Origin of the sequence: Mesorhizobium sp. BE184, assembly GCF_031457045.1 — a bacterium.
Lineage (GTDB): Bacteria > Pseudomonadota > Alphaproteobacteria > Rhizobiales > Rhizobiaceae > Mesorhizobium.
This window is the reverse complement of record NZ_JAVDVU010000001.1, coordinates 114,264-226,179: the sequence shown is the minus strand read 5'-3', so window position 1 is coordinate 226,179 and position 111,916 is coordinate 114,264. Positions and strand designations below refer to the sequence as shown.

Genomic DNA, 111,916 nt, shown 5'->3' with positions numbered 1-111,916 from the left:
CATACTGCTCGTCCTCGCCGGTGCCGAGCGTGGCGACGACAATCGCCTGCGTCTCGCCGCGGGTGAACAGCGCCGAACCGTGGGTGCGCGGCAGGATGCCGACTTCCGAGACGATCTTGCGCACGGTCTTGAGATCGCGGCCGTCGATGCGCGAGGAGGTGTCGAGGATGTTCCAGCGGACGATCTTGGCCTGCAGCTCCTTGAACACCGCGCCGACCTGCTCGGAAGAGTATTCGGCTTCCTCGCCCTCCGGTGCTGCGAACGCAGCCTTGACCTTGGCCTTGACCGCGTCGACGGCGGCGTAGCGCTGCTGCTTGTCGGTGATCTTGTAGGCGTCGCGCAGCTCGCCTTCGACGATCTTGAGCATCTCGCCCTCGAGCTTCGAATAGTCCGGCGAGGTGAAATCGCGCGGCTCCTTGGCCGCGACCTCGGCCAGCTTGATGATCGCGTCGATCACCGGCTGGAAGCCCTTGTGGCCGAACATGACGGCGCCGAGCATCAGTTCCTCGCCCAGTTCCTTCGCTTCCGACTCGACCATCAGCACGGCTTCCGAGGTGCCGGCGACGACGAGGTCGAGCTTCGATTCCTGCATCTCGTCGACATGCGGGTTGAGCACGTATTCGCCGTTGATGTAGCCGACGCGGGCGCCGCCGATCGGGCCCATGAAGGGCACGCCGGACAGCGTCAGCGCGGCGCTCGTGGCGACGATCGACAGGATGTCCGGATCGTTTTCGAGGTCATGCTGCACGACGGTCACGACGACCTGCGTGTCGTTCTTGTAGCCGTCGGCGAAGAGCGGGCGGATCGGGCGGTCGATGAGGCGCGAGACCAGCGTCTCCTTCTCGCTCGGACGGCCTTCACGCTTGAAATAGCCGCCCGGAATCTTGCCGGCGGCGTAGGTCTTTTCCTGGTAGTTGACGGTCAGCGGGAAGAAATCGAAGCCCGGCTTCGGCTCCTTGGCCGAGACGACGGTGGCCAGCACCACGGTCTCGCCATAGGTGGCCAGCACGGCGCCGTCGGCCTGGCGGGCGATCTTGCCGGTCTCGAGGATGAGCGGACGCCCAGCCCATTCGATTTCCACTTTGTGTTCGTTGAACATGTCTTGTCCTTCCTATGCGGAAAGGGCCGCGCAATTTTCCAATGCGCGACGCCCGTTCCTGGCTTCCTTTTTGCGGGCAGCCACGGGCAAGACAACGGGAGGCTCGGCGTTGGCGGCGACGATGCGCCGGGTCGAGCGTCCTGCAATCCTGCCCCATGACCGTCCATGGGCGGTTCGCACAGCCCTCTGCTGGCGAACCGGTTTGCCGGCGGGATGCGCCGGCATGGTCTGGGTCCCGCGTGAACGGGCCCCGAATGCGCGACCGGCGGACCCTCGAGGGAGGGTCCGCCGGTCGGTTTTCGTCAGCGACGCAGGCCGAGCTTGTCGATCAGCGTCTGGTAGCGCGCGTCATCCTTGCGCTTGAGATAATCAAGCAGGCTGCGGCGCTGGGAGACGAGGGCGAGCAGACCACGGCGGGAATGGTTATCCTTCTTGTGGTCCTTGAAGTGCTCGGTCAGGTTCTTGATACGCTCCGAAAGGATGGCGACCTGCACCTCGGGCGACCCGGTGTCGCCCTTGACGGTGGCAAACTCGCCCATCAATTCCATCTTGCGTTCGGCAGTAATCGACATCGTGCTTTTCCTTTCTGAAGGGAGGAAACGGGACGCCCACGGCCGGGATGTCGTCCAGCGGGGGCCGGTGTGGATCGCGCAGAGGCACGATCTGCGGCGCATATAGTGGAATTTGGGGCGAATAGCTAGTGGGGGGTGGGGGGTGGATGGGATGAACTTCAGGTGAGGGTTGTCGCTTTTAAATGAGGAGCGATGTCGGCGAACGTTCGATCCGTCGATGCGACCTATGACAATCCGATCCTCTCGAAAAAAGCCTTATTACGGAGCTTCGCTGAATCTAGAACGTCCTTGAACGACGAAATCTCAATGAAGATATTGTAGGCGTCGTCCCATCGGTACCAAGTGCCCGACCCTACCTTCTGGTGGAATGGGCCTAGGTCATGCATCGCAGATCGAAGTGATGGCGTGACATCGGCGACGATGTGGCAGACAAACGGTGTCGTATCGGCAATTTGCCGCAAGGGTGTCCCATCATACTTGATGGCTTCTCCTGACTTCCGCATATCCTTCACATACTTGCGCACTTGAGTAATTGGATTTTTTTCAAGAGTGTAGTCGTCGCGCTTCGGCCGCTTAAACTCGATGATGGTGATCGGCTGCGACAGATCGCTATTTTGAAAACCTAACCCGAGATCGAAGACCGAAAGGTCAGGACGGTCGAGCGGATTGTCCGGCTGCGCGATCTGCGACTTCATCTGCTTATCAGAGTTAAAATAAGAGAAGAAGGCGAGGCGGTCGTCGATGATCCATAGGTTATGGTCTTCGTAATCGAGATCGTCTGACGTAGATTTTAGCGGACAGATAATGTCGTGTATCGTATCTTCATAATCAGATTTCTTGTCCTGGATATCGTTGTACTTTAGGCTTTCCTCGAATACCTCCAAGATCATCTTCCGTTTCATTACATACTCGGCAAGCGATGAGACGGACTCACTTTGGAGACCAGCCACGTATTCCTGCGCTTTATCTGAAATATCCGGCAGCTTTTTTTTGATTGATGACAAAAAGCCATTCTTACGCCGCTTGTACTGCCTCAGAGACTGTCGCGACAATTCGACGAAGACCTCTTCCTCCTTTTGCGTGGAGAGGTGGAGCTTGCTGGCAAACTCCTCAGGGTTTCGCGCCACGCTGAGAAACCGCGGGTGTTCTATCCGAAGTGCTGCGACCACTTTTTGCTGCCGCTCGCGGATTTCGTCTATCTCCGGTTTAAGGAATTCCTTGGCTTTCGCCTTAGCCGCGTCAACGACTAGATTCAGGTCGTCATCAGAGAGCGAAAACTCGGTGCGCGTATCGTTAGCCGTTTTGTTCAGAACTTCGGACTCGACGTAGCCCAGAAACGCATGTTTGCCGTCAAGGGCTTTCATACCTAGGACTGCATCCATCTCATAGCGTTTGACGGCTCGACCGTCGGCGCCCAGATATAGCGCGTTGGTACTTTTCTCATCGTCAGAAATCGATTTTGGAAGCAAGAAGCAGTGGCAAACGAACTCAAATTTGCCTTCGGAGAGCTCCAGCGAGAACTTAAAGTCGTGATCGCGTTCGGTCGATGATGTGAATTGATCGAACAGATCAATGGTCTCAGCGTCGTCGAAAATCTCGATCTTAGGCTGGCTGATATTCACGAAATAGCTAATGAAATGGGCGAGCACTCGGCTCGCAATTGTGCTAGCTTTGCGCGGTATGGATTTAGCGTATATCTCTTTATAAGGAGACAAATCTACAGCGGTTCCAATGCTCTCGACAGTTGCTCCATTTGAATAAGTGATGTTTTTTATTGGATCATCGAGACAAAAATCAAAATTAACACGGCTTATGGTATCGACGTCGGCAAAAGTACTTTCGATATGAACAGCATCGGCAACTTTCAACCACAAAAGGCGACCAACTCCCTTGCCGCCAATTAGCACCTTCTTCTGCGAATCCATTTTAACGAATGAACCTAGGTTTTGATGGTTGAACCCAATTCCGTTGTCCTCCACCCTAAAACCGATGCAGTCGCCATTCTCTCCTCGAACGATCGTTACGCGAATATGGCCGGATGAAATGTGATCCCGGCCAAAGCGTTCCTCAATCGCTTGGATTGAGTTCATGACCGCCTCGAAAAGTGGGAACAACGTATTCTTTTGGTTAGGCGCCAAGGATATATTATTGATCCTGCCGGCTGGATCATTTCGCCAATTACTGCTTGTGCCCGCTATCACAGCCATTTCGATTAATCCCACCCGTTGCTGAACTATAACCAAAACCAATGGAATTGTCGGAACAATCGAGGTCGTTGCTGCAACTTGCGTGGAAGGTCTGGAGCGGTTTCAACACCATCATGCACTTGCCTAGCCCTTCCCGCTAGGCGTGTCTGTTCAGACCGCAGATTGTCTTCGAATGAATAGCATATTTTTTGAGCACCCCCACCCCTGTCCCCTCCCCACAAGGGGGAGGGAGATGCCGACATCAACGTATCGCCAAACATCATCAACGCTGACGGGCTGTAGCGCTGCAGCGAAGCCCCCCTCCCCCTTGGGGGGAGGGGTTAGGGGTGGGGGTGCATTGTCATATGCGATTGCCCTCTAGCGAGAAGGCAGCCTGACACAAAGTCCTCCCCCATTATCCACCACCCTCCCCGCCCCTGCGATAATCCCGCCGCGCGAAAGGGCGCGCAGGATGGATGCACAGGCGGCAATCGATTGGAACGTGGCGGCGCTGAAGCGCATCGTCGTCTCGCTTGTCGCCATGGCCGCCGGGAACGGCGCGCTGCCGCGCCATCTGCATCGCGCCGTGCTGCGGCTGCTCAGGCCAGCGGAGTCGGCGACGCGGCGGCGGGCATAAGCCTCCCTTCTCCCCTTGTGGGAGAAGGTGTCGCCCCGAGCTCACGCAGTGAGCCCGGAAATGGCGACGGATGAGGGGTGTTGGACGGAGCACCATGCTGTAACACCTCGTCCGACCTCAATTCGGCAGGCTATCGCTTGTGGAATTTTTAACGGGCCAGCACCCCCACCCCTGTCCCCTCCCCACAAGGGGGAGGGAGACGCCGACATCAACGTTTCGCCAAACATCACCAACGCTGACGGCTATAGCGCTGCCGCGAAGTCTCCCTCCCCCTTGTGGGGAGGGGTTAGGGGTGGGGGGTGCACTACCATATGCGGTTGCCCTCTTGCGAGAAGGGAGCCTGACACAAACCCCCTTCCCTTTGTCCACGCACCTCCCTGCCCCTGCGATAATCCCGCCGCGCGAAAGGAGCGGCGGATGGATGCACAAGCGGGAATCGAGTGGAACGCGGCGGCGCTGAGGCGCATTCTCGTCTCGCTTCTCGCCATGGTCGCCGGGAACGGCGCGCTGCCGCGCCATCTGCATCGTGCGGTGTTGCGGCTGCTGCGCCCGGCGGAGTCGGCCACGCGGCGGCTGATCATCGCGCTGGCCGCGACGCCGCAGATGCGCGAAAAGGAGACGATCGCGCTGGCTGCGCAGGCGCGTGAAAGCATCCCTGCTTCACTGCAAAAGGCTGGCGCGCGGCGGCTTCGTCAGTTCATGCCGCGAATGCCGGTGCAACCGGCGGTCCGCCCTGCTTTGTCGCGGCTCGCTCTGCCGCTCCTCGATCCGCCAACATATCCGTTCCGCCGCGCGCGGGTGGCGCAGGCGGCCGTTCCGCGCCTTTGGATTGTCGGTTCGACGCAGCCGAGGCCGGCGCTTGCCTTGCCGGCCGCGCCCGGCGACCTTCTCGACGCCACGCGGCTGAGATTGCGGCTGGCGGCGGTCAGCCGCGCGCTGGACGATCTGCCCGGCCAGGCGCTGCGCTTCGCCCGCTGGCAGGCGCGGCGGGCGGCTTTCGAAGCCGGGCAGAGCCACGTCGCCGCAGGCGCACAAGACAGGATCGGCGTCGCCGTGGGCGCGCAAGACAGGATGCGGTTTCGCTGGCCGCTCAGGCCCGGCCGTCCGCCCGGCAGTTCGCTGGCCGGCGGCGCGGTGCAGTCAGTGCTGGCGCAGGCCCACGCGCTCGGCTGGTGGGCGCTGGAGCGGCCGGCCGATACGTCGTGACGGGCGACGCCGGTCATCCTGTCGGGGCAGTCGCACATGGCGGCTCACCCCCACCCCTACCCCTCCCCACAAGGGGGAGGGAGACGCTGACACCGATGTCTCGGCAAAATTCGCCCACGTCGGCACACTGTGGCGCGGCCGCAAAGTCCCCCTCCCCCTTGTGGGGAGGGGTTAGGGGTGGGGGTGCGCGACCATGTCCAATTGGTCTCCGGCATCAGGAGAAGAAAGCAGCCGCCGCCCCGGCTTCCGCCCGCCCCGCTACAGCCATTTCTTCCATTTGAAGAAGGCCACCAGCCCCACCGCCACCGTGGCCATGAAGACCAGCGCCGCCGGATAGCCGTAGTAGGCGCGCAGTTCCGGCATGTTCCAGGGCGAGGCGTCGGGGTCGAAGTTCATGCCCCAGACGCCGACCAGGAAGGTCAGCGGGATGAAGATGGCCGACACGATGGTCAGCACGGAGATGATGTCGTTGGTGCGCGCCTGGCTGAGAGACAGATGCATTTCGATGAGGCCGGTGGTCATGTCGCGCTGCGTATCGACCAGTTCGATCAGCCGGATGACATGGTCGAGCGTGTCGTTGAGATACACCTTCGTCTCGGGGCGTATGTAGCCGACGTCGCTGCGCAGCAGGCCGGCCAAGGCGTCGCGCAGCGCCCAAAGCGTGCGCTGCATCAGCCCGGACTGCCGCCGCTGATCGTGCAGAAGCCGCACCTGATGCTTGTGGGGATGGTTCAGCATCTGGTCCTCGATCGTGTCGAGCAGATCGCTTGAGGTCTCGACCAGCGGAAAGAAGCTGTCGACGATGGCGTCGGTCAGGGCATAGGCGAGGTAGTCCGCGCCCTTGTTGCGCAGCCGGTTCGGCACCGACGCCTCGATGCGCTTGCGCACGGGACCGAAGGGATCGCCCTCCCGCTCCTGGAAGGTGACGACGAATCCCTCGCCGACGAACAGCGATATCTGCTCGAAGCGGTTGGTCGCCGGGTCGTCGATCATGCTGACGACAACGAAGGCATGGTCGTCGAAGAAATCGACCTTGGAGCGCTGGCCGGTGTTGACGACATCCTCCAGCGCCAGCGGATGCAGGCCGAAGATCCTGCCGATCTGTTCGATCAGCTGGATGTTGGCCAGCCCGACGCAATCCAGCCACACCACCGGCCATTCGCCCCGCGCGGCGTTGAGCTCGTCCAGGCTGGCGTTGGCGATCTCCTGGCAGCGGTCGCTGGCGATGAGGGTCAGCCGGAGTTCGCTGCGGCGCGCCGCCGGATCGGCGATCAACGTGCCGGGCGAAGCGCCGACGGGCGAGCGGCGCGTCTTGATGCGCGCGCGTTTCTTTTCGGTACCGTTCTTCGCCATGCCGCCCCCCAACGCGAGCCGCCGCACTCTAGTGGACGGAGATCACCCGGCAAAGACCCGTTTGGGCTTGAACATGCCCTGCTCGATGGCGCCGATGGCCACCAGCCGGCCGCGCACTGTGGCGCAGGCCTCCTCGGCTTCGACCGGCGCGTCGCGTCCCCGGATGATGACGGGATTGCCGAGCCGGATCTTCGCCGCCGTGTCATCGCTGATGGCGATCTGCGGCAGGCAGTCAAGCGCGGCGACCGTGTCGACCAGGAATGCGTCCAGCGCGGTGAAGCGGACGCTGGCCGGAACCTCCGGCGCATCGTCCGCCGGCGGCGGCGGCAAACAGGCCTCGAGTTCGGCGATGGTGACGAAGTCCTCGGCGGTGAAGGGATCGACTTCGGTCCGGCGCAACTCCGCTATATGGCCGAAGCAGCCGAGGTCGCGGCCCATGTCGCGGGCGAGCGAGCGCACATAGGTGCCCTTGCCGCACTCGATCTCGAACAGGGTCCGGTCGGCGGCATGTTCGACGATATCGAGGCGTCCGATCTCGATTTCCCGCGCCGGAATGTCGACCGTTCCGCCGCCGCGCGCCAGATCGTAGGCGCGTTCGCCTGCGATCTTGATGGCCGAGAACTGCGGCGGCGTCTGCATGATGACGCCGGTGTATTTCGGCAGCAGGGCGCGGACATCCGCTTCCGAGGGCCGCGCGTCGGAGCTTTTCGTCACGGGACCTTCGAGGTCGTCGGTCGAGCGCTCCTCGCCCCAGGCGACGGTGAAGCGATAGATCTTGGCGCCATCCTGAACATAGGGGACGGTCTTGGTCGCCTCGCCCAGCGCAATCGGCAGCATGCCGGAGGCCAGCGGATCGAGCGTGCCGGCGTGTCCCGCCTTCTCGGCCTGGAACAGCCACTTGACCTTGGCGACGGCGTCGGTCGAGCCCATGCCGACCGGCTTGTCGAGGATCAGCCAGCCGGAGATCGGCCTGCCCTTCTTCTTGCCGCGGCGGCCCATCAGCCCTTGTCCTCGCCGTCCTTGCCTTCCAAATCCCGCGCCACTTCGGGCGAGTGCAGCAGATCGTTGATCTTCTGGAAATTGTCGTAGCTGGTGTCGAGCCTGAAGCGGAATTCCGGCATGTACTTCATCTGCCGAAGCGCGCCGGAGACCCGCCCGCGCACGAACTTGGAATGTTTGTTGAGCGCCTCGACCACCACGCCCGCATCCGGCGCGCCGAGCGGCGAAACGAAGGCCGTGGCGATCTTGAGGTCGGGCGACATGCGCACTTCCGACACCGACACGACGGAATTCTCGATCAGCGGATCGAGAATCTCGCCGCGCTGCAGCGTTTCGGACAGGGCGTGGCGCACCTGCTCGCCAACGCGCAGCATGCGCTGGGATGGGCCAGCCGTGGTCGATCTGGGCATGGAAATCTCTTTTCTTCGTACGGGTTCGAACCGTGCAAGGCGGCACTTAGCGCTGTTAAGCCGACTTGGCTATAGCCTGCGGGGACTTTCCCGCCGAAGCAGGCCGGTTTCGGAACCGCCGAGGCAACCCAAGGTCGGTTCACCGGCGGAAAAACCGCCGGTGAAGGAACGCCTGTTACAGCGTCCGCGTCACCATCTCGACGCGGAAGCACTCGATGATGTCGCCGGCCTGGATGGCTTCGTAATTCTGGAAGGCCATGCCGCATTCCTGGCCGACCGGGACTTCCGGAACCTCATCCTTGAAGCGCTTCAGCGTCTTCAGCGTGCCTTCGTGGATGACGACGTTGTCGCGGATCAGGCGAACGCCGGCGCCACGCTCGACCTTGCCCTCGGTGACACGGCAACCGGCGACCTTGCCGGTCTTGGTGATGTTGAACACTTCGAGGATTTCGGCATTGCCGATGAAGGTTTCGCGCCGCTCCGGCGATAGCAGGCCCGACATCGCCGCCTTCACGTCATCCACCAGGTTGTAGATGATGTTGTAGTAGCGGATTTCGATGCCTGACTGTTCGGCGGCGGTCCGTGCCTGTGAATTGGCACGAACGTTGAAGCCGATGATGGCGGCGCCGGACGTTTCTGCCAGCGTCACATCGCTCTCGGTGATGGCGCCGGCGCCCGAATGGACGATGCGCGCCCGCACCTCGTCGGTGCCGAGCTTTTCCAGCGCCGCTTCGATGGCTTCGATCGAACCCTGCACGTCGCCCTTGATGATCAGCGGGAACTCCTTGAGGCCGCTGGTCTGCAACTGCGACATCATCTGCTCGAGCGAGCCGCGCTGGCCGACATGCTTGGCCACCGCCTTGTCGCGGGCCAGACGCTGACGATATTCGGTGATCTCGCGGGCGCGGGCTTCGTTGTTGACGACAGCGAAACGGTCGCCGGCCTGCGGCGTCCCCTGCAGGCCGAGCACCTCGACCGGCATGGCCGGCGGCGCTTCCTTCACCTGTGCGCCACGGTCGTTGACCAGAGCGCGGACGCGGCCCCATTCGTTGCCGGCGACGAGGATTTCGCCCGGCATCAGCGTGCCGGTCTGCACCAGAACCGTGGCGACCGGGCCGCGGCCCTTGTCGAGACGCGCCTCGATGACGACGCCTTCGGCGGTCCGATCCGGATTGGCCTTGAGGTCGAGAACTTCCGCCTGCAGCAGGATGGTCTCGAGCAGCTTGTCGAGGCCGGTACCGGTCTTGGCGGAGACTTCGACATCGAGCACTTCGCCGCCCATGGATTCCACGAACACCTCGTGCTGGAGGAGCTGGGTGCGGACCTTCTGCGGGTCGGCCTCGTGCTTGTCGATCTTGTTGATCGCCACGATGATCGGCACGCCGGCCGCCTTGGCGTGGTTGATGGATTCGACCGTCTGCGGCATCACGCTGTCGTCGGCGGCGACGACCAGGATGGCGATATCGGTCGCCTGCGCACCACGGGCACGCATGGCCGTGAAGGCGGCATGGCCCGGCGTGTCGATGAAGGTGATCTTCTGGCCGTTCTTCTCGACCTGATAGGCGCCGATGTGCTGGGTGATGCCGCCGGCTTCGCCCGAAACCACCTTGGCGTTGCGGATGGCGTCGAGCAGCGAGGTCTTGCCATGATCGACGTGACCCATGATCGTCACCACCGGCGGACGCGAGACGAGATCTTCCGCGCTATCGGCGATGTTGAACAGGCCTTCCTCGATGTCGGACTCGGCGACGCGCTTGACCGTGTGGCCGAATTCGGTCGCCACCAGTTCAGCCGTATCGGCGTCGATGACGTCGCCCGGCTTCATGATCTGGCCCTGCTTCATGAAGAACTTGACCACATCGACGGCGCGCTCGGACATGCGCTGCGCCAGTTCCTGGATAGTGATGGTTTCCGGCAATGTCACTTCGCGCATGACTTTCTCGCGCGGCTCATTGTGCATCGCGCGCTTGAACTTTTCCTGGCGCCGGCGCATTGCCGACAGCGAACGCGCCCGGGCATCGCCATCTTCCGACGACAGCGCGCTGTTGAGGGTCAACTTGCCACGGCGGCGATCTTCCTCGCCCTTGGTCGGCTTGGTGGGCTTTGGCACCTCGGCCGTGGCGAGACGGCGCACGGGCGTTCCGGCGCCACGGTTGCGCGACTTGCCTTCTTCCTCGTCCTCGGCGGCGACGGCTTCGGCGGTCTGCGGCGCACGGCGGCGGGCTTCCTCCTCGGCGCGGCGGCGCGACTCGGCCTCGGCCTGAATGCGGGCTTCCTCCTCGGCCTGACGGCGCGCGGAATCCTCGCGTTCGCGACGGCGGCGCTCTTCTTCGTCACCACGGCGCTTGGCGTCCTCAAGGGCGCGCTGGCGATCTTCGATTTCGCGGGCCTGCGAGCCTTCCAGCGCGCGGCGGCGTGCTTCCATCTCGCCGCGTGAAAGCTCGTTCAGCACCATGCCACTGCGTTCAGCGGGCGGCGCGACCGGCGGACGCTGTTCCTGCACGACAGGCGCGGCAACGGGCGCCGGCGCGGGCGGCGCAACCGTCACGGCCGGCTGCTTCGGCGTGAAGACCGAGGCGGCGGCCTCCGGCTTCTCGCCAGGCTTGACGAACTTGCGCTTGGTCTCGACCACGACGGATTTCGTGCGCCCATGCGAAAAATTCTGCCGCACCGTGCTCTGCTCGAGGCCCGGGCGCTTCAAGGTCAAGGTCTTCTTGGGCGTAACGCTCAAAGTCTTGTCATCGCCCGATTTCGTATCGCTCATTCCATATCCTCTGCGGCATCATCTTCGTCAGCAACAGCCGCAAGCATTGCCAGATCATCCGGGGAACCGCCCCGGTATCGGTCGAGCGCAACCATGCGCTTCAGGACCGCCTTGCCCGCGTCTTCCGCGAGAACGGCAGCATGTATCACATTTGTGCCCCCCAATGCCAAACTCAATTCGGCCTCGGAGAAAAGTTTGTAGGCAGGTATTGCAGGGCCGCCGAGATGCACTGTCGCGCGCCGCGCCTGGCTGATCTTGCGGACTCCGTCCTCCGATGCCTCGATGGCATGAATGACGAGCAGCGCCTTGCCGGACCGCACGGCTCCGTCCACCTTGGCCGCGCCGAGCGCAATCGCACCCGCCTTGCGCGCCAGACCGAGTGCGCCGAGCACCGATCTCGCCAGCAAGGCATCGACCATGGCGCCCAGCTCAGGAGAAACCGTTACCTGCTTCTTGAAGGCGCGGGCGAAATGGCCCTTCGCCGCCGCCTTGTCGATATGCAGGCGGTCGGCAGTCACCCAGCAACCACGGCCGGGAAGAGTTCGCTTGATGTCGGGAACGACGGACGAGTCGGGGCCGACGACGAAACGGATCAGCTCATCCGTTTCGGCGTTTTGCCTCGTGACGATGCAAGTGCGATCGTTCATCTCGTCCAAGTGTCGCTCCGGGCCTCATCTCACGCGCCGACGGATTCGGCTTCGGCCGTTTCGGCCTTGGCTTCTTCCTCGGTGATCCAGCCGGCCTTGAGGCGCGCCGCCAGAACCATCTGCTCGGCGTCGGCCTTCGATACGCCATGGTCGGCGAGCACGCCGGGGAATACCTTGGTCTCGCCGTCCTTGCGTTCCTTCCAGCCGGTGAGATCGTCGGCGGCATAGCCGGCGAAATCCTCGATTGTCTTCACGCCGTCCTCGCCCAGGGTGACCATCATGGCGGTGGTGATGCCGGGAATCTCACGCAGCTCGTCCTGAACACCCAGGCTCTGACGCTTGGTATCGTGTTCCGCTTCGATCTTCTCCAGATATTCGCGGGCTCGCGTCTGGATTTCGGAAGCCGTGTCCTCGTCGAAGCCGTCGATCGACGAAATCTCGTCGGAATCCACATAAGCCACTTCCTCGACCGAGGTGAAGCCTTCCGAAGCCAGCACCTGGCCGACCATCTCGTCGACGTCGAGCGCTTCCATGAACAGGTTCGACCGTTCGGTGAATTCCTTCTGGCGGCGCTGCGACTCTTCTTCTTCTGTCAGGATGTCGATGTCCCAGCCGGTCAGCTGCGAGGCAAGGCGCACGTTCTGGCCGCGGCGGCCGATGGCCAACGAAAGCTGGTCGTCCGGCACCACGACTTCGATGCGCTCGGCATCCTCGTCGAGCACCACCTTGGCGACTTCGGCCGGCTGCAACGCATTGACGATGAAGGATGCGGCCGAGGGCGACCACGGGATGATGTCGATCTTCTCGCCCTGCAACTCGCCGACAACGGCCTGGACGCGCGAACCACGCATACCGACGCAGGCGCCGACCGGATCGATGGACGAGTCACGCGAGATGACGGCGATCTTGGCGCGCGAACCGGGGTCGCGGGCCACCGACTTGATCTCGATGATACCGTCGTAGATTTCCGGCACTTCCATGGTGAACAGCTTGGCCATGAACTGCGGATGCGTGCGCGACAGGAATATCTGCGGGCCGCGCTGTTCGCGCCGCACGTCGTAGACATAGGCGCGCACGCGGTCGCCATACTTGTAGTTCTCGCGCGGGATCAGCTCGTCGCGGCGGATGATGGCCTCGCCGCGGCCGAGATCGACGATGACGTTGCCATATTCGACGCGCTTTACCGTGCCGTTGACGATCTCGCCGATGCGGTCCTTGTATTCGTCATACTGGCGGTCGCGCTCGGCTTCGCGCACCTTCTGGACGATGACCTGCTTGGCCGACTGCGCCGCGATGCGGCCGAAATCCATCGGCGGCAGCTGCTCGGCGATGAAGTCGCCGACCTGCGCGTCCGGGTTGCGCTCGCGTGCCGACGACAGCGCGATCTGCGTGGCGTAGTCTTCGACGCTCTCGACCACTTCCATCAGCCGCTGAAGCTTCATCTCGCCGGTGTTCGGGTTGATGTCGGCGCGGATGTTGGTCTCCTGGCCATAGCGCGAGCGCGCCGCCTTCTGGATCGCATCAGCCATGGCGGCGATGACGATCGACTTGTCGATCGACTTCTCGCGTGCGACCGCGTCGGCGATCTGCAGCAATTCGAGCCTGTTGGCGCTTACAACCATTTTCGTCTCCCAGAACCAAACCGCCGGCCTCCCGGCAGCCGTTCAATCAATTGTCGTTTTCGGTTTCGTCCGAGGCGGCGGACTCTTCGTCCGGCTCGCCACGGTGTCTCTTTGCTTCCTTGCGGGCGCGGTTGTCCTTCGACAGCGCATCCCGCACCAGGTCGTCGGTCAGGATCAGACGGGCCTCGGCAATCGTCTCATACGGCACGCGCACCGTCGGCTCCTCGCCATAGGCGGCCTCGCGCTCGATCAGGACGCCGTCTTCGTCAGCCTCGGCGATCTTGCCCTTGAAGCGCTTGCGCTCCGCCACCAGGATCGCGGTTTCCATCTTGATCTGGTGGCCGATCCAGCCGGCGAAATCGGACTTGCGCACCAGCGGCCGGTCTATGCCAGGCGACGAAACTTCCAGATGATAGGCCTTCTCGATCGGGTCGTCGACATCGAGCGCCGGCGAAACGGCGCGGCTGACTTCCTCGCAGCCTTCGACATCCATGGTGCCGTCTTCGCGTTCGGCCATGATCTGCAGGGTCAGGCCGTTCTGGCCCGACAGCCTCACCCGGACCAGCCGGAAGCCGATGCCGCGCAGCACCGGCTGAACGATCTGCGCGATGCGCGCATCGATGCCGCTCTCGCGGACGATGCGGTCGTCGCCCATCATCTCGTCTGCCGTCACTATGGTTTCATCTCCCGATGGTCTTGCGGGCGGCAGGTAACAAAAAAGAGCGGGACCGGGTGGACCCACTCTTCGTCATACCGACCAAGAATTTGAACCCGATATAGACGATCCGGTCATATGTTTCAAGACGGGGTGTCAAGCCTGCGTCCGTCACCTGGACAGCCGGCCGCGCGACAAGCCCTGCGTCCAGCGCACAGGGCTCATGCGCAAAGCCACCTGCCACAATCGAGATCGATCACCTATCTTTGTTGCAACGCAGCAATTCAAATTGCATCGCACCATCAAGAAAGGCCTGATCATGACCAAGCGCAACCCGATCTCCAGAATGCTGACCACCTTCGGTAGCGCCGTGGCGGTTGCCCGCGCGGTAGAGTCCGGCCGCAAGCCGAATGCCCGCGACCTTACCAATCTCGGCATCGAGCCGGTGGCGTTCAACAACATCCGCCGCTTCTAGTCCAACGGCCTGGGCGTGATTTGCCGCCAGCCGCCCGGCCGGCGGCAAGGCGCCCGTCCCCGACGGTCTCACTTTCGGACGAAAGTGAGATAGGCTGGCGGCCTGCCCTCGCGGATGGCCTTGGCCTCGTAGCGCGTGCCCGGCCAGCCTTCATAAGGCATGTGCCAGTCCCGCGCTCCTCTTGCCTGCCATTCGAGAGCGCCATGCGCGCGGCAATGCAGCAGGGTCCAGTTCACATAGGTATCGATATCGGACGCGAAGCGGAAAACGCCGCCGGGCTTCAGCACGCGCGCGAATCGGTCGAGATTGGCCTTGCCGACGAACCGCCGTTTCCAGTGCTTCTTCTTCGGCCACGGATCGGGATAAAGCAGGTCGATGCCGTCCAGCGAAGCTGATGGCAGCCAGTCCAGCAGCCGCGCCGCGTCGTCGTCATACACCCTCAAATTCGCAAGCGGCGTCGGCTGGACCGCAGCCATCATCTTGGCCATGCCGTTGACGAAAGGCTCGACGCCGATGAAGCCGGTGCCGGCATGACGGGCAGCCTCGTGACGAAGATGTTCGCCGCCGCCGAAACCGATTTCGAGCCGCACGGCTGAAACATCCGCAGCGAACAGGGTGCGAAGATCGGAAGGCGCCTCGGCGTTCAGATCGAGGCGGTAGCGAGCCAGTCCGCTTTCCAGCGCGGCAGCCTGGCTGGAACGGATGGTCTTGCCGTGGCGGCGGCCGAAAAACGCCTCGCTCAACCGTTTCGGCCGCTCGCCGTCACTCATGGACAGAGCGCCGCCGATCAGGCGGCAAGCGCCTCTTCGCGCGAAACGGCATCCTTGATCAGCTTGACCAGATCGGTCTTCTCCCAGGAGAAGGACCCGTCGCGGCCGGCCTTGCGTCCGAAATGGCCGTAGGAGGAGGTCTTGGCGTAAATCGGCTTGTTCAGGTCGAGATGACGGCGAATGCCCGACGGCGACAGATCCATCACCGCGCGCAACGCCTTCTCCAACACCGCTTCGGAGATTTTGCCGGTACCATGCAGGTCGACATAGACCGACAGGGGCTGAGCGACGCCGATCGCGTAGGAAAGCTGGATGGTGCAGCGGTCGGCAAGCTTGGCGGCGACGACGTTCTTGGCGAGGTAGCGCGCGGCATAGGCTGCGGAGCGATCCACCTTGGTCGTATCCTTGCCGGAGAAAGCGCCGCCGCCGTGGGGGGCCGCGCCACCATAGGTGTCGACGATGATCTTGCGGCCGGTCAGGCCGGCGTCGCCGTCTGGACCGCCGATGACGAATTTGCCAGTCGGATTGATGTACCAGTTGCAGTCGTCGGCGATTTTCAGGTCGCCAAGCGCTTCGCGAATGTAAGGCTCGACGACCTTGCGAACTTTCTTGGAGTCCCAGCTTTCGTCCATGTGCTGGGTCGAAAGCACGATCTGCGTCGCTTCGGCGGCCTTGCCGTCCACATACCGCACCGTGACCTGGCTCTTGGCGTCAGGACCGAGCTTGCCGGCCTCGCCTTTGCCCGCATGGCGGGCAGCCGCCAGCAGTTCGAGTATCTTGTGCGAATAATAAATCGGCGCCGGCATCAGATCGGGCGTCTCGTTGCAGGCGTAGCCGAACATGATGCCCTGATCGCCGGCGCCCTCTTCGCCCTGCCTGTCGGCCGCGCTGTCAACGCCCTGGGCGATGTCGGCTGACTGACCGTGCAGGAGCACGTCGATCTTCGCCGTCTTCCAGTGGAAGCCGCTCTGCTCGTACCCGATGGCCTTGATCGCCTTGCGGGCGACCGATTTGAACTTGGCCGGATTGATCAGCGGAAAATCAGCGGCGTCGGTCTTGATCGAGCCGTCCTTGTTCTTCTTCAGCAGCGACGCCGGAACCCGGACCTCACCGGCGATGACAACGCGATTGGTCGTAGCCAGCGTTTCGCAAGCAACGCGCACATCCCACGAATTCATCCCGGATTTCTTGGCCTCGCGGTAGACGAGATCGACGATTTCATCCGAAATGCGGTCACAGACCTTGTCGGGGTGACCTTCGGCGACGGATTCCGAAGTGAAGAAGTAATTTTGACGCGTCACGGGTGTCCCCTCTGGAAGATAGGCAATATGCCGAATTTGCGCGCCACGTGTTAGCTTTGCCGCAACCGCCTCGTCAAGCCGGTTGCGGAGCATGTGGTGTCAAATGACGATGTCGCGTTGAAATGAAATACCCGATGGACGGCCCCTCAGAGTCCCTGGCCGAAATAAATACATCCCGAGGATAAAATCTTCCTACCGGGCCCGTGGAATCACAGGGATACTCTGTGCAGAAGCGAGTGCGGTTTCAGTCGCCCTCTTCTTCGGAAAGAGTCTTGACCAGGTCGACAATTCTGCGCCGTACCTTGGGATCGCTGATTTTCACGAAAGCCCTGTTGAGTTGCAGACCTTCGGTGGTCGAACAGAACTCCACGGCAAAAGCCGTCGAACTGTCTTCGGACAAGCCCCGGGGTCCAGAAGCCTCCTGGCCGGGTGCGTCTTCGAAAAAGAATGCTACCGGCACACCCAGGATGGACGCGATCGCCTGAAGGCGGCTGGCCCCGACCCTGTTGGTGCCTTTCTCATATTTCTGAATCTGCTGAAAGGTAATTCCAAGTTTCTCGCCCAGCTTTTCCTGGCTCATTCCGAGCATGTTCCGGCGAAGCCGGATGCGGCTACCGACATGCACGTCGATAGGATTCGGCTTTTTCTTATTATCTTCTGTCATTTTTTCCTCGCCGAATTTTTCCGGCTTTTGTTTCTAGACGCCCCAACAAGCCGGTTGACGCAATGCACAAAGGCAGGCCGCCGACTCGGCGAAGATAACAATCAGCTAATATATTAGCTGTCAATTCGGCCGTAGCCGGCGCCTTACATTCGAAACGAGAGAGACCACCGCAAACAGCAACATGGTCAGAAATCCATTAATGCGCCGCTGGGGAGCGGAGATGGCATCCTGCTGCGAAATCGGTATCCGCACATCCATCATATCCTTCGCGTCGATCGCCAACGCTTCGATGATCCTTCCGCGCGAATCGACGACCGCGGAGATGCCGTTGTTGGCTGCCCTCACCAAAGGCAGCCCGTTCTCCACCGCGCGGACCTGCGCCTGTCTGAAGTGCTGGTATGGCCCCGGAGTATCCCCAAACCACGCGTCATTGGTGACGTTCACAATAAGCTGGCTTGACGTAACGTCAACTGATACCAGGTCCGGAAAAATAACCTCGTAGCAGATGAAGGGAACGGCCTTTACGCCACCGGGAAGCGCGATGGGATGGCGCTCGTTTCCGGCCGCGAAATTCATCGGACCTGCGACCAGCTGCTGCAGGCCGATGCGGCTCATCAAACCAGCGAAAGGGAGGTATTCGCCAAAGGGCACGAGATGGGTCTTGTCCACCGCATCCACGATCTCGCCCTTGTCGTCGATGGCGACGACGGAGTTGTAATAACGGTCGACGCCGCCCGGCGTCGAGCCGCCCTCCTCCCGCACGACGCCGGCGAGCAGCGTTTGCCCGGGTTGCAGCATATCGCCAAGCGCGGTCAGCGCATCCGGGCGTTCGGTGAAAAGAAAGGGCACGGATGTCTCCGGCCAAAGAATAAGCTGCGGCTTTTCATGGCCCGCGCCGGGTGTCTGCGACGACATCCCCATCATCGTTGCGAAGATGCGGTCGCGCACCGTCGCATCCCATTTCTCGCTGAGATCGACCGAGGGCTGGACAATACGGACCGCGAGGCCGCTGGCGGGCGGGCTTTCGGGCTTCGTAAGCCGCCAATAACCGAACCCGAGATCAACGGCCGCCAGGACGACGAACAGCAGGACGCCCGTGAGTCTGCGACGCCTGCCGGCAAAAAGGGCCGGCAAGGCAAAGACGAACACCGCCAGCACATTCATGCCGTTCATGCCGACAACCGAAACGCTCTGCATCATCAGCGGCACCGGCATCGCGGCATAGCCGACAGCGTTCCAAGGGAACCCGGTGAACAGGAAGCCGCGCAGCCATTCGGCCAGCCCGAAGGCGACGGCAAGGGCCGCGATGCGGCCTATGTCGCCACTCCAGAAGAGACGGGCGAAGGCAGCCGCGAACGCGTAGAAGAACGCCAGCGCAAGCGGGATGCCGAGGACCGCGAACGGCAGCGCCCAGGCGAAACTATCGGCCTCGACGAGCAATGCGCCGCCGATCCACCAGAGTCCGGCCAGGAAATAGCCGAAGCCGAACCACCAGCCGACCGAAAAAGCGGGTCTCAATCGGCCGAAAAATCCGCTCCGGCCTTCAGCGATGGCGCCGTCCAACAGCCAGACGAGTACCGGAAAGGAGACGAAGCAGACGGCGAAGAAATCATAGGGCGCCTGCGCCAGGACAGTGAGCGCGCCAGCCAGGAAGGCTGCCAGAGAGCGCCGCCAACCACATAACAGAATTATCCGGCCGGCCAGGCGCTCCATCAGGCTCTCACGGCGCGCGAATCACGCCTGAGCTTTTTATCAGGATGGGGCTTTAGCTCCAACGCGGCACGCGCAATTTGCACGATCCGATGGTGGCCGATTTGCAGGTATCAAGCCTGCTCGGTACGGGCGGCGCGCCTGCGCCTGTCGCTCTTGGTCGTCTCGACGATCCGCACGCGCTTGACACGCCGGGGGTCGGCGTCGAGCACATGGAACTCGAAGCCGGGAATTGCCTGGACAACCTCGCCCCGCACCGGCACGCGACCGAGCGTGTTGAAGATCATGCCGCCGATCGTATCGACGGATTCGCCATGCTCGCCGGCTCTGAAACCTTCGCCGATCATTTTGGCGACGTCGTCGATCTCGGCCTTGCCATCGACGAGGAAAACCCCGTCGCCCGTCTGGGTGATCATGGCTTCGTCTTCGTCGTGCTCGTCCTCGATATCGCCGACGACCATCTCGACGATGTCCTCGAGCGAAACCAGCCCGTCCGTGCCCCCATACTCGTCGATGACCAGCGCCATCTGCGTGCGGGCGGTCTGCATCCGCGCCATCAGATCCGACGCCAGCATGGAGGGCGGGACGAACAGGACGGGGCGGATCAGGCCGAGTTCGCCGATGGTGCGGACGAGATCGACCTGCGCCAGGTCGAGCCGGGCCGTCGCGGCCGCCGCCGTCGTCTTGCGGGAAGCGCGGCCTTTCCTGACACGCGCCAGCCGGGTGATGTGAGCAAGCACGTCGCGGATATGGACCATGCCGCGCGGGTCATCCATCGTCTCGGCATAGACCGGCATGCGCGAATGGCCAGACTGCTCGAACAGGTTCAGCAGGTCGCCGAGGCTGGTGTTGATCTCGACGCCCTGAATGTCGGCGCGCGGCACCATGACGTCCTCGACGCGCACCTCGCGCAGCCGCAGGATGTTGTGGAGCATGGCGCGTTCGCCGGGCGAAAAGGATTCGGCGTCGCTGGCGGTTTCGGCGAGGGCGTCGGCGATTTCCTCGCGCAGGCTGGTGCCGTTGCGCTGGCGGAAAAGGCCGAGGACACGGTCGAACAGGGAAGGTCCGGCAGGCCGTTCGGACGTCACGCTGCCGGAGATGGTACTCGGACTGGGAGCTTCTTCGGTCTTTTCGGATAATTCGCTGCCAGCATCCTGTCGGGCGGCAGTCTCGGGTTTGTCGTTCATCGTCTTCCGGTCGGTTGAGACTTTCTGTTACGCGTAGGGATCGGGAATGGCAAGCCTTGCCAGCGCGGCGCGCTCGACCGCCTCCATCGCTTCCGCCTCCTGGTCGGTCTCGTGGTCCAGCCCCAGGAGGTGCAGCAGGCCATGGATCACCAGATGGGTGATATGGTTCTCCAACGGCTTTTTTTCCAGCTCCGCCTCGCGCGCAACGGTCTCCGCCGCCAGCACGATATCGCCCAGCATCGGCGGGAGGACAGCGACGTCCGAGGGCGGAAAAGCCGGGAAAGACAGGACGTTGGTGGGCTTGTCCTTGCCCCGCCAGTCCGCATTCAGCGCCTGTATGCCGCGGTCGTCGGAAAAAACGACGCTGAGTTCGGAATGGCCGGTTCGCGACGGCGTCAACTCGGCAAATGCCGCGGCGACGGCGCGGTGGACCAAGGTTTCAAGTTCGGTTTCCGGCGGCCATGCACCGGCTTCGACGGTTATGTCGATGTCGAGCGCGCGCTCACCAGCCATGACACCCTTCCAGAGAACATAGGTCCGAGGGGGTCTGCTTGTAGTGAACACCCCCATGCCTGCCCCCTCCCCTCAAGGGTGAGGGGAAGCTGCCGCAGGCCAAGTCCCCCTCCACCTCGGGCGGGGTTAGGGGTGGGGATGAAAAAATCATGCCTCGCAAATCGATGCAGAGTTCATGCCGGTCGCTCAGCCCTCGGCGCCCAAGCCACGCGAGACCTTGCCGTCGCGGTCATAGGCCTTGACGATCTCGGCCACCAGCGGATGGCGGACCACGTCGCCGTCGTTGAAGCGGACCGTGACGATGCCGGGCACGCCGTCGAGGACGCGCAGCGCCTCGACCAGTCCCGACTTGGTGTTGGGCGGCAGGTCGATCTGCGTCGGATCGCCGGTGACGATCATGCGTGAGTTCTCACCGATACGGGTGAGGAACATCTTCATCTGCATCGGCGTCGTGTTCTGCGCTTCGTCGAGAATGACGGCGGCATGCGCCAGCGTGCGGCCGCGCATGAAGGCCAGCGGCGCGATCTCGATGACGCCGGCCGCGATGGCCCGCTCGACCTTGTCGCCGGGCATCATGTCGTAGAGCGCGTCGTAGAGCGGCCGCAGATACGGATCGACCTTTTCCTTCATGTCGCCGGGCAGGAAGCCGAGGCGTTCGCCCGCCTCCACCGCCGGACGCGACAGGATGATGCGTTCGACCATGCCGCGTTCCAGCAGCATGGCAGCGTGCGCCACGGCGAGATAGGTCTTGCCGGTGCCGGCAGGGCCGATGCCGAACACCATCTCCGAGCGCTCCAGCGCGCGCATATAGGCGTCCTGGTTGAGCGACCTTGCATAGATCGTCTTCTTGCGCGTGGCGATCTGCGCGGCCGACATCTTGCCCTTGCGCTCCAGCGTCGGCAGCGTCAGCTGGTCGTCCGCAGCGACCGCCATGCGCACCGCGCCATCGACGTCCGACTGGTTGATGTCGACACCCTTCTGCAGGATGTCATAGAGATTATCGAGCACCCGGCGCGCCTGTTCGGCGGCGGTGGACGACCCCTTGATGGTGAGCTGGTTGCCGCGCGAGCGGATATCGACGCCGAGCTTCTGTTCGAGGCGAGCGAGGTTCTCGTCGAACTGGCCGTAAAGCGCACTGGCGAGCTTGTTGTTGTCGAAGGTGAGAACGATGTGCGCCATGTCGGAGGCCCCCGACTGAGCGGGGGGTGCGTTCTTCAAGTCCGCAGCGCTCAAAAATCTCTCCTCATCTGCCGTCTCGGTCCGGATATTGGGCTAGACCGGTTCGGCGAACAGGCTGCCAGGGCCCGCCCGTGTGATTCGTACTTTAACAATGTCACCGATTTCACCGGCCTTTTCATCAAGAATAACCGGCTGAAGCCAGGGTGAGCGACCAATTCTCTGACCCGCCTGACGGCCGGGCTTCTCGATCAGCACATCCATGACAACGCCGTGCATGGTTGCGTTGAAATCCTGCTGCTGCCGGTTGAGGAGCGCTTGCAGTTCCTGCAACCTTTCATCCTTCACCGCTTCATCGACATGGCCGTCCATTTCGGCGCCCGGCGTGCCCGGCCGGGGTGAGTATTTGAACGAATAGGACGCCGCGTAGCCGACCTCGCGCACCAGCTTCATGGTCGCCTCGAAATCGGCATCCGTCTCGCCCGGAAAACCGACGATGAAATCGCCGGACATGGCGATATCGCCGCGCGCGGCGCGAATGCGCTCGATCAGTTTCAGGTAATCGCTCGCCTTGTGCCTGCGGTTCATCGCCTTGAGGATGCGGTCGGAACCCGACTGCACCGGTAAATGGAGATAGGGCATCAGCGAATCAAGGTCGCGATGCGCCGCAATCAACGCATCGTCCATGTCACGCGGATGACTGGTGGTGTAGCGCAACCGCGACAGGCCGGGAATTTCAGCCAGGCGAAACAGCAACCGGCCAAGGCCCCACGGCTTGCCGTCCGGTCCATGGCCATGCCAGGCGTTGACGTTCTGGCCAAGTAGCGTCACCTCGCGCACGCCGGCCTCCGCCAGCCGCTCGGCCTCGGTAACGATCTGGGCGACGGGGCGCGAGATTTCCGAGCCGCGCGTATAGGGCACGACGCAGAAGGTACAGAACTTGTCGCAGCCCTCCTGCACTGTCAGGAAGGCCGTCACGCCGCGGCGTTTGATCTCCGCCCTTGTCGGCTGCGGCAAATGTTCGAACTTGTCCTCGATGGCGTAGTCGGTCTCGACGATCTTGGCGCCGCCACGGACCCTGCGCAGCACGTCCGGCAAGCGGTGATAGGTCTGCGGGCCGATGACCAGATCAACGGCGGGTGAGCGGCGGATGATTTCGCGCCCTTCCGCCTGGGCGACGCAGCCGGCGACGCCGACCAGCATCTCCTGTCCCCGTTCCGCGCGCTCGGCTTTCAAGTCGCGCAGGCGGCCAAGCTCGGAATACACCTTCTCGGCCGCCTTCTCGCGAATATGGCAAGTGTTGAGGAGCACCAGGTCGGCGTCCTCGATCGTGTCCGTCGTGGCGTAACCGTCGGACGCCAGCGCATCGGCCATGCGCTGGGAATCGTAGACGTTCATCTGGCAGCCATAGGTCTTCAGGAAGACCTTCCTGCTCCCTGAATCGCCCTGCAGCGAAGGCAGCGCGGCGACCGCGCCGGCGTCCTCGAAAGTGTCCGCGATGGTATCGTTCAATTCCATGCGGCGGCTTCTAGCCCTTTTTGTCGGCGAAAAACAGCCGATTCCTGCTCACTTGCTCGGGAGCGGATCGGCTAGGGCGGATTGCAGCAGTTCCGCGACCCGGCTTTCCATAAGCCGCGAAACCTCCTTGCGGTTGGAGGCGGCGGAAAAGGCGACCGGCTCGCCGAAACGGACTTCCGCGTCCATCGCGCCCTTGGTCAGCAAGAGCTTGAGGTGCGGCCCGAGATCCTGGAGGCCTATCCAGGCCGCCATCGGCCTGTGCCTGCGCCCCATCGGCACGCCATGAACGCGCGTGTAGACGATCGCCATCGGCTGGATGAAGATCGTCTCGGCGGCTCCCGCCGATATGGCCATGGACGCCGCCCCGAACAACGTACTCTTGAAGGGCAGCAGCATGTTGCCGTCGCCGGTGGTGCCCTCCGGAAAAAGCACCATGGCGTCGCCTGCGGCAAGCCGGCCGGCGATCTCGTTCGCCTGATCGCCAGATTTGCGCCTGCGTTCGCGGTCGACGAAGACAGTGCGCTGCAGCCTCGACAGGAAGCCGAGCATCGGCCAGCCTTCCATTTCCGACTTGGCGATGAAATTTACATCGGCAAAGGAGCCGAGCACGTTGATATCGGTCCAGGAAATATGGTTCGACGCGAGCAGCAGCGGACGCTGCGGCGAGAGCGCGCCGGTAACGCGCACCCTGATGCCGAGCGCCCTGAGGATCGAGCGGTGCCACAGTTTGAGGATCACCGTTTCCGGCCAAAGCCCTGTCTTGAGCGACACAAGCTGGAGCGGCGCCAGGATCGACGTGCTCAGGACAATGAAAGCGAAACCGAGCGCGACGCGGATTTTTTCTATCATCCTTCGGCCGCCGCTAGCGAAGGTCGCGGCGCATGACGAGCGCGCCGGTCGGGCCATGCTCGGGCGAGCGGTAGTAGTTCGGCCGGTGGCCGACCTGGCCGAAACCCAGGCGCCGGTACAGCGCAATGGCCGGCTGATTGGTCTCGTCGACCTCCAGGAACAACGCCTCGGCGCGCTGCGCATGCAGTTCGCGCAGCACCGCATCCATCAACTGCCAGCCGATGCCCTGACGGCGGCGAGAACGCGACACGGCGACGGTGAGGATTTCCGCCTCGCCGGCAGCAAGCCGCGCCAATACGAAGCCGACCATGCCGGCGCGGGGATTTCCCACCTCGCGCGCGGCAAAGCCGAACACGGTTTGCTGGTCCAGAAGGGCGCCGAACTCGCTTTCCGTCCACGGGCGAACAAAATCCTCCTCGTGGATGGCAGGAAGCGCCGGCACGTCCTCCGACGTCAGCGGCTGGAGCGCATAGTCCCGCTTGGTCCAGAACGGAATGCGCATCAGCCCCCCGTCCTCGGCAGGATAAAGCCGGCCTGCGGCTTAGCGTCGGCTTCGCGCAGATAGACGGGCTTCGGACTGACGCCCGGCGCCTTCGACGCGGCAAGGCGGGCGTAGGTGGCGATGTCGGCGGTCGGCGTCAGCGGGCCGATGTCAAACCGGCGGGCCGCGGCTTCGGCAATTCTGTTGGCGACGGTCCCGGCAAGAACCGGCATGGTCTCGGTCGCCATACGCACGGCCTCATCCAGCGTCATGACCATCGGACCGTGACGCAGGACCGCCCGCTCATCGTAGAGCGCCGCATGGATCTCGCCGCGTCCGCCATCCAACGCCGCCAGCACGGCACGCCCGGCAAAACCCTGCCGCGCCTCGGCGGCGAGCGCTTCCAGCGTGGTGACGCCGACAGCCGGAACCTTCAACGCCAGCGCCAGGCCCCGGGCCGTCGCCACGCCGACCCGCAATCCGGTGAACGAGCCGGGACCGATTGCGACGCCTATCCTGTCCAGATCGGAATAGCCGACGCCACCCTCTCCAAGCGCCTCGGCAATGATCGTCATCAAATGCTCGGCGTGACCCTTGCCGAGATCGACCACCTTGCGGCCAAGCTCCCTCCCGGCATCCGCGTCATAGACGCAGGCGGCGCAGAGGTTTGCGGCACAATCGATTGCAAGGACGATCATGAAAGGGTCAAGCGCTAGCCGCTCTTTCCATGGCCTTCAGCTCCAGCCGCCGCGCGTGCAGCACCGGCTCGGTGTAGCCGTTGGGCTGGGCAGCGCCCTTGAAGATCAGGTCGCAGGCGGCCTGGAAGGCGATGGAATTGTCGAAGTCCGGCGCCATCGGCCGGTAGAGCGGATCGCCCTTGTTCTGGTGATCAACGACCGAGGCCATGCGCTTCATCGTCTCCATCACCTGCGTGTCGGTGAAAACCTTGTGGCGCAGCCAGTTGGCGATATGCTGCGAGGAGATGCGCAGCGTCGCCCGATCCTCCATCAGCCCGACATCGTTGATGTCCGGCACCTTGGAACAGCCAACGCCCCGGTCGATCCAGCGCACCACATAGCCGAGGATGCCCTGCGCGTTGTTGTCGAGTTCGTGCTGGATATCTTCCGGCGACCAGTTCGGACGTACCGCGACCGGCACCGACAATATGTCGTCGAGCTTCGCCTTTGCGCGGCTCTTCAGTTGCTGCTGCACGGCATGGACGTCGACCGTGTGATAGTGTGTGGCGTGCAGCGTTGCGGCCGTCGGCGACGGCACCCAGGCCGTGTTGGCGCCAGCCTTCGGATGGGCGATCTTCTGGTCCAGCATCGCCGCCATCAGGTCCGGCATCGCCCACATGCCCTTGCCGATCTGGGCGTGGCCGGCCAAGCCGCATTCCAGCCCGACATCGACGTTCCACGCCTCGTAGGCGGCAATCCATGCAGCCTGCTTCATGTCGCCCTTGCGGATCATCGGCCCCGCCTCCATCGAGGTGTGGATCTCGTCGCCGGTGCGGTCGAGGAAGCCGGTGTTGATGAAGACGACCCGTTCCTTCGCGGCGCGGATCGCCTCCTTGAGGTTGACCGTGGTGCGGCGCTCCTCGTCCATGATGCCCATCTTGATCGTGTTGGGCTTCATGCCGAGCAGCGCTTCGACGCGGCCGAATAACTCGACCGCGAAGGCGACCTCTTCCGGACCGTGCATCTTCGGCTTGACGACATACATCGAACCGGCGCGGCTGTTGGCGCGGCGGCCGCCGGATTTGCCCCCCTGGCCGATGTCGTGCATCGCGATCAGCGCGGTGATCGCCGCATCCATGATGCCTTCCGGCACCTCGTTGCCGTCGCGGTCGAGAATGGCCGGATTGGTCATCAGGTGGCCGACATTGCGCACCAGCATCAGCGAACGGCCGGGCAGCGTGACGACGCCGCCGTCGGGTGCCGTGTAGGTGCGGTCGGGGTTCAGCTTGCGGGTAAAGGTCCTGCCGCCCTTGTCGATCTCCTCGGCCAGATCGCCCTTCATCAGCCCGAGCCAGTTGCGATAGACGAGAACCTTGTCCTCGGCATCGACGGCGGCGACCGAATCCTCGCAGTCCTGGATGGTGGTCAGCGCCGATTCCAGCACGACATCGGCGATGCCGGCCGGGTCGGTCTTGCCGATGGCGCTGGTGCGGTCGATGACGATTTCAACATGCAGGCCGTTCTTCTCGAGCAGCACAGCGTCTGGATTCTTCGCCTCGCCACGATAGCCGGCGAACTGTTTCGCATCCTGCAGTGAAGCCGAACCGTTCGCTGTCGCCAGCGTCAGCGCGCCGCCCTCGATGGCAAGCCCCGTCACGCCGCTCCAGCTTCCCTTCGCCAGCGGGGCGGACTTGTCGAGAAACGCCTTGGCCCAGGCAATCACTTTCTCGCCGCGCCTGGGGTTGTAGCCCCTGCCCTTTTCCGCGCCATCGGCTTCCGGAATCGCGTCGGTGCCGTAAAGCGCGTCGTAGAGCGATCCCCAGCGGGCATTGGCGGCGTTCAACGCATAGCGCGCGTTCATCACCGGCACGACGAGTTGCGGCCCGGCAACGACGGCGATCTCCGGATCAACATTTGTCGTCGACACCGAAAAGGCCGGGCCTTCGGGCACCAGGTAGCCGATCTCCTTGAGGAAGGCCTTGTAGACTTCCATGTCCACCGGCGCGCCATTGTCGCGGTACCACTGGTCGATCTTTTCCTGGATGCCGTCGCGTTTTATCAGAAGCGCGCGGTTCTTCGGCGCGAGGTCGTGGACGATGGCCGAAAATCCGGCCCAGAAAGCATCCGCATCCATACCCGTCCCCGGCAGGACTTCGGTGTTGACGAAGTCATGCAGCGCGCTGGCAATCTGCAGGCCATCGATCGCGATCCGGTCGTTCATCAGCTCTTCTCCACGAAATCCGCGCTGCAGCGCCCTTTTGGCCGGCTTTGACATGCCGGCCGGGCGGGGTCAATTGATCGTAAGGTGGAACGCGCGGCATTCAAACCGCTATGCGCGGCCGCCCCGCCGCCGTCGCCACCACATCGGCCTCGATGAACATGCGCTGCCCTTCCACCGTGGTGGCCCGGATATCCACCGTCACATCGATCTCGGCAGCATCGGCGCCGGCGTCCGCGGCGCGGCGCGCGGCGACCTCCCGCACCAGCGCCTCGGCGGCGGCGAGCGCCGGCTCCTCCTCGGCGAAATCGCGCAGCACGTCGCCCGACGCAACGCGAAACAATCTCTGCTTGGGCTGGCTGACACGCGCCGTGACCGACACCCGCACCTGGCCGACCACCGCGCCCAGCGCGTTGGCGACATCTGTATCCGCAGGCACGACGCAGCGGTTGCCGACCAGCGATTCGAGCCCGGCATAGTGCAGCGGCGCCGATGCCCCCAGCCCGATGACCGGCCGGTCGAGCGCCACGGACAGGCGGGCGATACCCGGCTGTCTACCCACCGCGCGCTGCACCAGCGCGTGCACCACGGCGGCGGCGCCATCCAGCCCGTCCTCGCTGAAGGCCGTTTCCAGGATCGCCTCCGCCGACCAGCGCGTCACCGCCGCCAGCACCCGCTCGCAAAGGTCCTCGGCTGATGCCGCGACCGCCTGGCCGCGGCCATTGCGCCGCCGGGCGAACAGCTCGGCCCCCAGCCGGGCCGCGGCCGCATCCCAGTTGGACTGTCTGCCCAGGACATGCGCCGCGTCCGACGGGGTGAAGCCGGAAACATGCACCAGCCCCCTGGCGACCAGGCGGTTCAGCGTGGCGAGCTGGGCGTTGGCCGTCAGCAACCTGTCAAGCGGGTCCGGGGTGGTGGAAATGCGCGCGTAAAGTTTTTCCTCGCCATTGCCGAGCCCCGCCGCGAGCCGGTCGGGCACGCCGGTGCGGACGGCGAAGCGACCATCATTGCGGCCGGGATTGGGCGCGCGCAACTGCCGCTCCAGTTCGTCGGCGACCATCGCGCCATGCAGATGCGCGGCGAGCGACAACGGCACCAGCCGGCGCGGCCCGAGCACGAGCCTCGGGTCAAGCGCGCCTTCTTCCAGCGCTACTTCCGAATCGCCGCCGAGGCCGAAGGTGCGCATTGCCACCGCCTCGACCATGGTGCGCCAGCCGCCGACGGTGGCGCCTTCCGGATCGAGGCGCGGGCGGCCGCCGTCCAGCACGGCGACGTCGGTGGTGGTGCCGCCGATATCCGACACGACGGCGTCGGCCAGCCCGGTCATGTGGCGGGCGCCGACCAGCGAGGCTGCGGGGCCGGACAGGATCGTCTCGATCGGCCGCTGGCGGGCAAAGGCGGCGGAGACCAGCGCGCCGTCGCCGCGCACCACCATCAAGGGTGCTGCGATGCCGCGCGCGGCCAAGAAACCTTCAGTCGCCGCGACCAGCCGGTCGATCATGGCGATCAGCCGCGCGTTGAGCAGCGTGGTCAGCGCCCGGCGCGGGCCGCCGAGTTGCGACGAAAGCTCGTGGCTGGCGGTGACGGGCAAGCCGGCAAGGTCGCGGATAAGGTTGCGCGCCGCTATCTCATGCGCGGGATTGCGGGTGGAAAAATAGGCGCAGACAGCGAAGCCGGACACGGTGCCGGCCAGTTCCGGCAGCGCCGCCTCCAGCGCCGAGAGGTCGAGCGCGGCCTCGTTGCCGTGCACGTCGTGGCCGCCGGGGGAGAACACCACCGGATCGCCGCCCAGCGCCCTGTCCAGCCCATCGCGGGCGAGGTCGGACGGCGAAAAGCCGATCATGACGAGCGCGGCGCGGCCGCCCTGCCCCTCGACCAGCGCGTTGGTGGCGAGCGTCGTCGACATCGACACCAGCTTGATCGCTGCCGGATCGAGGCCGGAGGCATCCAGCACCGCGTCGACCGCGCCGGCGATGCCGATGGCGAGGTCGTGCCGGGTGGTCAGCGCCTTGGCCTTGGCGAGCACGGCGCCCCGGCCGTCGCTCCACAGCACCGCGTCGGTGTAGGTGCCGCCCGTGTCGATGCCGAGGAAGACGGGGCCGGAAGGCGGACCGGCGGGCGGCGGGCCTGAAGCCGGGGCGGGCTGGGTGATGTCGGTCATGCTGGTCATGGCAGGCGGGCGGTAGTGGTCCGTGAGGTCTCGTCCGGCTTTAGCCCATTCGCAGCGCCGAGGGAAACCGGCGATTGCCGGCGTGCACTTGCGGCGACAGGCTCAGCGCTCCGCCGCCTCGTCCATCTCCTGCGACAGCGGCCGGATGCGCGGATCGGGCAGTTCGGCCGGATCAGGCGCGGCCTGCCGCGCGACATCGGCCGGTGGGACAGGGCGCGGACCGGCGCAGGCGGCGAGGAGGACGGGCAGAATCAGCGCGAGGAGGCGGAGCATGGCGGGAGGGATAGCGCGAGGATGGTGGCGGGAGAATGGCGCAGCCTCACCCATAAGGCGCGTTTGTCGGCCAAGTGGAAACCGGCGCATATGTGCGTGGACGGCTGGCCAAAGACGGCGACGCCGGCCATCGATACGTCATGAAGTAAAGCCCCGCGCTTCGCCGGGGGATTCATGCGCTTCCATGTTTTTCGGAGAACCCGACGGACGATCCCGCGCCGCCGGGCGCGCGCTGTCTCCCCCCTTGCGGGGGGAAAGCATCTTCCTGCATTTGCGAGTGGGCTTGTCCCCGAGAAAGTGCTTGGAAAATGCCAGAGAGGGGCTTTTCAGCAGCCGATCAGCGCGATCCCCGGGGTGGGACCCGGTGCTTCGCACCTCCCACCCATAATTGACTAAAATCGACTCACCGGGTCGATTTTCCGCCAGGCAACCCTGTTGCCTGGCGTCGTCAATTATCCCCCATCTTCAACGCCTCGATGAACGCCGCCTGCGGGATGTCCACCTTGCCGAACTGGCGCATGCGCTTCTTGCCCTCTTTCTGCTTGTCGAGCAGCTTGCGCTTCCGCGTGACGTCGCCGCCGTAGCATTTGGCGGTCACGTCCTTGCGCAGCGCCGAGATGGTCTCGCGGGCGATTACCTTGCCGCCGATGGCGGCCTGGATCGGGATCTTGAACATGTGCTGCGGGATCAGTTCCTTCAGCTTTTCGCACATCACCCGGCCGCGCTTTTCGGCCGCCGTGCGGTGGACCAGCATGGACAGCGCATCGACCGGCTCCTCATTGACCAGGATCGACATCTTGACGAGGTCGCCCTCCTTGTAGTCGGTCAGATGGTAGTCGAAGGAGGCGTAGCCCTTGGAGATCGACTTCAGCCGGTCGTAGAAATCGAACACCACCTCGTTGAGCGGCAAATCGTACTGCAGCATGGCGCGCTTGCCGACATAGGAGAGATCCACCTGCACGCCGCGGCGCTCCTGGCAGAGCTTCAAAATGCTGCCGAGATAATCGTCGGGCGTCAAAATGGTGGCGCGGATCCACGGCTCCTCGATGGCGAGGATCTGCATCACGTCCGGCATGTCGGCCGGGTTGTGCAACTCCTTGACCGAACCGTCGCGCAGTTGCAGCCGGTAGACGACGGAGGGCGCGGTGGCGATCAGGTCGAGGTCGAACTCGCGCTCCAGCCGCTCCTGGATGATCTCCAGATGCAGCAGGCCGAGGAAGCCGCAGCGGAAGCCGAAGCCGAGCGCGGCGGAGGTTTCCATTTCATAGGAGAAGGAGGCGTCGTTCAGGCGCAGCTTGCCGACGGCGGCGCGCAGATCCTCGAAATCGGCGGCATCGACCGGGAACAGGCCGCAGAAAACGACCGGCTGCGCCGGCTTGAAGCCCGGGAGCGCTTCGGCGGTCGGGCGGCGGTCCTCGGTGATGGTGTCGCCGACGCGGGTATCGGCCACTTCCTTGATCGAGGCGGTGATGAAGCCGAATTCGCCGGGGCCGATCTCGTCGGTCTGGATCATCTTCGGGGTGAAGAAGCCGGTGCGCTCGACCGGATATCTGGCGCCGGTGCCCATCATGCGGATGGTCTGGCCCTTCTTCATGACGCCGTCGATGACGCGCACCAGAACGATGACGCCGAGATAGGCGTCGTACCAGCTGTCGACGAGCATGGCCTTCAGAGGCCTGGATGCATCGCCTTGCTTGGGCGGCGGCAACTGGTTGACGATGGCCTCCAGCACGTCGGGAATGCCGATGCCGGATTTGGCCGAGATCAGCACGGCCTGGCTGGCGTCGATGCCGATCACCTCTTCCACTTGCTCGCGGATGCGCTCCGGCTCGGCGGCGGGCAGGTCGATCTTGTTCAGCACCACGACGATCTCGTGGTTGGCGTCGATGGCCTGATAGACATTGGCGAGCGTCTGCGCCTCCACCCCCTGCGAAGCATCAACCACCAGCAACGACCCCTCGCAGGCGCGCAGCGAGCGCGACACTTCATAGGCGAAATCGACATGGCCTGGCGTGTCGATCAGGTTGAGGACGTACTCCTCGCCATTGGCGGCTCGATAATTGAGCCGCACGGTCTGCGCCTTGATGGTGATGCCGCGTTCGCGCTCGATGTCCATATTGTCGAGCACCTGCTCCTTGCCGGCCATTTCGCGCGCGTCGAGGCCGCCGGTCGACTGGATCAGCCGGTCGGCGAGCGTCGACTTGCCGTGGTCGATATGGGCGACGATGGAGAAATTGCGGATGTGGGAAATCGGTGTTGCCATGGTGCGCGGGCTTTAGCAGGGGCACCGGCTTGCGGCAAGCGGGGGGACCGGACAGCGGGAACCGCTGCGTAGCCTGCGAAAAAATGCCTAACAGCTAAAATTTTAGCGGTTCCCTTAGCGGGACCTTTGCCGGCGCTGCGTTATCAAGGACGCGATCAATGCTCATGGGGGCAAGATGCGTAAAATAATGGCAAGGTTCGCGCAGGCCGAAAGCGGCTCGCTGCTGCCCATATTCGCCATATCGCTGGTGCCGCTGATGCTGGCAGTCGGGATGTCGGTCGATTATTCCTCGGCGGTCTCGTCAAAGGCGACGATGCAGAGCGCGCTGGACGCCGCGACGCTGTCGCTGACCACGCTGCCCAAGAGCACCTCCGAAGCCGATCGCACCAAGCAGTTGCAGGACGTCTTCGCAGCCAATGGCGGCCAGGGCATGGCGGCTGTCCTGCCTCCCGTATACGATGCCGACGGCACGCTGCATCTGAGCGCGTCGGCAACCTATTCCATGCCGACGAACTTCATGAAGATCGCCACGATCAGCAACGTGGACATCAATGTGCAGACCAAGGTGGTGAAGAAGCCTTCGCTGATCGAGGCGACGTTCAACGTCGATCACGTTTCCGGCTACTGGGGCAAGACGATGTATCTCTACGGTACGGAGTTCGAGACCAGCACCGAAAAAGTGCTGATGAAGATCGTCTACACCTACAAGGAATATAAATATTCCTACAAGAGCGGCAACAAGACCTATACCGCCCAGGATCCGAAAGGCTACGGCACGACGAATATCTATACCGTGTCGGGAACGACCGACACGCTGGTGCAGAGCCAGGTGTGCACGCCGGTCGGACAAACGACCGATTTTACTCCCTCTGCGACGGCTTTCAGGAGCTTCGCGACCGCAACAAACGGAAGCTCGAACGGGGCCACTATCTATTTCAAGACGACCTGCGTGACGACGAACTCGCCCGGCAACAGCAGCGGAGCGAAGATCGACGTGAGCAAGATGAACCAGCTCTATCTGCTGATGGACGTGCCGTCCGGGCCGGTCAAGAAGCTGAAATCCAATGATACCGCGACGTCTGACCGCCTCTATATCGGCGCCGGCTACGCGACTGCGGCAGAGAAGGCGCTAAAACCTTCCACATACGCACCCGTCGAGGTTGCCAAGAACAAGACCGTCGATATCTTCAGCGCCGTGCCTTGCAGCCAGACCAGCGATCAGGCCTGGGAGGACGGCGGCAACGCGGTACCCGCCGATGTTTCCAACGCCGACTTCTTTTATTCCATCACGGGCAAGTGCGACTACAACCAGCGTATCGCCCAGACCCGCATTACGGAGTAGTCGTGCGGCGGCGCGACAGCGCGTGACAAACAGCCGGCGCGCTTCCCAACGGACGAAGCGACCGGTACCGCAGGATGGTGGAGGATTTCTCCCGCGCGCGTTCTGCTTTGACTGCCTGACAGCACCTGGCAACCCGATCACGAAGCGGTGAAGCCTGTAACAAGGGCCGCGCCACGGCGAACCAATGGACGTCAACGCGGCAAAGCCGCTTCGCCCAGAGGAGATCGCCATGAAACTTTCCGCCCGTCAGACCGTAACTTCCCTTGCATTCGTCCTGGCTTCGACCGTGCTGCTTTCAGGCGGTATCGCCAACGCCCAGGACGCCATGAAGCCCGCTGGCCAGACCGACGCCATGAAGCCAGCGGACTCGATGAAGGCCGACGACAAGATGATGGCCGACTGCAAGGAAAAGGCCGGCATGGAAAGCGACGCCATGAAGAAGGACGAGGCCATGAAGGCCTGCGACGCCATGGGCGGCGACGCCATGAAGCCCGACGCGATGAAGCCTGCCAAGTAGCGGGAGCAGCCCTGCGGCCGAAACCCGAAGGGCGGCCGCGGGGCAACCACGCACGACAAAGTGAGGCGCGTTGCGCCTCTTTCCCATTGTATAGATGAGCAGAATTTCCAGCAGGCCTGCAGCCGCACCGGAGACATGTCATGACCGCCAAACCCGATTCCGCCCGTCCGCGCCTTGCCGCCTTCGCAACGCGCGCCTTCGTCGCGCTGGCGATTTCAGCCACGGCGCTGGCCATCTCGCAAGCCCCTGCCCTGTCGGCGGAAGAGGCGGTGAAAATCCCGCCGCCGGCGCTCGACGAGAAAGCCTCGGCTGCGACTGAAAAGGCGGTGTTCGCGGGCGGCTGCTTCTGGGGCGTTCAGGGCGTGTTCCAGCATGTGAAGGGCGTCAAAAGCGCCGTATCCGGCTATGCCGGCGGCACCGAGATGGACGCCATGTACGAAACGGTCGGCACTGGCCGCACCGGCCATGCCGAGGCCGTCGAGATCACCTATGACCCGTCGAAGATCACCTACGGCAAGCTGCTGCAGGTCTACTTCTCCGTCGCGCACAACCCGACGCAGTTGAACTACCAGGGGCCGGACCAGGGAACGCAGTACCGCTCAACCGTCTTCGTGGCGAATGACGAGCAGAAGAAGATCGCCGCGAGCTATATCGGCCAGCTCGGCAAGGCCAAGGTATTCCCGGACAAGATCGTGACGACGCTGGAAAGCGGCAAGACGTTCTATCCCGCCGAGGCCTATCACCAGGATTATCTGACGCTGAACCCGACCAGCCCCTACATCGTCTATAACGACCTGCCGAAGATCGGAAACCTCAAGACGATGTTTCCGGACCTCTACAGCGACAAGCCGATGCTGGTGACGGCGGCAGCGAAAAGCTGAACTGAATCAGCATCAAAGCCAGCCGCCGGCAAAGCCGGCGCGCCGGAGGCCTGCCACGACATAAGGATTGCCGCGCATCAGGCTCCAGACCAGTTCGGTCCGGTGGTTTTCGATCATCAGGCCGATCGGCCCTTCATTGATGCCGACGCGATCGGGCGCGGTCCAGAAGCCGGGCGCGCTGTCGTCGCGGAAAGTCCGGTTGTAGCTGGCGGCGAAACCCCAGGGGCTGTCGCGGCCCATGCCAAGCGCGCGGAAATGCTCCAGCGCCGGCAGAACGATCTCCGGCGCAAAGGGCAACGAGGCGGCGGTCGCCCAGGGCGAGAGCGTGCCATCATCGGGGCCGAACGGCGCGCCCCGGGCCAGATAGCCATAGAAGCGCCTGTCAACGCCGCCGATCCGCCGCTTGGCAGGCCCCGGCCCATCGCTGGCTGTGAGGCCCCAGGCGTTCTGTCCATAGCCCTCGAAGCCGCGCGGGTTGCGGATGGCGTAGTCGCGCTGAATGTAGGCGGCCTTGCTGCTGTTTTCGAAATAGTCGCTGTCATGTTCGCGCATGAAGGCATCGCTTATGCCGCGCAGGTCGAGCCAGATATGCGACATCTGGTGGATGAACAGCGGGCCGGCATAGGCAAGTTCGCGGCCGTAGAGCTTCTTCCAGCGATAGTTTCCGAGCCAGGCAGGGTAGCTTTCGGGCGGCAGCGCGTGGGTGGGCGAGCCAAGGCCGAGCACATAGAGGATCAGCGCTTCGTCATAACCTTCCCAGCGGTAGCGCAGGAAGCCGCGCTCCGGCCGCCAGCCATGGGTGACCGTGGCGCCGCCATTCAGCGCCCAGTTCCACTCAACGCGGCGGTAAAGCGCGTCGGCCAACCGGCGTATCTCGGCTTCGGTCTCGACGTCCTCCTGGAAATAAGCCGCGGCGGCCAGAACCCCCGCCATGAGAATGGCGGTATCGACGGTCGAGAGTTCGCATTTCCAGACGCGACGGCCGGTCTGCATGTCGAGGAAGTGGTAGTAAAAGCCCTTGTAGCCGGCTGCGTCGGTCTCGGGACCCTGAGGAGCATCCCATAGGAACTTCAGCGTGACGAGGGTCCGGTCGGCTGCCTGCCGGCGCGTGATGTAGCCGCGCGCGACGCCAACCGCATAGGCGGTCAGCGCGATGCCGACGGCGGCGATGCTGGCGGGGGAGCCGGGGCGCGTACGGTCGCGGACCAGGCCGTTCACCGGATTGGCCTGCTCGATGAAATAGTCGAAGGAAAAGCGCTGCAGGCCGGCCAGCAGGTCGTCACCCGCGATCTGGGTATTCAAAACATCCATGCAGCGTCTATGCCGGTTCCGTCAGCGCGCGAAAATGATCGCCCGATCAATCATAGGTGAGATCGCCCGCCTTGCCGCCGAAAACCCGGTAGGCATAGAAGGAATAGAAGATGATGACCGGCAGCACCACGACAGTTCCGGCGAGGATGATGGCGAGGCTTTCAGGCGCCGAGGCGGCCTGCCAGATGGTCAGCCTGTCGGGCACCACGAAGGGATAGAACGACCAGGCAAGGCCGGCGAAGCCGAGCGCGAAGATACCGGCGAGCGTCAGGAAGGGCACGATGGCGTGGCGGTCGCTTTCCTTCGGCAGGTGGAAAGTCTGCCGCCACAGCCACAGGAACAGGATGCCGGACAGGATCGGCAGCGGCGACAGGTAGATCATGTCGGGCAGCACGAACCATTTAGCGAAGATGCGCGGCGAGGCGAACGGCGTGGCGAGCGAGACGGCGGCCATGCCGACGACGGTGAAGACGAGCGCCGAGCGCAGCCACTTGACCGCCTTCTTCTGCAACTCGCCTTCGGTCTTGTAGATCAGCCAGGCCGCGCCCATGGCGGCATAGGCGGCGGCGAGGCACAGCGCTACCAGCGCGCCGAAAGCCATGCCGGCAAGGCTGGCGTCGAGCCCCAGCACATAAACGCCGAGCATATAGCCTTGCGCCAGCGAGGCGATGAGCGAGCCGGCGAAGAACACGCGGTTCCAGCGGTGCTTGCGGCCGGCCGGCACCTTGGCGCGGAAATCGAACGCCACGCCGCGCAGAATGAGGCCGACAAGCAGCAGGAAAACCGGGATGTAGAGCGCGGTCAGGATGATGCCGTGCGCCACCGGGAAGGCGACCAGCAAGAGGCCGACCGCCAACACCAGCCAGGTCTCGTTGGCGTCCCAGAAGGGGCCGATGGCGGCGATCATCGTATCCTGTTCCTTGTCCTCGGCCAGCGAGAACAGGATGCCGATGCCGAGATCGAAGCCGTCCAGCACGACATAGATCAGGATCGACAGGCCCATGAGGCCGGCGAAGACGAGAGGCAGCAGTGTCGGCCAGTCGAGGGTCATGGCTTTATCCTCACCTTTCGCTCTGCGCCGGCTGGGAAAGCGCGGCGTTCATCACACCGGGCAGCGGCGAGGTATCGCCTTCCTTGGCGGCCTTCAGCGCCAGATGCACCAGCACCCCCAGGAAGGCGACGAGGAGCACGGCATAGAGTATAAGATAGATGGCGAGCGTCAGCGCCACATGGCTTCCGGCAACCGGTCCGACCGCATCGGCGGTCTTGAGCACGCCGGTAACCAGCCAGGGCTGGCGGCCGATTTCGGTGGTGTACCAACCGGCCAATGTCGCCACCCAGCCGGAGACCGTCATCGGCACCATCAGCAGCGCAAGCGGCCTGGGCAGGCTCTTTCGCCGCCACAGGAAGAAGGTCGCCGCCCAGGAGACGGCGAGCATCAAGAGGCCGATGCCGACCATGATGCGGAAGCCCCAGAAAACCGGGAACACCGGCGGATGATTGCCTTCGAACTGGTCGAGACCGGGTACGACGCCATCGGCGCTGTGGCGCAGGATGAGGCTGGCGCCATCGGGAATGGTGATCTCGAAGCGGTTTTCCTTCGCCTTCTCGTCGGGCAGCGCAAACAGCACCAGCGGGATGTTCGGGCCGGTGTGCCAGTTGGCCTCCATGGCGGCGATCTTGGCGGGCTGGTGCTCAAGCGTGTTCAGCCCATGCTGGTCGCCGGCGAATATCTGGATGGGGATCAGCACGGCGGCCAGGAACGTGCCGGTGCGCAGCGCCTTCCACATGGATTGCGAGCGGTCGCCCTGGAGGTAACGCAGCGCCGAAAGGCCGGCGATGAAAAAGGAGACGGTGAGGCCCGAGGCCAGGAGCATATGCACCAGCCGGTAAGGCATGGACGGATTGAAGACGATCGCCCACCAGTCTACCGCATGGGCGACGCCATCGCGCATCTCGAAGCCGGTGGGCGTCTGCATCCACGAGTTCAGCGCGATGATCCAGAAGGCGGAAACGGTGGTGCCGCCGGCGACGAGCACAGTGGCGAGCGTGTGGATGCGGTTCGACACGCGGCGGAAGCCGAACAGCATGATGCCGAGAAACGCCGCCTCGAGGAAGAATGCTGTCAGGATCTCGTAGGCCAGCAGCGGCCCGGCGACATTGCCGACCGTTTCCATGTAACCCGGCCAGTTGGTGCCGAACTGGAAGCTCATGGTGACGCCGGTGACGACGCCCATGGCGAAGGACAGGGCGAAGACCTTCACCCAGGTGAAATAAGCACGCATCCAGGCGCCATCGGAGGTGGCGTTGTAGCGGAGCTTGAAGAAAAGCAGCACCCAGCCAAGCGCAATGGTGATGGTTGGAAAGAGAATATGAAACGAGATGTTCGCGCCGAATTGAATACGCGAAAGAATGAGCGGGTCCATGGCGACTCCGGCTGCGTTATTACAGCCAGAGACTACGCCTCGCCTCCCTGTCCGTCAAAGCGGCGCAGCGCCACGCGAGGCGGAAGGTCGCAGGCCTTCCGCCTTCGCTCCCGGGTCCCGGCTAGTCCAGGGATCTCGTCTCGCCGCTGACGGCGTCGAACTTCATCTCAACCTTGGCGTTGTCGGTGGTGTAATAGGTGACATCGTAGCCGCCATCGTCCCAGCTGACCTCGCTGATGTAGCGAAAGTCCGGCCGCTTCTCGACCTTGGCGATGATTTCGGAGAGTTTCTTGCCGTTCGCCGGGGGAACATCGGGCGCCGGTGCGGCGGATTGCGCCAAGGCCGGGCTGGCGGCGAGAACCAGAGCAAATGCCGCGGCTGAAATCGTTTTCAACATAGTCGTCCTCATTCGGGTTTATATCGAATACCTGTACCAGAAAGGTCGCGCCGGATCGCCTCTTCCGCGTCGTCTTCGGGAAGCGCTTCGTCGCTGTCCTGGTCGGGATTGTCGTCGTCCTCCTCGGGCAGTTCGCCGTCCGACTCCGGATCGGGAACGGCATCAACGCCAGGAACAGCGCCCTCAAGGTCCTCCCAATCCTGCTCGGCAATGGAGGGAGTATCATTGGATTTCTGCAAACCGGTGTCCGCAGCCGACTTCGTGGGATTCATGGTCCGCTCCTGTGTCATGGCGCTAAAACTCGCTGGCCGCCCGGTTCGTTCCCGCCACCCGCCGTGGGAACCATTCATGCTGACGGCGCTTGGCGTTTCATGCGCTTCGGCAGGTGGGGCTGGCGACAAATGTCAGGAGCTGCCTTGAATTGCCGTTGCGCGCACCGACATTCAGCGGCAAAACGCATATCCCTTTTCAGAAAAAAGCAATTTGCCCATGTCGTCCGCGTCCGACTCGCCCGCTATCTCGATTTCCAACCTGTCGAAAACCTATGCCACAGGCTTCCAGGCGCTGAAGGGCGTCAGCCTCGACATAAAGCACGGCGAAATCTTCGCGCTGCTCGGCCCCAACGGCGCCGGCAAGACGACGCTGATTTCGATCGTATGCGGCATCGTCAACCGGTCCGGCGGCACGGTGACCGTGGACGGCCACGATATTTCCAAAGACTACCGGGCCGCGCGCAGCCTGATCGGGCTGGTGCCGCAGGAACTGACGGTCGAGGCTTTCGAGACGGTTCGGAACGCCTTGACCTACAGCCGCGGGCTGTTCGGCAGGCCGCCCAATCCGGATTTCGTCGAGAAGGTGCTGAAAGACCTGTCGCTGTGGGACAAGCGCGACGAGAAGATCATCACGCTTTCCGGCGGCATGAAGCGGCGCGTCATGATCGGCAAAGCACTGGCGCATGAGCCGCGGATCCTGTTCCTCGACGAGCCGACAGCCGGCGTGGACGTAGAGCTGCGGCAGGACATGTGGGCGATGGTGCGACGGCTGCGCGACAACGGCGTCACCATCATCCTGACGACGCATTATATCGAGGAAGCCGAGGAGATGGCCGACCGCGTCGGTGTCATCAACCATGGCGAACTGGTGCTGATCGAGGACAAGACCGAGCTGATGCGCAAGCTCGGCCGCAAGCAGCTCAAGCTGGAATTGCGCAAGCCGGTGAAGGACCTGCCGGCGAAATTCGCGCGCTACGAGCTTGAGATCGGCGACGACGGCAGCCAGCTCACCTATACCTATGACAATCAGGCGGAACGACCGGGCGTCGCCTCGCTGATCCGCGACCTCGACGAGGCCGGCATCGAATTCCGCGATCTCGACACCGAAAACTCCTCACTGGAAGAGATTTTCGTCAATCTGGTGAGGAAAACGCCATGAACCGCCATGCCGTCTGGGCGATCTACAAGGTGGAAATGGCGCGCACGCTACGCACCCTGCTGCAAAGCGTCGTGTCGCCGGTCATCTCGACCTCGCTTTATTTCGTCGTCTTCGGCGCCGCCATCGGTTCGCGCATCACAGAAATCGACGGCATCAGCTACGGCGCCTTCATCGTGCCGGGGCTGATCATGCTGTCGCTCTTGACGCAATCGATCTCCAACGCCTCGTTCGGCATCTATTTCCCGAAATTCGTCGGCACGATCTTCGAACTGTTGTCCGCCCCGGTCTCCTACCTTGAGATCGTGCTTGCCTATGTCGGCGCAGCCGCGACCAAGTCGGTCGCCATCGGGCTGATCATCCTGGCCACCGCCTCGCTCTTCGTGCCGCTGCATATCGAACATCCGTTCTGGATGATCGGCTTCCTGATCCTGACGGCCGTCACCTTCAGCCTGTTCGGCTTCATCATCGGCGTCTGGGCAGGGAATTTCGAGCAGCTTCAGCTGGTGCCGCTGTTGATCATCACGCCGCTGACCTTCCTCGGCGGCTCGTTCTATTCGATCGACATGCTGCCGGGCATCTGGCGCAGCATCAGCCTGTTCAACCCGGTGGTCTATCTGGTGAGCGGCTTCCGCTGGAGCTTCTTCGGCAAGTCCGACGTTTCGGTCGGCGTCAGCCTCGGCATGACGGTGGTGTTCCTGCTCGCCTGCATCGCGGTGATCGCCTGGATCTTCAAGACGGGATACCGGTTGAGGAGTTAGATCGCTTTCACCAACCTGAGCAGCGCCAGCATTCCGAATGCCGTACCCTTGCGGAAGGCGATGTAGACCGGCTCCTCCACACCATGGAAGCGGCGCTTGAACGCAGCCTGGCCTTGCAGGTTGAAGCGGCTGCGGTTGATCCAGTCCGAGCCGTAGGCCCGCTGGAACGCACCGCGCCAGAAGCTGCTTTCCGGATGGGCGCTGGGGCCGACACCGGACAGCGGCGACAGCCCGAGCGTGACCGCGCCGATGCCCTCATCCCGGAACCGGTCGACGGCGAATTTGGTCAGGCCGATTTCGGCATGGGGCGTGGCGCCGGCGATCTTGCGCTTGAACGAGGTGGTGTAGGCAATGACCGCGCCATCACGGTAGATCGGATCGAAATCGAGCAGCGCGACCAGCTTGCCGGCTTCATCCAGCAGCACGAACCGGCGCATTCCCGGGCCGATCTCGGCTGCGAAGGCGCGGTTGAGAAACGCCATCTCGCGCCGCGCGACGATGCGGCCGGAGCGCCAGTCTCTCGACAGACGCTCGACTTCCGCCGCCGGCACGGTCGCGCCATTGTCCTCGACCAGCGCATAGCCTTTCTTCAGCAGCCACCGCTCGGAATAGCGCACCGTCTCGTTGCGCTTGCCGGAGAAATCGTGCTCCGGCAACGGCAGCCTTGTGTCGAAACCGAGCTGGTTGACCTGATAACCGAGGCCGGACAGCACTCTTGCGGTGCGTTCGCCGATCTGCACGAACCAGGGCGAACCGGCGGCATCGACGAAACGGCGGATCAGGTCCTCCTGCGCAGCCGGAGAGGCGACCGGATCGGCGAGGGCGAAGTGCTGCCCCATCATGGTCTGGAAGGCGATGTAGCCAGCCGGGCCGCCGAAATAGGCAAGTTTCGCCTGCGTGGCGGTGGAATAGGCGAGCGAGAAATCGCCGTGCAGGCGCAGCAGGGCGAGGCGCTGTTCGAGATCCAGCGCGGCCTCAGGCACAAGCGGCGCGCGGGCGTTGAGAAAGCGGTCGATATGCGTACGCAGGGAAGCCATTTCGAACGTTTGCCTAACGCAGGTTCACGGGCGCATTCGCGGCGTTTTCGGCGTGCGTCGCGAATCGCCCGCTATGATGTTGCAACGGCAGAGTCTTGCCATATGCGCGCCGGTGCCACATAGCGCATTCGCGAAACGGTGCAAGCGCGGAAAGAAGCAATGGCAATCAGGCCCTCGAATGCCGAACCGGTGATCGTCGTGGGCGCGGGCGCGGCGGGGCTGGCAGCGGGAGACGCGCTGGCGCGCCAGGGAATCGCGGCGGTCCTTCTAGAGAAAGAAGCGCGCTCGGCCGAACCGTGGCGGCGACGTCACCCGCAACTCAACCTGAACACGCATCGTCATTTCTCCGCCCTGCCCGGCGTACCTTATCCGGACAAGACGCCGGCGTATCCCAAACGGGACACAGTGGCTGCCTATCTGGACACCTATGCCGCCAAGCGGGGACTTTCGGTCGAGTACGGCGTCGAGGTGACGCGCATCGAGCGAGACCGAGACGGCTGGATCGTGCAGACGAATGCCGGTCCGCGCCGCACGCGCCATGTGGTGGTGGCGACGGGGCGCGACCGGGCGCCATGGACGCCGGACTGGCCGGGCCGGGAAGGGTTCGCCGGCCGGATCGTCCATTCCGCAGATTTCGGTGATGTTCATGCCTACGAGGGCAAGCGCATTCTCGTCGTCGGCGGCGGAAATTCCGCGTTCGACGCGCTCAACCATCTGGCGCGGGTGAAGACGGAGAATATCTGGTTCTCGCTGCGCCACGGGCCTTCGCTGCTGCCGAAGCGGATCTCCAGCATTTCCGTCCATCGGCTGTCCGGCGTGCTGGAATGGATGCCGGTGCGGTGGGTGGACTGGATATTGGCCGCCACGCAGCGCGTGGTGTTCGGCGATCTCTCCCGTTATGGCATGCCGAAGCGCAAGGACGGCGGCGCCAGCCGTCTGGACAGCGAGCAGATCGCCATCGCGGTCGACGAAGGCGCGGTGAAGGCGCTGAAGGCCGGCCGCATCCGCATGGCGGCGCCGATCGCGAAGTTTGGCCCCGAGGGCGTGATCCTGCAGGACGGCAATGTCATTCAGCCCGATATCGTTATTGCCGCTACCGGCTACCGCAGCGGGCTCGAACCCATGGTGGGCGATCTTGGCGTGCTGGACGAGCATGGCTCGCCCAAGGTGACGCCGAAGCATCTCTCACCCCTGCCCGGCCTGTGGTTCCTCGGCATGCGGCCGGGCCTGACCGGCGATTTCCGCAGCTCGGTGGTGCAGGGGCAGCGCATCGCCAAGGCCATCGCCAAATCCGGCTGATAAAGCCGCCCTGTCAGCCCGCCTTGCTGTCCGGCACGCGGAACGCCGTCGCCTGCATCAGCATGTCCTCATCTGTCATGCCGGCATTGTGCAGCGCCAGCAGGGTGAGCGCCAGTTCGCTCGCCTCGGTGGAATCGGGAAGGATTTCACGCTGGCGACAGGCGGCGTCGAAGACACGCTGGAGGCGCTCCACCTCCAGCGGGCGAAACAGTCCACGGTCATGGATGGACTTCGGCATCGGCGTTCTCCAGCAACCGAATTAGGCCTGAAACCTTAAAATGCAAGGCTTTCGCGGGGCTGGCGGAGCGAAAGCAGGTTGAAACGGGCCGCATGGCGGCTTGACCGGCGCACGGGCATCGGGAACAACGCTGCGAGAGCGATCGGCGGAGGCACGCATGAGTTTCGGAGGATTGGCGCAACTCGGCCTGTCGACGGTGATCTTCCTGCTGGCGGCGACGGTGGCGAAGCAGTGGGGCCTCTCGCCCAGTCTCGGCAAGATCGTGCTGACGCTGGGGCTCTATTCGCTGGGCAACCTCATCATGCTGCGGCTGATCCGCGAATTCGGCATGTCGCTGTCGTTCAGCCTGTCGGCGGTTATCCAGCTCGTCGCCGTCAACGCCGTGGCGCTGGTCGTCTATGGCGAGCGGCTCGGGACCATCCAGGCCGCGGGCGTAGCGCTCGCGATCATGGCGGTGGCGCTGATCACGCTCGGCCCCTATCTGCAGGGACGCTGATACGCCATGCAGGAAAGGTTTCGCGAACTGGTGAACCGCATCGAATTCCCGGTCCTGCTGGCCGGACTGATCGTGGCGTTGGGCCTGTGGGGATTTGTCGAACTCTCCGAGGTGGCCAGGGATGCCACGCCGCACGCCTTCGACACGCAAATCCTGCTCGCCTTCCGGGAAGCGGGGCAGCCGGACAATCCCATCGGATCGCCGAAGATCGAGGGCGCGGTGCGCGACATCACCGCGCTCGGCGGCACCATCGTCTTGACGCTGATCACCGCCGCCACGGTCATCTATTTCTTTTTGACGCGCCGGCTCAGCACCGCTTTCTTCGTTTTGGTCGCGGTTGGCGGCGGACAGGTGCTGTCGAGCCTGCTCAAGCTCGGGATAGACCGCCCACGCCCGGAACTGGTTTCGCACCTCGCAACCGAAACCAGCCTGTCGTTCCCGAGCGGGCACGCCATGCTGTCGGCGGTGACCTATCTGACGCTGGGGACGCTGGCGGCGCGCTTCCTGCAAGGCCGCACGACGCGGATCTATGTGCTTTCGCTGGCGGTGCTGGTGACGCTGATGGTGGGCGTGTCGCGCATCTATCTCGGCGTCCACTGGCCCTCCGACGTGCTGGCCGGATGGTGCGCAGGCTTCGCCTGGGCGATGCTGTGCTGGCTGGCCGCCCGCTTCCTGCAGCGCGGCAACGCCATCGACGAGTGACGCCTATTCCGGCGCGGCGGCCGATCCGCCTTCCTGTTCCGCTTCGCTGCTCCACAGTATCGAGCGGTAGTCGAACCCATATTCCAGCGTCGGCTTGACGATGCGGAAATAGGGCGACAGGTCGAAATCGCGCGGCGTATAGAGGGAATAATGGCGGATGTGGAGGATTTCCTGCCGCGAATAATGCGACTGCGCGGAAGCGCGGCCCGGCGCGCGGGTGATCTCCGGCAGGATCGGATAGCGGATCTGGCCATAGGCCTGCGCGATCAGCGTCGAGCAGATGGCGCGGGTTGGATCGCCCGATCCGAAAGCCAGCATGCGGCGGCGCCAGCGCACCGGCACCGGCGGCGTCGGCAGGAAATAGCGCAACATGTCGAAAATGTTCTTCAGATCGTACCGCAGACCGATCCTGCCGACCATGAAAGCGACGACCGCGTCGCGGTCCTCCGGCGACAGGCCGCTGGCCCGGCAGATGCGGGTGTTATAGGTGCGGTAGTTCGAAAGGGGCACGGCGGTGCAGCCCTCGCCCAGCGTCACCTCGATCAGGCGCGGCCGCTCCGATCCGTCTTCCGGTTCGGGCATGGCGTCGCCGACATAGAAGGCAGCGTGCGACCAGGTCGATTGCGTCAGATACTTGATCGCCGCCGAGATCTTCTGGTTGCCCTCGATCAGCAGCACATCGCCGGGTTCCAGCGTGCGGCGCAGCGTTTCCGGGTCTGAGGGCGTGTAAGGTTCGTAGCCGGACGATTCTTCCTGCAGGCGCCCGGCAATCCAGCGCCCGAGCCGGTCGAGCAGCGTGTCGCCCGGCGCCGCCATCACATCAGCGCGCAGGCCGGATGGGCGACGGCCCGGCGCGTCATGAAAGCACGGGTTCCGGATAGCCGTTAAGCGCCAGCGAGGCATTGGAATAGGCCTGCTGGCCGGTCACTTCACGGCCAAGCCAATCGGGCAGCATGTCCTGGCTGACGGCGTCGGGCGTCTCCAGTTCCGTCATCACCAGCCCGTCCAGTTCGCCGGAAAAGACGTCGATCTCATAGAGATAGTCCTTGTGGCGAACATGGTGGCGGGTCTTGCGGATGATGGTGCCGATGGCGAATTCCATCATCTCCTGCGCTTCCTGCAGCGGAATCGGGAATTCGTACTCGTCGCGGACCGGTAGGTCGCTGCCGAACTTCAGCGTGAAGCGGGCTTCCTTGCCGTCCTTGATGCGGACGCGGATGGAGCGGTCCGCGGCGATGGCGACATAGAACTGGACGATGGAGATGCGCTTCTCCACCGCGCCCAGCCACATCTTGTTGTCGACCAGGAATTTGCGCTCGATTTCTAATGCCATGCCCGGACTAAACCTTGCGACACCGCCAATGGCAAGCCGAATTGACTTTAATCATTCGATTGATTAAATATCGGCAATGATCAAGCAAATCGGAAAAAGGCCGCCCCGCCGTGAGGCATCGGCATCACCCGCCGAGCAAACGCGCGGGGCCCTTGTTCGCGCCGCGCTGAAACTGTTCGGCCAACAGGGCTTCGAAGGCACCTCGACGCGCGAGATCGCGGCGGCGGCGAAAGCCAATATCGGCTCCATCGCCTATCATTTCGGCGGCAAGGAAGGGCTGAGGCTGGCGGCGGCGGATTTTATCGTCGACACGATCCAGGCGGTGGCGACGCAGGCGATGGGGGCGGCAGGCGCTTTCCCGGAAAAGAACCTGACGGTCGAAGCCGCCGAGGCGCAGCTGTTCGCGGCGCTCGACCGGATGCTGGCCTTCATCATCGCGCGGCCGGAAGCGGGCGAGATCGTCCAGTTCATCCTGCGGGAACTTTCGCATCCGACGGCGGCGCTAGACCGCATCTATGACGGGGTCTTCGAACCGACGCACAAGCGGCTTTGCCGTGTCTGGGAACAGGCGACGGGCGAACCCGCCGAGAGCGACGGCGCCAAGCTGACCGTTTTCACGCTGATCGGCCAGGTGGTCTATTTCCGCATCGGCCGCGAGGCGGTGATGCGGCGCATGGGCTGGCGCGAAATCGGCGATGCCGAAGCCCAAAAGGTGCTGGCCGTGACCAGCGACAATCTGAGCGCCATCCTGGTGGCTCGGAAGGGGCGGACATCATGAGCATCCTGTGTTCGATACCGCTTGCGGCGCAGCTTTTCGGCGCCTGCGCGCCCGCCGCGCCGCTGGCCGTCGGCTATGTCGAGGGCGACTACGTGCTGCTGGCCCCGATCGAGGTGGCGCAGGTGGAGACGATCGCCGTGCGGCGCGGCGACCGGGTCGAGCCCGGCAAGCCGCTGGTGACGCTGGAAAGCGCCGACGCCACCATTGCGGTCGCCCAGGCGCAAGCCGCGCTGGCGCAAGCGCAGGCACAGCTTGCCGATCTGCAGGTGGGCAAGCGGCCCGAGGAGATCGCCGTGCTGGAGGCTACCGTCCGTTCAGCCAAGGCGCAGGCCGAAGAGAAGCGCCGCATCCTGGCGCGCACGCAGGATCTGTTCAAGCGCGGCATCGCCACCCAGGCGCAACTCGACGAGGCGGCGACGGCGTTGGAGGTGGCGCAGGCGCAGATCGGCCAGAGCGATGCCAACCTCGCGGTTGCCGGCCTGCCGGCGCGGCCGGAGACCATCAAGGCAGCCGACAATCAGGTCGAGCAGGCGCAAGCGGCGCTCGACCAGGCGAAATGGCGGCTTTCCAAGCGTGTACTGACGGCCCCTGCCGCGGGTCAGGTCAACGACGTCATCCGCAATCCGGGCGATACGGCGGGACCCAGCGCGCCGGTGCTGTCGATGCTGCCGGACGGCGCGGTCAAGCTGACGCTCTACGTGCCGGAATCCGCCTTTTCCTTCATCAAGGTGGGAACCCAACTCAATGTTCGCTGCGACGGCTGCGCGCCCGACCTGACGGCGCGCGTGAGCTATGTGTCGCCCGATCCGGAGTTCACCCCGCCGGTGATCTACTCGCTCGAGAACCGCCAGAAGCTGGTCTACCTCGTGGAAGCCAAGCCGGAGAATGCCGGCACGGCGCTGCAGCCGGGGCAGATCGTCGATGTGGAACTGGCGGGTAGGCAGTAGGCAGTAGGCAGTAGGCAGTAGGCAGTAGGCAGTAGGCAGTAGGCAGTAGGAACCGTGCGGCAGGTGCAAGACATGTCAACTTTCGGAACTTCCATAATAGGCTACCGGCGTCTTTGGTCCGATTGCCGACTGTCGACTGCCGACTGCCGCCCCTCATGAACGTCATCGACGTCCGCGACCTCACCAAGCGCTTCGGCGATAAGACTGTCGTCGACCATGTCACCATGACGGTGGCGGAGGGGGAGATCGTCGGCTTCCTCGGTCCGAACGGCTCCGGCAAGACGACGACGATCCGCATCATGTGCGGGCTCCTGACGCCCGACGAGGGCGAGGGCACGGTGCTTGGCTTCGACATCCGCACCGACAGCCTGAAGATCAAGCGCGAGGTCGGCTACATGACGCAGCGCTTCTCCTTCTATGAGGACCTCACCATCGAGGAGAACCTCGAATTCGTGGCGCGGCTTTATGAGCTGAAACCGGTGGCTACCTATGTCGCCGACACGCTGGACGATCTCGGCCTTACCTCACGCAAGGACCAGCTTGCCGGCACGCTTTCCGGCGGCTGGAAGCAGCGGCTGGCGCTGGCGGCCTGCATCATGCACAAGCCGAAGCTGCTCCTGCTCGACGAGCCGACGGCCGGCGTCGATCCCAAGGCGCGACGCGAGTTCTGGGATGAAATTCACCGGCTGGCGCATGGCGGGCTCACCGTTCTGGTCTCCACCCACTACATGGACGAAGCCGAGCGCTGCCACCGCATCAGCTACATTTCCTACGGAAAGATGCTGGCGACGGGAACGGTGGAAGAGGTGGTGAAGAATGCGGGACTCACCACCTTCGTGCTGCAAGGTCCGAACCTGGACAGGGCCGCGGCGGCGCTGAAGGACAAGCCCGGCGTCGAGCAGGTGGCGCCGTTTGGCGCGACGCTGCATGTGGTCGGCTCCGATAAGACGGCGCTGCAAGCCGCGCTGAAGGACGTCGAGACGGAATTCGAGGGCGTGACGGTCAGGCCCGGCGAAACCAGCCTCGAGGACGTGTTCATCCAGTTCATGTCGGGATCGAAGGACAACATGGGATGAAACTTCTTCTGCAACCGTCGAGAGGCGCGGCGCTTACGCTCCCCCTTGGAGCGTTGCGCTCATGAACACCGTCCTCTCCCCTGCCCGGCTCGGTGCGCTGCTGATCAAGGAATTCATCCAGATGCGGCGCGACCGCGTCACCTTCGCGATGATGCTGGGCGTGCCGCTGATGCTGCTGGTGCTGTTCGGCTTCGCCATCAACAACGACCCAAAAAGCCTGCCGGCGGCGCTGCTGGCGATGAGCAACGACCAGTATACGCGCGCCATGGTCTCGGCGCTGGAGAACACCAACTATTACCGCTTCGACCACATTGTCGAAAGCGAGGCTGAAGCGGAGCTGCTGATGGCCAGCGGCGACGTCGCCTTCGTCGTCACCATCCCCGCCGATTTCGCCACGCGGGTCGAGCGCGGCGACGCGCCGCAAATCCTCATCGAGGCCGACGCAACCGACCCCTCGGTCGCCAGCGGCGCCATCTCGACGCTCGGCACCATCGCCAACCAAGCCTTGCTGCGGGCGCGGGGGATGCAGGAAACCGCCGCTGAAACCGCCCATAGCCAGCTCGAAGTGGTCGTCCACCGGCGCTACAACCCCGAGGGGGTCTCGCAATACAACATCGTGCCGGGCCTGCTGGGCGTCATCCTGCAGATGACGATGGTGATGATGACGGCGGTGGCGCTGACGCGCGAGACCGAGCGCGGCACGATGGAGAATCTGCTGGCGATGCCCGCCAGCCCGGTAGAGATCATGCTCGGCAAGGTGCTGCCCTATGCCGCCGTCGGCGCGGTGCAGGTCGTGGTGGTGCTGTTCGCAGCCAAATTCCTGTTCCATGTGCCCTTTGTCGGCAGCTTGCCGCTGCTGCTCTCCGGCATTCTCGTTTTCGTGCTGGGGCTGGTGCTGCTGGGCTACACGATCTCGACCGTATCGCGTACGCAGATGCAGGCAATGCAGCTTACCTTCTTCTTCTTCCTGCCTTCGATCCTTCTGTCCGGCTTCATGTTCCCCTATCGCGGCATGCCGCAATGGGCGCAGTGGATCGGCGAGGTGCTGCCGCTGACGCATTTCCTGCGGGTCATCCGCGCGGTGATGCTGAAGGGCGCCGAACTGCCCGCCGTAGCATCCGAGATCGGCTGGCTGACGGTGTTCGTCGTGGCATTCGCGCTGGCGGCGCTGGTGCGCTTCCGGCGAACGCTGGACTGACCGAAAACCGCACCGCTTGGCCGTCTACAGCCAGCCAGCATGAAGCGTCGTTACATTATGTGAGGGAACGGGCTGCCCTCCCGGGCGGTTTTCGGACCCGAGGCACGACGCCTCGCATGTCGAACGGCAGGTGTCTTCGGCTGCCCTCTTGGCAGCTTTTCATGCTGGCGTTCGTCATACGACGCCAAGGGCCGTGAAGGGGCATAACAGGAGGTTACCATGAAAACGAACATCACCGCTGCGATTGCCGGGCTTGCTCTTCTGTCCGGCGCCGGTCTGGCTGCGGCACAGGACGTTGTCGTCCAGCCGCAGGAACAGATCATCATCCAGCCGCAGCAGGAAACCGTTATCCGCGAGTATGTGAAGAAGAAGCCGCTGGCGTCGATCGCCATCCCCGGCGTGGAACTGAATATCGGTTCGACAGTGCCTGAAACGGTCGAACTTCACGCCATCGAGGCACCGGACATGCAATATGAATATGTGGTTGTCGACAACCGCACCGTGATCGTCGATCCCGGCACGCGCCGCATCATCCGGGTTCTGGATTGAGCCTAGACAGAGCATCTGAAGGAGCCCGTGCGGTGCGCCGCGCGGGCTCCGGCTGTTTCGACCCCAGTGCATCACCAACTATTTCGCGCATAAGGCGAAAACTGATTTGAAACAATTCGCCGCTCACTGGCGTTGTGAGCGGGAAAGAGGAGACATCACCAATGCGCAACATGTGTAAGATTCTGGCTTTAGCGACCGCTTTGGCGGGCATTTCATTTTCCGGCGCGTCCGCACAGGGCGTCGACATCCAGATCGGTCCCGGCGGCGTGACGGTGGACCGGGACTGCAACCCGCGCTACGAGCGCTGCCGCGGCGAACGCGACTGGCGCCGTGATCGTCGCCACGACGACGACGATTTCAGGCGCAGCGAATGCACGACGGACCGCGCGCTGATGAAGGCGTCCCGCATGGGCATCCGGCGCGCCCGCGTCGTCGATGTCGGCCGCCGCAGCATCGAGGTTCGCGGCATACGCCGGGGCGACCGCGTCGAGGTGAGCTTCTCGCGCCGCGACCGCAGCTGCCCGATCATCGGCTGATCGAGCTTTTCCGAAATGAAAAAGCCTCCGGATCGCTCCGGAGGCTTTTTTTTGCGTGTGCTATCCGAGAAGCGTAGGCCGCTTGGCTCCGCCTGCCTTGCGCCAGGCATTGAAGCGGTGCGTGGCGGCGGCAAACGATATCTTCATCTGCTGCGCGACCGTATAGCGCGACTTGCCTTCATCGAAGAGTCGATAGCAGCATTCGACTCCCTCCTGCGACAGCTTTCCATCCCTGGTCTTGTTGTGCGGATTGGCCGGATCGAATTTCTCGGCCTGCTGTTCCACCATGCCCTTGAGGCGCTGCAAGTCGGCCTCGATGGAGGCGATCAACTCCAGAACGGGCTTCGGATCGAAGGATTTCGGCGATGCGCCGTCCGCGGAGTGGCTATGTGAATTGTCGGCGTGCTTCGGATGCTGCTTTTCGGACATGCGGGTTCCCTTGTTCAGGCCTCCATCATATAGGCGAACGTTCGCTGATAAAAAGACGGCGGAAGGCAAAGCCGGAACAAAATTTTCGTACTGTCGTTCGGCAGGCAATTGACCCCGTACGCCGGGACAGGTAGTTTAGAATCATTCTAAACTAGAGAACGCCAATCATGCTTTCCCGTGTTTTCGGCTTCGGCCGCCGCGCCTTCGATTCGCTCTCGGAACAGGAAGTTCTGGCGCTTGCCATTTCCTCCGAGGAAGACGACGCCCGCATCTATCGTTCCTACGCCGACGGCTTGCGCGAGACGTTTCCGCAGTCGGCGAAAGTATTCGACGGCATGGCCAAAGAGGAGGACGGCCACCGCGACGCGCTGATCGACATGCACCGCAAGCGTTTCGGCGAACGCATTCCGCTGATCCGCCGCGAGCATGTGCGCGGCTATTATCAGCGCAAGCCCGACTGGCTGGTGCGGCCGCTCGGCATCGACAAGGTGCGCGGGCAGGCCGAGGAGATGGAGCAGCAGGCCTACCGCTTCTATGTCGAAGCAGCCAAACGCACCGCCGACGCGCAGACGCGCAAGCTGCTCGATATGCTGGCGGCCGCGGAACAAAGCCATGAATCGCTGGCCCAACGGCTCGAGATGACGCACGTGCCCGGCAAGGTGAAGGGTGAAGAGCAAGCGGCCGAACGGCGGCAGTTCATCCTCACCTATGTGCAGCCGGGCCTCGCCGGCCTGATGGACGGCTCGGTGTCGACGCTGGCGCCGATCTTCGCCGCCGCCTTCGCCACGCAGAACACATGGCAGACCTTCCTTGTCGGCCTGTCGGCCTCCATCGGTGCCGGCATCTCGATGGGATTCACGGAAGTCGCCTCGGATGACGGCAAGCTGTCTGGTCGCGGCTCGCCGATCAAGCGCGGCATCACCGTCGGCCTGATGACGGCGCTGGGCGGGCTGGGGCACACCCTGCCCTATCTGATCCCGCATTTCTGGACAGCGACGGGCGTGGCGGCTGTCGTCGTGTTCATCGAATTGTGGGCGATCGCCTTCATCCAGAACCGCTACATGGAAACGCCGTTCCTGCGCGCGGCCTTCCAGGTGGTGCTGGGCGGCGCGCTGGTGTTCGCGGCAGGTGTGCTGATCGGCAGCGCGTGAGCACTCACAGCCGCCAGAACGACCTGGCGCATTCGCGGCGAACCTCCTCCTGCGTCAGGCCAAGGTCCTGCAGCCTGTGGTCGTCCAGTTCGGCCAGGTCGAGCCGCTGCAAATGACGGTCGTAGGCACGCATCAGCCGGACGAAGAAACCACGCAGGCTGAAACGGGGGAAACGCCGGAGCGCGGCCGGTTCCGGCCGGGCCCGTTGAAATTGGGTCATGACTGCCCTCCTTGATTGCGCCGGAGAATAGTGGTTCTCTGCCGACAATGCTTCGATGGAGGTCGAACAATGAAAGACGGACCCGATCTCGCCCGCATCGCCAATCTAGTCGGCGACCCGGCGCGCGCCAACATGCTGACGGCCCTGATGACGGGAACAGCCCTGACGGCCAGCGAGTTGGCGCTGGAGGCCGGCATCGGCCTGCCGACGGCGAGTTCGCACCTGACCAAGCTGTTGGAGGGCGGACTGCTGTCCGTGGCGAGCGAAGGCCGGCACCGCTACTACCGTCTGGCTGGCCCGCAGGTGGCGGGGATGTTGGAAGCGATCATGGGCGTTGCCGCGACGCTCGGGCCACAGCGGGTGCGCCCCGGTCCGCGCGAAGCGACGATGCGCGAAGCCCGCGTCTGCTACGACCACCTGGCCGGTGAACACGCGGTAAAGATGCTGGACAGCTTTTTGGCCCGCAAGCTGCTGGTGCGCGATGGCAAGGAGATCAGGCTTGGCAAGGACGGCGCCTCGCACTTCGCGGCCATCGGCATCGATGTCGAGGTGCCTGGAAAATCACGCCGGCCGGTGTGCCGAGATTGCCTCGACTGGAGCGTGCGCCGCTCGCATCTGGCCGGCACGCTGGGCGCGGCCATTCTGGACAAGATCCTGGCGGAGAAATGGGCGCGGCGCGAGAAGGATAGCCGCGTGGTGACATTCTCACCCAAGGGAAAGCAGGAATTCGCGCGGGTGTTTCTGGGTTAAAGCACCCTTCCCCACCGAAACCTACCCCAGCTTCAGCGCCTTGCCGCGGTTGAAAAAATCCTTCCACGGATCGTCGCCCTCGATGCGGGCAAGAGTCGTCTTGTCGCCGATCAGGAAGGCATTGGGCGGCAGGCCGTCCTCGATGTCCTTCCAGGTCACCGGCATGGACACGGTGGCGCCTTTCTTGGCGCGCGAGGAATAGGGTGCGACCGTGGTCGAGCCGCGGCCATTGCGCAGGTAGTCGATGAATATGCGGCCGGTACGCGCCTTCTTGGACAGGGTGGCGGTGTAGCGGTCAGGCGCTTCCTGCTCCATGGCACGGGCGAAATCATGCGCGAAACCTTTCACCGCATCCCATTTCGCCGCCGGCTTCAACGGCACCATGACATGATAGCCCTTGCCGCCGGAGGTCTTGACGAAGGTCGGCAGCGACAGTTCCTCCAGCTTGGCGCGAATTTCCAGTGCAGCCGCCAGCACCTTATCCACCCCAACGCCCTCATCGGGATCGAGATCGAACACGATCTGGTCGGGCATGGCGATCTCGTCAACCTTGCAGCCCCAGATGTGGATTTCCACCACGCCCATCTGCACCAGCGCAGCTATGCCGTCGAAATCCTTGACGTAGAGGATTTCCTCGCCGTCCTCGGGGTCTTTGGAGCGGAGGATCGCCTCGTTCATGCCGGGCGACGCATGCTTCTGGAAAAATTGCTGGCCGCCGACGCCGTCCGGTGCGCGCACCAAGGCCAGCGGCCTGTCGATGACGAACTGCCTCATGCGCGGCCAGACCAGCGCGTAGTGTTCCAGCAGGGCCTGCTTCGATATCTTTTCATCAGGCCAGAGCAGTTTTTCGGGATGCGACAGCTTCACCGAGGTCTCGATCGCCGAAGCGCTTTTTGCCTTCGCGGGCGGCTTGGCGGTTGCTTTCGCGGCCTTGTTTTCGCTGCTGCTGGTCGCGGCTTTCGGCTTTTCCTGCACGACTTCCTCCGCCGGCTTGTCCTCGCGCAATCCCTGGAAGGATGCGTGGCGGAGTATACGGTCGCTGGTCCAGCTGCGAAACTCCACTTCGCCGACAAGCTCCGGCTTGACCCACACCAGTCCTTTTGCGCCCGGCACCTTGGTGTCGAAAGGCGATTTGGCCGTCTTGATGGCGTCCAGCTTTTTCTTGAGATCGTCCGCGACCCGCGCGGTAAAGCCAGTGCCGACACGGCCGGCATATTTCAGCTTGCCGCCCTCGTGATAACCGACCAGCAATGAACGCAAGCCGCGTCCGGTCTTTTCCGAGGGCAGATAGCCGCCGATGACGAATTCCTGCCGCTGGGTGCATTTCGACTTGATCCAGGCAAGCCCGCGCCCGGATCGGTAAGGCGCGTCGGCGCGCTTGGAAACCACGCCTTCCAGACCCATGCGGCAGGCGTGCTTGAGCATGATCCTGCCCGGCTCGGTGAAATGGTCGCTGTAGCGCAGCGCCGAATCGTCAGGCTGGCCGGCGAGCAGTTCCTCCAGCATCGCCTTGCGCTCGGCCAGCGGCTCCTTGCGCAGATCCTCGCCGTTCAGGCGCAGCAGGTCGAAGGCGTAGTAGACCATGCAGTCGGTGGTGTTCGCGGAAAGGGCGGCCTGCAGAAGCGAAAAGGACGACACGCCGTTGTCGGCCAGCACGACGATCTCACCGTCGACGATGGCGTCGCCGCATTTCAAGCCGCCGAGCGCCGCCGTGATCGGGCCTTCGAAGCGCCCGGTCCAGTCGAGCCCGGTGCGGGTCAAGAGCCGCACATCCGTGCCGGCAAGCTGGGCCTGCATGCGGTAGCCGTCGAACTTGACTTCGTGCAGCCATTCCTTGCCGCCCGGCGCTTCACGCTGCAGCGTCGCCAGCGCCGGTTCGATGAAATCCAGCTTCGCGGCGGCCTTTTGCTTTGCCTTGCCTGTCGCCGGCTTGTTGGAATGCCACACTTTTGGCTTTTCGCCTTTCGCGGCCTTGCCCGCCGCGACATCCTCGATGGTGAGGCCCGTCTTCACCGACTGCGGGGCATCGGCGAGAATGTCCTCGCCGGGACGCGCCGCCGCGTCGTCGGACTTGATGAGCAGCCAGTTGTCCTTCTTCTCGCCGGGGCGCGGCTTCAGGCGCACCAGATGCCATTTGCCGGCCAGCTTGTGGCCGTGCAGCTCGAAATCGATATGACCCTTCTTCATCCCCTTGGCGGGATCGTGATCGGGCGTCCACGTGCCCTCGTCCCAGACGATGACCGTGCCGCCGCCATACTCGCCCTTGGGAATGGTGCCCTCGAAGGGCGCGTAGTCGATCGGGTGGTCCTCGACATGGACGGCCAGCCGCTTTTCCGATGGATCGAGGCTGGGGCCGCGCGTCACCGCCCAGCTCCACAGCACGCCGCCATGCTCGAGCCTCAGATCGTAGTGCAGACGCGTGGCGTCGTGCTTGTGGATGACGAAGATGCCGCCGCCATCCTTGCGGGCCCTGGCCGGCGGAACCTCGCCGGCCGGCTCCCTGGTCTTCGAGAAATCGCGCTTGGCGCGATATTGTTCAAGCGCGGGCCCAGCCATCGCCCGGAACCTATGCCGACTTGCGCTTGGGCGCCGCCTTCGTCTTCGGTTCCGGCGCCTTCTTCTTCGACGCCTTGGCTGCCTTTGCCGGCGCGCCGTCCTGGTCGTTGTCGGCGGCGAGGCTCTTCTTCAGTGCGTCGAACAGATTGACGACGTTGGAAGGCCTGGAGGCAGCCTTGGCCTTGGGCGCCTTCTTGCCGGCTTTCTTGGCGCGGATCAGCTCAAGCAGCGCTTCCTCATACTTGTCGTCGAATTTCGAGGGATCGAACTTGGCGCTTTTCTTGTCGATGATGTGCTGGGCGAGGTCGATCATTTCCTTGTCCGTCTTCACCGCCTTGATGTCGTCGAAGACGGTGTCCGGCTGGCGCACGGTATTGTCATAGCGCAGGGTGGTCAGCACCATGCCCTTGCCCAGCGGCTCGATGACCACGGGGCGCTCGCGGCGATAGAGCACGATGCGGGCGAGGCCTGCCTTCTTCTTCGCCGCCATGGCGTCGCGGATGACGGCAAAGGCGTCCTCCGAAACCTTGTCGGCCGGAGCCAGATAGTAGGGCGTGTCGAGATAGATCTGCTGGATCGAGGCTTTGTCGACGAAGCCGTCGAGGCTCATCATGTCGGAGGATTCGACCCGCACCGCGTCGATCTCGTCCTCCTCGATGTGGACGTAGTCGCCGCTGTCGACTTCATAGCCCTTGATCTCGTCCTCGTCCTCAATGGGCTTGCCGTTCTCCGCATCGACATAGATACGCTTCACCGTGTTGCCGGTCTTCCGGTTGAGGATGCGGAACGAAACCTTCTCGGCGTGGGTGACCACGTTGGTCAACTCCACGGCGCAGGTGACGAGAGAAAGCTTGAGATAGCCCTTCCAGGCGGGGCGCGGTGCCATGAAAAACTCCTACGCATGAACCAGAAACCGAAACGGGCGCAGCCCGTTCCGGTTCCCGACGGTAAGCTTGCCTGCTCCCGCAGGCAATGCGGTTACTCGGCGGCCTGCAGGTTGATCTTCGATTCCGCCATCTCGCTCAGCTTGCGGTCGGTGGCCACCTCCTCCTTCAGGTTGTTGGCCAGCACATTGGCGCAGTCGGAACGGCCCATCTGCTTGGCCCAGGCGATCAGCGTGCCATAGCGCGTCATCTCGTAGTGCTCGACGGCCTGCGCCGAGGCGATCAGCGCAGCATCGAGAACCTGCTTGTCGTCGATATCGCCGCTGACTTCGTCGGCCTCTTCCAGAATGCCGTCGATGGCCGGGCAGTTCACCTGCTTGGCCTTGACGCCATGCAGTTCGAAGACTTCCTCGACCCGGGCGATATGGCCCTTTGTCTGTTTCAGATGCATCTCGAAACCTGCCTTGAGCTCAGGCGCGGTCGCCTTGTCGATCATCTTCGGCAGCGCCTTCTCGATCTGCTTTTCGGCATAGTAGATGTCCTGCAGCGTGTGCACGAACAGGTCGTCCAGTGTTTTGATGTCCTTCGAAAAGAAACCCATGATTCAATCTCCTGATTTCATTGTGCCGCCCTCGCCGGTCCTAAGCGCAACGTGTCGCTCGCAGCGTTGTTCCGGCGCACAGGGACTGCGTGGCAAATGTGATCGAAGGGCGCGGTGCAAGTCCGAGCCTTGGCGGGGCGCCATGTGACGCAAAAAGCACAGTGGCGAGAATGCCGGCAACCGGCACGGAAAGACCGCCAGTTAGCCGCAATCCCGCCACGAAGTGACTGATTTTCGCGGAAAAATTAACATCGCGTTCACTGAGGATTCACCTCTTTGAACTACGATTTCCCCAATTCGGAAGGGACTCCGAAAAAAGGGACAGGGACTGGTGCTGAAATGACTATCTGGAACCAAATCGCCGGCTATGCCGCCGCCATCCGCGAATTCGTCGCGCCGACCTATCGGCCGGAGCGCCACTACATGCGCGGACCTGGCCCGGCCTGCGCCCGCCGTGGCAACGTGCTGGGCGTGAGCGCTCACTGATCATGTTCGCCGTCACAAGCCGTCACGACAGCCGGATCGCCCGGCCGGGCACCGATCACCGTGCAACCACCTATCGCGCAGAGCGACCAGCCGCCGCCCGTCGCCCCTGAGGCGGCGAGGACGAGGCGTTTTTGCGGCCCCACCTTGGGCGCATAGGACCACCAGCCATCCTCCAGCACAGAGCCTTCGGGCGGGTCCATGCCCGCGCCGGAGCCCTTGACCCGCGCGGCGACGATCTGCAGCCCCGCCGGCGTCAGCTTCCAGTCCTCCTCCCAGCGCGTCTTCTCGACTGAATGCGTCCATGACAGCGTAAAGGCAGTGGCGGTGATCATTGCCGTCTTGCCGGCGGAGAGGATACAGAGCGCGGGCAAGATCACTCAAACGGCCGTAGCCGGCGTGGCCTTGCGCGCGCGCCACCAGTGCCAGGCTATCCAGGCGAAGGCCAGCACCCAGCCGGCCTCGTCGGTGAGCGGCAACGCCATGACCAGAAGCACGCCGGCGGCGAATGCCAGCAGCCTCTCCCATATGGCCATGCGGGCGACCAGGAAGCCGACCGCCGCCGCGCCCCACAGAACGATGCCCATGCAGGCTTTCAGCACGATGTAGGTTACCTCGACCGGGTAGCCGAACTGCGCCGCGATCGGGCCGGGATCCTGCAGCATCAGCGCCGGGGTGTAGACGGCCATGAACGGCACGACGAAACCGGCGATGGCCAGCTTCGAGGCCTGTATGCCGATTTTCAACCCGGATTCCTTGGCCATGGGCGCGGCGGCGAACGCCGCCAGCGCAACGGGTGGCGTCAGGTCGGCCATGATGCCGAAATAGAAGACGAACATGTGGCTGACGATCAGCGGCACGTCGAGCGCAAGCAGCGCCGGCCCAGCCAGCGACGAGGTGATGATGTAGTTGGGGATGGTCGGGATGCCCATTCCCAGCACCAGGCAGGTGATCATCGTCAGCACCAGCGACAGGAACAGATTGTTCTCGCCGACGGAAATGATCCAGCCGATGAAGGTGGAAGCGATGCCGGTAAGCGTCAGCGTGCCGATGACGATGCCGACGATGGCGCAGGCGATGCCGACCGGCAGCGCGTTCTTCGCCCCTTCGGCCAGCGAGTCGACGCAGATCTGCAAGGTTTCGCGCCCGCCCTTGAAGGTGACGCAGGCGATGACCAGCGCGGCTATGACCAGCGACAGGACGTTGACGCCGTATTCGACGAAGGATGCGGCCGCCAGCCCGAGCGCCAGCCAGAAGACGACGCGGAAGGCGAAGGGGCCGATCAAGGCCGCGAGCGGCGTGCCGAGGATAAGCACGATGGTCAGCGCCAGGCCCATCGTCCCGGCGAAGATCGGCGTATAACCGGCGAACAGCAGATAGACGAGCGCCGCAAGCGGCAGCACCAGCGGCCAATGCTCGCGCACAGCCTTCCACGGGTTCGGCAGGCTCGCCTTGTCCATTCCGCGCAGGTTCGCTTTGCCGGCCTCGAGATAGACCTGCCAGAAGCAGGCGCCGAAATAGAGCAATGCAGGGATGATCGCCGCCTTGACGATGGCGGCGTAAGGCACGTTGAGTGTTTCGGCCATGATGAAGGCGACGGCGCCCATCACCGGCGGCATGATCTGGCCGCCCATCGACGATGTCGCCTCGACCGCACCGGCGAAAGCGGAGCGGAAGCCGAAGCGCTTCATCAGCGGAATGGTGAACTGACCGCTGGCCACCACATTGGCGACGCCGGAGCCGGAGATCGTGCCCATCAGCGCCGAGGAGAGCACGCAGACCTGCGCCGGACCGCCGCGCCAGGAGCCGACCAGCCCCAGCGCGAAATCGTTGAACAGCGCGATCATGCCGGCCTTTTCGAGAAAGGCGGCGAAGACGACGAAGATGAAGATGTAAGCGGCGGAGACATAGATCGGGGTGCCGAATATGCCTTCCGTGCCATAGGCGAAGGTGTCGATGATCTGGGCGACATCATAGCCGCGATGCACGAAGGGCGCCGGCAGGTAGTTGCCGAAGAAACAATAGAGCAGGAAGAGCAGCGCGATGACGGCGAGCGGCAGGCCCATGATGCGGCGGGCCGCTTCGAAAACCAGCACAATCAACACAGCGCCGACGACAAGGTCCGGCATCGTCAGGAAGCCGGAGCGCCGGATCAGGTCGACATAGAAGACCCAGTTGTAGACGCCGGTGGCGAAGCCGAGGATGCCGAGAGTCCAGAACCATGTCTTGGCGACGCTGCTGGTGGCGCGGAGATTGGCGATCAGACCGAAGCCGAGCAGAAGCAGGAAGCCGACATGCATGGCGCGCACCACCTGGCTTGGGATGCTGCCATAGGCGGCCACGTAAATCTGGAAGACGGAGAACGCGATGGCGATCAAAAACGCCACCTTGCCGGCTATGCCTTCACCGAAGCCGGGCGGCAGACCCTCGACCTGCTCCTCGCCGGCCGGAATGTGGATGATGTCAGGTTTTTCCTGACCCTGCGCTGCCTGGCTCATCGTCGTGTCCTCCCGGAAAAATCGTTGCAAGGCACCATCCCGGCCGATGGCCGGAACAGCGCCTTGCGCAATCAGGCAAGCCTTGAGGCTTACTTGATCAGGCCTTTTTCCTTGTAGTACTTCTCCGCGCCGGGGTGCAGCGGGATCGGCATTCCATCCAGGGCCTTGGCCGGATCGATCGCCTTGGCGGCGGCATGGGATGCAGTCAGCTTGTCGAGGTTATCGAACAGCAGTTTGGTCATCTGATAGGCGGTTTCGTCCGGAACGTCCGACTGGCTGACGAGGAAATTGCCGACGGCGGCCGTCTGCACGTCCTCTTCCTGGCCGTCATAGGTGCCCTTCGGGATGACAACAGAAATGTAGGGCGAGCCGATCTTGGCGACGTCCTCGGCGGGAACGGCGACGACGTTGATGGGCAGCGAGGTGGCCAGATCGCGGATCGAGGCGACGCCAAGGCCGGCCGACTGCAGGGTGGCGTCGAGCTGACGGTTCTTGATGAGTTCGACCGATTCCGCGAAAGGCAGGTATTCGACGCGGCCGAGATCCTCGTATTTCAGACCGGCGGCGGCGAAGATGGCCCGCGCGTTGAGTTCGGTGCCGGAGGCCGGCGCGCCGACGGATAGGCTCTTGCCCTTCAGGTCGGCCAGCGTCTTGATGCCGGACTCCTTGCTGGCCACGATCTGGATGTAGTTCGGGTAGATGGCGGCGATGCCGCGCAGCTTCTCAAGCTTGCCGGGGAAGCCGGCTTCCTTGTTGCCTTCCGCCGCGAACTTGACGGAATCGCCCAGTGCGAAAGCGATCTCGCCCTTGCCCTGCTCGAGAAGGTTGAGGTTTTCGACGGATGCCTTGGTCGCCTGCACCTGGGTGCGCGCGCCCTTGATGCCCTGGCTATAAATCTCCGACAGGGCGACGCCGAGCGGATAATAGACGCCGGATGTGCCGCCAGTCAGAACGTTTATGAATTCCTGTGCCTTGAGCGAACCGGCGCCGAGCGCGAGCGACAGCGCCGCCGTGCCAGCGACAATGAATTTCCTGCCGAAATGCAGCATCTACTGTTTCCTCCCTTTTTGTATACGCGCCCTCCCGGCACGATCCGGCGTGAGTTTAGACACCGGACGCGAAATGCCAACCCAAATTGCGCGCGTTAGACGAACTATCGAACCGCACGGCTCTACTTGCCGGGCGGGAACAAAAAGCAGAAATCTTTTTAAGCCGTGTCGAAACGGAGCAGGTTGGCGCGACATTGGTTCGGTACGCAATGAAGCGGCCTTCAAAATCGTGAGGATACCACCATGCAGTACATGCTTCTCATCAATGTCGACGAAGCCGCGATGGCCGCCATGGCGCCAACCGCCACACCCGACAAGGCCTACGACATGGCCCAGCCCTTCATGGCCTACAACGAGGCGCTGAAGAAGGCCGGCGCCTGGGTCGCCGGCGATCGGCTGGCGCCATCGTCCTCCACCACGCGGGTCCGCCTCCGCGACGACAAGACCGAAGTGCTCGACGGCCCCTTCGCCGATACCAAGGAACAGCTCGGCGGCTACTACATCATCGAAGCCGCTGACCTTGACGCGGCGATCCAGTGGGCGGCGCGCTGCCCCGCCGCGCAGCGCGGACCGATCGAGGTGCGGCCGATCTGGAAGGCGCAATAGGCATGACGCGGTGACCTCCGAGGTCGATATCGCCCGGGCGGCGGCGGAGAATGCTGCCCGGCACAGTTACGGCAAGCTGGTGGCCTTCCTCGCCGCCCGGTCACGCGACGTCGCCGGCGCCGAGGACGCGCTGGCGGAAGCCTTCGCCGCGGCGATCGAGCACTGGCCGCGCGACGGCGTGCCGGACAGGCCGGAAGCGTGGCTGTTGGCAGTCGCCCGGCGGCGCGGCATCGACGCGGCCAGACGGCGCAAGACCGGCATCGAGGCGCAATCGCACCTGATGCTGCTGGCGGAGGAGATGGACGCGGCGAAGGATGCCGGCGACATTCCCGACGAACGGCTGCGGCTGATGTTCGCCTGTGCCCACCCGGCCATCGACCCCGGCATCCGCGCGCCGCTGATCCTGCAGACGATTTTGGGTTTCGACGCGGCGACGATCGCTTCCGCCTTCCTGGTCTCGCCGGCGACGATGGGGCAGCGGCTGGTGCGCGCGAAAAGCCGGATCCGCGACGCCGGAATTCCCTTTCGCATCCCGGAACGGACAGAGCTCGGCGAGCGGCTCGGCGCCGTGCTGGAGGCGATCTACGCGACTTTCGCCGAGGGCTGGTCCGATCCGGCCGGCACCGATCCGCGCCGGCGCAACCTGGCCGCCGAAGGCATATGGCTCGGGCGGCTTGTCGCCGGGCTGATGCCGGGAGAGCCAGAAGCGCTCGGCATGCTGGCGCTGATGCTGTTCGCAGACGCCCGCCGTGGCGCGCGCCGCGACGGCGAAGGAGACTACGTGCCGCTGAGCGAGCAGGACACGAGGCTCTGGAACGCGGCGCTGATCGACGAGGCCGAGGCGCTGCTGCGGCGCGCCAGCGGCATGGAGGGCGTCGGCCGCTATCAGCTGGAGGCCGCCGTGCAATCCGTTCACACGGCGCGGCGGTTGACCGGCATGACGGACTGGCCGGCGATCCGCGATCTCTATGCGGCGCTGGCGGCATTGACCGGATCGCCAGTGGCGGCGATCAACCAAGCGGTGGCGATGGCGGAGGCCGATGGACCGCGAGCCGGGTTGCAAGCGCTGGAAGCTCTGGCGGAAGATGGACGTCTCGCCGGCTACCAGCCTTATTGGGCGGCGCTGGCAGGCCTGCAGGCGCGGCTCGGCCAGGCGCGTGAGGCGGCGCTGGCCTACGACCAGGCCATCGGCCTCGAGCGCGATCCGGCTGTGCGGCAGTTCCTGCAAAAGCGAAAGGCGGCGCTGGGCGCCGCCTGACAGTCTAAACCGACTTCGGACCCTGCGTGGGCGATCAGGCGCCCAGCCCGTCGAACAGAATAGTCGACAGATAGCGCTCAGCGAAGGACGGGATGACGACGACGAGATTCTTGCCAGCGTTCTCCGGCCGCGAACCGACAACGATCGCCGCCTGCAATGCGGCGCCGGACGAGATACCGACCGGGACGCCTTCCAAGCGCGCCACCAGCCGTGCGTTGGCCACCGAATCTTCGTTCGAAACCCGGACGACCTCATCGTAAATCGAGGTATCGAGGATTTTCGGCGCGAAGCCGGCGCCGAGGCCCTGGATCTTGTGCGGCCCCGGCTGGCCACCCGACAGCACGGCCGATGCTTCAGGTTCGACCGCCACGATCTGCACCGAAGGCTTGCGTTTTTTGAGAACCTGGCCGACGCCGGTGATGGTGCCGCCGGTGCCAATGCCGGCGACGAAGATGTCGATGCCGCCCTGCGTGTCGTTCCAGATTTCCTCCGCCGTGGTCGTGCGGTGGATTTCCGGGTTGGCCGGGTTCTCGAACTGCTGCGGGATGATTGCGTCCGGCAGGGTCTGGGCGAGTTCCTCGGCCTTTGCGATGGCGCCCTTCATGCCTTTCGGCCCTTCGGTGAGGACCAGTTCGGCGCCGAGCAGGACCAGCATCTTGCGGCGCTCGACCGACATGGTCTCGGGCATGGTGAGGATCAACTTGTAGCCCTTGGCGGCTGCGGCGAAGGCGAGCGCGATGCCGGTATTGCCGGAGGTCGGCTCGACCAGTGTGGTCTTGCCGGGGGTGATCTTGCCCTGGGCTTCAAGCGACTCGATCATCGCCACGCCGATGCGATCCTTCACCGAGGCGATCGGATTGAAGAATTCCAGCTTGGCGATCAGATTGGCGACGACGCCCTTCTCCTTGGCGAACTTGTCGAGCCGGACCAGCGGCGTGTCGCCGATGGTTTCGGTGATCGAATCGTAGATGCGGCCGCGGCCGGGTACGCGCGTGGAGGTGGTGGGCTTGTTCATTGTTCTTGCTCCCAGAGGACAGCGGCGGAAAGGCGTTTCCAGCTGACGAAGATAGGCTCTGCCCGGACGATATCCGAGTGGATGGCGTGCTTAAAACCCCAACTCACCGGAATAGGATTTCCTTTTTGTCGCCTTTTTTAGAATCTTTGTCGCGGTAAAAGCTAGTGGCGAGCCGCTATCGCCGCCGCCGCGCCCATCATGAATGTGCCGGCGGTGCGGTTCAATAATTTGAGCGCCCGCGGTGAGCGCAGGAACCAGCGCGCCTTCGCGGCGAGCGCGAGGTACGGCACCAGAACGACCAACAGCACGACGATGGTGAGCGCCACCAGAATACCATAGGTGGCGGGCGTGATCGTGCCGATATCGACAATGGTGGGCGTGATGGCGAGATAGAAGATCATCGTCTTGGGATTGCCGAGCGTGACGGCCAGTCCGGCGATGAAGGACGAAACCAGCCCGCCCTTGCCCTTGCGGGCCTCGACCGTCTCTGGCGTGATGCCGGCGGTCCAGAAGCGCCAGCCGAGCCAGGCGAGATAGGCGACGCCCAGCCATTTGACGATGAGGAAGACGATGCCGAACGTCTGCGCGAGGAAGGCCAGCCCAAGCACGACGGCGGTGAGATAGGTGAGATCGCCGACGACCAGGCCGAACGCCATGGCCAGTGACGAGCGGAAGCCGGAGCCGAGCGCGCGGGCAACGAGGGCGGTGACGCCGGGCCCCGGAATGGCGGCTGCGATGCCCAGCGCGGCGCAATAGGCGAGAAAACCGGCAAGAGTCATGGCTCGGTATCCAATTTGGCCTGTTCAATGACCAACCGCCTAGCGGCCGGCGGTCATGGGAGATACTCGCTTCGCACAAGGAGCGAAGCCGCAATCGCGAGTATATGCAGCACGACCACTGGAATAGCCCAAATCCTTTTGTAAGCAATCAAGGCACCGTAGATCGGGTATGGTGCCAGGGCGGCCACCACCAATGCGGAACCCGGTACAGCGGCGGTTGGCAATATAAGCATGAGCCAAGGAATCAAAATATGCGCGGGCAGGTAAATGCCATGACCGCCCGCCATAGCGCCGATCCCGACAAGCGCGGCAACCATGCCAATGACGACACCTGCGCCGATCCAGATCACAGACCGTTTTTGCCATGGGCAGGTTTGTCCTATGCAGCAATGACGGAGCGTCCCCAGTCCTTGTTCAAGCCAGCGTCTCATTAGACAAATTTACGCGAAAATTTCTATCCTGAATTGTCTGGCGACAAGCGAACGAGCGCCCACCAAAGTCGGGACGGGCGCGTTAATACTCTGTTAAGCACCGGAATTTGTTTTTCTTTTTGATGCCCATCAATTCGCGCCATTGGCCCGGAAGTTGCTCGTTCCAGCCTGAACAGCGGAAAAGGGCGGAAAGTGTCTCAGGTCGAGCCAGACAGGAAATGGACGTGGCGCGAGATCACGCGCCGCGTGTTGAAGCTTTGCGTTGCGTGGCTGGGTTTCTTGGCATGGCGCGTGGTGACGATCGGCGGGGATGTTTTGTCGCCAGCGCGGTTCAGGGAATCCATCAGGGCGCGATCCGAAGGACGCGCTGAACGCCGGGCGAACCAGATTCGCCGCCGCCGCCGAGGCCAACCCGATTGACGGCGTTCGTCTACGACCGCTTCTGATCGTAACTCACCCGCCAGATCGTGCCCGATCCATCCTCGGTCACGATCAGCGATCCATCCCTGGCGACGGCGACGCCGACCGGCCGGCCCCAGACCTCGGCGTCCGAAAGCACGAAGCCGGTCATGAAATCCTCGTACTCGCCGGTCGGCTTGCCGTCCTCGAACCTCAGCCGCACGACCTTGTAGCCGGTGCGGGCGCCGCGGTTCCACGAACCGTGCAGCGTCACGAAGGCATCGCCCTTGTAGGCGGCGGGGAACTGGTCGCCCTGATAGAAGGCAATGTTCAGCGGCGCGGAATGCGCCTGCATCAGCACATCGGGCGCCGTCACCTTGCCGGCGAGGTCGGGACGCGCCCCGGCGTGGCGCGGGTCTTCATTGGCGCCGATATAGTACCAGGGCCAGCCGTAGAAGGCGCCCTCCTTGACCGTCGTGGCGTATTCAAACGGCACATTGTCTCCCAACTGGTCACGCTCGTTGACGACGCACCAGAGCGCCTGGGTGGCAGGCTGCACGGCCATGCCGGAGCAATTGCGCAGACCGGTGGCGACGACACGCCGGTTCTTGCCGTCCGCGTCGAAGGCGAGCACATTGGCGCGGCCTTCCTCCTCGCCCCAGGCATAGCCGAGCGGTTGCGACCCCGCCCAGGCCTCGATGCCGCCTTCCGGCGCTTTGCCCATGTCCTGGCCGACATTGGACTGCGAACCGACCGAAACGTAGAGGGTCTTGCCATCGGCGGAGAAGGCGATGTCGCGCGTCCAGTGGCCGCCGGAGGGAATGTCCGAGACGACCGTCTCGGCTTCGCCCTTCGCCTGCATGTCGCCTTCCTTGTACGGGTAGCGCACGACGCGATCAGGGCTGGCGACATAGACCCATTGCGGCTTGTCGGCCGGATGGAAGGCGATGCCGTAGGGTTGCGAGAGACCCTCGGCAAAAACGCCGTCCCCGGTTGGTTTTCCATCTTCGCCGAGGCGATAGACCAGCAACCGCCCGGCGCGGGAATCGGCAACGAAGAGATCGCCATTCGGCGCGGTGCGCACGACGCGCGGGCTGCGCAGGCCGGACGCGATGATCTCGGCGGTGAAACCTCGCGGCAGATCCGGCCTGGCACCGGCTGGCATGCGGGCGCGGTCGGCGCTGTTCGACGATGCTTCCGACGGTGAGGCCCTTTGGAGATCGTCCGCGGCGATCAGCCTGCGGACGCCCGGTTTGTCAGCCTTCCAGTCGCCGAACGCCGCTTCGCCCTTCAGGACAGGCGGTTCCTGCGCCGATGCGCCCGCGAGCATTGCGATGAAGGATATGGCCGTGAGCCCGGCAAGCTTCATGAAGTCACCTTCCTGTGGTCGATACCAAGGCAGAACGGTATCGATATGGACGCGTTCCGCGACACACAAGGATGTGATGGCCTGGTGAAATCAGCCCAGTTCGGCGTCGAGGCGTTTTTCCAGCTCGACCAGATCGGCCGGCAGCGGCATGCCCATGGCGCGCAGTTCATTGAGCTTCTCGCGCACCTGTTCGCGGATTTCCTGCGCGTCCTGCGGCTGGTTCACCATCTCCGCAAGCAAGATGTCGATTTCGGCCTTGAGGGATTCGAACGCCATGGGTTTCTCCGATCTGCCGTGTCGAAGCGCCACGGCGCGCATGGTCAACGCAGCATGCGCGAGATCAGTTGCGCGGTGTAGTCCACCATCGGCACGATGCGGGCATAATTCAGCCGCGTCGGACCGATGACGCCCAGCGCGCCAATGACACGGGCGTCCTTGTCACGATAGGGCGCAACCACCAGCGACGACCCCGAAAGCGAAAACAGCTTGTTTTCCGAACCGATGAAGATGCGCACGCCGGAACCCTGCTCGGCAAGGTCGAGCAACTGGATCAGGCCGTCCTGCGTCTCCATGTCCTCGAACAGGTGCCGCAGCAGTTCGATGTCAGCCTGGGCGGTGACGTTTTCAAGCAGATTGGCGCGGCCGCGCACGATGAGGCGCGCCGGCAGACCGCTGTCGGCACCGGCCCAGACAGCGAGACCCTTTTCGACCAGTTCCTGCGACAGCGTGTCGAGCGCGGCGCGGGTCTCGTCGTTGAGGCGGGCGATCTCGGCCCGCGCCTCGGACAGCGTGCGGCCGCGTATATGGGCGTTGAGGAAATTCGACGCCTCGTGAAGCTGGGAGACGGTGGTCCCGGCCGGAAGATCGACAACCCGGTTTTCGACATCGCCCGCCTGCGAGACCAGCACGGCCAGCGCCTTGTGCGGCTCGAGCTGGATGAATTCGATGTGCTTGAGCGACACTTCGTTCTTCGTCGTCAGCACCAGACCGGCGCCGCGCGACATGCCCGACAGCATCTGGCTCGCCTCGGTCAGCATATGCTCCAGGGTGGCGCCCTCGCCCGACGCCTTCATCTGCGCCTCGATGGAACGGCGTTCGCTGTCGGTCAGGTCGCCGAGTTCCATGAAGGCATCGACGAAAAAGCGCAGCCCGGCCTGGGTTGGCAGGCGACCGGCGGAGACATGCGGAGCATAGACCAGCCCAAGATGCTCGAGATCGCTCATCACATTGCGGATGGTGGCCGGCGACAGCGACGACGGCAGGATACGCGACAGCGAGCGCGAGCCGACCGGCTCGCCGTCGCGCAGATAGGAATCGACGATGCGCCGGAAAATATCGCGCGAGCGCATGTCGAGCGAATGAAGTGCGGGCGACTGCAGGGTTGGATCGGCGATCGGTTTCGTCATCGGTCTCGGAACTCCGGGCTAAAGGATATAGACTTGGGAGCAGCCTGCGCAAGCAGGGCGTTTTCCTTTGCGCCGGGCCTGCCATGCGTCTAAAACCCCGCGACGAATCCGAAAAAGAAAGAAGCTCATGCGCCCCTCCAAACGCCAGAACGACGAAATGCGCGCCATCTCCTTCGAGCGCGGCGTCTCCAAGCACGCGGAGGGCTCCTGCCTTGTCAAGTTCGGCGATACGCATGTGCTGTGCACTGCGAGCCTCGAGGAAAAGGTACCGGGCTGGATGCGCAATTCCGGCAAGGGCTGGGTGACGGCCGAATACGGCATGCTGCCGCGCTCGACCGGCGACCGCATGCGCCGCGAGGCTTCCGCCGGCAAGCAGGGCGGGCGCACGCTGGAAATCCAGCGGCTGATCGGCCGCTCGCTGCGCGCCGTGGTCGATCTTCAGGCGCTCGGCGAACAGCAGATCACCGTCGACTGCGATGTCATCCAGGCCGATGGCGGCACCCGCACCGCATCCATCACCGGCGGCTGGGTAGCGCTCTACGACTGCCTGCGCTGGATGGAGGCGCGGCAGATGGCCAGCGTATCCAAGGTGCTGAAGGACCATGTGGCGGCAATCTCCTGCGGCATCCACAATGGCGAACCGGTCATCGACCTCGACTATCTGGAGGATTCGTCCGCCGGCACCGACGCCAATTTCGTCATGACCGGCAAGGGCGGCATCGTCGAAATCCAGGGTACGGCCGAGGGCGAGCCGTTCTCCGAAGAGCAGTTCGCGGCACTGATGGGGTTGGCCAAGAAGGGCATCGCGCGGCTGGTCAGCCTGCAGCAGGTCGCGGTGGGGTAGCGGGAAGCGATGCGGCCCTCCGCGATTCTCGAATCCGCCCTCTACGTTACCGATCTGGCGGCGGCCGAAAGGTTTTACCGCGAGGTTCTGGGACTGGAGCAGATCGCCAGGGCGGAAGACCGGCATGTCTTCTTCCAGTGCGGACGGGGCGTGCTTCTGCTGTTCAACGCCGAGGCGACGCGCCAGCAGCCCGAACCCGGCGCCAAGCTTCCGGTGCCGCCGCACGGGACGGCTGGACAAGGCCATCTGTGCTTTTCGGCGACGGCGGATGAAATCGAGCGCTGGAAGGCGCATCTGACGGAGGGGGGCGTGGCCGTCGAAGCTGACTTCCATTGGCCGGCCAAGCCGGGTCAGGCAAAGGGTGGACGCTCGATCTATTTCCGCGACCCGTCCGGCAACTCGCTGGAATTCGCCGAACCGAAAATCTGGGGCCTGTGATGGATTTGCTCGCTGACAAGAAGATCGTCGTCGCCAGCCACAATGCAGGCAAGCTGCGTGAGTTTGCCGATCTCATGGGGCCTTTCGGCTTCGAAGCCAAATCGGCCAAGGAATACGGCCTGCCGGAGCCTGACGAGACCGGCACGACCTTCGAGGAGAACGCCTACATCAAGGCTTTCGCGGCGGCGCAGGCGACCGGCTTGCCGGCAATGTCGGACGATTCCGGCCTCTGCGTCGACGCGCTGCACGGCGCGCCGGGCGTCTACACCGCCAACTGGGCCGAGAAACCGGAGGGCGGCCGCGATTTCGGCATGGCGATGCAGCGCACGGAAGTGGCCTTGCAGGAGGTCGGCGCCATGGAACCGGCGCAGCGCACCGGGCGCTTCGTCGCCGTCATCTGCCTCGCCTTCCCGGACGGCCAGGCGGAATATTATCGCGGCGAGGCCGAAGGCACGCTGGTGTGGCCGCCGCGTGGCGATCTCGGCTTCGGCTACGACCCGGTGTTCCTGCCGAACGGCCATGACAAGACCTTCGGCGAGATGAGCGCCGAGGAAAAGCACGGCTGGAAGCCGGGCCAGGCGACGGCGCTGTCGCACCGGGCGCGTGCGTTCCAGAAATTCGCCGAGGCGCGGCTGGGTTCGAAATAATGCTTCTCGACCGGACCCCCGGCTTCGGCATCTATGTTCACTGGCCGTTCTGCGCGGCAAAATGCCCGTATTGCGACTTCAACAGCCATGTGCGGCACCAGCCGGTGGACCAGGAGCGCTTCGCCCATGCCTTCGCCGCCGAACTGGCGACGATGCGCCAGCGCACCGGCCCGCGCGACGTGACATCGATCTTCCTCGGCGGCGGCACGCCCTCGCTGATGAAGCCGGAAACGGTGGGCGCGGTGCTCGATGCGATTGCGGCGAACTGGACGGTGCCGGAGGGCATCGAGGTGACGCTTGAAGCCAATCCTTCCTCGGTCGAAGCGGAGCGCTTTCGCGGCTACCGCGCCGCGGGCGTCAACCGCGTCTCGCTCGGCGTGCAGGCGCTCAACGACCGCGACCTGAAATTCCTTGGCCGGCTGCACAATGTTTCCGAGGCGCTGCATGCCATCGGGCTGGCGCGCGAGATCTTCCCGCGCCTGTCCTTCGACCTGATCTATGCCCGCCCCGGCCAGATGCCGGAGGCGTGGGAGGCCGAACTGGAAGAGGCCATCGGCCACGCCGCCGACCATCTGTCGCTCTATCAGCTGACCATCGAGGAAGGCACGCCCTTCCATGCGCTGCACGCGGCGAAGAAATTCCAGATACCGGACAATGACCGCGCCGCCGATCTCTATGCGCTGACGCAGGAGGTCACCGCCGCGCGCGGTCTGCCCGCCTACGAGATCTCGAACCATGCCCGGCCCGGCGCCGAGAGCCGCCACAACCTGACGTATTGGCGCTATGGCGAGTATGTCGGCATCGGTCCCGGCGCGCATGGCCGCTTCGTCGAGAACGGCCGGCGCATCGTGACAATCGCCGAGAAAGTGCCGGAGAGCTGGCTGACCCTGGTCGAGACGCGCGGGCATGGCGTGACGGACGGCGAGGTGCTGACGCGCGCCGACGAGGCGGACGAGTTCCTGCTGATGGGGCTTCGGCTGGCCGAGGGCATCGACCTGACACGATACGAGCACTATGCGGGGCGTGGGCTTTCCTCCCGGCACATGTCGATCCTGCAGGAAGAAGGGCTGATCGCGCCAATCGGCAATTCGCGCCTGCGGGCGACACCGGCCGGCATGATCGTGCTGGATGCAGTGGTGGCCGATCTGGCGCGATAGAAAACTAGCGTCGGTTTCGGCTTTGGCGTTTAGGACCGCGTTTGCTGCGCGCCGCCGTGAATGGCGCTGTCCGTCGCGGCGTCCTTCCTTCCCGGCTGCACCGGCTGCCTGCCAACCTTGCGGCCGCCGGAGCCGCTTTCGTCATCTCGTCCGCCCGGCGGGCGTTTCGCCGCGGGCACCGCCAGACGGGATATACAGACGTCGAAACGGTTGGGCATCCGCTGCTCAGCCCTTCCGATGGGCCTCTGCGTCGGTGCGATGCCGCTTCCTGGCCCGCATCCGGTCAAGCGCGGATTTCTGTACGCGCATTGCCGGGAGAGGCTTTGCCTCTGCTTGCGACTTCTCTGGCCCGGCGGAACGGCAGCCGGCATAATACGGTTCGAAAACGTCCTGTATGACAAGGCTGCCCATGGTCTTCCTCCCGGATGGCCGAGCTAAACCGGCGACCGGTGCTTTTGTTCCTGAGGTTGCGATCACATCTTGGCGGTTTTGCAACGCGGGGCATTCCATGCGACAGAACCGTCATGGAGGCGCGGGTGGGCAGCGACAGGCGAAGCTATATGATCGGCCAGAACGAGATGACGGCGCGGCCGCTGGAAGCCGCGCTGTACCTCGTCGCAACGCCGATCGGCAATCTGGGCGACATCACCCTGCGGGCGCTGGAAACGCTGGCCGCCGTCGACATATTGGCGTGCGAGGACACGCGGGTCTCGCGCGTGCTGCTGGAGCGCTACGGCGTTCGCCGCCGCACCTTGGCCTATCATGAGCACAATGCGGCGGAGGCAGGACCCAAGCTGATCGCCGCGCTGGAAAGCGGGCAGAGCGTGGCGCTCATCTCGGACGCCGGCACGCCGCTGGTCTCCGACCCGGGCTACCGACTCGTCGGCGAAGCGGCGGAGCGCGGCATCAAGGTGGTGCCGATACCCGGTGCATCGGCGGTGCTGGCGGCGCTGACCGCTTCCGGCCTGCCTTCCGATACGTTTCTGTTCGCCGGCTTCCTGCCGACCAGAACCGGACAGCGGGAAACCCGGCTCCAGGCGCTCAAGGCGGTGCCGGCGACGCTGATCTTCTTCGAATCGCCGCGTCGGCTGGCCGAGACGCTGGACGCCATGGCCGAAACGCTGGGCGGCGACCGCGACGCCGCTGTCGGCCGCGAACTGACCAAGGCTTTCGAGGAGGTGCGCCGGGGCACGCTGGCCGGACTTGCCGCGCACTACGCGGACGCGGAGACGCCGAAGGGCGAGATCGTCATCTGTGTCGGCCCCGCTGCCGCAAAGGCCGACGAACCGGCCGACATCGACCGTCTGCTGCTTTCGCTGGCGGCCGAGATGCCTGCGTCCAAGGCCGCGTCGGAGGCGGCGAAAATGACCGGCGGGCAGAAGCAGGCTCTTTACAGGCGGCTGCTGGAATTGCGGGACGCGGCCGGCGATGGCTGATGCCTTTACCCGCCAGCGGCGAAAATCCTACCGGCGCGGGCATCGCAGCGAATGGCTGGCGGCGGCGGCGTTGATGCTGAAGGGCTATCGCATCCTCGCGCGGCGCCATCGGACGAAACTTGGCGAAATCGACCTCATCGCCCGGCGTGGCGACCTCGTGCTGATCGTGGAAGTGAAAGCACGGCGCACGTTGCTTGAAGCGATGGAAGCACTGGCGCGCTCGTCCGAAAAGCGGATCGAAGGCGCGGCCGATCTGTGGCTAGCGCGCCAGCCGGATTATGGGCGGCTTTCGGTGCGCTTCGACATGGTGGCGGTGCTGCCGTGGCGCTGGCCGGTGCATGTAGAAAACGTCTTTCAGGGCAGGACCTGAAGCCGCCTCTCGCCCGGTCTCATCTGTAGCGGATTATCTCTTCGTCACTTGCATCGGTATTCCGCCCTGGGGCTGCGTTGTCAGCTTCTGCACCGGCCAGGGTTTTGTTTCGGCGGTCGTATCGAAGCGGAAGCGCGACAGCATGGTCGCCAACGCGATGACCGCTTCCTGCATGGCGAAGGACGCGCCGATGCAGACACGCGGTCCGGCGCCGAAGGGCAGGTACTGGTAGCGGTCAATCTTGTCGCGGTTGCCGGGATGGAAGCGCTCCGGCATGAACGCATCGGGCTGGTCCCAGAGTTTGCGATGGCGGTGGACCGTCCACGGCATGATGAGGACGGCCGCGCCCCGGGCGATGTAAAGGTCCTTGTAGGTTTCCGGCTCGATCGGCTCGCGATTGATCGACGGCGCCGGCGGGTAGAGCCGCATCGCCTCCTCGAAGGCCGCGCGCGTGAACGGCATGGCGTCCAGCCATTTGGTCGAATCCGGCTCGCGCGCCAGCACCGCATCGATCTCCTTTTCGATCCGCTCGCGCTCCCACGGCGCTTCGGCAAGGCAATAGAGGGTCCAGCCGAGGGCTCGGGCTGTGGTTTCGTGGCCCGCGCCGATGAAGGTGATGATGTTGTCCTCGACCTCGGCGCGGCTCAGGCCCTCGGGGCCTTCGGCCTTCAGCAGAAGAGTGAGGAAATCCTGCGGCGCGCTGTCGGGATCGCGCCTGATCTTTTCCTCGCGCATCGTCACCGTGTCGGTGACGATCTTGCGGAAATACGCCATCGTCTTGCGCCCGCGAATATGCGTCAGGCGCGGCAGCCAGTCCGGCGCGCGCATCAGGTCCAGGGGATCGGCGCGGCCCATGGTGGCGAACAGGCGGTCGAGCTCCCTGGCGAAATCGCCCGGATCGCCCGCTATCTCGCCGGAAAAAAGTGTTTCCGCCAGGATGTCGTAGGTCAGCAACGTCATATCGTGAGCGAGATCGGTGTGACTGACCGTTTCGTAGCGATCGACGAAGGCGCGCGTGCGCCTTAGCATCGGCTCGGCGAAGCCGAAAATATTGCGTGGCGTGAACACCGGCGCCATGACCTTGCGCGAGCGCTTCCACACATCGCCCTCGGCCGTCAGCAGCCCATCGCGCAGGATCGGGCGCAAGGTGCGCTGGCGGATGTCCTGCATCCTGTAGTTCTTGACGTTGTCCAGCAGCACATGGCGGATCAGGCCGGGATCGTTGACGATGACGATGGGGCCGCGGATGCCTTTTCCGGAAATCCACGGCTCGTTGTAGGAGGGTTCTGCCCACAGTTCGAGCGGATTGCGCTTGACGATGCGAAACATCTCCAGCGTCGTCGGCGGCTTCGTGCGCGGCTTCGGCGCCGGCGGCACAAACGGTCGTACCAGTGTGTCCATACTTTCCTCCCAGCGGCGCAGCTTATAGGCGGCTTATTTAGCCGTCCATAATATATGGGCACGGATTGAGTGACCGTGCACGGAGACCAGTACGTTCTCCGGAAGTTCCGGTTTCCTCGACGTGCCTTCTTGCCGCAGCCAGACCCATAACCTAACTCGGTTCCTATTGGATACTTAGATACCACAGGAGCCTTTCTTGAAGCATCGTCTCAACATCATTGTCGGCAGCACGCGCCCCGGCCGGGTCGGCCCGGTTTTTGCCGAATGGCTGGATGTCTACGCGCGCGAGCACGGCAAATTCGAGCCGGTGGTGACCGACATCGCCACCTTCGACCTGCCGGTTCTGGACGAACCGCACCATCCTCGCCTGCAGAAATACGAGAAGGATCACACCCGGGCCTGGGCAAAGACCATCAACGAGGCGGATGCCTTCGTCTTCGTGACGCCGGAATACAACTACTTCGCGCCGCCGGCGATCGTGAACGCGGTCGATTACCTGGCGAAAGAGTGGAACTACAAACCCGCCGGCCTCTTCAGCTATGGCGGGCTGTCCGGCGGCCTGCGCGCCGCGCAGTCGCTGAAGCCGTTGCTGACTACGGTCAAGATCATGCCGATTCCCGAAGGTGTGGCGCTGCCGATGTTCAGCTCCCACATCGACGAGAACGGCGAGTTCAGGCCCAACGAACTGGTCACATCGAGCGCTGCCGCCATGCTCGACGAGCTTCATCGCTGGAGCGAGGCGCTGAAGCCGATGCGGGCCGGCTGATCCGCCTCTTTCCCGATCCCGGCACCCAGATAGATGCCGCGGGGCGCCAGCAGCAGCCCCGCGCGGTTTCGACGTGCCGGGACAACGCCGCTAAATCTGCCTGAAACCTTTAAAAACCGCCGTGGAGAGCCTATATTCCAAGGACTCTCAGGCGTTCGATTCGCTGTGCATTCCGAGCGCCTCTTTTCGTCACATTAATGAAAGCATTGCATGAGCGACGAGACCGAAAACGGCAACGGCAACGGCGCCGAGTACGGCGCTGATTCCATCAAGGTTTTGAAGGGGTTGGATGCCGTCCGCAAGCGTCCGGGCATGTATATTGGCGACACCGACGACGGCTCCGGCCTGCACCACATGGTCTATGAGGTGGTGGACAACTCCATCGACGAGGCGTTGGCCGGCCATGCCGATCTGGTGACGGTGACGCTCAACGCCGACGGTTCATGCACGGTCATCGACAATGGCCGCGGAATTCCGACCGACATCCACACGGGCGAAGGCATTTCGGCCGCCGAAGTCATCATGACGCAGCTCCATGCCGGCGGCAAATTCGACCAGAACTCCTACAAGGTCTCGGGCGGCCTGCACGGGGTCGGTGTTTCTGTGGTCAATGCGCTGTCGGTCTGGCTGAAGATCAAAATCCGGCGTGACGGCAAGATCCACGAGATGAGCTTCACCAATGGCGATGCGGATGCGCCGCTGAAGGTCACGGGCTCCTACACGCCAGACTTGCAGCCGGGCGTTTACGAGGGACGCAACGGCTCGGAAATCACCTTCCTGCCCTCCTCGGAAACCTTCAAGGGCGTGACCGAATTCGACTACGGCACGCTTGAGCACCGGCTGCGCGAACTGGCCTTCCTGAACTCCGGGGTGCGCATCGTGCTGACCGACAAGCGCCATGCCGACATCAAGACGCAGGAACTGCACTACGAGGGCGGACTGGACGAATTCGTCAAATATCTCGACCGCGCCAAGAAGCCGCTGATCGAGGCTCCGATCTCCATCAGCAGCGAGCGCGATGGGATCACCGTCGAAGTCTCGATGTGGTGGAACGACAGCTACCATGAGAACGTGCTGGCCTTCACCAACAACATCCCCCAGCGCGACGGCGGCACCCATCTGGCCGGCTTCCGCGGCGCGCTGACGCGCCAGGTGACGGGCTATGCGGAAGCCTCCGGCATTTCCAAGAAGGAAAAGGTGACCATCGCCGCCGACGATACGCGCGAAGGCCTGACGGCTGTGCTGTCGGTAAAGGTTCCAGACCCCAAATTCTCCTCGCAGACCAAGGACAAGCTGGTTTCCTCGGAAGTGCGGCCGGTTGTCGAAAGCCTCGTCAACGAGGCGCTCGGCACATGGCTGGAAGAACATCCCGCCGAAGCGCGCACGCTGATTGGCAAGGTGGTGGAAGCCGCCGCCGCCCGCGAAGCGGCGCGCAAGGCCCGCGAACTGACGCGGCGCAAGGGCGTTCTCGACATCACCTCCCTACCCGGCAAGCTGGCCGACTGCCAGGAACGCGATCCGGCGAAATCCGAAATCTTCATCGTCGAGGGCGATTCGGCCGGCGGCTCGGCCAAGGGTGGCCGCTCGCGGCAGAACCAGGCGATCCTGCCGCTGCGCGGCAAGATCCTGAACGTTGAACGGGCGCGTTTCGACCGTATGCTGGGCTCCGACATGATCGGAACGCTGATCACCGCGCTCGGCACCTCGATCGGCAAGGACGAGTTCAACGCCGACAAGCTGCGCTATCACAAGATCATCATCATGACCGACGCCGACGTCGACGGCGCCCACATCCGCACGCTGCTCCTGACTTTCTTCTTCCGGCAGATGCCGGAGCTGATCGAGCGCGGCCATCTCTATATTGCCCAGCCGCCGCTCTACAAGGTGAGCCGCGGCAAGAGCTCGCAATACATCAAGGACGAAGGCGCCTTCGAGGAATATCTGATCGATTCCGGGCTCGACGAGGCGTCGCTGACGCTGGGTTCGGGCGAAGTGCGCATGGGCAACGATTTGCGCGGCGCGGTCGAGGACGCACTGGCCGCGCGCCAGCTCATCAACGGTCTGCACACGCGCTACAGCCGCACCGTGGTCGAGCAGGCGGCGATCGCAGGCGGGCTCAACCCCGACATTTTCAACGATCTCGGCCGCGCCGACGCGATGGCCGAGAGGATCGCGCAGCGCCTCGATATCATCGCCGAGGACACGGAGCGTGGTTGGACCGGCCGCACCTCGACCTCGAACGAAGGTCCTGGCGGCTATGTGTTCGAACGGACCGTGCGCGGCGTCAAGGAATACGCGCATCTCGACATGGGGCTGATCAACTCCGCCGACGCGCGCGCGCTCGACCGTTATGCGCAGCGGCTGGGGGAAGTCTATGGGACGCCCCCTGTGTTGCGCCGCAAGGAAGTCTCGGAGACCATCTCGGGGCCGCTGGCGCTGCTTAATGCCGTGTTCGCGACCGGCCGCAAGGGCCTGACCATGCAGCGCTACAAGGGTCTTGGCGAAATGAACGCCGAGCAGCTGTGGGAAACCACGCTCGATCCGAACGTGCGCTCATTGCTGCAGGTGAAGGTCAACGACGCCACCGACGCCGACTCGCTGTTCTCGCGGCTGATGGGCGACGAGGTTGAGCCGCGCCGCGAATTCATCCAGGAAAACGCGCTTTCCGTAGCTAATCTGGATATCTGACGACCGTTGCCTCGAACGGCTGGCGCTTCGGAAGCCCGCCGTTCGTGCACTCGCTCACGAATTGTTGAGCAGGCCGGGAACGGAAACCTCCGCGAGGCATTGTGACGCTGTCTCACAATTGCCCAGAGGAGGTTTTCATGGGTCGCGGTATTTTACTCTGGTTTCTCGGCATTCCGATTCCGATCATCATTCTGATCCTGCTGTTCTGGCGTTAGGAGGACAGCATGACATCGACCGTTTCATCAGTTGGCACCGTTTCCGCGGTGCCACAGGAATCTTCCCATTCCGCCATCAGCTGGGGAGCGGTCCTTGCCGGCGCTTTTGCGGCATCGACGCTGACGCTCATCCTCATGCTGCTGGGCTCGGGTCTGGGCCTCAGCATGGCATCGCCATGGTCGGGCGATGGCGCTGGGCTGACGACCTTCGCTGTTTCGACGGCGATCTGGCTGATCATCGTGCAATGGCTCTCGGCCGGCGTCGGCGGCTATCTGGCCGGGCGGCTGCGGACCAAATGGGTCAACGTTCATACCGACGAAGTGTATTTCCGCGACACGGCGCACGGCTTCCTTGCATGGGCAGTCGCGACGCTTCTGGTGGCAGGGCTGCTGACTTCGGCTGTGTCCTCCATTGTCGGCAGCGGTGTGCAGGCGGCGGCAACGGTAGCCTCCGGCGCAACGGCCGCGGCGACGACCGGCGCAACGGCGGCGGCTGACAATCCGACCGTAAGCAGCGCCACATCCTATTTCGTGGATTCGCTGTTCCGGCCGGCCGATGCCGCCCGGCTTTCGGCTCCGGGCGCTGAAGGCGATGCCGCGGCGGCTGCCCAGGCGACGCGCATTCTTGCTGAAAGCGCTGCCGCGGGCGAGATGGCTCCGGAAGACAAGACCTATCTGGCCCAGTTGGTCGCCGCCCGGACGGGCATCTCCGAAGCCGACGCAACGGCCCGCGTCGACGCCATGCTGGCACGGGCCGAGGAAGCGAAGGCGAAGGCCATCGAGGCTGCCGAAACCGCCCGCAAGGCCGGTGCGAGCTTCGCCCTGTTCGGCGCGCTTTCGCTGCTGATCGGCGCTTTCATAGCCGCTGCCGCCGCCGCATTGGCCGGCAGCCAGCGCGGCGAGGATGACGCTGTCGCCCTTCAGGTGCGCTGACCAACCGTCGGAGGGTTTGTCCGATCCAAACAAAAAAGCCCGGCCTGCGCCGGGCTTTTTTCGTATCCGATTGCCGAAGGATCAGTGATCCATCGCCTTGACGATTTCCTCGGTCATTTTCTTGGCGTCGCCGAGCAGCATCATGGTGCCGTCCTTGTAGAACAGCGTGTTGTCGATGCCGGCGTAGCCTGAGCCGAGCGAGCGCTTGACGAACAGGCAGGTGCGGGCCTTGTCGACGTCGAGGATCGGCATGCCGAAGATGGGCGACGACTTGTCGTCGCGCGCCGACGGGTTGGTGACGTCGTTGGCGCCGATGACATAGGCGACATCGGCTTGCGCGAACTCGGAGTTGATATCCTCCAGCTCGAACACTTCGTCATAGGGAACGTTGGCTTCGGCCAGCAGCACGTTCATGTGGCCGGGCATGCGGCCGGCCACCGGGTGGATGGCGTATTTGACCTCGACGCCGTTGGCCTTGAGCTTGTCGGCCAGTTCGCGCAGCGCGTGCTGCGCCTGGGCGACGGCCATGCCGTAACCGGGCACGATGATGACCTTTTGCGCGTTCATCATCAGATAGGCGGCGTCGTCGGCCGAGCCCTGCTTGACGGTGCGTTCGATGCCGTCGTCGGCGCCGGCCGCCGCAGTCTCGCCGCCGAAGCCGCCGAGAATGACGGAGATGAAGGAGCGGTTCATGCCCTTGCACATGATGTAGGACAGGATCGCGCCTGACGAACCGACCAGCGCGCCGGTGATGATGAGCGCCAGATTGCCGAGCGTGAAGCCGAGTGCGGCCGCCGCCCAGCCGGAGTAGCTGTTCAGCATCGACACGACCACCGGCATGTCGGCGCCGCCGATCGGGATGATGAGCAGGATGCCCAGCACCAGCGAGACGAGGACGATCAGCCAGAAGACCAGCTTCACTTCGGTGGCGACGAGCATGGCGATGAGCACGACCAACGCGACGCCGAGCACGATGTTGATGAAATGGCGGCCGCCGATCATGATCGGCTTGCCCGACATGCGGCCGTCCAGCTTCAGGAACGCGATGACGGAACCGGTGAAGGTGATGGCGCCGATGGCGACGCCCAGGCTCATTTCCACCAGCGCCTGCGAGTGGATATCGCCGGCGGTGCCGATGCCGAAGCTTTCCGGCGCATACATCGCGGCGGCGGCCACCATCACGGCGGCAAGGCCAACCAGCGAGTGGAAGGCGGCCACGAGCTGCGGCATCGAGGTCATGGCGATGCGGCGCGCAGTGTAGGCGCCGACCGAGCCGCCTATGGCGAGGCCGAGCACGATCAGGCCGAAGCCGCCGGGCGAAGGCAAGGCCAGCGCCAGCGTCGTGGCGATGGCGATGCCCATGCCGATCATGCCGTAGAGATTGCCCTGACGGCTGGTGGTCGGGTGCGACAGGCCACGCAGCGCCAGGATGAACAGGATGCCGGAGACCAGATAGAGGAAGGAAGCGAAGTTGGCATTCATGGCTTTGCGCTCACTTCTCTTTCTTCTTGTACATGGCCAGCATGCGCTGGGTGACGAGGAATCCGCCGAAGATGTTGACCGAAACCAGCATCAAGGCGATGAAGCCGAAGCCGGTGGCAGCACCCGCCGCCGAGACGCCGACCGCCAGAAGCGCGCCGACGACGATGACAGAGGAGATCGCGTTGGTGACGGCCATCAGCGGCGTGTGCAGCGCCGGTGTCACCGACCAGACGACGTAGTAGCCGACGAAGATCGACAGCACGAAGATGGCGAAGCGGAAGACGAAGGGGTCGATGGCGCCGCCCGACAGAGCGTGCGCGGCGGCGCCCGCGGCATCGGCGCCGGGAGCGGCAAGGTCCTGAACCGCGAGCCGCACGGCGGCAGTCGCCTGGTCGAGTTGGTCGAGAGCTCTCTGCAGCGTTTCCATCATGCAACTCCCTCAGGTCCGGGCTTCTTCGGCTTGGCTGCGGCGGGTTTCTTCGAGGCGACTTTCTTCGGCGCGGACGCTTTCGGCGATGCATCGGCGACCATCGTCCTGGCCGGAATCGCGGCGGGCTCGATGCGTGGTTCTTCCTTCGCCCTGGCGAAGTTCGGATGCACGACCTTGCCGCCATCTGTCAGCATGGTCGCTTCCACGAGCTCATCGTCGCGGCTGATGGCGAGCTGCCTGGAGTCCTTGTCGAACATCGTCTCGAGGAACGCATAGAGGTTCCGGGCGTAGAGCAGCGAGGCGCTCGCCGCGACCCGGCCCGGCACGTTCAAATGTCCGACGATCTTGACGCCGTTGGCGGTGGTGACAACCTTGCCGGCCTGAGCGCCTTCGACATTGCCGCCGCGCTCGACGGCCAGATCGACGATCACCGAGCCGGGCTTCATCGAGGCAACCATGGCAGCCGACACGAGTTTCGGCGCCGGGCGGCCGGGGATCAGCGCCGTGGTGACGACGATGTCCTGCTTGGCGATGTGCTCGGCCGTCAGCGCGGCCTGCTTGGCCTGGTATTCCTTCGACATTTCCTTGGCGTAGCCGCCGGCTGTCTCGGCCGCCTTGAATTCCTCGTCCTCGACGGCGAGGAATTTCGCGCCGAGCGACTGCACCTGCTCCTTCACCGCCGGACGAACGTCCGTCGCGGTGACCACAGCGCCAAGGCGGCGCGCCGTGGCGATGGCCTGCAGGCCGGCGACGCCGACGCCCATGATGAAGATCTTCGCCGCCGGAACGGTGCCGGCAGCAGTCATCATCATCGGCAGCGCCCGGTCATATTCGGCGGCGCCGTCGATGACGGCCTGATAACCGGCGAGATTGGCCTGCGACGACAGGATGTCCATCACCTGGGCGCGGGTGATGCGCGGCATGAACTCCATGGCGAACGCGGTGACGCCCGCCTTTGCCATCGCGGCCACCGCCGCCTCGTTGCCATAAGGGTCCATGGCGGCGATGACCGCCGTGCCCGGCTTGTAAACTTTGAGTTCGGCATCCGTCGGACGGCGGACTTTCAGGACCACATTGGCCCTGGCGGCATCGGAAGCCTTGCCGATGGAGGCGCCGGCCCTGGCGAACTCGTCGTCAACGATGCGCGAAGCCGTGCCCGCGCCGCTTTCGACGACCACGTCGAAGCCCAGCGCGATCAGACGTTTGACCGTATCGGGCGAGGCCGCGACGCGACTCTCGTTCGCATCGATCTCACGCGGGATGAAAACCGTCTGCCCCACCGCCAACCTCCTCCGGCTCAGCCCTGTTTGCGCAGGCGACCGTCCGCTCGTGCGGCGTCACCCGTTTTGCAAGTGCAGGTATGCTATCGCAGAATAAAACCACCCACCGCGCAAAGGATGACGAACAGGACCGTCGCCGAAAAGAACCCTGCGGAGGTGAAGAAGCCGAACGCCATCGCGGCCAGCAGCGCGATTATGACCAGCGAGCCATATTTGGCCAGCTTCAGGAAACCCGAATAGGTGCGGTCGTGTTCGGCATAGTCCATGTCGGCGCCCAATTCGACAGGACCGGCCGGCGGATGATCAGCCATGGAATACCCTCCAGAAATCGCTCTAGCGCACATAGCGAAAAGCGACGCCGAGGGCAATGGCGGTATTGCCGCAGCACACAGCCGTCGATGCTGCGCTTTGCCATCAGAATTTAGGCGGCTGGGGGCAAGCCGTCGATGGTCCGGCGGGAACCTCTTTCTCGCCGGACCCCCAGTTCTAGCCTCCCAGATTGGGGAATAGCCCAAGCAGGCCGACAACGATGAGGTAGATGGCGACGATGTAGTTGAGGAGCCTCGGCATGACGAGAATGAGTACGCCGGCGATCAGGGAAATGAGCGGCGTGAGGGTCAGGGCGGAAATGGTCACGATTGTCTTCCTTCATGCTGGCCGGGCCGGCGGGCGGCCGGGCCGTTCGAGATCAAAGGCGCGGCAACAGAAATACCTTGCCGTCGCAACAACGGCGAAAGCGCCGAAAAGCTCCATCGCGATGGAGCTTCCGGATAGGCGAGGACATGTGACGACGGCTCGGCGGCTGGCGAGCGCTCAGGCCGCGTCGCGATAATACTTGGCGGTCGGCAGGATAGTGAGGGGCGCGAGTTCTCCAATCGAGGCCCTGCCGAACATCAAACGCTGCTCGAACCTGGTCGAGTTGAAGAACGGGAACCGGTCGAGCGTGACCTGCATGTTTTCCGAGCACCGGGACTCGTAGAGATGCACCGGCACGGTCAATCCGGGATAGGTGCGCGGCGGCGCGATCATCGAGGAGCGGAAGATGCGGTGATAGAACGACGCATGTTCTTCCTTGATGGCCGTCAGGCAGGACGTCGCATCGAAATGGTTGCACGCCACCACCGCCAGCCGCAGCGTTATGTAAGGCAGAGCGCGCAGGCTGCCTGACCATTCGGCATCGGCGGCGAAGCGGCTCGGATCGACGAAGGTCTCACCATTGGCGACGCGGTCGCCCAGGATATCGGGAAAGACGTCCGTGCTGGGCGATATCGGATTTTTGCGCGAGGCGAAATGAATGCGAATTGTGCTCGCCAGGCTGCCGTCGACAAAGACGCCGAACCTGAAGGAATTGGGCAGATCGTCGAACTTGTCATGCACCATGCGGGAAGCATCTGGCTTCACCATGCCTGCGTGGACATAAGAATTGTAGCGAAGACGATAGATCGCCTCCAGATCATCGCCGCGGTCACAGAGCCGATATTCGACCCGATCCAATGCTTCAAGCACGCCGCGCGCAAATGACGAAACTTCTGAAGACATCCGCGAATCTTCTTCTGCGGACGCCGAACCCATACGCTGATTTACCATCTAAAAACCCCGTAACCGCCGCCATGAATTACATAACCCACCGCCGGATGGGTAAGAACATAAAAAATGGCTGGGCCGCGTTTACCTAACGTTAAGGTTAACCAAAAGTAAACAACAGACGGCTACTTACACCCTTTTCAGATGTTTGTCAGCTTCAAGCGCGTTTCGTCTGTGATTTCAGGTCACGGGTGAAGGGCCAGGTCATGCTGGACATGGTCTTTATGCCCGATGCGCTGAGCGGAGCGCCGAACAGGAAGCCCTGAACGAGATCGGGTTTTACCTCGCTGGAGAGGATCTTAAGCTGTTCGAAGGTTTCGACGCCCTCGATGGTCACCCGCAGCCCCAGCGGCCGCGACAGGTTGACGATGCCCTTCAAGAGTTCGAGCGAACGGGGGCTGCCGGTGACGTCCATCAGGAAGCTTCGGTCGATCTTGATCTTGTCGAGGGGAAGCTTGTGCAGATAGCTGAGGCTGGAATAGCCGGTGCCGAAATCGTCGAGTGCGATGCTGACGCCGAGCGAGCGGATTTCCTCGATCAGTTCGCGGGTCAGCGACTTGTCGTCGAGCAGAGCCGTCTCGGTGACTTCAACCTCCAGCCGCTGCGGAGAAAGACCGGATTTGGCCAGCGCGTCGCGGACCTTCTGCACGACGTTGCGGTTGCGGAAATCATTGGCCGAAAGGTTGACGGAAACGCCCGTTTCCTCCGGCCATTTGGCGCATTCGGCGCAGGCCGCTTCCAGCACGAAAGTGCTGATTTCGGCAATGATGCCCATCTCCTCGGCAAGCGGGATAAAGACCGCCGGCGAAATGGCGCCAAGATCGGGATGGTCCCAGCGGCAGAGCGCCTCGCAGCTTGCGATACGCATCGTGTCCATGGCGACGATCGGCTGATAGACCACGCGCAATCCCTTGGCCTCGACGGCGCTGCGCAGATCCGCCTTCATCAGCTGACGGGTGCGGAAGGCCGCGTCCATGGCCGCCTCGAACAGGCGCCAGCCGTTCTTGCCAAGCTCCTTGGCCTTGTAGAGGGCGAGGTCGGCCTTGACGATCATCTCGTCGACGTCGGTGCTGTCGACCTGCGCCAGCACCGCGCCGGCGCTGGCCTGGATGCGAAGCGCATGGCCGGCCACGTCGACTTCGCCCTGCATGGCGGTGAAAATGGCTTCCAGCTGGCTGGCGAGATGGCTTTCGTCCTCGATATCATCGAAGAAGAGCATGAATTCATCGCCGCCGAAGCGGCTGACATTGAGCTGCGGTGTGGCGAAGGCAGCCAGCTTCTCGGCCACGGCATAGATCAGCCCGTCGCCGACCGGGTGCCCGAGCGTGTCGTTGATGCTCTTGAAATCGTCAAGGTCGATGACGGCGACGGCGCACATGCGCTCGCGGTTTCCGCCGGCCATGGCGTCGCCGACGAGTTCGTGGAAATAGGCGCGGTTGGGCAGGCCGGTCAAACTGTCATAACGGGCCATGAAGCGGATGCGGTTTTCAGCTTCGACGCGAGCGGTCACATCCTCGAAGGTTATGACGCCAAGTTCCTGGCTGCCCTCGCGGGCGGAGAATTCATAATGCTGGCCATTGGTGAAGCCGACCAGGACCTTGCGGTTGCGGCCTTCATGCAGCGCCCGCGTCAGCTGCGCCTCGACATACTGGCAATCCTTCGGAGCAAGCATGCCGCCGGCGACGCCGCGCATCAGCAGCGAATGCATGGAGCGGCCGAGCAAGGCGTCGGGTGATTTCAGCGACATCAGATGCGCCGCCTCGGCATTGGACACCACCACCTTGCCATCGGGGCCGAGCATGACGAGGCCATGCGACATGGTATTGAGCGCCCGGTCGAAGCGGAGCGCGATCTGCCGCGCCTGCTTGTGGCCCACCACGGCCGAAAACAGCACGTTGCGGACGTGGTCTGCACTGCCCTTCAGCACGAACATGAATGGCACGATCAGCAGGCCGAGCACGATGTGGGGCATGTCCAGCCGCAGGATCAGCGCGGCGGCGATCGGTCCGACCAGGGCCACCGCGAAGATCGACACCATGCGCGGCGAGCCGTAGTTGCGGGCAACCACAGTGACCAGCGAACCCATGGTCACCGAAACTGCGCCGACTTCGGCATAGGTGTCGGGGTAGATGTAGATGGAGGCGAAGCAGAAGAAGCCCAGCATCAGGGCCTGTATGCTGCCCTTGAAAATATACTCGCGCTCCCATTCCTTCGCATCTTCCTCGCTTTGCATCTCGGCTTGCGAACGGTGGAATTTGAGCAGGCCGAAATAGCGCCAGACGCCAACGGACATCAATGCGCAGGCAAGCACCAGAAATATGGCTTCGCCGTTGCGCCAATAGACCATGAGGCTGATGACTGCGTGACAGAGCGCGCCAATAAGCAGCATGTGGGCGTTGTCGAACAACGACCGCACAAACTGGATGTAAACATCCGCAGGGATACTTTCGGTCTTTGTTCTGCCCATTCCCGAGGCCCAAAGCGATGTGTTTTCATGTCACATCGGCCTTAAGAAAGGCTTAGAAACAGGCACATGGCAGGTTTCAAACGGAGTTTGGCTGCATTATCCGGGTCAAATTGCCGTCAGACCGATGCGTGGTCCGTCATTCGGCGGCCTGAAGCTCGGTCGCAAGCCGGCCGCTCGACCATCTTTCCAGAAGCCGTGTCCGCTCGCCGGCGGCCTTCGCCAAGCTTTCTTCGCGGACGTAGCCATAGCCGCGGACCAGGGCAGGAACCGAGGCCAGCGCGACCGCCGCCGGGATGCGCTGCGCCGAAAGAGAAACGGCAATCGTTTCAAGATCGGTTTCGTATTGCCGCAAAAGATCGCGCTCGCGCCGACGCTCCGCCATATAGCCGAACGGGTCGAACGCCGTTCCGCGCAGACGCCGAAGCGCCGACAGCAGGCGGAAACCCTTCATCATCCAGGGGCCGAAGCTCGACTTGCGCGGCCGGCCATCCGCATCCCGCCTTCCAAGGACGGGTGGGGCGAGATGAAATTCCAGCCGGTCGTAATTTTCAAACTGCTTGGCCAGTTCGGCGTGGAAGGACCCGTCGGTATAGAGCCGCGCCACCTCGTACTCGTCCTTGATGGCCATCAGCTTGAAAAGATTGCGGGCGGCGGCTTCGGCGAGTGCGGTCGAACCCGGCTGCGCCCGCTCCTCGGCGGCACGCAGTGCTGCGATCCGGTCCGCATAGCGGCGGGCATAGGCGGCATTCTGGTAGGCGGTGAGAAAGGCGACGCGGCGCGCGACGATCTCGTCCAGCGTGCGGGCGACAGGCGTCTCCGCGACAGCGGTTCTTTCGACCAGACCGCGCACGAATTTTGGCTCATGCGCGGCGCGGCGGCCCCAGCGGAAGGCGGCGATGTTCATGGCCACAGCTTCGCCGTTCAGCTCGATCGCCTTTTCGACCGCCTCAGCCGACAGCGGCAGGCCGCCGTGCTGGCAGGCGAAACCGAGCATGAACATGTTGGCGCCCAGCGAATTGCCGAACAGCGTGCTGGCGGCGCGGGTCGCATCGAAGAAATGCGCCCGCTCATCACCCGCCGCGGCGCGGATGGCCTTTTTGAGCCGTTCGATCGGCAGCGAGAAATCGGCCGAGCGGGTGAAGTCGCCGGGCATGATCTCTGCCGTGTTGGCGAGAAACAGGGTGTGGCCCTCGCGCACCGAGGCCAGCACTTTCTTGGCGCCCGACACGACGAGGTCGCAGCCGAGGACAAGATCGGCCTTGCCGGCCGAAACGCGGATGGCGTGGATGTCTTCCGGCGTCTTCGCGATGCGGACATGGGTGAAGACCGAACCGCCCTTCTGCGCCAGGCCCGCCATGTCGATCATGCCGCAGCCCTTGCCTTCCAGATGAGCGGCCATGCCGAGGATGGCGCCGACGGTGACGACGCCGGTGCCGCCGACGCCATCGATGATCGCCGCCCAGCCGTCATTGCCCAGCCGGAACGCCTGGGGATCCGGCACACCCTGCAGAGGATCGCCTGTGCCGCCGACCCCGCTCGCCTTGCGGATTTTCGCGCCGTGAACCGTCACGAAGGAGGGGCAGAAGCCGTCCTGGCAGGAAAAGTCCTTGTTGCAGGACGACTGGTCGATACGCCGCTTGCGTCCGAACTCGGTTTCCACCGGCTGGATCGACACGCAGTTGGACTTGACGCCACAATCGCCGCAGCCTTCGCAGACGAGCTCATTGATGAAAACGCGCTTGTCCGGATCGGGAAACGTGCCGCGCTTGCGGCGGCGGCGCTTCTCGGCGGCGCAGGTCTGGTCGTAGAGCAGCACGGATACGCCCTTGACCTCCCGCAATTCCCGCTGAACGCGGTCCATGTCGTCGCGATGGTGGATCGTGGTGCGCGGCGGAAACGTAATCTTGCCGGCATATTTGTCCGGCTCATCAGTGACGACGGCGATGCGCTCGACACCTTCCGCCCGGACCTGGTTGGCGATCATGTCGACCGTCAGGCCGCCTTCATGCGGCTGGCCGCCGGTCATGGCGACAGCGTCGTTGTAGAGTATCTTGTAGGTGATGTTGGTGCCGGCGGCGAGCGCGAAGCGCATCGCCAGCACGCCGGAGTGGTTGTAGGTGCCGTCACCCAGGTTCTGGAACAGGTGCTGGCGCGTCGAGAACGGCGCCTGGCCGATCCATTGCGCGCCCTCCCCGCCCATGGCGGTGAAGCCGACCGTCTGACGGTCCATCCACAACGCCATGAAATGGCAGCCGATGCCGGCGGCGGCCAGCGAGCCTTCTGGCACTTTGGTGGAGGTGTTGTGCGGACAGCCGGAGCAGAAGAAGGGCGTGCGCGAACCGATGTCGGCCGTATCGGCAAGCATCGCCTGGAACTGCCGCAGCTTGGCGACGCGCGCCGCCACCTCTTCAGAATGGCCGATGGTTCTCAGGATGCGCTCGCCGAGCGCGATGGCGATGTCGTTCGGGTCGAGCGATCCCTTGGCCGGGAACAGCCAGTCGCCGCGCTCGTCCTTCTTGCCGAGGATGACAGGCTGGATCGCGGTGCCGTAAAGATTCTCGCGCAGCTGCACCTCGATCAGCGAGCGCTTTTCCTCGACGACAATGATCGTGTCGAGGCCGCGGGCGAAATCCGCCACATGCTCGAAATCGAGCGGCCACGGGCAGCCGACCTTGAACAGCCTGACCCCGATGCGGTTCGCGGCCGCTTCGTCGATGCCGATGTCCTCCAGCGCCTGACGCACGTCGAGATAGCTTTTGCCGACCGTGATGATGCCGAGCTTCGGCGCTCGCCCGCCGGAATAGACGATGCGGTTTATGCCGTTGGCGCGGATGAAGGCGGAGACGGCGGCGCGCTTGCCCTCATAAAGCCGTTCCTCCTGGCCGAGCATGTCGAGTTCGTTGCGGATGTTGAGGCCGCCGGGCGGCATATCGAATTTCGGCAGGACGATGTTCAGCCGGTCGAGGGAGGCATCGACGGAAGCCGTCGATTCGATATTGTCCTTGACGCATTTGATGGCGGCCCAGGTGCCGGCGAACCGCGACATGGCGAAGCCGTACAGGCCGTAGTCCATGATCTCCTGGACGCCGGCCGGATTGAGCACCGGGATCATCACATCGACGAAATGATATTCGGTGGCGTGCGCGTTGGTGGAGGATTCGGCCATGTGGTCGTCGCCCATCAGCGCCAGCACGCCGCCATGCTTCGAGGACCCGGCCAGATTGGCGTGACGGAAGACGTCGCCGGAGCGATCGACGCCCGGACCCTTGCCGTACCAGACGGAAAACACGCCGTCATACTTGCCTTCGCCAAGCAGTTCCGACTGCTGCGAACCCCAGCAGGCGGTGGCGGCCAGTTCCTCGTTGAGGCCCGGCTGGAAGACGATGTCGGCGCCGGCAAGCTGCTGCTTTGCTTTCCAAAGCTGCAGATCGAGGCCGCCAAGCGGCGACCCCCGATATCCGGAAACGAAACCGGCGGTGTTCAGCCCTGCCCTGCGGTCGCGCTCGCGCTGCATCAGCAGCATACGGATGACGGCCTGCGCGCCGGACAGGAAAACGCGGTCCTTCGCGAGGTCGAATTTGTCGTCCAGCGCGACGTCGTGCAAGGTCATGCGGTATTTCCTCTGCGGAGGCCAAAACATTCCGGCCAACGTCAGGTTCTGATACCGCAGTCTTTATCCCCGGCACAGGCAGGTCAAATAAAATCGGGGATTGGGGTTACCCGGCGACCGGCTCAGGCGCGTCCAAGCCCGGTCCGGCGGGCGAATTTCAGCCGACAGGACAATTCGGTTTGGGCGCACCCGGCAGCTTGCCATCGCCATGGCCCGCCATTTCCGGGTTCAGCTCGTAGATCGGCCCGGTGACCAGCGGCTTGTCGGGCAGGATGGTCTGGTCCTGGTCGGAAACAAGCGTGGTTTTCAGGGTTTGCAACACCGTTCCTTTGGCGTCCTCGATGCGAATTGATACCGCATAGGGCTTGTCCTTGACGACGCAGGTGAGCGGCGGGCTGGTCAGTGTCTGATGCTGAAGCTTGGGCCATATCTTCTGGGACACGACCAGGGGCGGGCCGCCGGCCGGGTTCTCGAAATCGACGACGGCGGTTTGATCGCTGGCCATCGGGCGCAAGGGCTTCAGCGTGACGACATAGGTGGCGATGCCCAGCCTGTAGTTGAATTCGAACAGCCGCCCCGAAACGGCGAAGAAATCGCCGTCGCCTGAATCCCGGCAGCCGCCGAGCAGCAAGCCCGCCGAGAGAATCAATGCCGCAAGCGCGGAGCCTGAAATCAGCCTCGACATGTCAGCGGTCCTTCCTGGTTACAACGCCCGACGCATCGCCATTCGCCGCCATACGCCGGCGATAGTGGCGGCTGGCCTTGCGTCGGTTGCCGCAGACGGCCATGTCGCACCATTGGCGGCTGGCGTTGCGGCTGCGGTCGATGAACAGCCAGCCGCAGTTGGGGCAGATGCGCAGCCGCGACAGCCGGCCCGGTTCGAGCAGGGACAGCGCCGATACCGCAAGCGCCGCCTCAAAGGCGAGCGGCGTTGCCGCATCGCCGAAGGGACGCTCTGGAGTTGCGGCGAACGGGATGCCGCCAAGACCTTCGGCACATGTCCGCAAAAGAGTCGCCAGCGCAGCAGACTGGATGACATCTTCCGCAACAGCTTCGCGAAACAGTCGGTCGGTGGCCTCGCGGATGGCAAGCACGACCGGCGCGATCCGGCGCGGCGACGCCGCCTCGACCCGCCGGCCACCCAGTTCCTCCGAGCGGAATATGGAGGCCGCTTCGGCAAAGCGTGCGATCTCCTCCGGCTCGGCGAAACGGTCGAACGTCTTGTCCGGATCGCCACGCAGGACGACGGTATTGGCGGCATCCAGCGCCAATGCGCCGCCGCTGAAGCGATGGGATGTCCACGAAACAGGCATGGCATAATCTAACCTGCAAAATAGCTTTGACAAGTTATAATTTGGTGTGCACTCTGGCCTGACCCCGACGCACCGGCGCCGTTGGACGACCCATGCTCTACTTTTTCCAACAGCTTCTGAACGGGCTGCATTCGGGTATGCTCTACGCCCTGCTCGCCTTCGGCTATGCGCTGACCAACGGCATCCTGCACCGCACCAACCTCGCTTATGGCGGGCTCTTCGCCTTCTGCGGGCAGACGATGATCCTGGCGGCCGTGTATGGTTACCAGACGCTCTGGCTGACGCTGCCGGCGAGCATCGTCCTGGCCATCGCCATCGCGTTCGCCTATGCGGCGCTGGCGAGCCGGTTCCTGTCCGGCGTCGTCCTCGAACCGCTGGCCAAGAGTTCGCCGAACACGATCGTCGCGGCGACGCTGGGCGTATTGCTGGCGCTGATGGAAATGGGGCGCATCGCCGCCGACACGCGCGATCTATGGCTGCCGCCGATGTTCGCAGGCCCCGTCGTGTTTGCCGAAGGCGCCGGCTTCAAGGTCACGCTTACCGTCATCCAGTTGGCGAATTGCGCGGTCGGCGTCGCGGCAATCGGGCTTTGCGGCCTCTATCTTTCACGCTCACGCTTCGGCCGTTCATGGCGCGCCGTTTCCGACGATCCGGCTGCCGCGGCGCTTTGCGGCGTGGACGTGCGCGCCGTCTTTCGCACGGCCGTGATGGGCGGCGGCCTTTGCGCCGGGCTGGCCGGCGTGCTGGCGGCGCTTTACTACGGCAATATCGGGTTTGGCGCGGGCCTCATCTACGGGCTGAAAATCCTCTTCGTGACAGCGGTCGGCGGTTTCCTATCGCCAACGCGCGCGGCAGCCGGCGCGGCCGCTTACGGCATCGCCGAATCGCTCTGGGCGGGCTACTTCCCGATCGAGTGGCGCGATGCCTGGATGTTCTTCCTGCTCGTACTCATGCTGGTTCTGGCCGGCGGCGGACACGACAACCGCAAAGCCGCGTAAGTCTCAGACTTTGGTTCAATGGCGGCGGCGCAACCGCTTCTATGACGCCACGGCGCTGTTGATCGGCGCGGCGACGAGTTGACGCGCTCGTCGGCGAACGTCATACCCGTTATCAAAGGCGCGCTGTAGAAATCCGGGGTTCGCGGCAGCGTCGAATTTATCCATGGGAGGATTTGAGATGGCCTTTCTCAATGCCGTCATTCAATCGCCGACTGCCTTGTCACTAGCCATCCTTCTCCTGATCGTGATCGTCGCCATTGTCTGGACGACGATCTACGACACGCGGATGTCGGTGCTTCTGGGCATTTCGCGGGCTATTGACTGGACAAACGAGACGATCGGCAAATGGGTGTCCTGGCTGATCCTGATCTCGATCCTTGTCAGCGCCAGCAATGCCGTGATCCGCAAGGCGCTCAACAGCTCATCCAACGCCTGGCTGGAACTGCAATGGTATCTGTTCGGCGCGGCCTTCCTGCTGGCGGCCGCCTATACGCTGAAGCAGAACGAACACATCCGCATCGACATCGTCTACGGCATGTTCTCACGCCGCGTTCAGCACTGGATCGATCTGCTTGGGCACCTGCTGTTCCTGATGCCGTTCGTGGTCCTGATGGTTTCCTACCTGTTCCCCTACGTTCTGCTGTCGTTCAGGAGCGGCGAGGTTTCGGGCAATGCCGGCGGACTGATCATCTGGCCCGCGAAAATGATGCTCCTGCTCGGCTTCCTGCTACTCGGTTTCCAGGGTGTTTCGGAGATCATCAAGAAGGTCGCCATCATGTGCGGGCTGATCGACGATCCGAATCCATTCATATCCGTGCACGAACAGGCTGAACTCGAAGCAAAAGCCCTCGCCGAGGAGGTCCGCTCGTGATCGAGTTCATCGCGCAGAACATGGCGCCGATCATGTTCCTCTCGCTGATCGTCTTCCTGCTGATCGGCTACCCGGTGGCATTCTCGCTCGCCGCCAACGGTCTGCTGTTCTTCCTGATCGGCGTCGAGCTGGCGCCATTCTCAAGCGGCTCGATCAACCTGTCCTGGCCGCTGCTTTACGCCCTGCCCGAACGCTTCTATGGCGGCGTCATGGCCAACGACACGCTGCTGGCCATACCCTTCTTCACCTTCATGGGAATCGTGCTGGAACGCTCCGGCATGGCGGAGGACCTGCTTGACACGATCGGCCAGCTTTTTGGCCCCGTTCGCGGCGGCCTGGCCTACGCGGTGATCTTCGTCGGCGCACTGCTTGCCGCGACCACCGGCGTGGTCGCCGCGTCCGTCATTGCGATGGGCCTCATCTCGCTGCCGATCATGCTGCGCTACGGCTACGATCGCAGGGTCGCTACGGGCGTCATCGCCGCCTCGGGTACGCTGGCGCAGATCATTCCGCCGTCCCTGGTGCTTATCGTGCTTGCCGACCAGCTCGGCCGTTCGGTCGGCGACATGTATGCCGGCGCGCTTATCCCCGGCCTGGTCCTGACCGGCCTCTACATGGGCTACATCCTGATCATGTCGATCGTCCGGCCGCAGTCGGTTCCTGCCTTGCCCCTGGAAGCGCGAACGCTGGGCCATGGCGTTACCTCGCTGCTGGTCGCCCTGGCGGTCGCCGTCGCGGTCGGCTACGGGGCCTATGTCTACCTTGCGCCCACCCATGGCCCTGACGCCGATATCCTGGCGATGGTCGCCGGCGTCGTCTTCATCTATATCGTCGCACTTCTGGACAAGACATTCAGCTTCAACATGATGTCGCGGCTGGCGCAGCAGGTGATCATCGTGCTGATCCCGCCGCTGGCGCTGGTGTTCCTGGTGCTGGGCACGATCTTCCTCGGCATCGCCACGCCGACCGAAGGCGGCGCGATGGGCGCGGTCGGCGCGCTGATCATGGCCGCGATGAAAGGCCGGCTCAACCTTGACGTCATCCGGCACGCGCTCGCCTCGACCACCCGGCTGTCGTCCTTCGTGCTGTTCATCCTGATCGGCGCGCGCGTCTTCTCGCTGACCTTCTACGGCGTCAACGGACATCTGTGGGTGGAGCACCTGCTCATATCCCTGCCGGGCGGCGAGATCGGATTCCTGATCGCCGTCAACCTTCTCGTGTTTTTCCTGGCGTTCTTCCTCGACTTCTTCGAACTCGCCTTCATCATCGTGCCGCTGCTGGCGCCGGCCGCTGAAAAACTGGGCATCGACCTGATCTGGTTCGGCGTGCTTCTGGGCGTGAACATGCAGACCAGCTTCATGCACCCGCCCTTCGGCTTCGCGCTGTTCTACCTGCGTTCGGTGGCGGCGCGCGTGCCCTATCTCGACCGCATCACCGGCAAGCAGATCGCGCCGGTAACGACAGGCCAGATCTATTGGGGCGCGGTGCCTTTCGTCTGCATCCAGGTGCTGATGATCGGCCTCACCCTCGCCTTCCCGCAGATGGTGATGCACTACAAGGGAACCGTGGTCGATCCGAAGGACATCCAGATCACCCTGCCGCCGCTGAGCGGCGGCGGATCGGGCCTCGGCCAGCCGGGAGGCTTCGGCCTGCCGCCTCTGGGCGCGCCGGCGCCGACGGCGCCCCCGGCAGGTGGAGGCGCCGTGCCGGCCAATCCATCGGCTCCCGCGGCCCCTGCGGCGCCGGCTGCGCCGAACCTGTCGCAGCCGCCAAGCTTCAACTGACGCCGCGCGACAGCCGGCTGACATTCAAACAAAGAAAAACCCCCGCAGCGGCGCTCCGGGGGTTTTTTGATAGGTCGATCGATCAGCGCTTACAGCTTGTTGCCGCGTTGCTGCACCATCATGAAGGTGTCGTAGTTGTATTCGGCGATCTGCATGTTGAGATAGTAGTCCTTGCGGAAGCCGACGATCGATTCCCAGATTTTCTTGAACAGCGGGTTCGAAGCGGACATTTCGCCATACACTTCATTAGCCTTGTCGAAGCTGGCCGACAGGATTTCCTGGCTGAACGGACGAAGCTGGGCGCCGTTGGCGACAAGCTGCCGGACCGCGGCCGGATTCTTGTAGTCGTACTTCTGCAGCATGTCGGCGTCGGTGGCCTGCGCGGCGGTGCGCAGAAGCGATTTGTAGTTTGCCGGCAGCGCCTCGTACTTGCCCTTGTTGAACATCAGGTGGACGGTCGGGCCGCCTTCCCAGAAGCCGGGATAGTAATAATAGGGCGCGACCTTGTAGAAACCGAGTTTTTCGTCGTCATACGGACCAACCCATTCGGCAGCGTCGATCGTACCCTTTTCCAGCGCCGGATAGATATCGCCGCCAGGAATGTTCTGCGGCACCAGGCCGAGACGCTCCATGACCTTGCCGGCGAAGCCGCCGATGCGCATCTTCAAACCGTTGAGATCGGCGACCGTGTTGATCTCCTTGCGGAACCAGCCGCCCATCTGCACGCCGGTGTTGCCACCGGGGAAGCCGACGAGACCCTGGGTGCCGAGGAACTCGTTGAACAGGTCGATGCCGCCGCCATGGTAGTGCCAGGCATTCATGCCGCGCGCGTTGAGCGAGAACGGCACCGCTGCGCCCAGCGCATAGGTCGGATCCTTGCCCCACATGTAATAGGCAACGGTGTGGCAAGCCTCGACCGTGCCGGCCGCGGTCGCATCGGAAGCCTGGAAGGCGGGAACGAGTTCACCGGCCGCGAAAACCTGGATCTGGAAATTGCCGTCCGTGGCTTCCGAAAGCATTTTGGAGAACACTTCGGCACCCCCGTAAATCGTATCGAGCGACTTCGGGAAGGACGAGGCGAGACGCCAGGTGATCTTCGGGTTGGACTGGGCGATGGCCGGTGCTGCAAGCGTCGTGACCGCTGCGGCGGCGCCGACGCCGGTGGTGCCGGCCTTCCTGATAAATGAGCGACGATCCATGAATTTCCTCCCTTAAGTGATGACGAAGCTGACCCCGCTGAAGCGCCTGAAATTTAGGCCGGCTTGAAGGGACAATACACGCGCAAGAACGCGAGTCCAGCGGGCGACGCCATTCCAGCAGACGGCCTGGCGGGAATTTCCGATCTCGCGAAAGGCGTTTACAACTATAGTCTAAACGCCCCGCTCAGCCTGTGTCGCAAGCAGGCAGGCACGGCATGGCAAAACGCCTTGCGATCGCCTATTTTTACAGCAATCTGGACAGGACTAACGAGGTCTTCCGCCGCCATGATCCAACCGCTCGTCGCCGTCTCCACCGATGTCCGCCAATTCGAGAACTACCGCTGGCATGCGGCCCCGCAGCAGTATCTGGAGGCTGCGGTCGCCGGCGCGGGCGTGCTGCCGGTGCTGTTGCCGTCATTCGGCGACAGGCTGGATCTCGACGAACTGCTCTCGGCGGTCGATGGCGTCATGATCACGGGATCGAAATCCAACGTCCATCCCTCGCTCTATGGCGGCGATGCCAGCGAGGCGAACGGACCTTACGATCCGGATCGCGACGCGACGACCCTGCCGCTGATCCGCAAGGCGGTGGAACGCGGCGTGCCGCTGCTCGCCATCTGCCGCGGTATCCAGGAAATGAACGTGGCGCTCGGCGGCACGCTAGCCACCGAAATCCAGGACCGTGAAGGCTCGCTCGACCATCGCGCGCCGGCCAGCGAAAACCAGGACGAACGCTTCGCCATCCGCCAGAGCGTCAGCATCAAGCCCGGCAGCTGTCTGGCCGGGGTGTTCGGCGCCGGCGACATCATGGTCAATTCGGTCCACCGCCAGGCGGTCGACCGGCTCGGACCGGCGCTGCAGGTGGAAGCGGTCGCCGAAGACGGGACGGTGGAAGCCGTCTCGGTTCGCGACGCGCGGGCCTTCGCGGTCGGCGTGCAGTGGCATCCGGAATACTGGGTGCAATCCGACAACGCCTCGCAGCGCGTCTTTAAGGCCTTCGGCGACGCCGTGCGGGCGCACGCAGCGGCGAAAGGCGGGGTGCGGACGGCGGCCGAGTAGCGATCAAGCAGCCTGCGGTAACTTTACGATCTTGCGCACCATCTGGGCGATTTCTTCGTTGGAATGACTATCCAGGACCTCTACAAAGTGAATGCCTGCCTTTCGTAAGGCCTCGCGTTTTATGGCATCTCTCGCGGCGGCACTTCCCTGATGATGCCCGCCCCCCTGATATTCGATCGCGGCCACAGCTTCGCCGTAAGGGCCAAGGATGAGCACGTCGACGCGTTTGCTGTTGACGGCAAAATAAGCCTTGGTGTCGTCCGAACCCACGATTTCCCCAAGGCTTGTTTGTGACAGAACGCGATATCCCCTGCGGAGAGTGGAAACTTCGGATTCCACCACCTTGAACACTCGATATTCGGATTTGTTCATGACCTTCTTCTTGTAGAAGGAAGCCGCCATGACGTATCGGAGCTGACTTGCAGCATCAGGGTGTTTGAACAACGAAAATTTCTGCGGATTCGGCGTCTTCAATAGAATAATCAAGCAACAGACGGCGCAGCCTGCCAGAACGATCAGAATTATCGTGTCCATAATGGATTGCCCGCCCAAGACCAAGACAACCTACAGTTTAGGACATTTGCTTTATATTTTGCTTTTCAGCATCGCTCAAAATTTACGCGATTTCGCTTCAGAATTGTCGACGCTCATCGCAACGCCGCCATCGAAAGCAGGGGAAGCGCCGGCTGGTAGGACTCGTAGCCTTCGCCATCGGCAGCCGCGAAGACAACAATCGGATCGACGCCGTTTTGGCTGAACGAGACCGTGCCGTCGTCGTTGTCGCGCCAGAATTTTGCCCGCTCAAGGCCGGGAAGCAGTTCCCCGCAGCCCGGATCGACGTTCAAGGCTGAGATGGCCGAAGAGGTTTGCCGACGTTCCACCGTGCAGGCCTGTCCGCCATTCGCGACGAGCCTATAGGCGCCAGCAACAGAAGCAGGCCGCGACGGCGGCGCATCGGCTTCGAGCTTCAAAATGTGGGCGCCACCGTAGACCGCCGCAGCCGCCACAATGGCTCCAAGCACCTTCATCGTCGCATACCCACGCCCAAGCAGTTGAATCCATAGTGGATTCCAAGGCGTTAAACAGAGGTTAAACGGACGCGAGCAGCGTTAATGAATGTGGCGAAGCCGGCTCAGCCGGCTGGCTTCACATCGGCCGTTTCCGGCACCGGCGTCAGCGCCTTGCCTTCGGAGAACCACGAGACGAGGTTGTCGACGCAAAGATCCGCCATGGCCTCCCGGGTGTGATGCGAGGCGGAAGCGACGTGGGGCAGCAGCACCACATTCGGCAGATCGAGCAGCGCCTGCGGCACGTTCGGTTCACTGGCGAAGACATCGAGGCCGGCGGCAGCGATGGCGCCGTCCGCCAGCGCCTGCGCCAAGGCCGGCTCATCGACCGTGCTGCCCCTGCCAATGTTGACAAAAACGCCGTCCGGACCCAGCGCCTTCAGCACCTGGGCGTTCACCGCTTTTTCCGTTGCCGGCGTTCCCGGCGCGACCGAGACCAGCGTATCAACGGCCTGCGCGAGACCTTCCAACGTATCGTGATAGGCGTAAGCGACGCCTTCGACCGGCCGGCGGTTGTGGTAGGCGATGGTGAGGCCGAACGCTTCCAGCCGTTTCGCGATGGCAAGGCCGATACGGCCCATGCCGAATATGCCGGCCTTGCGCCCGCGCAAGGTCAACCGGCTCAAAGGGTAGTTGCCTTCGCTCACCCAGCGCCCCTGCCGCAGCCATTGCTCGGCGCGCGGCAGTTCACGCACGGTGTTGAGCAACAGGGCGACCGCCGTGTCGGCGACTTCCTCGGTCAGCACATCGGGCGTGTTCGTCACCATGACACCGCGGCTGGCGGCATGGCGCGCGTCGATGCCGTCATAGCCGACGCCGAAATTGGCGATGATCTCCAGATTGGGCAGCGCATCGATGATGGAGGCGCCGATCGCGATTCCGCCGGCCATGCCGCGAATGGCCGCCTTGTCGTCGGCGGACAGCGCCGCCAGGTCGGAACTTTCCAGCGGGATCGCCCGAAACGTTCGCCTTATTCTCTCGGCGGCATGGCTGTGAAGGCGGGCGGGCAGCAGGACCGCCACATCCGACAAAACTGACGTCATTTACGAGCGCTCCACCGGCCTGCCGGTAGACTGTCGCACATGCAGTTCCGGCTTGATGAGTTCCTGCGACAGACGCACAGTCTGTCCGTTCAATTTGTCCAGAAGGGCGCTGGCGGCGCGGCGGCCGACCTCGCGCTGGCCGTTCCAGACGGTTGTGAGCGCCGGCGTGGCGATGGCCGCTTCCTCGAGGTCGTCATAGCCGGTGACGGAAATGTCTACGCCCGGCACCAGCCCGGCGCGGGAAATGCCGTTCATCAGGCCGATGGCGACGAGGTCATTCCAGCAGCAGGCGGCGGTGGGCCTGTCCTTCAGCGCCAGGAACTGGCCGGCGGCCTCGAAACCGGCCTGCTTGGTGCGCGGCCCCTGGATGCGCCAGGCCGGATTGACCTCGAGCCCGGCCGTCTGCATGGCGTTCAGATAACCCTGATAGCGGTCACGGCCCGTCGATGTCTGGTCGGTCGCGCCGATCATGGCGATGCGCTTGTGGCCAAGCGAGATGAGATGGTTGGTGGCGAGCGCGGTGCCGTAGGCGTCGTCGCCGCGAAACACCGGCACATGGGCGTCCTCGACATCGCGGGCGATCAGCACCGCCGGCAACCCGTTCTCCTCGGCCATGAGGATATCGGAGGCCGGCGTGTCGATGGCCGGCGACATGATGACGCCATCGGCGCCAAGCTGCAGCAGCGTGTCGATGAAGGTGCGCTGCTTGTCGAGTTGATCGTAGTGATTGGACAGGATGAAGGTCTGCCGGCTGCGGTCCAGTTCGCTTTCGATGGAGCGCAGGATTTCCGCGTAGAAGGGGTTCATGATGTCGTGGACGACGACGCCGACAATGCCCGAGCGCGAGGTGCGCAGGCTGGCGGCGCGGCGGTTGTAGATGTAGCCGATTTCGCGCGCGTGTTCCTTGATGCGTTCCCGCGTCGCGCCAGCGACCAGCGGGCTGTCGCGCAAGGCCAGCGATACCGTCGCGGTCGAAACGCCGAGCGCGTCCGCGATCGTCGAAAGCTTGATTTTCTGTGCCAGTCTCCGCCTCCCGGACCCCAACATTTAAACTGTTTAAATCCGGCTTAGACATCCCTCCGGGGCAAATCAAGCTTTTTTGCCAATTCATCGGTTTCAGCCGCCAGCGCGGCCCGGTTGTGTACCCGCAGCCGATGTTCGCGGTGGACGATATAGAGACCGCCGGCGACGATGACGGCAGCGCCGACAAGCGTCCATCCGTCCGGCAGCTGGTTGAAGATCAGCCAGCCGAAAGCGATCATCCAGATCATCTGCGAATAGGGATAGGGAGCGAGAGCCGTCGCCGAAGCCATGCGGTAGGCGATGATGAGCAGATAGTGGCCGACGCCGCCGAAGACGCCGAGCATGCAGATGATGAACCAGTGCCAGCCGTCCTGCGGCAACGACAACGGCAGCGCGAAGGCCGGCAGCAGCAGGATCGTTGGGCACAGCGCCGCGTAGAGGATGAGGCTTTCCGACGTCTCTTTCGCGCCCATGCGCCGGGTCATGATGACATAGAGCGAGTTCGACAGCATCGAGCCCAGCGCCAGCAGATGGCCGACGCCGAAGACGCCGACACCGGGCCGGGTTATGATAACGACGCCGACCAGGCCGATCAGGATGGCGATCCAGCGGCGCCAGCCGGCCCATTCGCCAAGCAGCGGGCCGGCAAGCGCGGTGATGACCATCGGTCCGGCGAAGAAGATCGACATGGTTTCGGCCAGTTGCATCGTGCGCAAAGCGATGATGTTGAGGATCGTCGCTCCGAACAGGAACAGGCCGCGCAAGATATGCGCCGGCAGATTCGCGGCGCGGAAGCGGATCGGCTCGCGCCAGCTGCGAAACACCACCAGAACGATGACGACATGGACGGCGAAGCGGGTCCAGGCAACGAACAGCGGCGACACGCCGGCCAGCACCAGATACTTGCTGCTGGTGTCGAGGAAGGAAAAGAGCAGGTAGGAGGCAAGGATGAGGGCGATCGCAACAGGCGGCGTCGCGCCTTCATCCAGTCTGGCGGGAACAGTCAATTTGGCGAGCCGAACGGGGGTTTCATTTCAAGCCTTCTTCGCGGGTTCCGCGCCCGCTCACAAGGCCCCAATGCAAACTTACACGAATCGTCAGGCAAATCCCGGCTGTGTGCCAATCGGCGGCGGATAGCTGGTATTCGGTCAGAAACCCCACGTCACAGCCGCCTGCCCGGCTTATTCCTCGGTGTCGGCGTCGTCCTCTTCGACGAAGGCCAGCCGGTCGTCAGAGAGATTACCTTCTATGCGCGACAGCAGCTTAGAGAGCGTCTTCTGGTCCTTCTTGTCGAGGCCCTTGAACGCCTGTTTTTCGGTCTTGCGTACCGACTTCTTGATGGCCTGGATGGTCTCGCGCCCGCCTTCGGTCAGAAAGATATGCGCCTGCCGCGCATCGGAGTTGGAGGCGCGCTTCTCAAGGAAGCCCTGCGCCTGAAGCCGGTTTATGGTTTTGGTTATCGTCGGCGGACGCACGCCCAGCCTGTCCGCCAGAGTACCGGGCGTCTGCCCATTCTCACGGTCGAGCGCCAGCATGATCTGGTCCTGCCCGGCATAGAAACCGTGCGCCAGAAGGCGCGCGGCAAGTGCGGTTCGCGCCAGCCGCGCCGCCGAATGCAGCCGGCTCATCGTCGTGCCTGGATCAACCTTGGCCATGGTCACCCCTCTCTGACCGCGCTCCCCGCAAGCACAATAGCCGCGATCGGCGCTTTGCAAAACGCGCCGCCGGCAAAGAAACAATTTGCCGGCAAGCGTTATGTGGTTCGCAAGCGCTAATGGCAGATGTTTATTTCAGTTAGATGACAAACGAATTTTGGCCGCGGCGGTCCTGTGTCCCCTGTAAGGCGCAGCCGCATCCGACCAGCGCTCTCCATCAGCGCATTGCCCAGAACACCATGTCTTCAATCGCTGACAACGGCATCCTGGTTGGCCCGAAAATTTGGCAGGCGCGGACGGGTTTGACAGGTGCAAACGGGCGAGCGGCATCCTATATGGGAGCCTCCATCGCAGTTCGAGGCCTGACATGAGCGAAGCACAGACGCAGATCCCCGTAACCGTCCTGACCGGCTATCTCGGCGCCGGCAAGACAACCCTGCTCAACCGCATCCTGTCGGAGAACCATGGCAAGCGCTACGCGGTCATCGTCAACGAATTCGGCGAGATCGGCATCGACAACGATCTGATCGTGGAATCCGACGAGGAAATCTACGAGATGAACAATGGCTGCGTCTGCTGCACGGTGCGCGGCGACCTGATCCGCGTCGTCGAGGGCCTGATGCGGCGGCCCGGCCGCTTCGACGCCATCGTGGTGGAGACGACCGGCCTGGCCGATCCGGTGCCGGTGGCGCAGACGTTCTTCATGGACGAAGACGTGCGCTCCAAGACCAGGCTCGACGCCGTGGTGGCGTTGGTCGACGCCAAGCATTTGCCGCTGCGGCTGAAGGATTCGAAGGAGGCCGAAGACCAGATCGCCTTCGCCGATGTCGTCGTGCTGAACAAGACCGATCTGGTGACGCCGGAGGAGTTGCGCGCCGTCGAGGCGACCATCCGCGCCATCAACCCTGCGGCGAGGATCCACCGCACCGAACGCTCGGGCGTAGACCTTTCGGAAGTGCTCGACCGCGGTGCATTCGACCTCAAGCGGGCGCTGGAAAACGATCCGCATTTCCTTGAAGCCGACGAGCACGCGCACCACGACCATGACGGGCACGACCATGGGCACCATGGACACGATCATGCGCATCCCGCCGCGATCCACGATGTGACGGTGCAGTCAGTCTCGCTGCGGGGCGGCGAGATGGACCAGAAGAAGTTCTTCCCCTGGATCGAGAAGGTCACCCAGATGGAAGGGCCCAACATATTGCGGCTCAAGGGCATCATCGCCTTCAAGGGCGACGACGAGCGCTATGTCATCCAGGGGGTGCACATGATCATCGAGGGCGACCACCAGCGCGCCTGGAAGGACGGCGAGGCGCATGAGAGCCGGCTGGTCTTCATCGGCCGCGACCTCGACGCCGAAAAGCTGAGGAAGAGCTTCGAGGCGTGCCAGGCCGCCTGACCCTCCAGCTTGCGAAGTATCTCCTGCCCCTCATTCGCCCGCCGGCCCTTCTCTGCGTGAAACAGGGAGAAGGGATACCTGCCGCAACGTTGGCGACCCCTCTCCCCGTCCTTGCCGGGAGAGGGTAAGGGTGAGGGCAGCACAAACCTGAAACGGAATAGTCTGGACTATGCCCACAGTCGCCCCGCTCGATCTTTCCGGCCATTGCGTGGCCGCCGTCTTTCTCGGCAATGTGCCGCATTTCGCGCTCGCCGACGGTTCGATCCACCGGCTCGACAACGGCCACAAGACCGAACAGGTGCATGACGGATTGCTGGCGGCGGTTCTCGACCCGGCCGGCAACCGGCTGATCACCGGCGGCGAGGATGGCAAGGTGTTCGCCGTCACAGCCGGCGGCAGCGCACAGGAACTGGCGAGCGCCGGCAGGAAGTGGATCACCAGCGTCGCCGCCGGGCCGCAGGGCGCGATCGCCTATGGCAGCGGCAAGACCGCCTTTGTCCGTTTCGCCGACGGCAAGGTGAAGGACTTCCAGCATCCACGCTCGGTAGAGGGCGTTGCCTTCGCGCCGAAGGGCATGCGCATCGGCGTCGCCCGCTACAATGGCGCGACGCTGCATTTCCCCGCCGCCGAGGGCAAGCCGGTGGAATTGGAGTGGGCGGGCGCGCATACCGGCATCAGTTTCTCGCCGGACGGCAATTTTCTCGTCACCACCATGCAGGAGAATGCGCTGCATGGCTGGAAGCTGGCCGACGGCAAGCATATGCGCATGTCGGGCTACCCGGCCAAGGTCAAAAGCCTGTCCTGGGCCGCCAAGGGCAAATGGCTGGCGAGCGCCGGCGCGCCGGCGGCGATCGTGTGGCCGTTCCAGGCCAAGGACGGGCCGATGGGCAAGGCGCCGCTGGAACTCGGCACACGCGGCAACACCATGGTGACCTGCGTGGCCTGCCATCCCAGCCAGGACGTCGTCGCCATCGGCTATGAGGACGGCATGGTCATCGCCGCGCGCTTTGCCGACGCCAAGGAAGTGCTGCTGCGCCGCCCCGGCAAAGGCGCGATCACCGCGATGATGTGGGACAAGGCCGAACAGCGCATCGCTTTCGGCAGCGCTGCCGGCGATTGCGGCGTGATCGACATCACCGCCTGACGCCAGGCGGCCCTGCCGCGGAAAAATCCCTCCCTGTGTAAAATTTTATAGCGGGATAGCGCGTCGGAACATATCATGAACGAATGGCTATCCTCTCAACCCGCGAAAAGCTCGCCATCCTTTCGGATGCCGCCAAATACGATGCCTCGTGCGCCTCGTCGGGCGCGGCGAAGCGCAATTCGCTGAAGAGCGGCGGCATCGGCTCGACCGAGGGCATGGGCATCTGCCATTCCTACGCGCCGGACGGTCGATGCATCTCGCTCCTGAAGATCCTGCTGACCAATTTCTGCATCTACGATTGCAGCTATTGCATCAACCGTTCGTCCTCAAACGTCCGCCGCGCCCGTTTCACCGTCGATGAGGTGGTGAGACTGACAATGGACTTCTATCGTCGCAACTATATCGAAGGCTTGTTCCTGTCCTCCGGCGTGGTGCGTTCGCCGGACGAGACGATGGGCGAAATGGTCAAGGTGGCGCGGCGGCTGCGGCTGGACGAGAAGTTCGGCGGCTACATCCATCTCAAGACCATTCCCGAATGCTCGCAGGAATTGATCGAGAAGGCCGGGCTCTATGCCGACCGGCTGTCGATCAATGTCGAGCTTCCGACCGACGAAAGCGTCAAGCGTTTCGCGCCGGAGAAGCGGCCGGAAACGATCCGGCTTTCCATGGCGAAGCTTCGCGAGAAGATGGAGGAAAAAGCCGAACCGACCCTGAAGACGAAGACGCGCGAGCGTTTCGCACCCGGTGGTCAATCAACCCAGATGATCGTCGGGGCGGACTCGACCTCCGACGACGGCATTTTGAAGACCAGCGCCCGGCTCTACGGCAGCTATCAGTTGCGCAGGGTGTATTACTCCGCCTTCAGCCCGATCCCGGATTCGTCGGCCGCCCTGCCGGTGCGCAAGCCGCCGCTGATGCGCGAGCACCGGCTGTACCAGGCCGACTGGCTGATGCGGTTCTATGGCTTTTCGCAGCCGGAGATCCTGCAGGGCAGCGCCGACGGCATGCTCGATCTCGCCATCGACCCGAAGCTTGCCTGGGCGCTGCGGCACCGGGGCCTGTTTCCGGTGGATGTGAACCGCGCCGACCGCGAGACGCTGCTGCGCGTGCCGGGCCTCGGCACCAAGGTGGTGGACCGCATCATCGCCACGCGCCGGCATCGGCGACTGCGGCTTGAAGATGTCGGCAGGCTGGCGAAATCCATCGCCAAGCTGCGGCCCTTCATCTTCGCGCAAGGCTGGTCGCCCGGCGGCCTGACCGACCAGGCGGCGCTGCGCGAAACGATCGCTTCCACCTGCGAACAGTTGTCGCTGTTTTGACGATGCAGGCTGAACAACTCCATCTTGCCCGACACACGGCCCAGCTGGTCAGCGAAACCGACTTTGCCGGCTGGCGCGACGCGGCGCGCGTGTTGGCGTCGGGCGGTGTGGCGCCGGAGGATGTGGCTTGGATGGTGGATGCAGGTGAAAATCGGCAATCCGTTGGGCGCACAATACCTGAGGCATCCGAAGACAAAAGCACCCTCACCGTTCCGCGCGCTTTCATCGCGCGCGCCGAGGCCGTGATCTGCCATTCCGACCCCGCACGCTTCGCCCTGCTCTACCGCTTGCTCTGGCGGCTGCGTGACGAGCCGAAACTTCTGGAAATCGCCTCCGATCCGGACATCCGGCGCTTCGAGGCGATGGAAAAGGCCGTCGGCCGCGACATGCACAAGATGCGGGCCTTCGTCCGCTTCCGGAAGATCGGCGAGGGCGAAGCCGAGCGCTTCGTCGCCTGGTTCGAGCCATCGCACTATATCATCGCCCGCAACGCGCCCTTCTTCGTGCGCCGCTTCACTGGCATGCGCTGGACCATCCTGACGCCGCATGCCTCCGCGACATGGGACGGCGAAATTCTGGCGATCGGACCGGGCGCGGCGAAGGCGGATGCGCCGGCCGAGGACGCCACCGAGGCGCTGTGGCAGACCTATTTCGAGAACATCTTCAACCCGGCCCGGCTGAAGGTGCAGGCAATGCAGAAGGAGATGCCGAAGAAATACTGGCGGAACCTTCCCGAGGCCTCGCTCATTCCCGATTTGATCGCAGGCGCGGACAAGGCCGCGAAGGAGATGATCGCCAGGATGCCGACGACACCGGCGCCGCACCACGCCAAGGTTAAGGCCAGGCACTGGCCGGCGCGCGGCGAGGAAGCCCCCGACGATGGCGCGAAGGCGCGCTCCATCGCCGCGTTGCGCGAAGCGGCGAAGGGCTGCCGGCGCTGCCCGCTGTGGCGCGAGGCGACGCAGACGGTGTTCGGCGAAGGTCCGGAAACCGCCAGCGTCATCTTCGTCGGCGAGCAACCGGGCGACCAGGAGGACATCGCCGGCAAGCCCTTCGTCGGCCCGGCCGGCAAGGTGTTCGACGCGATCCTGGACGACGCCGAAATCGACCGGCTGAAGACCTATGTCACGAATGCGGTGAAGCATTTCAAGTTCGAGCCGCGCGGCAAGCGCCGCATCCATTCCAAGCCGAATGCCGGCGAGGTGCAGGCCTGCCGCTGGTGGCTGGACAAGGAATTGTCGCTGATCAAGCCGAACCTCGTCGTGGCGATGGGCGCGACGGCGGCGCAAGCGCTGCTCGGCAAGGCGATCCCGGTGACGAAGATGCGCGGCGAGGTGATCGAACGCGAGGACGGTCTTCGCGTGTTCATCACCATCCACCCGTCCTTCATCCTGCGCATCCCCGACCCGGCCGACAAGGAAGCCGAACGAGCGCGGTTCTTGAAAGACATCAAGGCGGTGAAGGAATTGATGGGGTGAGTGCGTCCTTCGAGGCTCGCTCCGCTCGCACCTCAGGATGAGGACGGTCTGTGCAGTTCATTCTCAAGTTCTTCGGCATTGCGAAATTGAGAATGGCGTAGCTCAACCTCCCTCATCCTGAGGTGCGAGCGGAGCGAGCCTCGAAGGACGCACGACTGGCATCTACCGCACCAGTATCGCCCTGAGATCGTTGACGTTCGTTCCAGTCGGTCCCGGCACGAACAGGTCGCCCACCGCATTGAAAGCCGTCCAGGCGTTGTTGGCGGCGAGCATGGCCTTGGCATCGACGCCTGCCGCCCGCATGCGCGGAACCGTGGAGCCGTCGCAGAAGGCGCCGGCATTGTCCTCGGAGCCATCGATGCCGTCGGTGTCGGCGGCCAGCGCATGAATGCCCTCGACCCCGGCAATGCCGATGGCGAAGGCGAGGAGGAACTCGGAATTGCGCCCGCCCTTGCCTTTTGCCTTCAACGTCACCGTCGTCTCGCCGCCCGACAGGATCAGCACCGGTTTGGCGAAGGGCCGGTTGCGGGCCGCGACCTCGCGGGCGATGGCGGCATGGACCGAACCGACCTCGCGCGCCTCGCCCTCGATGGCATCGGAGAGGATGACGGCTTCGACGCCTTGACGGCGCGCCTCAGCCGCCGCCGCTTCCAGAGAGACGCCGGCCGAGGCGATCAGATGCACTTCGTTGCGGGCGAATTTCTCGTCGTCCGGACGCGGCGCGGCGGACTCGACCGATTGGATATGCGCCATCACCGCTTCTGGAAGCCCAATGCCATAGGCGGCGATGGCGGCGAGCGCATCTTCGCGGCTGCCGGCGTCCGGAATGGTCGGCCCGGACGCCACCAGCGCCGGGTTGTCGCCGGGAATGTCCGACACCACCAGCGATACCACCCTGGCCGGCCATGCGGCGGCGGCAAGGCGGCCGCCCTTGATGGTCGAGACGTGCTTGCGGATGGTGTTCATGGCAGCAATCGGCGCACCGGAGGCAAGCAGCGCCTCGTTGACGGCGATCTCGTCGGCCAGCGTCAGGCCGGCGGCCGGCGACGGCAGCAGCGCCGAGCCACCGCCACAGATCAGCGCCACCACCAAATCGTCCCCGGTCAGGCCGGAAACGAGTTCCAGCAGGCGGCGCGAGGCCTCGAGCCCGGCCTCGTCGGGCACCGGATGCGCCGCTTCGATCACTTCGAGGCGTTCGGTCCGCGCGCCGTAGCCGTAGCGGGTGACGATCAGTCCTTCGAGCGGGCCGTCCCACGCCTTTTCGAAAGCCGCGGCCATCTGCGCCGCGCCCTTGCCTGCGCCGACGAGGATGGTGCGTCCCTTCGGCTTCGCCGGCAGGTGGCTGCGGATGGTGAGGTTCGGGTCAGCCGCCGCGACGGCGGCGTCGAAAATGGATGTGAGGAAGGGTTTGGGGTCGAGGGTCATGCGAAAGATCATTGCCTTGCGCCGGCCAACGCCAGGTTCTCCCGCGAAATCCCCAGATGCGCGCACAGCGCATCCACGGCCACGGCGTGGTCGTCCTGCTCCGACAGGCCGGAAACCGTCACCGCGCCGATGACGCCGGCACCCTTGACCGTGATGGGAAATGCGCCGCCGGCCAGCACGAAGTCGGCGCTGTCGATGCCCCAGCCCGGCTTGAAGGTACGGTCCGGCCGCTGCTCCTCCAGCGTCAGCCGGAAGGAGCTCTTCAGGAAGCGCTTGACCACATTGAACTTGCGCCGCGCCCATTCGGGGTTCGAGCCGTTCGAGCCCGGCATTGCCGCGTAGAAAAGCGGACGGTCGAAGGTGCGGATGTCGACGATGATCGGCAGATCTTCTTTCAGCGCCCGGTCGCGAATGGCGCTGCCGATGGCGAAGGCGGCCGCTTCATCGAAGGCCGCGAAGACCAACGTCGCCTCCTGCCGCTTGATGGTGTCGATGTCGGTTTCAGCGGTCATTCTTCCCTCCAACCTGTGTCAGTCCGCTTTGTACAACAAAGACTTTCAGGTCAAGCTCGGCGCATTCCCAAGGTGCGTCCTTCGAGGCTCACTTCGCTCGCACCCCTGAAACGTCGGAAATAGTCGATCCAGGGGCGAGCCTCGAAGGACGCACCAGTTACGCCGCCATATCGCCCTTCGCCGCCCGTCCGGCGACATAGACTTCACGGATGGCGCGGTCGTCGCCCAGCGTCTGCAGCAGAAACAGTTCCTCGGCCAACGTCTCGATGTTTTCCATGCGCAGGCCCATGGCGGGCGTCGCGCCGGCATCCAGCACGATGATGTCGGCGTCGGTGCCCTCCTCCAGAGTGCCGACCTTGTCGGCCAGCGACAGCGCCTCGGCATTGCCGCGTGTCAGCTGCCAGAAGGACTGGAACGGGTTCAGCTTCTCGCCGTTCAGCGCGATCACCTTGTAGCCCTCATCCATGGTGCGCAGCATGGAGTAACTGGTGCCGCCGCCGACATCGGTGGCGGCGGCGATGCGCAGCGGCTTTTCGCGGCGGCGATAGCGCTGGTAGTCGAACAGGCCGGAGCCGAGAAACAGGTTCGAAGTGGGGCAGAAAACCGCCACCGAGCCGCTGTCCGACAGCGCGTCGGCCTCGCGCTCCGACAGGTGGATGCAGTGACCGAACAGGCTTTTCTTGCCGAGCAGGCCGTAGCGTTCGTAGACGTCGGTGTAGTCCTTCGACCACGGGAAGAGCTGCTGGGTGAAGGCGATCTCGGCGTGGTTTTCCGACAGATGCGTCTGCATGTGCAGGTCCGGGAATTCGCGGGCCAGCGCTCCCGACATCTCCAACTGCTCGGGTGACGAGGTTATGGCGAAGCGCGGCGTGATTGCTACATGCTGGCGGCCCTTGCCGTGCCACTTCTCGATCAGCGCCCTGGTGTCGTCATAGCCGGATTGCGGCGTGTCCAGCACGGCGTCCGGCGCGTTGCGGTCCATCATCACCTTGCCGGCGATGGTCAGCATGTTGCGGTCATGCGCCTCGGCGAAAAAGGCCTCGGCGGATTCCCGGTGGACGGAACAATAGGCGGCGACCGTCGTGGTGCCGTGGCGCACCATCTCATCCAGGAACAGGCGGGCGATGCGGCGGCCATGCTGGGCGTTCTGGAATTTCGATTCTTCCGGGAATGTGTAGGTGTTCAGCCAGTCGAGCAGTTCGGCGCCGTAGCTGGCGATGACCTGCATCTGGGGGAAATGCACATGCGCATCGATGAAGCCGGGCAACAGCAGATGCGGGCGGTGGTCGATGGTTTTCGTGTCGTCGCCCGCTTGTTTGGCAACATCGGCATAAGCACCCGCCGC

At 63.7% G+C, this 111,916-nt stretch carries 109 protein-coding genes (2 of these 109 only partly in view); 40 read left to right on the top strand and 69 right to left on the bottom strand.

The genetic code is table 11. The features are described from left to right. The 3 genes from pnp to J2X35_RS01055 form a co-directional block, all read right to left on the bottom strand. Positions 1 to 1,099, bottom strand: the 5' portion of a protein-coding gene (pnp, locus tag J2X35_RS01065; protein ID WP_056107525.1) for a polyribonucleotide nucleotidyltransferase. 1,049 nt of this gene lie to the left of the window's left edge; 1,099 of the gene's 2,148 nt are visible here — the first part of the coding sequence; its start codon is at positions 1,097 to 1,099; its stop codon lies off the left edge, out of view. 302 nt (positions 1,100 to 1,401) lie between these two features. Continuing rightward, positions 1,402 to 1,773, bottom strand: coding sequence for a 30S ribosomal protein S15 (rpsO, locus tag J2X35_RS01060; RefSeq protein ID WP_310180407.1), 372 nt, complete (start codon positions 1,771 to 1,773; stop codon positions 1,402 to 1,404). A gap of 122 nt (positions 1,774 to 1,895) precedes the next feature. Further along, on the bottom strand, positions 1,896 to 3,878 hold the full coding sequence (locus tag J2X35_RS01055) for an ATP-binding protein (protein WP_310180406.1): 1,983 nt from the start codon (positions 3,876 to 3,878) through the stop codon (positions 1,896 to 1,898). Between the two features lie 451 nt (positions 3,879 to 4,329). On the opposite strand from J2X35_RS01055, the gene J2X35_RS01050 reads away from it, so the two are divergent. Further along, on the top strand, positions 4,330 to 4,494 hold the full coding sequence (locus tag J2X35_RS01050; RefSeq protein WP_310180404.1) for a hypothetical protein: 165 nt from the start codon (positions 4,330 to 4,332) through the stop codon (positions 4,492 to 4,494). A 417-nt stretch (positions 4,495 to 4,911) separates the two neighbouring features. Continuing rightward, positions 4,912 to 5,700 (top strand): hypothetical protein, encoded by a 789-nt coding sequence (locus J2X35_RS01045; RefSeq protein WP_310180402.1) that lies wholly within the window; start codon positions 4,912 to 4,914, stop codon positions 5,698 to 5,700. A 258-nt stretch (positions 5,701 to 5,958) separates the two neighbouring features. Here J2X35_RS01045 and corA read toward each other — a convergent pair whose 3' ends face one another. The 7 genes from corA to rimP form a co-directional block, all read right to left on the bottom strand. Further along, positions 5,959 to 7,053: a magnesium/cobalt transporter CorA gene (corA, locus tag J2X35_RS01040; RefSeq protein WP_310180400.1), complete on the bottom strand. Its 1,095-nt coding sequence runs from the start codon at positions 7,051 to 7,053 to the stop codon at positions 5,959 to 5,961. Positions 7,054 to 7,095: 42 nt separating this feature from the next. Beyond that, a complete protein-coding gene (truB, locus tag J2X35_RS01035; protein ID WP_056107510.1) occupies positions 7,096 to 8,052 on the bottom strand; it encodes a tRNA pseudouridine(55) synthase TruB in 957 nt (318 codons plus the stop codon). Further along, a complete protein-coding gene (gene rbfA, locus J2X35_RS01030) occupies positions 8,052 to 8,462 on the bottom strand; it encodes a 30S ribosome-binding factor RbfA (protein ID WP_310180399.1) in 411 nt (136 codons plus the stop codon). Before rbfA ends, truB begins: the two co-directional genes overlap by 1 nt. Positions 8,463 to 8,637: 175 nt before the next feature. After that, positions 8,638 to 11,226, bottom strand: coding sequence for a translation initiation factor IF-2 (gene infB / locus J2X35_RS01025; RefSeq protein WP_310180398.1), 2,589 nt, complete (start codon positions 11,224 to 11,226; stop codon positions 8,638 to 8,640). Next, positions 11,223 to 11,873: an RNA-binding protein gene (locus J2X35_RS01020; protein ID WP_310183682.1), complete on the bottom strand. Its 651-nt coding sequence runs from the start codon at positions 11,871 to 11,873 to the stop codon at positions 11,223 to 11,225. The genes infB and J2X35_RS01020 overlap by 4 nt, the downstream gene beginning before the upstream one ends. Before the next feature lie 29 nt (positions 11,874 to 11,902). Continuing rightward, positions 11,903 to 13,495: a transcription termination factor NusA gene (nusA, locus tag J2X35_RS01015; protein WP_056107498.1), complete on the bottom strand. Its 1,593-nt coding sequence runs from the start codon at positions 13,493 to 13,495 to the stop codon at positions 11,903 to 11,905. A 46-nt stretch (positions 13,496 to 13,541) separates the two neighbouring features. Continuing rightward, on the bottom strand, positions 13,542 to 14,153 hold the full coding sequence (rimP, locus tag J2X35_RS01010) for a ribosome maturation factor RimP (RefSeq protein WP_310183679.1): 612 nt from the start codon (positions 14,151 to 14,153) through the stop codon (positions 13,542 to 13,544). Positions 14,154 to 14,439: 286 nt separating this feature from the next. Between rimP and J2X35_RS01005 the strand changes: the two genes are divergently transcribed. After that, positions 14,440 to 14,625, top strand: a complete 186-nt coding sequence (locus J2X35_RS01005; RefSeq protein ID WP_310183766.1) for a hypothetical protein — start codon at positions 14,440 to 14,442, stop codon at positions 14,623 to 14,625. A gap of 68 nt (positions 14,626 to 14,693) precedes the next feature. On the opposite strand, the gene J2X35_RS01000 is transcribed toward J2X35_RS01005, so the two are convergent. From J2X35_RS01000 to J2X35_RS00940, 13 genes are all read right to left on the bottom strand, one after another. Next, positions 14,694 to 15,395: a tRNA (guanosine(46)-N(7))-methyltransferase TrmB gene (locus tag J2X35_RS01000; RefSeq protein WP_310180397.1), complete on the bottom strand. Its 702-nt coding sequence runs from the start codon at positions 15,393 to 15,395 to the stop codon at positions 14,694 to 14,696. Positions 15,396 to 15,412: 17 nt separating this feature from the next. Continuing rightward, positions 15,413 to 16,696, bottom strand: coding sequence for a methionine adenosyltransferase (gene metK / locus J2X35_RS00995; RefSeq protein WP_056107484.1), 1,284 nt, complete (start codon positions 16,694 to 16,696; stop codon positions 15,413 to 15,415). 244 nt (positions 16,697 to 16,940) lie between these two features. Beyond that, the gene (locus J2X35_RS00990) at positions 16,941 to 17,360 is read right to left on the bottom strand and encodes a helix-turn-helix domain-containing protein (protein WP_056107482.1); all 420 of its coding nucleotides are present in this window, start codon (positions 17,358 to 17,360) and stop codon (positions 16,941 to 16,943) included. A gap of 120 nt (positions 17,361 to 17,480) precedes the next feature. After that, positions 17,481 to 19,073, bottom strand: coding sequence for an apolipoprotein N-acyltransferase (gene lnt / locus J2X35_RS00985; protein WP_310180396.1), 1,593 nt, complete (start codon positions 19,071 to 19,073; stop codon positions 17,481 to 17,483). Positions 19,074 to 19,183: 110 nt separating this feature from the next. Continuing rightward, complete coding sequence (locus tag J2X35_RS00980; protein ID WP_056107475.1) at positions 19,184 to 20,257, bottom strand: hemolysin family protein; 1,074 nt, start codon at positions 20,255 to 20,257, stop codon at positions 19,184 to 19,186. A gap of 27 nt (positions 20,258 to 20,284) precedes the next feature. Beyond that, a complete protein-coding gene (gene ybeY / locus J2X35_RS00975) occupies positions 20,285 to 20,770 on the bottom strand; it encodes an rRNA maturation RNase YbeY (RefSeq protein ID WP_310180395.1) in 486 nt (161 codons plus the stop codon). A gap of 186 nt (positions 20,771 to 20,956) precedes the next feature. Then, positions 20,957 to 22,003, bottom strand: a complete 1,047-nt coding sequence (locus J2X35_RS00970; RefSeq protein WP_056107469.1) for a PhoH family protein — start codon at positions 22,001 to 22,003, stop codon at positions 20,957 to 20,959. A 39-nt stretch (positions 22,004 to 22,042) separates the two neighbouring features. After that, a complete protein-coding gene (gene miaB / locus J2X35_RS00965) occupies positions 22,043 to 23,464 on the bottom strand; it encodes a tRNA (N6-isopentenyl adenosine(37)-C2)-methylthiotransferase MiaB (protein WP_405023166.1) in 1,422 nt (473 codons plus the stop codon). A gap of 48 nt (positions 23,465 to 23,512) precedes the next feature. Beyond that, a complete protein-coding gene (locus J2X35_RS00960; RefSeq protein WP_310180394.1) occupies positions 23,513 to 24,313 on the bottom strand; it encodes a 1-acyl-sn-glycerol-3-phosphate acyltransferase in 801 nt (266 codons plus the stop codon). A gap of 13 nt (positions 24,314 to 24,326) precedes the next feature. Next, a complete protein-coding gene (rimI, locus tag J2X35_RS00955) occupies positions 24,327 to 24,815 on the bottom strand; it encodes a ribosomal protein S18-alanine N-acetyltransferase (RefSeq protein ID WP_056107458.1) in 489 nt (162 codons plus the stop codon). Beyond that, positions 24,815 to 25,492: a tRNA (adenosine(37)-N6)-threonylcarbamoyltransferase complex dimerization subunit type 1 TsaB gene (tsaB, locus tag J2X35_RS00950; protein ID WP_310180391.1), complete on the bottom strand. Its 678-nt coding sequence runs from the start codon at positions 25,490 to 25,492 to the stop codon at positions 24,815 to 24,817. Before tsaB ends, rimI begins: the two co-directional genes overlap by 1 nt. Positions 25,493 to 25,499: 7 nt before the next feature. Beyond that, entirely contained in the window at positions 25,500 to 27,692 is a 2,193-nt protein-coding gene (locus tag J2X35_RS00945) for a malate synthase G (protein ID WP_310180389.1), read from the bottom strand. 100 nt (positions 27,693 to 27,792) lie between these two features. Continuing rightward, positions 27,793 to 29,850, bottom strand: coding sequence for a hydantoinase/oxoprolinase family protein (locus J2X35_RS00940; protein WP_310183674.1), 2,058 nt, complete (start codon positions 29,848 to 29,850; stop codon positions 27,793 to 27,795). 24 nt (positions 29,851 to 29,874) lie between these two features. On the opposite strand from J2X35_RS00940, the gene J2X35_RS00935 reads away from it, so the two are divergent. Beyond that, positions 29,875 to 30,276: a hypothetical protein gene (locus J2X35_RS00935; RefSeq protein WP_310180388.1), complete on the top strand. Its 402-nt coding sequence runs from the start codon at positions 29,875 to 29,877 to the stop codon at positions 30,274 to 30,276. A gap of 304 nt (positions 30,277 to 30,580) precedes the next feature. Here the strand turns inward: J2X35_RS00935 and lepA are convergent, their stop codons facing one another. Further along, entirely contained in the window at positions 30,581 to 32,395 is a 1,815-nt protein-coding gene (lepA, locus tag J2X35_RS00930; RefSeq protein WP_310180386.1) for a translation elongation factor 4, read from the bottom strand. Positions 32,396 to 32,582: 187 nt separating this feature from the next. On the opposite strand from lepA, the gene J2X35_RS00925 reads away from it, so the two are divergent. The 3 genes from J2X35_RS00925 to msrA all read left to right on the top strand — a co-directional run bounded on the left by J2X35_RS00925 (position 32,583) and on the right by msrA (position 35,135). Further along, positions 32,583 to 33,737, top strand: coding sequence for a Tad domain-containing protein (locus tag J2X35_RS00925; protein ID WP_310180384.1), 1,155 nt, complete (start codon positions 32,583 to 32,585; stop codon positions 33,735 to 33,737). Between the two features lie 229 nt (positions 33,738 to 33,966). After that, positions 33,967 to 34,254, top strand: a complete 288-nt coding sequence (locus tag J2X35_RS00920; protein WP_082542532.1) for a hypothetical protein — start codon at positions 33,967 to 33,969, stop codon at positions 34,252 to 34,254. A 140-nt stretch (positions 34,255 to 34,394) separates the two neighbouring features. Further along, positions 34,395 to 35,135 carry a peptide-methionine (S)-S-oxide reductase MsrA gene (msrA, locus tag J2X35_RS00915; RefSeq protein WP_310180383.1) on the top strand — a complete coding sequence of 247 codons (741 nt, stop codon included), beginning with the start codon at positions 34,395 to 34,397 and terminating at the stop codon, positions 35,133 to 35,135. 12 nt (positions 35,136 to 35,147) lie between these two features. Here msrA and J2X35_RS00910 read toward each other — a convergent pair whose 3' ends face one another. The 5 genes from J2X35_RS00910 to J2X35_RS00890 all read right to left on the bottom strand — a co-directional run bounded on the left by J2X35_RS00910 (position 35,148) and on the right by J2X35_RS00890 (position 39,541). Beyond that, positions 35,148 to 36,446 carry a glucoamylase family protein gene (locus J2X35_RS00910; RefSeq protein ID WP_310180381.1) on the bottom strand — a complete coding sequence of 433 codons (1,299 nt, stop codon included), beginning with the start codon at positions 36,444 to 36,446 and terminating at the stop codon, positions 35,148 to 35,150. Between the two features lie 46 nt (positions 36,447 to 36,492). Further along, entirely contained in the window at positions 36,493 to 37,497 is a 1,005-nt protein-coding gene (locus J2X35_RS00905) for a cytochrome d ubiquinol oxidase subunit II (RefSeq protein ID WP_310180379.1), read from the bottom strand. Positions 37,498 to 37,507: 10 nt separating this feature from the next. Then, positions 37,508 to 38,872: a cytochrome ubiquinol oxidase subunit I gene (locus J2X35_RS00900; RefSeq protein ID WP_056107425.1), complete on the bottom strand. Its 1,365-nt coding sequence runs from the start codon at positions 38,870 to 38,872 to the stop codon at positions 37,508 to 37,510. 121 nt (positions 38,873 to 38,993) lie between these two features. Further along, a complete protein-coding gene (locus J2X35_RS00895) occupies positions 38,994 to 39,269 on the bottom strand; it encodes a PepSY domain-containing protein (protein ID WP_310180378.1) in 276 nt (91 codons plus the stop codon). Between the two features lie 8 nt (positions 39,270 to 39,277). Next, entirely contained in the window at positions 39,278 to 39,541 is a 264-nt protein-coding gene (locus J2X35_RS00890; protein ID WP_310180377.1) for a hypothetical protein, read from the bottom strand. A 217-nt stretch (positions 39,542 to 39,758) separates the two neighbouring features. Here J2X35_RS00890 and J2X35_RS00885 point away from each other — a divergent pair, with 217 nt between their 5' ends. Both J2X35_RS00885 and J2X35_RS00880 read left to right on the top strand, forming a co-directional pair. After that, positions 39,759 to 40,700: an ABC transporter ATP-binding protein gene (locus J2X35_RS00885; RefSeq protein WP_310180375.1), complete on the top strand. Its 942-nt coding sequence runs from the start codon at positions 39,759 to 39,761 to the stop codon at positions 40,698 to 40,700. Further along, complete coding sequence (locus tag J2X35_RS00880) at positions 40,697 to 41,458, top strand: ABC transporter permease (protein WP_056107414.1); 762 nt, start codon at positions 40,697 to 40,699, stop codon at positions 41,456 to 41,458. Before J2X35_RS00885 ends, J2X35_RS00880 begins: the two co-directional genes overlap by 4 nt. Here the strand turns inward: J2X35_RS00880 and J2X35_RS00875 are convergent. Next, a complete protein-coding gene (locus J2X35_RS00875) occupies positions 41,455 to 42,495 on the bottom strand; it encodes a phosphatidylglycerol lysyltransferase domain-containing protein (RefSeq protein ID WP_310180374.1) in 1,041 nt (346 codons plus the stop codon). The genes J2X35_RS00880 and J2X35_RS00875 overlap by 4 nt on opposite strands. A gap of 159 nt (positions 42,496 to 42,654) precedes the next feature. Here J2X35_RS00875 and J2X35_RS00870 point away from each other — a divergent pair, with 159 nt between their 5' ends. Next, positions 42,655 to 43,794, top strand: coding sequence for an NAD(P)/FAD-dependent oxidoreductase (locus tag J2X35_RS00870; RefSeq protein WP_310180373.1), 1,140 nt, complete (start codon positions 42,655 to 42,657; stop codon positions 43,792 to 43,794). Positions 43,795 to 43,807: 13 nt separating this feature from the next. Here the strand turns inward: J2X35_RS00870 and J2X35_RS00865 are convergent, their stop codons facing one another. Further along, a complete protein-coding gene (locus J2X35_RS00865; RefSeq protein WP_310180372.1) occupies positions 43,808 to 44,032 on the bottom strand; it encodes a hypothetical protein in 225 nt (74 codons plus the stop codon). Positions 44,033 to 44,189: 157 nt separating this feature from the next. Here J2X35_RS00865 and J2X35_RS00860 point away from each other — a divergent pair, with 157 nt between their 5' ends. Together J2X35_RS00860 and J2X35_RS00855 are read left to right on the top strand one after the other, a co-directional pair. Further along, entirely contained in the window at positions 44,190 to 44,528 is a 339-nt protein-coding gene (locus J2X35_RS00860) for a hypothetical protein (RefSeq protein WP_310180370.1), read from the top strand. A gap of 6 nt (positions 44,529 to 44,534) precedes the next feature. Next, positions 44,535 to 45,230, top strand: a complete 696-nt coding sequence (locus J2X35_RS00855; protein WP_310180368.1) for a phosphatase PAP2 family protein — start codon at positions 44,535 to 44,537, stop codon at positions 45,228 to 45,230. 3 nt (positions 45,231 to 45,233) lie between these two features. On the opposite strand, the gene J2X35_RS00850 is transcribed toward J2X35_RS00855, so the two are convergent. Both J2X35_RS00850 and J2X35_RS00845 read right to left on the bottom strand, forming a co-directional pair. Then, positions 45,234 to 46,046 carry a YiiX/YebB-like N1pC/P60 family cysteine hydrolase gene (locus J2X35_RS00850; RefSeq protein WP_056107397.1) on the bottom strand — a complete coding sequence of 271 codons (813 nt, stop codon included), beginning with the start codon at positions 46,044 to 46,046 and terminating at the stop codon, positions 45,234 to 45,236. Between the two features lie 40 nt (positions 46,047 to 46,086). After that, positions 46,087 to 46,563, bottom strand: a complete 477-nt coding sequence (locus tag J2X35_RS00845) for a CYTH domain-containing protein (protein WP_310180367.1) — start codon at positions 46,561 to 46,563, stop codon at positions 46,087 to 46,089. Positions 46,564 to 46,639: 76 nt separating this feature from the next. Between J2X35_RS00845 and J2X35_RS00840 the strand changes: the two genes are divergently transcribed. The 6 genes from J2X35_RS00840 (at position 46,640) to J2X35_RS00815 (ending at position 51,647) form a co-directional block, all read left to right on the top strand. Continuing rightward, a complete protein-coding gene (locus J2X35_RS00840; RefSeq protein ID WP_310180365.1) occupies positions 46,640 to 47,341 on the top strand; it encodes a CerR family C-terminal domain-containing protein in 702 nt (233 codons plus the stop codon). Next, positions 47,338 to 48,288, top strand: coding sequence for an HlyD family efflux transporter periplasmic adaptor subunit (locus J2X35_RS00835; protein WP_310180363.1), 951 nt, complete (start codon positions 47,338 to 47,340; stop codon positions 48,286 to 48,288). The genes J2X35_RS00840 and J2X35_RS00835 overlap by 4 nt, the downstream gene beginning before the upstream one ends. 155 nt (positions 48,289 to 48,443) lie before the next feature. After that, positions 48,444 to 49,364, top strand: a complete 921-nt coding sequence (locus J2X35_RS00830; RefSeq protein WP_310180362.1) for an ABC transporter ATP-binding protein — start codon at positions 48,444 to 48,446, stop codon at positions 49,362 to 49,364. Between the two features lie 61 nt (positions 49,365 to 49,425). Beyond that, positions 49,426 to 50,562, top strand: coding sequence for an ABC transporter permease (locus J2X35_RS00825; protein WP_056107382.1), 1,137 nt, complete (start codon positions 49,426 to 49,428; stop codon positions 50,560 to 50,562). A gap of 219 nt (positions 50,563 to 50,781) precedes the next feature. Next, the gene (locus J2X35_RS00820; RefSeq protein ID WP_310180359.1) at positions 50,782 to 51,111 is read left to right on the top strand and encodes a DUF1236 domain-containing protein; all 330 of its coding nucleotides are present in this window, start codon (positions 50,782 to 50,784) and stop codon (positions 51,109 to 51,111) included. A gap of 161 nt (positions 51,112 to 51,272) precedes the next feature. After that, entirely contained in the window at positions 51,273 to 51,647 is a 375-nt protein-coding gene (locus J2X35_RS00815; RefSeq protein ID WP_082542361.1) for a hypothetical protein, read from the top strand. A gap of 60 nt (positions 51,648 to 51,707) precedes the next feature. Here the strand turns inward: J2X35_RS00815 and J2X35_RS00810 are convergent, their stop codons facing one another. After that, on the bottom strand, positions 51,708 to 52,076 hold the full coding sequence (locus tag J2X35_RS00810; RefSeq protein WP_244478698.1) for a hypothetical protein: 369 nt from the start codon (positions 52,074 to 52,076) through the stop codon (positions 51,708 to 51,710). A 167-nt stretch (positions 52,077 to 52,243) separates the two neighbouring features. Here J2X35_RS00810 and mbfA point away from each other — a divergent pair, with 167 nt between their 5' ends. Then, positions 52,244 to 53,227, top strand: coding sequence for an iron exporter MbfA (mbfA, locus tag J2X35_RS00805; protein ID WP_310180357.1), 984 nt, complete (start codon positions 52,244 to 52,246; stop codon positions 53,225 to 53,227). A 4-nt stretch (positions 53,228 to 53,231) separates the two neighbouring features. On the opposite strand, the gene J2X35_RS00800 is transcribed toward mbfA, so the two are convergent. After that, positions 53,232 to 53,447 (bottom strand): DUF1127 domain-containing protein, encoded by a 216-nt coding sequence (locus J2X35_RS00800; RefSeq protein WP_310180355.1) that lies wholly within the window; start codon positions 53,445 to 53,447, stop codon positions 53,232 to 53,234. 69 nt (positions 53,448 to 53,516) lie between these two features. Between J2X35_RS00800 and J2X35_RS00795 the strand changes: the two genes are divergently transcribed. Continuing rightward, on the top strand, positions 53,517 to 54,197 hold the full coding sequence (locus J2X35_RS00795) for a helix-turn-helix transcriptional regulator (RefSeq protein WP_056107370.1): 681 nt from the start codon (positions 53,517 to 53,519) through the stop codon (positions 54,195 to 54,197). Between the two features lie 21 nt (positions 54,198 to 54,218). Here J2X35_RS00795 and ligD read toward each other — a convergent pair whose 3' ends face one another. From ligD to J2X35_RS00780, 3 genes are all read right to left on the bottom strand, one after another. Then, positions 54,219 to 56,753: a DNA ligase D gene (ligD, locus tag J2X35_RS00790; RefSeq protein ID WP_310180352.1), complete on the bottom strand. Its 2,535-nt coding sequence runs from the start codon at positions 56,751 to 56,753 to the stop codon at positions 54,219 to 54,221. A gap of 10 nt (positions 56,754 to 56,763) precedes the next feature. Then, positions 56,764 to 57,639 (bottom strand): Ku protein, encoded by an 876-nt coding sequence (locus J2X35_RS00785; RefSeq protein WP_310180351.1) that lies wholly within the window; start codon positions 57,637 to 57,639, stop codon positions 56,764 to 56,766. A 92-nt stretch (positions 57,640 to 57,731) separates the two neighbouring features. After that, a complete protein-coding gene (locus J2X35_RS00780; RefSeq protein ID WP_310180348.1) occupies positions 57,732 to 58,238 on the bottom strand; it encodes a ferritin-like domain-containing protein in 507 nt (168 codons plus the stop codon). Positions 58,239 to 58,577: 339 nt separating this feature from the next. Between J2X35_RS00780 and J2X35_RS00775 the strand changes: the two genes are divergently transcribed. Further along, on the top strand, positions 58,578 to 58,724 hold the full coding sequence (locus tag J2X35_RS00775) for a hypothetical protein (RefSeq protein ID WP_156459729.1): 147 nt from the start codon (positions 58,578 to 58,580) through the stop codon (positions 58,722 to 58,724). On the opposite strand, the gene J2X35_RS00770 is transcribed toward J2X35_RS00775, so the two are convergent. The 3 genes from J2X35_RS00770 to J2X35_RS00760 form a co-directional block, all read right to left on the bottom strand. Beyond that, complete coding sequence (locus J2X35_RS00770; RefSeq protein WP_310183670.1) at positions 58,718 to 59,056, bottom strand: DUF1850 domain-containing protein; 339 nt, start codon at positions 59,054 to 59,056, stop codon at positions 58,718 to 58,720. The genes J2X35_RS00775 and J2X35_RS00770 overlap by 7 nt on opposite strands. 45 nt (positions 59,057 to 59,101) lie before the next feature. Further along, positions 59,102 to 61,219, bottom strand: a complete 2,118-nt coding sequence (locus J2X35_RS00765; protein WP_310180345.1) for a TRAP transporter permease — start codon at positions 61,217 to 61,219, stop codon at positions 59,102 to 59,104. Between the two features lie 89 nt (positions 61,220 to 61,308). Further along, positions 61,309 to 62,268, bottom strand: coding sequence for a TAXI family TRAP transporter solute-binding subunit (locus tag J2X35_RS00760; RefSeq protein WP_056107355.1), 960 nt, complete (start codon positions 62,266 to 62,268; stop codon positions 61,309 to 61,311). Between the two features lie 243 nt (positions 62,269 to 62,511). Here J2X35_RS00760 and J2X35_RS00755 point away from each other — a divergent pair, with 243 nt between their 5' ends. Beyond that, the gene (locus J2X35_RS00755; protein WP_310180343.1) at positions 62,512 to 62,874 is read left to right on the top strand and encodes a YciI family protein; all 363 of its coding nucleotides are present in this window, start codon (positions 62,512 to 62,514) and stop codon (positions 62,872 to 62,874) included. Positions 62,875 to 62,884: 10 nt separating this feature from the next. After that, a complete protein-coding gene (locus tag J2X35_RS00750) occupies positions 62,885 to 64,132 on the top strand; it encodes a DUF6596 domain-containing protein (RefSeq protein ID WP_310180342.1) in 1,248 nt (415 codons plus the stop codon). Between the two features lie 34 nt (positions 64,133 to 64,166). Here J2X35_RS00750 and cysK read toward each other — a convergent pair whose 3' ends face one another. The 7 genes from cysK to hrcA form a co-directional block, all read right to left on the bottom strand. Continuing rightward, on the bottom strand, positions 64,167 to 65,147 hold the full coding sequence (gene cysK / locus J2X35_RS00745) for a cysteine synthase A (RefSeq protein WP_310180340.1): 981 nt from the start codon (positions 65,145 to 65,147) through the stop codon (positions 64,167 to 64,169). 161 nt (positions 65,148 to 65,308) lie between these two features. Further along, positions 65,309 to 65,926 (bottom strand): LysE family translocator, encoded by a 618-nt coding sequence (locus tag J2X35_RS00740; protein WP_310180339.1) that lies wholly within the window; start codon positions 65,924 to 65,926, stop codon positions 65,309 to 65,311. 53 nt (positions 65,927 to 65,979) lie between these two features. Continuing rightward, positions 65,980 to 66,276, bottom strand: coding sequence for a hypothetical protein (locus J2X35_RS00735; RefSeq protein WP_310180337.1), 297 nt, complete (start codon positions 66,274 to 66,276; stop codon positions 65,980 to 65,982). Positions 66,277 to 66,554: 278 nt separating this feature from the next. Next, on the bottom strand, positions 66,555 to 66,701 hold the full coding sequence (locus tag J2X35_RS00730; protein ID WP_310180336.1) for a hypothetical protein: 147 nt from the start codon (positions 66,699 to 66,701) through the stop codon (positions 66,555 to 66,557). A gap of 86 nt (positions 66,702 to 66,787) precedes the next feature. After that, on the bottom strand, positions 66,788 to 68,125 hold the full coding sequence (locus J2X35_RS00725) for a sorbosone dehydrogenase family protein (RefSeq protein WP_310180335.1): 1,338 nt from the start codon (positions 68,123 to 68,125) through the stop codon (positions 66,788 to 66,790). Between the two features lie 90 nt (positions 68,126 to 68,215). After that, positions 68,216 to 68,401 (bottom strand): hypothetical protein, encoded by a 186-nt coding sequence (locus J2X35_RS00720; protein ID WP_310180334.1) that lies wholly within the window; start codon positions 68,399 to 68,401, stop codon positions 68,216 to 68,218. A gap of 44 nt (positions 68,402 to 68,445) precedes the next feature. After that, positions 68,446 to 69,531: a heat-inducible transcriptional repressor HrcA gene (hrcA, locus tag J2X35_RS00715; RefSeq protein ID WP_056107330.1), complete on the bottom strand. Its 1,086-nt coding sequence runs from the start codon at positions 69,529 to 69,531 to the stop codon at positions 68,446 to 68,448. Positions 69,532 to 69,658: 127 nt separating this feature from the next. Here hrcA and rph point away from each other — a divergent pair, with 127 nt between their 5' ends. The 6 genes from rph to J2X35_RS00685 all read left to right on the top strand — a co-directional run bounded on the left by rph (position 69,659) and on the right by J2X35_RS00685 (position 74,423). Continuing rightward, on the top strand, positions 69,659 to 70,375 hold the full coding sequence (rph, locus tag J2X35_RS00710; protein ID WP_056107327.1) for a ribonuclease PH: 717 nt from the start codon (positions 69,659 to 69,661) through the stop codon (positions 70,373 to 70,375). A 9-nt stretch (positions 70,376 to 70,384) separates the two neighbouring features. Continuing rightward, a complete protein-coding gene (locus J2X35_RS00705) occupies positions 70,385 to 70,813 on the top strand; it encodes a VOC family protein (protein WP_310180329.1) in 429 nt (142 codons plus the stop codon). Beyond that, entirely contained in the window at positions 70,813 to 71,460 is a 648-nt protein-coding gene (rdgB, locus tag J2X35_RS00700; RefSeq protein WP_310180326.1) for an RdgB/HAM1 family non-canonical purine NTP pyrophosphatase, read from the top strand. The genes J2X35_RS00705 and rdgB overlap by 1 nt, the downstream gene beginning before the upstream one ends. Continuing rightward, the gene (hemW, locus tag J2X35_RS00695) at positions 71,460 to 72,617 is read left to right on the top strand and encodes a radical SAM family heme chaperone HemW (RefSeq protein ID WP_310180325.1); all 1,158 of its coding nucleotides are present in this window, start codon (positions 71,460 to 71,462) and stop codon (positions 72,615 to 72,617) included. Before rdgB ends, hemW begins: the two co-directional genes overlap by 1 nt. A 560-nt stretch (positions 72,618 to 73,177) precedes the next feature. After that, positions 73,178 to 74,053 carry a 16S rRNA (cytidine(1402)-2'-O)-methyltransferase gene (gene rsmI, locus J2X35_RS00690; protein ID WP_310183667.1) on the top strand — a complete coding sequence of 292 codons (876 nt, stop codon included), beginning with the start codon at positions 73,178 to 73,180 and terminating at the stop codon, positions 74,051 to 74,053. Further along, positions 74,046 to 74,423 carry a YraN family protein gene (locus J2X35_RS00685; RefSeq protein WP_056107309.1) on the top strand — a complete coding sequence of 126 codons (378 nt, stop codon included), beginning with the start codon at positions 74,046 to 74,048 and terminating at the stop codon, positions 74,421 to 74,423. The genes rsmI and J2X35_RS00685 overlap by 8 nt, the downstream gene beginning before the upstream one ends. A gap of 33 nt (positions 74,424 to 74,456) precedes the next feature. Here the strand turns inward: J2X35_RS00685 and J2X35_RS00680 are convergent, their stop codons facing one another. Then, positions 74,457 to 75,824: a cytochrome P450 gene (locus tag J2X35_RS00680; protein WP_310180322.1), complete on the bottom strand. Its 1,368-nt coding sequence runs from the start codon at positions 75,822 to 75,824 to the stop codon at positions 74,457 to 74,459. Between the two features lie 196 nt (positions 75,825 to 76,020). Between J2X35_RS00680 and J2X35_RS00675 the strand changes: the two genes are divergently transcribed. The 3 genes from J2X35_RS00675 to J2X35_RS00665 all read left to right on the top strand — a co-directional run bounded on the left by J2X35_RS00675 (position 76,021) and on the right by J2X35_RS00665 (position 80,426). Continuing rightward, the gene (locus tag J2X35_RS00675) at positions 76,021 to 76,590 is read left to right on the top strand and encodes an NADPH-dependent FMN reductase (protein WP_056107303.1); all 570 of its coding nucleotides are present in this window, start codon (positions 76,021 to 76,023) and stop codon (positions 76,588 to 76,590) included. 210 nt (positions 76,591 to 76,800) lie between these two features. Then, positions 76,801 to 79,278: a DNA topoisomerase (ATP-hydrolyzing) subunit B gene (gyrB, locus tag J2X35_RS00670; protein ID WP_310180318.1), complete on the top strand. Its 2,478-nt coding sequence runs from the start codon at positions 76,801 to 76,803 to the stop codon at positions 79,276 to 79,278. 224 nt (positions 79,279 to 79,502) lie between these two features. After that, complete coding sequence (locus tag J2X35_RS00665; protein WP_310180315.1) at positions 79,503 to 80,426, top strand: hypothetical protein; 924 nt, start codon at positions 79,503 to 79,505, stop codon at positions 80,424 to 80,426. 81 nt (positions 80,427 to 80,507) lie between these two features. Here the strand turns inward: J2X35_RS00665 and J2X35_RS00660 are convergent, their stop codons facing one another. The 10 genes from J2X35_RS00660 to J2X35_RS00615 all read right to left on the bottom strand — a co-directional run bounded on the left by J2X35_RS00660 (position 80,508) and on the right by J2X35_RS00615 (position 92,592). Further along, the gene (locus tag J2X35_RS00660) at positions 80,508 to 81,908 is read right to left on the bottom strand and encodes an NAD(P)(+) transhydrogenase (Re/Si-specific) subunit beta (protein WP_056107294.1); all 1,401 of its coding nucleotides are present in this window, start codon (positions 81,906 to 81,908) and stop codon (positions 80,508 to 80,510) included. A gap of 10 nt (positions 81,909 to 81,918) precedes the next feature. Beyond that, positions 81,919 to 82,338, bottom strand: a complete 420-nt coding sequence (locus J2X35_RS00655) for a proton-translocating transhydrogenase family protein (RefSeq protein ID WP_056107291.1) — start codon at positions 82,336 to 82,338, stop codon at positions 81,919 to 81,921. Beyond that, positions 82,335 to 83,618 carry a Re/Si-specific NAD(P)(+) transhydrogenase subunit alpha gene (locus J2X35_RS00650; RefSeq protein ID WP_310180310.1) on the bottom strand — a complete coding sequence of 428 codons (1,284 nt, stop codon included), beginning with the start codon at positions 83,616 to 83,618 and terminating at the stop codon, positions 82,335 to 82,337. Before J2X35_RS00650 ends, J2X35_RS00655 begins: the two co-directional genes overlap by 4 nt. A gap of 83 nt (positions 83,619 to 83,701) precedes the next feature. Then, positions 83,702 to 83,929, bottom strand: coding sequence for an aa3-type cytochrome c oxidase subunit IV (locus tag J2X35_RS00645; protein ID WP_056107285.1), 228 nt, complete (start codon positions 83,927 to 83,929; stop codon positions 83,702 to 83,704). A gap of 175 nt (positions 83,930 to 84,104) precedes the next feature. Beyond that, the gene (locus J2X35_RS00640) at positions 84,105 to 84,254 is read right to left on the bottom strand and encodes a DUF3096 domain-containing protein (protein WP_082542360.1); all 150 of its coding nucleotides are present in this window, start codon (positions 84,252 to 84,254) and stop codon (positions 84,105 to 84,107) included. 177 nt (positions 84,255 to 84,431) lie between these two features. Then, on the bottom strand, positions 84,432 to 85,157 hold the full coding sequence (locus J2X35_RS00635) for an N-acyl amino acid synthase FeeM domain-containing protein (protein ID WP_244478697.1): 726 nt from the start codon (positions 85,155 to 85,157) through the stop codon (positions 84,432 to 84,434). 202 nt (positions 85,158 to 85,359) lie between these two features. Further along, positions 85,360 to 87,669: an EAL domain-containing protein gene (locus tag J2X35_RS00630; RefSeq protein WP_310180304.1), complete on the bottom strand. Its 2,310-nt coding sequence runs from the start codon at positions 87,667 to 87,669 to the stop codon at positions 85,360 to 85,362. A 136-nt stretch (positions 87,670 to 87,805) separates the two neighbouring features. Continuing rightward, complete coding sequence (locus J2X35_RS00625; protein ID WP_310180302.1) at positions 87,806 to 91,279, bottom strand: indolepyruvate ferredoxin oxidoreductase family protein; 3,474 nt, start codon at positions 91,277 to 91,279, stop codon at positions 87,806 to 87,808. A gap of 157 nt (positions 91,280 to 91,436) precedes the next feature. Then, on the bottom strand, positions 91,437 to 91,964 hold the full coding sequence (locus tag J2X35_RS00620) for a hypothetical protein (protein WP_310180299.1): 528 nt from the start codon (positions 91,962 to 91,964) through the stop codon (positions 91,437 to 91,439). Between the two features lies 1 nt (position 91,965). Beyond that, complete coding sequence (locus tag J2X35_RS00615; protein ID WP_056107269.1) at positions 91,966 to 92,592, bottom strand: CGNR zinc finger domain-containing protein; 627 nt, start codon at positions 92,590 to 92,592, stop codon at positions 91,966 to 91,968. A gap of 92 nt (positions 92,593 to 92,684) precedes the next feature. Here J2X35_RS00615 and J2X35_RS00610 point away from each other — a divergent pair, with 92 nt between their 5' ends. The 3 genes from J2X35_RS00610 to J2X35_RS00600 all read left to right on the top strand — a co-directional run bounded on the left by J2X35_RS00610 (position 92,685) and on the right by J2X35_RS00600 (position 96,245). Beyond that, complete coding sequence (locus J2X35_RS00610; protein WP_310180296.1) at positions 92,685 to 93,590, top strand: branched-chain amino acid ABC transporter permease; 906 nt, start codon at positions 92,685 to 92,687, stop codon at positions 93,588 to 93,590. Positions 93,591 to 93,876: 286 nt separating this feature from the next. After that, a complete protein-coding gene (locus tag J2X35_RS00605; RefSeq protein WP_310183664.1) occupies positions 93,877 to 94,461 on the top strand; it encodes a TRAP transporter small permease subunit in 585 nt (194 codons plus the stop codon). Next, entirely contained in the window at positions 94,458 to 96,245 is a 1,788-nt protein-coding gene (locus J2X35_RS00600) for a TRAP transporter large permease subunit (protein ID WP_156459728.1), read from the top strand. Before J2X35_RS00605 ends, J2X35_RS00600 begins: the two co-directional genes overlap by 4 nt. A gap of 89 nt (positions 96,246 to 96,334) precedes the next feature. Here J2X35_RS00600 and J2X35_RS00595 read toward each other — a convergent pair whose 3' ends face one another. Further along, positions 96,335 to 97,444 carry a TRAP transporter substrate-binding protein gene (locus J2X35_RS00595; RefSeq protein ID WP_056107262.1) on the bottom strand — a complete coding sequence of 370 codons (1,110 nt, stop codon included), beginning with the start codon at positions 97,442 to 97,444 and terminating at the stop codon, positions 96,335 to 96,337. A gap of 285 nt (positions 97,445 to 97,729) precedes the next feature. Between J2X35_RS00595 and J2X35_RS00590 the strand changes: the two genes are divergently transcribed. Beyond that, a complete protein-coding gene (locus J2X35_RS00590; RefSeq protein ID WP_310180291.1) occupies positions 97,730 to 98,503 on the top strand; it encodes a gamma-glutamyl-gamma-aminobutyrate hydrolase family protein in 774 nt (257 codons plus the stop codon). 3 nt (positions 98,504 to 98,506) lie between these two features. Here J2X35_RS00590 and J2X35_RS00585 read toward each other — a convergent pair whose 3' ends face one another. From J2X35_RS00585 to J2X35_RS00560, 6 genes are all read right to left on the bottom strand, one after another. After that, positions 98,507 to 99,037, bottom strand: coding sequence for a DUF2726 domain-containing protein (locus J2X35_RS00585; protein WP_056107256.1), 531 nt, complete (start codon positions 99,035 to 99,037; stop codon positions 98,507 to 98,509). A 113-nt stretch (positions 99,038 to 99,150) separates the two neighbouring features. Beyond that, positions 99,151 to 99,531, bottom strand: a complete 381-nt coding sequence (locus J2X35_RS00580; protein ID WP_310180288.1) for a hypothetical protein — start codon at positions 99,529 to 99,531, stop codon at positions 99,151 to 99,153. A 104-nt stretch (positions 99,532 to 99,635) separates the two neighbouring features. After that, complete coding sequence (locus J2X35_RS00575; protein WP_310180285.1) at positions 99,636 to 100,613, bottom strand: 2-hydroxyacid dehydrogenase; 978 nt, start codon at positions 100,611 to 100,613, stop codon at positions 99,636 to 99,638. Beyond that, the gene (locus J2X35_RS00570) at positions 100,614 to 101,636 is read right to left on the bottom strand and encodes a LacI family DNA-binding transcriptional regulator (RefSeq protein ID WP_056115148.1); all 1,023 of its coding nucleotides are present in this window, start codon (positions 101,634 to 101,636) and stop codon (positions 100,614 to 100,616) included. A gap of 44 nt (positions 101,637 to 101,680) precedes the next feature. Beyond that, positions 101,681 to 102,643 carry a DMT family transporter gene (locus tag J2X35_RS00565; RefSeq protein ID WP_310180282.1) on the bottom strand — a complete coding sequence of 321 codons (963 nt, stop codon included), beginning with the start codon at positions 102,641 to 102,643 and terminating at the stop codon, positions 101,681 to 101,683. 174 nt (positions 102,644 to 102,817) lie between these two features. Continuing rightward, complete coding sequence (locus J2X35_RS00560) at positions 102,818 to 103,291, bottom strand: MarR family transcriptional regulator (protein WP_310180280.1); 474 nt, start codon at positions 103,289 to 103,291, stop codon at positions 102,818 to 102,820. 367 nt (positions 103,292 to 103,658) lie between these two features. On the opposite strand from J2X35_RS00560, the gene J2X35_RS00555 reads away from it, so the two are divergent. The 4 genes from J2X35_RS00555 to J2X35_RS00540 all read left to right on the top strand — a co-directional run bounded on the left by J2X35_RS00555 (position 103,659) and on the right by J2X35_RS00540 (position 108,634). Beyond that, a complete protein-coding gene (locus J2X35_RS00555; protein ID WP_310180277.1) occupies positions 103,659 to 104,693 on the top strand; it encodes a GTP-binding protein in 1,035 nt (344 codons plus the stop codon). 169 nt (positions 104,694 to 104,862) lie between these two features. Next, positions 104,863 to 105,837: a WD40 repeat domain-containing protein gene (locus tag J2X35_RS00550; protein ID WP_310180276.1), complete on the top strand. Its 975-nt coding sequence runs from the start codon at positions 104,863 to 104,865 to the stop codon at positions 105,835 to 105,837. Between the two features lie 83 nt (positions 105,838 to 105,920). Continuing rightward, entirely contained in the window at positions 105,921 to 107,156 is a 1,236-nt protein-coding gene (locus J2X35_RS00545) for a putative DNA modification/repair radical SAM protein (protein ID WP_310180273.1), read from the top strand. A 2-nt stretch (positions 107,157 to 107,158) separates the two neighbouring features. Further along, positions 107,159 to 108,634: a UdgX family uracil-DNA binding protein gene (locus J2X35_RS00540; RefSeq protein ID WP_310180271.1), complete on the top strand. Its 1,476-nt coding sequence runs from the start codon at positions 107,159 to 107,161 to the stop codon at positions 108,632 to 108,634. A 162-nt stretch (positions 108,635 to 108,796) separates the two neighbouring features. On the opposite strand, the gene J2X35_RS00535 is transcribed toward J2X35_RS00540, so the two are convergent. The 3 genes from J2X35_RS00535 to guaD form a co-directional block, all read right to left on the bottom strand. Beyond that, complete coding sequence (locus J2X35_RS00535; RefSeq protein WP_310180268.1) at positions 108,797 to 110,059, bottom strand: glycerate kinase; 1,263 nt, start codon at positions 110,057 to 110,059, stop codon at positions 108,797 to 108,799. Positions 110,060 to 110,067: 8 nt separating this feature from the next. Next, on the bottom strand, positions 110,068 to 110,571 hold the full coding sequence (locus tag J2X35_RS00530) for a heme-degrading domain-containing protein (RefSeq protein ID WP_310180265.1): 504 nt from the start codon (positions 110,569 to 110,571) through the stop codon (positions 110,068 to 110,070). 157 nt (positions 110,572 to 110,728) lie between these two features. Beyond that, positions 110,729 to 111,916, bottom strand: the 3' portion of a protein-coding gene (gene guaD / locus J2X35_RS00525) for a guanine deaminase (RefSeq protein ID WP_310180263.1). The gene runs 126 nt beyond the window's last position; the window shows 1,188 of its 1,314 coding nt (coding positions 127–1,314); its start codon lies beyond the right edge, outside the window — the gene reads right to left on this strand; it ends in the stop codon at positions 110,729 to 110,731.

What these genes read in the sequence shown, in the direction of transcription:
- J2X35_RS00615 (WP_056107269.1), bottom strand. Translation starts at nt 92,592, where the DNA reads ATGCCTGTTTCGTGGACATCCCATCGCTTCAGCGGCGGCGCATTGGCG.
- hemW (WP_310180325.1), top strand. Translation starts at nt 71,460, where the DNA reads ATGCTTCTCGACCGGACCCCCGGCTTCGGCATCTATGTTCACTGGCCG.
- rsmI (WP_310183667.1), top strand. Translation starts at nt 73,178, where the DNA reads ATGATCGGCCAGAACGAGATGACGGCGCGGCCGCTGGAAGCCGCGCTG.
- J2X35_RS00665 (WP_310180315.1), top strand. Translation starts at nt 79,503, where the DNA reads ATGACATCGACCGTTTCATCAGTTGGCACCGTTTCCGCGGTGCCACAG.
- J2X35_RS00960 (WP_310180394.1), bottom strand. Translation starts at nt 24,313, where the DNA reads ATGATAGAAAAAATCCGCGTCGCGCTCGGTTTCGCTTTCATTGTCCTG.
- J2X35_RS00760 (WP_056107355.1), bottom strand. Translation starts at nt 62,268, where the DNA reads ATGCTGCATTTCGGCAGGAAATTCATTGTCGCTGGCACGGCGGCGCTG.
- J2X35_RS01020 (WP_310183682.1), bottom strand. Translation starts at nt 11,873, where the DNA reads ATGAACGATCGCACTTGCATCGTCACGAGGCAAAACGCCGAAACGGAT.
- J2X35_RS00535 (WP_310180268.1), bottom strand. Translation starts at nt 110,059, where the DNA reads ATGACCCTCGACCCCAAACCCTTCCTCACATCCATTTTCGACGCCGCC.
- J2X35_RS00780 (WP_310180348.1), bottom strand. Translation starts at nt 58,238, where the DNA reads ATGGGTTTCTTTTCGAAGGACATCAAAACACTGGACGACCTGTTCGTG.
- J2X35_RS00755 (WP_310180343.1), top strand. Translation starts at nt 62,512, where the DNA reads ATGCAGTACATGCTTCTCATCAATGTCGACGAAGCCGCGATGGCCGCC.
- msrA (WP_310180383.1), top strand. Translation starts at nt 34,395, where the DNA reads ATGACCGCCAAACCCGATTCCGCCCGTCCGCGCCTTGCCGCCTTCGCA.
- J2X35_RS00645 (WP_056107285.1), bottom strand. Translation starts at nt 83,929, where the DNA reads ATGGCTGATCATCCGCCGGCCGGTCCTGTCGAATTGGGCGCCGACATG.
- rbfA (WP_310180399.1), bottom strand. Translation starts at nt 8,462, where the DNA reads ATGCCCAGATCGACCACGGCTGGCCCATCCCAGCGCATGCTGCGCGTT.
- J2X35_RS00810 (WP_244478698.1), bottom strand. Translation starts at nt 52,076, where the DNA reads ATGTCCGAAAAGCAGCATCCGAAGCACGCCGACAATTCACATAGCCAC.
- J2X35_RS00865 (WP_310180372.1), bottom strand. Translation starts at nt 44,032, where the DNA reads ATGCCGAAGTCCATCCATGACCGTGGACTGTTTCGCCCGCTGGAGGTG.
- truB (WP_056107510.1), bottom strand. Translation starts at nt 8,052, where the DNA reads ATGGGCCGCCGCGGCAAGAAGAAGGGCAGGCCGATCTCCGGCTGGCTG.
- ybeY (WP_310180395.1), bottom strand. Translation starts at nt 20,770, where the DNA reads ATGGCTGGTGAGCGCGCGCTCGACATCGACATAACCGTCGAAGCCGGT.
- J2X35_RS00825 (WP_056107382.1), top strand. Translation starts at nt 49,426, where the DNA reads ATGAACACCGTCCTCTCCCCTGCCCGGCTCGGTGCGCTGCTGATCAAG.
- J2X35_RS00740 (WP_310180339.1), bottom strand. Translation starts at nt 65,926, where the DNA reads ATGACTCTTGCCGGTTTTCTCGCCTATTGCGCCGCGCTGGGCATCGCA.
- J2X35_RS00730 (WP_310180336.1), bottom strand. Translation starts at nt 66,701, where the DNA reads ATGGATTCCCTGAACCGCGCTGGCGACAAAACATCCCCGCCGATCGTC.
- J2X35_RS00585 (WP_056107256.1), bottom strand. Translation starts at nt 99,037, where the DNA reads ATGGACACGATAATTCTGATCGTTCTGGCAGGCTGCGCCGTCTGTTGC.
- J2X35_RS00785 (WP_310180351.1), bottom strand. Translation starts at nt 57,639, where the DNA reads ATGGCACCGCGCCCCGCCTGGAAGGGCTATCTCAAGCTTTCTCTCGTC.
- J2X35_RS00855 (WP_310180368.1), top strand. Translation starts at nt 44,535, where the DNA reads ATGCAGGAAAGGTTTCGCGAACTGGTGAACCGCATCGAATTCCCGGTC.
- J2X35_RS00545 (WP_310180273.1), top strand. Translation starts at nt 105,921, where the DNA reads ATGGCTATCCTCTCAACCCGCGAAAAGCTCGCCATCCTTTCGGATGCC.
- rpsO (WP_310180407.1), bottom strand. Translation starts at nt 1,773, where the DNA reads ATGCGCCGCAGATCGTGCCTCTGCGCGATCCACACCGGCCCCCGCTGG.
- J2X35_RS00845 (WP_310180367.1), bottom strand. Translation starts at nt 46,563, where the DNA reads ATGGCATTAGAAATCGAGCGCAAATTCCTGGTCGACAACAAGATGTGG.
- J2X35_RS00595 (WP_056107262.1), bottom strand. Translation starts at nt 97,444, where the DNA reads ATGGATCGTCGCTCATTTATCAGGAAGGCCGGCACCACCGGCGTCGGC.
- J2X35_RS00680 (WP_310180322.1), bottom strand. Translation starts at nt 75,824, where the DNA reads ATGGACACACTGGTACGACCGTTTGTGCCGCCGGCGCCGAAGCCGCGC.
- infB (WP_310180398.1), bottom strand. Translation starts at nt 11,226, where the DNA reads ATGAGCGATACGAAATCGGGCGATGACAAGACTTTGAGCGTTACGCCC.
- rimP (WP_310183679.1), bottom strand. Translation starts at nt 14,153, where the DNA reads ATGATGGGCGACGACCGCATCGTCCGCGAGAGCGGCATCGATGCGCGC.
- J2X35_RS00635 (WP_244478697.1), bottom strand. Translation starts at nt 85,157, where the DNA reads ATGTCTTCAGAAGTTTCGTCATTTGCGCGCGGCGTGCTTGAAGCATTG.
- lepA (WP_310180386.1), bottom strand. Translation starts at nt 32,395, where the DNA reads ATGGCAACACCGATTTCCCACATCCGCAATTTCTCCATCGTCGCCCAT.
- nusA (WP_056107498.1), bottom strand. Translation starts at nt 13,495, where the DNA reads ATGGTTGTAAGCGCCAACAGGCTCGAATTGCTGCAGATCGCCGACGCG.
- J2X35_RS00910 (WP_310180381.1), bottom strand. Translation starts at nt 36,446, where the DNA reads ATGGATGTTTTGAATACCCAGATCGCGGGTGACGACCTGCTGGCCGGC.
- J2X35_RS00890 (WP_310180377.1), bottom strand. Translation starts at nt 39,541, where the DNA reads ATGAATCCCACGAAGTCGGCTGCGGACACCGGTTTGCAGAAATCCAAT.
- J2X35_RS00800 (WP_310180355.1), bottom strand. Translation starts at nt 53,447, where the DNA reads ATGACCCAATTTCAACGGGCCCGGCCGGAACCGGCCGCGCTCCGGCGT.
- J2X35_RS00530 (WP_310180265.1), bottom strand. Translation starts at nt 110,571, where the DNA reads ATGACCGCTGAAACCGACATCGACACCATCAAGCGGCAGGAGGCGACG.
- J2X35_RS00920 (WP_082542532.1), top strand. Translation starts at nt 33,967, where the DNA reads ATGAAACTTTCCGCCCGTCAGACCGTAACTTCCCTTGCATTCGTCCTG.
- rph (WP_056107327.1), top strand. Translation starts at nt 69,659, where the DNA reads ATGCGCCCCTCCAAACGCCAGAACGACGAAATGCGCGCCATCTCCTTC.
- J2X35_RS00630 (WP_310180304.1), bottom strand. Translation starts at nt 87,669, where the DNA reads ATGGGCAGAACAAAGACCGAAAGTATCCCTGCGGATGTTTACATCCAG.
- tsaB (WP_310180391.1), bottom strand. Translation starts at nt 25,492, where the DNA reads ATGATCGTCCTTGCAATCGATTGTGCCGCAAACCTCTGCGCCGCCTGC.
- J2X35_RS00560 (WP_310180280.1), bottom strand. Translation starts at nt 103,291, where the DNA reads ATGGCCAAGGTTGATCCAGGCACGACGATGAGCCGGCTGCATTCGGCG.
- J2X35_RS00820 (WP_310180359.1), top strand. Translation starts at nt 50,782, where the DNA reads ATGAAAACGAACATCACCGCTGCGATTGCCGGGCTTGCTCTTCTGTCC.
- J2X35_RS00885 (WP_310180375.1), top strand. Translation starts at nt 39,759, where the DNA reads ATGTCGTCCGCGTCCGACTCGCCCGCTATCTCGATTTCCAACCTGTCG.
- J2X35_RS00835 (WP_310180363.1), top strand. Translation starts at nt 47,338, where the DNA reads ATGAGCATCCTGTGTTCGATACCGCTTGCGGCGCAGCTTTTCGGCGCC.
- J2X35_RS00860 (WP_310180370.1), top strand. Translation starts at nt 44,190, where the DNA reads ATGAGTTTCGGAGGATTGGCGCAACTCGGCCTGTCGACGGTGATCTTC.
- J2X35_RS00625 (WP_310180302.1), bottom strand. Translation starts at nt 91,279, where the DNA reads ATGACCTTGCACGACGTCGCGCTGGACGACAAATTCGACCTCGCGAAG.
- hrcA (WP_056107330.1), bottom strand. Translation starts at nt 69,531, where the DNA reads ATGACGAAACCGATCGCCGATCCAACCCTGCAGTCGCCCGCACTTCAT.
- ligD (WP_310180352.1), bottom strand. Translation starts at nt 56,753, where the DNA reads ATGGCTGGGCCCGCGCTTGAACAATATCGCGCCAAGCGCGATTTCTCG.
- cysK (WP_310180340.1), bottom strand. Translation starts at nt 65,147, where the DNA reads ATGAACAAGCCCACCACCTCCACGCGCGTACCCGGCCGCGGCCGCATC.
- J2X35_RS00900 (WP_056107425.1), bottom strand. Translation starts at nt 38,872, where the DNA reads ATGGACCCGCTCATTCTTTCGCGTATTCAATTCGGCGCGAACATCTCG.
- J2X35_RS00685 (WP_056107309.1), top strand. Translation starts at nt 74,046, where the DNA reads ATGGCTGATGCCTTTACCCGCCAGCGGCGAAAATCCTACCGGCGCGGG.
- J2X35_RS00895 (WP_310180378.1), bottom strand. Translation starts at nt 39,269, where the DNA reads ATGTTGAAAACGATTTCAGCCGCGGCATTTGCTCTGGTTCTCGCCGCC.
- J2X35_RS00870 (WP_310180373.1), top strand. Translation starts at nt 42,655, where the DNA reads ATGGCAATCAGGCCCTCGAATGCCGAACCGGTGATCGTCGTGGGCGCG.
- J2X35_RS00720 (WP_310180334.1), bottom strand. Translation starts at nt 68,401, where the DNA reads ATGGCGTTCGAATCCCTCAAGGCCGAAATCGACATCTTGCTTGCGGAG.
- J2X35_RS00945 (WP_310180389.1), bottom strand. Translation starts at nt 27,692, where the DNA reads ATGAACGACCGGATCGCGATCGATGGCCTGCAGATTGCCAGCGCGCTG.
- J2X35_RS00540 (WP_310180271.1), top strand. Translation starts at nt 107,159, where the DNA reads ATGCAGGCTGAACAACTCCATCTTGCCCGACACACGGCCCAGCTGGTC.
- rdgB (WP_310180326.1), top strand. Translation starts at nt 70,813, where the DNA reads ATGGATTTGCTCGCTGACAAGAAGATCGTCGTCGCCAGCCACAATGCA.
- J2X35_RS00815 (WP_082542361.1), top strand. Translation starts at nt 51,273, where the DNA reads ATGCGCAACATGTGTAAGATTCTGGCTTTAGCGACCGCTTTGGCGGGC.
- J2X35_RS00765 (WP_310180345.1), bottom strand. Translation starts at nt 61,219, where the DNA reads ATGAGCCAGGCAGCGCAGGGTCAGGAAAAACCTGACATCATCCACATT.
- J2X35_RS00610 (WP_310180296.1), top strand. Translation starts at nt 92,685, where the DNA reads ATGCTCTACTTTTTCCAACAGCTTCTGAACGGGCTGCATTCGGGTATG.
- J2X35_RS00880 (WP_056107414.1), top strand. Translation starts at nt 40,697, where the DNA reads ATGAACCGCCATGCCGTCTGGGCGATCTACAAGGTGGAAATGGCGCGC.
- J2X35_RS01050 (WP_310180404.1), top strand. Translation starts at nt 4,330, where the DNA reads ATGGATGCACAGGCGGCAATCGATTGGAACGTGGCGGCGCTGAAGCGC.
- J2X35_RS00580 (WP_310180288.1), bottom strand. Translation starts at nt 99,531, where the DNA reads ATGAAGGTGCTTGGAGCCATTGTGGCGGCTGCGGCGGTCTACGGTGGC.
- lnt (WP_310180396.1), bottom strand. Translation starts at nt 19,073, where the DNA reads ATGGAGCGCCTGGCCGGCCGGATAATTCTGTTATGTGGTTGGCGGCGC.
- J2X35_RS00550 (WP_310180276.1), top strand. Translation starts at nt 104,863, where the DNA reads ATGCCCACAGTCGCCCCGCTCGATCTTTCCGGCCATTGCGTGGCCGCC.
- J2X35_RS00705 (WP_310180329.1), top strand. Translation starts at nt 70,385, where the DNA reads ATGCGGCCCTCCGCGATTCTCGAATCCGCCCTCTACGTTACCGATCTG.
- miaB (WP_405023166.1), bottom strand. Translation starts at nt 23,464, where the DNA reads ATGGAATTGAACGATACCATCGCGGACACTTTCGAGGACGCCGGCGCG.
- J2X35_RS00830 (WP_310180362.1), top strand. Translation starts at nt 48,444, where the DNA reads ATGAACGTCATCGACGTCCGCGACCTCACCAAGCGCTTCGGCGATAAG.
- mbfA (WP_310180357.1), top strand. Translation starts at nt 52,244, where the DNA reads ATGCTTTCCCGTGTTTTCGGCTTCGGCCGCCGCGCCTTCGATTCGCTC.
- J2X35_RS00655 (WP_056107291.1), bottom strand. Translation starts at nt 82,338, where the DNA reads ATGATGGAAACGCTGCAGAGAGCTCTCGACCAACTCGACCAGGCGACT.
- J2X35_RS00575 (WP_310180285.1), bottom strand. Translation starts at nt 100,613, where the DNA reads ATGACGTCAGTTTTGTCGGATGTGGCGGTCCTGCTGCCCGCCCGCCTT.
- J2X35_RS01000 (WP_310180397.1), bottom strand. Translation starts at nt 15,395, where the DNA reads ATGAGTGACGGCGAGCGGCCGAAACGGTTGAGCGAGGCGTTTTTCGGC.
- corA (WP_310180400.1), bottom strand. Translation starts at nt 7,053, where the DNA reads ATGGCGAAGAACGGTACCGAAAAGAAACGCGCGCGCATCAAGACGCGC.
- J2X35_RS00840 (WP_310180365.1), top strand. Translation starts at nt 46,640, where the DNA reads ATGATCAAGCAAATCGGAAAAAGGCCGCCCCGCCGTGAGGCATCGGCA.
- J2X35_RS00925 (WP_310180384.1), top strand. Translation starts at nt 32,583, where the DNA reads ATGGCAAGGTTCGCGCAGGCCGAAAGCGGCTCGCTGCTGCCCATATTC.
- J2X35_RS00660 (WP_056107294.1), bottom strand. Translation starts at nt 81,908, where the DNA reads ATGAATGCCAACTTCGCTTCCTTCCTCTATCTGGTCTCCGGCATCCTG.
- J2X35_RS00620 (WP_310180299.1), bottom strand. Translation starts at nt 91,964, where the DNA reads ATGTCGAGGCTGATTTCAGGCTCCGCGCTTGCGGCATTGATTCTCTCG.
- J2X35_RS00725 (WP_310180335.1), bottom strand. Translation starts at nt 68,125, where the DNA reads ATGAAGCTTGCCGGGCTCACGGCCATATCCTTCATCGCAATGCTCGCG.
- J2X35_RS00775 (WP_156459729.1), top strand. Translation starts at nt 58,578, where the DNA reads ATGACTATCTGGAACCAAATCGCCGGCTATGCCGCCGCCATCCGCGAA.
- J2X35_RS00875 (WP_310180374.1), bottom strand. Translation starts at nt 42,495, where the DNA reads ATGGCTTCCCTGCGTACGCATATCGACCGCTTTCTCAACGCCCGCGCG.
- J2X35_RS01055 (WP_310180406.1), bottom strand. Translation starts at nt 3,878, where the DNA reads ATGGCTGTGATAGCGGGCACAAGCAGTAATTGGCGAAATGATCCAGCC.
- J2X35_RS00940 (WP_310183674.1), bottom strand. Translation starts at nt 29,850, where the DNA reads ATGACCGACATCACCCAGCCCGCCCCGGCTTCAGGCCCGCCGCCCGCC.
- gyrB (WP_310180318.1), top strand. Translation starts at nt 76,801, where the DNA reads ATGAGCGACGAGACCGAAAACGGCAACGGCAACGGCGCCGAGTACGGC.
- J2X35_RS01045 (WP_310180402.1), top strand. Translation starts at nt 4,912, where the DNA reads ATGGATGCACAAGCGGGAATCGAGTGGAACGCGGCGGCGCTGAGGCGC.
- J2X35_RS00555 (WP_310180277.1), top strand. Translation starts at nt 103,659, where the DNA reads ATGAGCGAAGCACAGACGCAGATCCCCGTAACCGTCCTGACCGGCTAT.
- J2X35_RS00905 (WP_310180379.1), bottom strand. Translation starts at nt 37,497, where the DNA reads ATGACCCTCGACTGGCCGACACTGCTGCCTCTCGTCTTCGCCGGCCTC.
- J2X35_RS00990 (WP_056107482.1), bottom strand. Translation starts at nt 17,360, where the DNA reads ATGACAGAAGATAATAAGAAAAAGCCGAATCCTATCGACGTGCATGTC.
- J2X35_RS00605 (WP_310183664.1), top strand. Translation starts at nt 93,877, where the DNA reads ATGTCGGTGCTTCTGGGCATTTCGCGGGCTATTGACTGGACAAACGAG.
- J2X35_RS00850 (WP_056107397.1), bottom strand. Translation starts at nt 46,046, where the DNA reads ATGGCGGCGCCGGGCGACACGCTGCTCGACCGGCTCGGGCGCTGGATT.
- rimI (WP_056107458.1), bottom strand. Translation starts at nt 24,815, where the DNA reads ATGCGCATTCCGTTCTGGACCAAGCGGGACTATGCGCTCCAGCCGCTG.
- J2X35_RS00770 (WP_310183670.1), bottom strand. Translation starts at nt 59,056, where the DNA reads ATGATCACCGCCACTGCCTTTACGCTGTCATGGACGCATTCAGTCGAG.
- J2X35_RS00590 (WP_310180291.1), top strand. Translation starts at nt 97,730, where the DNA reads ATGATCCAACCGCTCGTCGCCGTCTCCACCGATGTCCGCCAATTCGAG.
- J2X35_RS00795 (WP_056107370.1), top strand. Translation starts at nt 53,517, where the DNA reads ATGAAAGACGGACCCGATCTCGCCCGCATCGCCAATCTAGTCGGCGAC.
- J2X35_RS00980 (WP_056107475.1), bottom strand. Translation starts at nt 20,257, where the DNA reads ATGAACGACAAACCCGAGACTGCCGCCCGACAGGATGCTGGCAGCGAA.